The sequence below is a fragment of the Henriciella aquimarina genome, from assembly GCF_002088975.1.
GTDB lineage: Bacteria > Pseudomonadota > Alphaproteobacteria > Caulobacterales > Hyphomonadaceae > Henriciella > Henriciella aquimarina.
In genome coordinates this window covers 56439-170343 of sequence record NZ_NCST01000061.1, presented here as the reverse complement: position 1 = coordinate 170343, position 113905 = coordinate 56439, and the positions used below count along the sequence as shown (strand labels likewise).

Genomic DNA, 113905 nt, shown 5'->3' with positions numbered 1-113905 from the left:
AAGCGGGTGCCGCGCAGGCCCTTGAAGCGCTTCATGAGCCTGAAGGCCGTCTTCATCCAGGGGCCGAACGGCTTCTTCTTGAGATGGCCATCGGCATCCTTCTTGGCAAAGACGGGCGGGGCCATGTGGAACTGGATCTTCCCGCCATGGAAGGTCTCGCGCAGCTTCTTGTCGAAGGTGCCATCCGTGAAGAGACGGGCGACTTCATACTCGTCCTTGTAGGCCATGACCTTGAAGGCGTACTTCGCCACGGCGGTGGTGAAGCCTTCGCCCAGCCCGGCCTTTTCCTCATCGGCGCGAACCTTGGCGACGAGATCGCGATAGCGCTTCGCATACGCCTCGTTCTGATAGGCCACGAGACGGCTGGCGCGATCCTCAATGATGTCGTCGAGCGTCATCGGCTTGGCATCGCCGCGCGGGTCATGGGTCTTTTCAAGGCGTTTCGGATCGGCCGCAGCAAGCCGGCCGACATCGAAGGCCTTCATGTTGTCCTCGATCTTCACGCCATTGAGCTTGATCGCGCGGTAGAGGGCCCGGAGAGATACGGGCACATGCCCTTTCTGCCAAGCATAACCGACCATGATCATGTTCGTGTAGATCGCATCGTTCATGTAAAGCAGCGCCAGCGCTTCGGCATCCAGCGTCCCGAAATCGCGGGCCTGGCGCTTGACGCGCGCAGACAGCATCTGGCTCTCGAATTTCTTGGACCGGTCACGGATAAACTCGCTCGTCGGGGTCACGTCGGCATTGGCCGAGGCTGCCGTGCGGCCGACATCCATCAGACCCAGCGCGGCCCCGCTGGCAGCCACGACCAGGTCGCAGGCGATGATCGCATCCGCAGAGGCCGGCGGCACGCGGCCCGTCGAGATCATGTCCGGCTCCTTGGCGAACCGCAGGTGCGAGAGCACCGGCCCGCCCTTCTGGGCAAGCCCCGTCATGTCGAGACTTGAAGAGGCGTTGCCATCGACGTGCGCAGCCATGGCGAGCACGGCGGCTACGGTCGTCACGCCTGTCCCGCCAACACCAGTGAACAGCACGTTCCACGGCTGGGCGAGCGGCGGCAGGTCCGGCAGCGGAAGCCCTGAAGCATCCACATCGAGTCCCGGCTCGTCCTCGGCGGCAAAGTGCGCGTCCTTGATGGTCACGAAACTCGGACAGAAGCCGCGCAAGCAGGAGAGGTCGGTGTTGCAGGTCGACTGGTTGATACGGCGCTTGCGGCCGAGATCGGTCTCGACCGGCTCAACCGAAAGACAGTTCGACTTCACCGAGCAATCCCCGCAGCCTTCGCAAACCTCCTGGTTGATCATGACGCGCACGCGGTCCGGCTTGCGCAGGCCGCGCTTGGAGCGGCGGCGTTTCTCTGTCGCGCAGATCTGGTCATAGATGAGGACCGACACACCCTTGGTCTCGCGCAGCATGTGCTGGACCTCATCCAGCTCCTCGCGGTCATAGATGCGCACCGAGCGCGGCAGGCCCTTCACGCCGGCATAGCGGGTCGGGTCCTCGGTCACGATGACGATCTTGGTTACGCCCTCGGCCTCGACCTGCTGGGCGATGTTCACCGGGGTCTGGCTGGATTCGACATGCTGGCCGCCAGTCATGGCAACCGCATCATTGTAGAGGATCTTGTAAGTCATGTTCGCGCCGGAGGTAACAGCGGCACGAATGGCCAGAGAGCCGGAGTGCGAATAGGTGCCGTCGCCGAGATTAACGAAGACATGGTCTTCTTCCGTGGCGAAATACTGGCCGAGCCAGGCAACGCCTTCGCCGCCCATCTGGCTGGTCATGTCGGTCGGCCGGTCCGGCATGAAGTTCGCCATGTAGTGGCAACCGATACCCGCCATGGCGCGCGAGCCTTCCGGCACGACGGTGGAGGTGTTGTGCGGGCAACCCGAGCAATAGTGCGGCGAGCGCACGGTGGGCGATGCATTCGAGAGCGCGGCTTCGCCAGCTGCTCCCACACGCTTGAAATACTGCTCGGCCGTGGAGGTGTCCCAGTCGCCCGGCACACGGCGCATCAGCGCATCGGCCATTTCCGGCACGGGAATGGAGCCGACCTGGCTGAGCAGCGGCTTTCCGTCCTTGTCCAGTTTGCCTTCAATGAAGGGGCGCTGATTGTCCGGAAGGCTGTAAAGCACGGCGCGCAGCTGTTCCTCGATAAGCGGGCGCTTGTGTTCGATCACCAGGACGCTTTCCAGGCCCCGGCAGAACTCGCGGATTGCGCTCGGTTCGAGCGGCCACGGCATGGCGACCTTGAAGACGCTGATCCCGAGGCGGCCCGCCTCTTCCGGGGTCAGGCCGATGGCTGCCAACGCCTCGAAGATGTCGCGCGCGGCCTGACCGGTGGTAATGATCCCGATGCGCGGCTTTGGCGCCGGGACAAGAATGTGGTCGAGCCCATTCGCCTTTACCCAGGCCTGGGCGGCCGGCAGCTTTACATTGCGCAGCCGACGTTCCTTCTCGAGCGGATTGTCACCACGGCGCATATGCACGCCATCTTCCGGAAAATCGAAATCGGGCTTGATGAGCTTCAGCCGGTCCAGCGTCACGTCGACAACCGCGCCGGAATCCATCGTATCGGCCAGCGCGATCAGCGCCGACCATGCCCCGGTAAACCGGCTCATCGCCCAGCCATGAATGCCGTAATCGAGAATGTCCTGGATAGAGGCCGGGTTGAGGACGGGAATTTCCGCGTCCTGCATCGCGAATTCAGATTGCGACGGCAGGGTGGACGATTTGCACATATGGTCGTCGCCGCACACCGCGAGCACGCCCCCGAGACGCGACGAGCCGGCGGCATTGGCATGCTTGATCGCGTCGCCTGAACGGTCGACGCCCGGCGCCTTGCCGTACCAGATGCCAAAGAGACCATCGCGCTTGGCGCCCGGAAAGAGACCGAGCTGCTGGGAGCCCCACACCGCTGTCGCGCCCAGATCTTCGTTCAGGCCTTCCCAGAACTCGATGTCATGGGTATCGAGCCACTTCTGCGCAGCGCGCAGTTGCTGATCGTACCCCCCCAGAGGCGAGCCCCGATAGCCCGAGATAAAGCCGCCCGTGTTGTATCCGGCAGCACTATCGAGACGCTTCTGGTCAAGCGGCAGGCGCACGAGCGCCTGGATGCCAGTCATATAGGCATGCCCCTCGACAAGATCGTATTTATCGTTCAGCGTGACTTCGCGGTGTTCCAAGGAACAAACTCCCTATAAGTCTTTAAGCTACAATTTTTGCATTTTTCCGTGAAATAACTTGCCAATCTTGCGCCAAATAGCGTAAGAAAGGGCAAAGTGTTTCAAAATAACCCCAAGGGGAGCGAAAAATTGCCTCAGACGCTGGACGCCATCGACGCAAAGATCCTCGATCTTATCCAGAAAGACGCCGCCCTTTCGGTCGCAGAAATCGCCGATCGGGTCGGTCTGTCCTCTTCGCCTTGCTGGCGCCGCATCAAGCGTATGGAAGAAGCCGGCATTATCGAGGGCCGCGTCACCCTGCTCGACCGTGACACGCTCGGGCTCGGTTTCGAAGTTGTCGCCAGCGTGAAACTGGCCCTGCCGAGCAAGGAAAACCTCAACAAGTTCGAACAGCTTGTCCGGAAATGGCCGGAAGTCCTCGAATGCATGACAGTGACCGGCGCAGTCGATTACGTGATCCGCATTACGACAACCGACATGCATGCTTATGACTCCTTCCTCAGAGAGAAACTCCTGGGGTCCGGCCTGGTTTCGGATGTGCAGTCGCGGATTGTCATCAACGTTGCCAAGCGCACCACGGCCCTGCCCCTCGGCCTGATCAGCGATTACGTGCCTGCGGGCTAGTTTTCAGACCTAAAAAAGATTGGATGGGGTGACATGGTCAGGACCGTACTTGCCATCATTCTTTCGGCCGGGCTCTGCGTGGCCGCGCGCGCCCAGGCCGTTGATGAAACCTGGCTCAAGCAGGCCGTCGACGAGACCCGCGAGAGCCACGACCTGATCGCACTTGGCGCGGCGGTGGCCATTGTCGGTAGGGAGCCCACGATTGCCGTCTCCGGGACGGTCTCGAAAGGCTCCGACACGCCTGTGGCCAGGACCGACGCCTGGCATATCGGCTCGAATACAAAGGCGCTAACGGCCCTGCTCTATGCCCGGCTGGCCGAAGACGGCCTTGCCGACTGGGGCGACAGCCTGCCCGACCTCTTTCCGAAGATGGCTGAGGAGATGGATCCCGCCTGGCAGGATACGAGGATTGAAGACCTCTTTGCCCATCGCTCCGGTCTTGGACAGATCGGTCCGATCTGGGTGCTCGCCCGGCGCAATGACGACGCGCCCGTCCGTGAGCAGCGTCTGGCCACGGTGGAGAGCCGGCTGACAAAACCCCCGGCTGGCGAACCGGGAACGTTCGAGTACAGCAATCTCAATTATATCGTGGCCGGCGCCGCGATCGAACGGCTGATCGAGATGAGCTGGGAAGACGCCATCAAGGCCTACATCTTCGACGCTGAGGGCGCGAGCTGGTCGGAAGGCTGGGGCTTCGGCCCGCCGCAAACAGGCCTTGAGGGCCACAACCGGAACATTGTCGGCTGGCGCTCCTCTGTCGGGCGCGGGAAGAGCGCCGACAATCCCGAAGCGCTTGGGCCCGCCGGTACGGCCCATGTGCCGCTTGCGTCACATGCGCGCCTTCTCCTCCAGTTCGTTGATGAGGACAGCACACTCATCACGCCGGACATGCGCGACCACCTTCTCGCGCCCTGGCCGGATGAAACCGCCAATTATGCGATGGGGCTGGCCGTCAGCGATCACCCACAACTTGGCCGGGTCTACCTGCACAATGGCTCCAACACGATGTGGCTGTCACGGATCGCCCTGGTGCCATCGCACGATGCGGTGATCATCGTGAACACCAATGAGTATTCCGATGCCGCCAAGGACGCGACGGGCATCCTGCTGGAAAAGCTCCAGACGAAGCTTGCAGAGGATAGCTAGCCGCCAGCCGGCATGATGCGGGTGGCGTGGCCGTCCGACCGGTTGAGCGTCTTCACCTGTCCGCTTGGCCAGGTCTGCAGCCGGGTTTCCATGGACGGAGACGACCGGTTGCCGCCGAACAGCGCTTCGGACTCGAAACAGAGCCAGGCCAGCGGTGCTTCCGGCGTGGCGGTTGCCCCGGCCTCGGCGACCATCGACATGATCGATGCGATCACCTCGCGCGGGGGATAGATCAGGAAAACCGAGTGAAAGACCACAGTCAGCCCGTGCGCCGGGCGTTCGGCAAGTCTGCGAACCAGCCAGTCCGCTGCATCGGCCTTCTCGACGGCAATCCCGGTCTTCTGCGCCAGCGTGACCGCCGCATCGAGCCGGGCAAGCCGTTCGGTCTGGTCAGCCCACGTATAGCATTTGAGCCGCAACACATCGTCCGCGTCGGAGAGATCGAAGGGCGAGAGATCACAGGCTGCGCGGCTTGCGACCTGCGGCCTGGCATCGAGGTGCCCGGGCGGGCCGAGCTGCCAGTCAGCGGTGATCAGAACATCGCTCTTCGAGGGCGCGGGACGCTGCCAGGTCTCCGCTGTGTAACTGTAGCGGTCCCAGTTCTGGTTAAGCCCGGCACTCGCGCCCAGCTCAAGCAGGTGCATCGGCATATCATAGATGGCGGCCAGTTCGAGAAAACCCGGCAGAAGAGCGATGCAGCGCCGGGTCTCATTGGTCTGCGGCGGGCTCTTGAGGAAGGCGCAGACCCAGTCGCCTTCAGACGCCAGCCAGTCGCGCGCAACCGGCCAGACTTGCCTGATCGACCAGTCTTCGCGCTGGTCGGGGTATTCTGCCGCCAGCTCCGGCGCGCGCCCCGACAGGACAGCATGATGGAGACATCCGGCCAGCCGCAGGGCCAGCGCATCCTTGCGCGGATTGGTCGGCCAGTCAGAAACAAGGCCGGCGACAATGCCGCCGGCCTCGAAATCGTCTGCAAAGGCAAGACAGAGATCTGCCGTAAAGGGCGAGCCAAGCGCCCGGCACCACTTCGCCTGCTCGCGGAAGTGGGCCGGAATGGCTGCTCTTTGTTGCACCACGCGGGCGCCTCGCGCCTAGACCCGCTCCACGCACATGGCGATGCCTTCACCGCCACCGATGCAGAGCGAGGCAACGCCCTTCTTCACGTCACGGTCTTCCATGGCGCCAAGCAGCGTCACAAGGATGCGGGCGCCGGAGGCCCCGATCGGGTGACCCATGGCACAAGCGCCGCCGTGCACGTTGACGATGTCGTGGGAGAGACCGAATTCCTTCATCGCGATCATCGGGACGACGGCGAAGGCCTCATTGATTTCCCAGAGATCGACATCTTCCTTTTTCCAGCCGGCCTTTTCGAGCGCCTTCTTCATCGCCGGGACAGGGGCCGTTGTGAAGTATTTCGGCTCATGGGCGTGGCTGGAAGAGGACACGATCTTCGCGATCGGCTTGAGGCCGCGCTTCTCGGCTTCCGACTGCTTCATCAGGACCAGGGCCGCAGCGCCGTCGGAAATTGCCGAAGCATTGGCAGCCGTCACGGTGCCATCCTTGCTGAAGGCCGGCTTCAGGGACGGGATCTTGTCGGGGCGCGCGGTGCGCGGCAGCTCATCGGTGTCGACGGTGACGTCGCCCTTGCGGGTCTGCATGGTGACCGGCACGATCTCGCGCTTGAACTTGCCGCCTTCGGTCGCCTTCTGGGCGCGGCTCAGCGTCTCGAGCGCATAGGCGTCCTGCTGTTCGCGAGTGAACTGGTATTCCTGGGCGATCATGTCGGCGAAAACGCCCATCGCCTTGTTCTCATAAGCGTCTTCAAGCCCATCGGTGGCCATGTGATCGCGCATGGTCGACGGCCCGTACTTGTGGCCCTTGCGCATATCGACCAGGTGCGGCGCATTGGTCATCGATTCCATGCCGCCGCTCACCACGATGCTGGCATTGCCGGACTGGATGGCGTTCCAGCCCATGACAGCCGCCTGCAGGCCGGAGCCGCACATCTTGTTGATGGTGGTCGCTTCGGTGTGCTGGTCGAGGCCGGCCTTGATCGCGGCCTGGCGCGCCGGCGCCTGGCCCTGACCGGCCGGGAGACAGTTGCCCATGATGATTTCGTTGACTTCATCCGGCTTGAGCTTGGCTTCCTCGGAAGCGGCCTTCACCGCAATCGCACCCAGCTCATTTGCGGACAGGCTCGCAAGATCACCCAGCAGGCCTCCCATCGGGGTGCGTGACATACCAACAATTACGACGGGATCCTCAGCCATATTTTCCTCCTGGGCTTTATCGAATGTTGCGTGTGCGAAGATGTGCGCCTCAGATCTCGCAGCGTCAAGGTCTTACAGGGCCGAGATAGCGGATCACTCGTTGATCCGGACGCTCATACGGCCAAGCGTGGGGCTGACGACATCGAAGACATCGCCCGGCCGTCTTCCCGGCGGATAGGTCACACAGGTTTCCGTTTGCGACATCAACGAGGCGGTACAGAGCCGGTCGTCATTCACCCGCCACGTCCCTTCGAATTCGGCATCCGCCGCCTGGCCATGATAGGTGCCGTCCTCCTCGAAGGTCATCGGTATGGTGAAGCCCTGGGCGGTAATGACGGCTCCTCGGTTGAGGACGTGGCGCAGCGTGTCATTGGCCTGGCCCTGCGCCTGTGCAGCGAGCGGCGGGACAAGAAACGGAATGGCAGCAAGCCACAAGACATGACGCATGGACACAAACCTCCTCAGGCTGGCTGCTCGACGGCATCGGCCATCGCCTGATAGAGGGCAACGAGCTCATCCTTCAATGCCTCACCTTCACACCGTCTTGCCACAACGGTGCTGGCATAGTGATGCGGATCGAGGTCCGGCCAGAACTCCTTCTGCGCGAGAAACGCATCATAAGCCTGTCCGGTCTCGCCTATCTGAACCAGCGCCGTGGCCAGCCGATAGACGGAATCCGGCGTCCGGAAGATGCGCGTGGATGTCTCGGCATACTCGGCCGCCAGCTGATAGTCCCCATTGTTCAGATGCGATTGCGCGATCCAGGTCAGCACGACCCAGCGCACCGGATTGTCCGGCGATAGCGAACGGTCATAGGCGATCATCCTGTCGATGACCTGCCGGGGCGTGCGGCTGCAGGTATATCGCGCAGAATAGCTCATGAAGCGGGCCATAGGGTGGCTCGGATCCAGCTCCAGCAGACGGTCCAGATAGGCATCGGCCCGGTCAAAATTGCCCGCATGCCAGTAATACATGGCCGCCCCGAACAGCGCATCGGCATCTTCAGGCGCCAGCTCTATCGCGCGGCGCGCATGCAGGGCCGCTTCCTGCGCGCGGTCCGGCGTATCGAGTTCCGGCACCATATTGGCAAGATAGGCATATTTCTCCGCAAGAATGGCATGCGCCGGCCCGAAATCCGGCTGCAGGGCAATCGCCTGTTCGGCGAGAGCCGCCCGCTCCACTTCCCATGCCTGACTGTTGACCGCGACGCCCGGCGTCCACATTGCCTGTAGGTAAAGCTCCCAGGCCGTCTGCTCGTCTGTCGGCTTGTTCGAAAGGGCTTCGCTGGCTGCCCCGAGCAGCTGCGGGCGAAGCTCCGAGGCGAGCGCCAGGACGATTTCATCCTGCACGTCGAAAATATCGGCGTCGCGTCTTTCATAGTCTTCCGCCCAGATCGTACGCCCCGTTGTCAGTGCGGTCAGCTGGACATTGACCCGGAAACGTCCCTCCACGCGCTGCAGGCTGCCTTCGAGCACATAATCGGCATCGAGACTGTCCCTCGTCTCCCCGGAGGCCGAGGTACGGGTCACCACGTCGATCGTGGGAATACGGCTGAGCGCCCGGATCAGCTCATCGGTGATGCCGTCTGCAAGAAAACTGTCGGTAAAGGTATGACCGGACTCCTTGAGCGGCAGGACGGCAACGGTGATGGCATCTTCATTGCCTGGCACAGAAACCTCACTCTGCGCGCGGTCCGGATTCCGCAGGAAATTGTTAGACAGCACCGCAGTAAAGAGCACGGCGAGCAGGATGACACCGACGGCAGACACAGCGATCCAGTAGCCCGCAGGCAGGACCGCCTGGCGCCCGGCAGCAGGCCCCTCATCTCCCGGCCCCGCCTCGGCGACCGAGGGGACCGGACGATAGGCGAATGTGGGCGCGTACTGGCCCTTCTTGATCGTGATCCGGACGGGATCATGTGCCCCGTCGCCGAGATAGTGCTCGTCGAGAAGCCGGCGCAAGCGCCCGGTCTGGACCCGCACAATTGAGTCTGTCGATGGGTCGAAATCCTCCGGGCGGTCGAAGACATCCACACCAATGGCGTAGCCCTTGAGTTTCTCGCCTTCGCCATCCAGGACCGCCTTGACCAGATAGGCCAGCAACTCACTCATGCGCGGAGACGAGACGAACTTCTGCGACCGCAGAATCCGTGCAAGCTGTTGCTCGATCTCGTTTCGTCCCGGTGTCACAAAAGCCCACCCATTCCGGCTGCAATGTCACGCAATCACGTGATACCCGCCTGAAACCCTGTGTAACGGAATTCCGGGACAGCCGGAAGTTCGACTCCATCCGGAATTCATCAGAACACTGAATTAAAATAAATTTTTTTGGCGAAAAACGACTGTTACATCAGCCCCTGAGGCGCCAAATGTCCATGTAACGGTAAGACACTGACATATGAGGCTACATTTCCTTAGGCAGGAGAGAAACAAGCCAGCTGCCGTAGCAGCTGTGTTTCTCTGCTCAAGGAACTGACGCCATGCCGTCTGACACGTCCAACCGCGCCTCCGGGCTGCAGCCACGCTGCAAGCTCGGCAAGTTCAGCTTCTCTCCCGTTCGCGTGTTTCGGGAAGGCGACTTCGGTCTTTCCGCGCGTGAGATCCAGACGCTCACCCTCATCCTGGAGGAGATTCCCCTCCGGGAGATCGCGACCCGCATGGAAGTCTCCATGCACACCGTCGATACCTTTAAACGCCGGCTGTTCGAAAAGCTCGGCGTGACGACCCTGGCCGGCGCGGCCGCCGTGGCCACGGCTCATCTTGCAGGCATGGCCCTGGTCCAGCAGGACAACACCGCCTGAGCGCGCCAATTTCCGTCAGCGTTACAGGAATGCTTCCTGATCCATCAGGATGGCCCGGTCGATAATGTCGATCAGTTCGTCATCGATGTCTGAAACCTGTCTGACCTTCACATGACGGTGCATTTTTCCCGTGCCCTCGATACGGCCGAGATAATGCGGCGCCAGCTGCACGCCTGACCAGAGCTGGAGGTTGCAATGATGCCTGTGCGCGATGACCGAGAGGACACGTTGATGGCCCGACCAGCACGGGCTGCCCCAGGCCAGCGTCGCCTTGAGGGATGGCCCCTGGCGATAGATAGCTTCGCTCAGCGCCAGGGCGACAGGCTTCATGGCGCCGTCGAGCTGCGCGAAATACTGCTTAACTGCCTTCGGCATCGGCATGATGTCATGCCCTTCACCAGACCCCTCTTGTGTAGAGAAGACGCCAAAGACAGCGGCTTGTGAAGAGCTGCGCGCCAAAAAGTGTGCCGCCCCCGGAGGAAACACAAAAAAGAGGCGGGCCTGCACCCCGCCTCTCTCTGTCTTGTGTCCTGAGGTTCCGCTTTACCAGATGCGGATGCGCTCTTCCGGCGGCAGGTAAAGGTCATCTTCTTTCGTGACGTCGAAGGCCTCATACCATTCGTCGAAGTTCCGCACGATGCCGTTGACGCGGTAATAAGGCGGAGAATGTGGATCGGTCAGGAGCTGCTGACGCAGCGCATCGTCGCGATACTTCGACCGCCAGACCTGCGCCCAGGCCATGAAGAAACGCTGGTCGCCTGTATAGCCGCCGAGAACGGGGGCCTCCTCATCCTCGCTGATGGTGCCGTCATTATTCTCGTCGAGGCTCATCTTGTAGGCCTTGTAAGCCATGGAGAGGCCGCCAAGGTCACCGATATTCTCGCCGAGGGTCAGGCGTCCATTCACGCAGGTCTCGCCGTCGTCGATCGGACAATAGGCTTCATACTGGTCGACGAGGGCATCGGTAAGCGCCTTGAAAGCCCTCTCGTCTTCTTCGCTCCACCAGTTGCGCAGCAGGCCGTCCCCATCTGACTTGGCGCCCTGATCATCGAAGCCGTGCCCCATTTCGTGGCCGATCACGCCGCCAATAGCGCCGTAATTGATGGCCGGATCGGCGCTGATATTGAAGAAAGGCGGTTGCAGGATGGCGGCCGGGAAGACGATCTCGTTGCGGTTCGGCGAATAATAGGCGTTCACCGTCTGCGGCAGCATGAACCACTCTGTCTCGTCGATCGGCCCGCCCAGCTGGTCGATCATGTCCTGATAGGCCCAGCGATTGGCCTCCATATCGTTTGCGAAGGCATCGTCGGTGACCTGGAAGTCGTCATAGGTCTCGAACTTTTCCGTATACCCGATCTTCGGCGTGAACTTGTCGAGCTTCTTGTAGGCTTCCGGCTTGGTGTCCTCACTCATCCAGTCGATGTCATGAAGATTGTCGGAGAGGGCCTTGCGCAGGTTCGAGACAAGCTCGTCCATCTCTGCCTTGTTCTCCGGCGGGAAGTAGCGCTCCGCATAGACCTTGCCGACGGCTTCTCCGAGCGCGCCCTCGACGGCCTGGACACCGCGCTTCCAGCGTTCGCGCTGCTCTTCCTGCCCGTTCAGTAGCTTGCCATAAAGCTCGAAGGAGGCGTCGTCGATCTCGGCCGGAAGGACATCGGCGCGGTTCGAGAGGAAGTGCGCCGCCGAATAGGCCTTCCAGTCCTCAAGGCTCTCATTCGCCATCAGATCGAGCAGGCCAGCAATCCCGCCACCGGAAATCTCGGAAAGCTGGTCCTCGCTGAGGCCATACGCCTCGATCTCTTCGGGCGTCGGGGCGAATTGGCGCACGACGAAGCTCTCCTGATCGCCAAGCCCAAGGTCTTCAAGCAGGGCGGCGACCGGGAAGTCGGGTTCAAGCGCCACGAGCTCTTCCCTAGAGAGCTTGTTATAGGTCAGGTTCCGGTTGCGGCTGACCGTGCGGTCCCACTGCGCACGCGCAATCTTTTCCTCAAGGTTATAGACACGCTCGGCCCAGCCTTCCGGCTCGGGATAACCGGCCTTTTCGAGAAGCAGGGCGAGGTAATCCTTGTAGGCTTCCCGGTATTCGAGGTTCTTCTTGGTATCCTCAAGATACATGTCCCGGTCGGGCAGGCCGAGACCGGCCTGGGTGACATAGAAGATATAGCTGTCGGGCGCCTTTGAATCGACATCGACCCAGCCGGCCACAGGCGACGCGAAGCCCGGGCGCGAGAAGATGTTGGCCAGTCCCTCACGTGTTTCGACATCAGCGATATCGTTGAGATAGGGCTGAGCCGGGGCAAGCCCCTTCTCATTGATGGTCTCGGTATCGAGATAGGCATTGTAATAGGCCGCAACCTTGCCCTTCAGAGTAGACGGGTCAGGCTTTTCAGCCGCCAGGTCATCGATGATGAAGCGGACGCGCTGCTCGGATTTCTCGCGCAGCAGGGTGAACGAGCCATAGGAGGTCCGGTCTGCCGGGATCTCGAAATTGTCGAACCAGGTGCCGTTGACATAGTCGAAGAAGTCATCGCCCGGCTCGACGCTGTCCTTCATCGAAGCGAGATCGAGACCGAAGGTCCCCCAGTCATCGCGCGATGTCGTTTCCACTTCCCTTGCCGGGGCCTCTGTCTCCGGTGTTTCTGCTGGTGCCTCGGCGGTGTCGCTCGCTTCTGGCGGCGGGACCACTTCCTGAGTGGCGCAGGCGCCCAGCACGACCAGAGCCGTGCTCGCAAGGAAAAGTGATTTCATCCTTTATTCTCCCTTGGACAATATCGATCAGTTTGCCGCCCGTTTTAAGGCACAGTCAGCCCTCCGCTACCCCGCAAGTGAAATTATCTACTCTGCAGGCTGCGTCCGGCCGCCATGACTTGTCCCGATGAGTTCTTCCTCATCGATGTGGACATGACCCTCATAGGACTCCCCGATCTGGCGGTAGGGCCGGCCGCCCCAGGTCCAGCGGAAAACACGGCCAACCTCACACCCGACGGCATAGAGCGCCGGCACCATGAGCAGCGACACAAACAGGGCAAACGCAACCGCCGAGCCCAGCGACACCACCATCGGCTTCAGGAACTGCGCCTGGACGGATTTCTGAGCGATCATCGGCAGGATCCCGACAAAGGTCGTGACCGAGGTCAGTAGAACAGGCCTGAAGCGCGAGACGCCCGCATCGACAATCGCCTGCAGCGCACCGGCGCCTTCTTCCCGCCGCCGGTTGATATAATCGACCAGGACGAGGTTGTCGTTGATCACAACCCCTGCGGCCGCGCCAATCCCGAACATGGAGAAGATGGCCATCGGGACGCCGAAAGCGACGTGTCCGAAGGCGGCCCCGGCAAAGCCGAACGGGATGGCGATCATCAGCAGGAGCGGTTGCGCATAGGACTGGAAGGCAATCGCCAGCAGGATGTACATGGCCACGAAGGCGATCAGATAGAGCCGGACGATGTCACCGAAGAACTCGGCATCGCTTTCCGCTTCCCCCACGGCGCCGCGTGTGATCTGCGGATACTTCTTCGCGAAGTCCGGCCAGAAATTGGCCTCCATGTCTTCGGTGATCCGGGCCCGGGCGCCATCGCCGACAAGGTCTGCGAACACGGTGACCGAGCGCATGCGTTCCCGGCGGAGAATCCGGTTGATCCCCGGCTCAAAGGAGATTTCCGCCACCTGGGTCAATGGAATCTCGCGACCATCAGGGGTACGGATCCGCAGGTCGCGCAGGCTGTCGAGCGAGCGGCGGGCCTTTTCCGGATAGCGCACCATGACACGCACATCCTCACCATCGCGCGGCAGCCGCTGGGCCTCGATGCCGTAATAGGCCGCCCGCACCTGTGAGGTGATGTCATTCAGCGTGATCCCGAGGTTGGAGGCGCCCGGTTTCAGGTCGAGCCTGACCTCCTCAGCCGCCGAAGACAGGTTGTCGCCAATGTCAAAGGTCTGCTCATAGGTCGCCAGCTGGGCCTTGACCTCTTCGGCCGCCCGCCGGAGCAGGTCCAGATCGTCGTGATTCAGCGCAAACCGGATCGAATTGCTCGAATTGTTGATCGTGTAGGAGAAGTTCACCTCTTCCGCGTCCGGGACATCCCCGAAATTGGTACGGATTTCATCCGAAATCATCTTCGTGCTGACCCCGACCGGGCGCTCCTGGGCGGCCAGCAGGCCGATCCAGGCCTGCACCTCGCCTTCCGAGGCCACGATCGAGACATCCTGGATCAGGTGCTGTTCGAGTTCAGGATACTCGTCATCGAACACGTCGCGCGTCTGGTCGACGGCCACACGCAACTGGTCGCGCACCTCAAGCGAGCGCGAATGCGGCGTGCCGTCGGGCAGGTCCACCTGGATCTGGACGAGGTCGTCCTCGATGTCGGGCATGACACGAACCGGCAGCACATTGGAGGTGATCAGCATCACCGACCAGACGAAAAAGGACGTAAAGACCGCGATGGTGATGTAGCGGTGCCTGACCGCCGCTTCCAGCAGCGGCTTGTAAATCCGGTTGGCGAAGGTCACCAGGCTGTCGGCGATGGTCTGCTGAACCCTCAGCAGTCCGCCCAGCGGCCCCTCGAAGCGCTGCGGCTGCATATGCGAGAGGTGCGATGGCAGGATGAGCATCGACTCGACCAGCGAGAAGGTCAGCGCGGCGATCACGACATAGGTGATCTGCGCGGTGAACTGGCGTTCGGGCCCGGGCAGGAAGGCCCATGGGGCGAACATGATCATCGTGGTGATCACACCGAACATGACCGGCTTCAGGACAAGCTGGGTCCCGACGATGGAGGCATCGAGCCCGCGCCGTCGCCCGCTTTCCACCTCCTTGTGGATGTTCTCGCCCACCACGATGGCGTCATCGACAACGACACCGATCACGAGCAGGACGGCAAACAGCGACAGGAAGTTCAGCGAGACATCGAACAGCGGCAGGATCAGCATCCCCCCGGCAAAGGCCGTCCCAATACCGGCCGTCACCCAGAGGGCCACAACAGGGCGCAGGAACAGGATCAGGATGATCAGCACCAGCGTCATGCCCTGCACGGCCGCCGAGGTGATCGTCTGCATACGGCCCTTATAGACTTCGGACGTGTCGAACAGCAGGTCGAGCTTAAGGGCCGGCGGCAGGGCTTCCTGGCCTTTCCCGCTATTGGCCCGCTCCATGTAATCCTTGATGTTGTTGGAGAAGCGGACGATGTCCATTTTCTCCGGCGTATTGATCATGATGAAGGCGGTCGGCTCGCCATCGAAGGTCGCATCGAGATCGGCGTCCACGAAGCCATCGATGACCGTCGCCACGTCGCGAATACGGATCGTGCCGCCATCGAGCGTCTGGCGAACGATGATATCGCCGAAATCCTTCTCATTGTCGGCAAGCTTGCGCGCCTGAAGCGAGACGGTGCCGGTGTCGGTCCGCACGGTCCCGCCCGAGGAGTTCAGCGAGGAGTTGCGCACCGCATTGGCGACCTCTGCAAAGGTCATGTTGTAGCGCCGCAGGGCCTCTTCGGAGACCTCGATCGAGACCTCTTCGTCCAGCGTCCCCTGCACCTGAGCCAGCTCGCCGCCTTCAAGCAGGGCAATCTCGTCGCGGACTTCATCGGCATAATGCTTCAGCGTACGCGGATCGACATTCCCGTGCAGGGCGACCCCCATATACTGGTTGTTCGCCCGCCAGCGCTGGACCTGGGCCGGGAAACTCGATTGCGGCAGGTTCGAAATCGTATCGACGCGGCGTTTCACTTCATCGACAAACTCGTCGACATCGATATCCAGCTCGGTCTCGAGATTTACATAGCCGACGCCTTCGCGCGCCGTGCCCGTCAGGCGTTTCAGCCCGTCAATGTCAGCCACGACCTCTTCAAGCCGGACAACGATCTGCTCCTCGATGTCCTGCGGGGCTGCGCCCGGCCAGGCGATGGAGACGGTCGCCCCGTTCCAGTCAGCCGCCGGGAACGCCTCTTTCTCGAGGCTGAGAAAGCCGAACGTCCCGCCGATGAAGGCAACGACCATGAGAAGGTTTGCGGCGATCCCGTTGCGCGACCACCAGGCGACCAGACCGTTCATTGCGAAGCTCCATCGAGTTCACCGGATGCCAGCGAAGCCTCTCCGGTGGCATCTGCCGCGCCGCCTTTGGGTGTGCGCGAGACCAGTGTGCCGTCCGGCATGCGCTCGACGACCTGAATGCTCATGCCGTCAAAGGCGGCCTGGATCGGCGAGACAATGGCCAGTTCGCCCGGCTCGACACCTGCGTCGACATAGGCGCCGTCATCGGTGCTGTAGAGGACGTTCACTGTCCGGATATCCAGCTTGCCGGCGGGGCCATCCCCGATAAAGATCTCGTTGACGCCGCGAAGTGCCGCCCGTGGGACGCGCACGACATTCTCGACGGCGCGGCCCTGGATCGAGGCATTCACGAACAGGCCGGGCGCCATGGGCACGCCATCGTCGGCCCCCTCGCCATAGGGATCCCCAAGCTCAGCGATCACATTGATAAGGCGGGTTTGCGGATTGAGCGCGGCTGCCGTGCGCTTTACGCGCCCCACCCACTCGCGCGGCTGGCCGGCAACGGTCGCGGTGAACACCACTTCCGGTCCCGGCGTTTCCGGACTGTCGGAAAAGGCGAGCGGCAGCCCGGCACGGCCCATATCCTGGTCGGACAGCGGCAGGGCCACCTCGACGATATCGGTGGCGAAGATCGTGCCGAGCGCCTGGCCGGGGCTGACAAACTGGCCGAGGTCGGCATTGCGTTCGCGGACGCGGCCCGAGAAGGGCGCGGTTACAGCCGTACGGTTAAGCGCCAGCTGGGCATCTTCAAGCTGTGCGCGGGTGGATTCGAGATTGGCCCGGGCTTCGGCAAGTTGCGGCTCCCGGCGCGCCAGCGGGGTCGCATTCTCGATCCCCAGCTCCTCGATATCTTCGCGGGCGACTTCGGCGGTTGCCTGTTCGCGGGCAAGAGCCTGCTCTGCCGAAGCAACTGAAGAGCGCGCCCGGGTGACGGCCAGCTCATAGTCGGCCGCTTCCAGCCGGACCAGTACCTGGCCGTTGCGGATGAAACCGCCGTCGACAAAGTCCGGCGAAACATAGGAGATGCGCCCGGAGATCTGCGGGGCGATGACGATCTGCCGCTTGGGACGGACATCGCCCTGGGCCTCCACCGTCAATTGCAGGTCGGTAAGCTCGGCAGCTTCGGCGAAGACAGAAAGGCCACGGGGCTGTTCGTCCGCCTTCTCGATCGGCGGCTTGAGCATCTGCATGACGAAGAAACCGCCAAAGACGAGGCCGGCCAGAACGATGACAGGCAGGATGAGCGCGAGAATACGTTTCATGATGGTCTCTGGGGTTAAGGCGTCATTGTATCAGAATTATGGGAAATCGGCTCGCCGGGAATCCCGCCGCCAATCGCCAGGTGAAAGGCGATACGGTTGGAAACACGGGCCGACCGGGCGGCGATGAGCGTGCTTTCGGCATTCAGGCGACGGGTCTGGGCATCGATCAGGTTGAAGATCGTGATCAGGCCGTTGGAGTATTGCCGGGTCGCCAGCTCTTCGGCCTTGATGGCTTCGTCAAGCGCGCGCTCCTGGGCTTCAGACTGCTGGGCGAGGAACTTGTCGGCAGCGAGCGCATCTTCGACCTCGCGCCAGGCCAGCAACACGGTGGCCGCATAATCGGCAAGCACGGCCTTCGCATTGGCAATCGCCGCGTCGCGGTCCGCCTTCAGCGCGCCGCCATTGAAGACCGGCTGAGCGATGCTTGCAATGGCATTGGCCGCGATCCGGGTGGGATCGAAAAGATCGGCGAAATCGGTTTCGGTATTGTCCACCGAAGCCGTCAGCGTCAGGCTTGGAAGCAGTGCGAGACGGGCCTGTTCGGCGCGCAGGCCGGCGGCAACCACGCGGGCTTCGGAGGCCGCCACATCGGGCCGGCGCGACAGCAGCATGACCGGCGTGCCAGCCGCCTCGATCGGGGGCAGGTCCGGCAATTCCGCCGGCGCCTCGATGGCATTGGCCGGATAGCGCCCGACCAGGACTTCAAGCCGGCGCACGGCATTGCCGCTGGCCTGACGGCGCGCAGCGATGGACGCTTCGGCAGTGGCCAGCGCACTGCGCGCCAGGCGCACATCGAGTGCTTCGGTCAGCCCCCGGGCAAAACGCCGTTCGGTCAGTTTCAGCGCCCGTTCACGTGCCTCATAAGTCTTCACGGCCACGGCTTCCTGGGCCAGGGCTTCGTTCAGATCCGTCCAGGCAATGGCCGTCTGGGCGCCCAGCGAGAGGCGGGCCGATGCAAGATCTGCTTCGCTGGCGCTCAGGTCGGCCTCGGCCGCATCGATCCCGGCACGCACCCGGCCCCACAGATCGGCCGTCCAGGACGCATCCGCGCCCAGGCTGTAGCTCGGATCGGTAAACCGCTCATCCAGGGTTTCCTGATAGGTCGAGACGACGCCGGCCGACGCGCCAGCCGTCACATTCGGAAGCGAGCGGCCATAGACACTGCGGGCCTGGGCCCGCGTCGCCTGAACGACGAAGTATTGCGCGCGGATGTTCGGATTGTTCTCGAGCGTTTCATTGACCAGCGCTTCCATGCGCGGATCATTGAACTGGGCCAGCCAGTCACTGCGGGGCGCTTCGCCTGTCACACCGGCCGCCGCCCAGGCCTGAGGGGCCTGTGGCGCCACCGGGAAGACGGCGACGGGATCGCCCGCAAGATTGCCCGTGCTTCCACAGCCAACCAGCAGCAATGTGCCGAGAAATGCACTCTTCCGATTCATACGGCCCTCATCCGTTACATGCTCGGCTCTACGCACCGACTACTCGACTGTCAACAAAAAATTATCGAAAATCAATAATGACCTGCAGTGGTTGTAAATGCAACACAAGGGGATTGAGATTCCGTGCATTTTCCTGCGCAATATGACGGGAGTGGCCGCGCAAGGTGGCTTGCCAGCGCGCGGGAATACTGGTTGGAAAATGAATGTCTGTGAGTGACAGTCAGAAGACGAAGCGCATTATAAGACGCCCGGAGCGCGCCCAGGACTTTATCGTCCTGACGGTCGGCAGTGCCGGTTTGCTTGCCCTTCTCATTGCGTCCGGCGCGCTCGGCATCGTCGAGGGCATCATGGCGGCCATCGTCCTGATCGCCGGCGCACTTGCCTATTATGTCGGCTCCGTCCCCCCAGCGCCGCGCATCGAGACGATCGGCGAACCCTCGGGCGCCGAGTCCGATGTTGGCACGTCGATCCAGGCACTTGTCCACGCCCTGCCCTTTCCGGCCTGCTACATCTCGCCGGAAGGCCGCGTGCAGTTTGCCAACCAGCAGGCCAGCAGCCTTTTCCGGATCAACAAGATCGAAGGCGCGCTGAAATCCGTCATCATCCGCCAGCCCGATGTCCTGTCGGCGACCGAACGCGTCGCCCAGACAGGCGCTGGCGAACGCATCGAGTTCCAGACGGGCGAAGGCGACGAACTCTGGCTTGCCCACCTGACCCAGGGTCCGGAAGCCGGGAGCGTCTTCATCGTCATGGAAGACCGGACCGCCGTTCACCGGGCCGAACGGGCGCGCGCCGACTTCCTGGCCAATGCCAGCCACGAATTGCGCACCCCGCTGACCGCGCTCGCCGGCTTTATCGAGACAATGCTCGGCCCGGCCCGCAACGACCGCGACTCCTGGGACGGGTTTCTCGAGATCATGCACCAGCAGACCGACCGGATGCGCCATCTTGTGGCCGACCTCCTGTCGCTGTCGCGGATCGAGTTCAGCGAGCACCGGGCGCCCGACACGGTGATCGACTTCAGCGAAGTGCTGTCGCGCACGATCCTTTCGCTTCAGCCGATCGCGAATGACGCCAATGTCCGGCTGGAGCTCTCGGGCATGGACCGCCCCATTCCGATCACCGCAAAGTGGGATGAAATTGCCCAGGTCGTCCAGAACCTGGTCAGCAATGCCATCAAATATTCTCCGGCCGACGGCGAGGTCCGGGTGGAAATCGGCATGGCCCCCTCAATGTCGGAGGCCAGCCGTCTTGCGACCCGTCACAGGCATGAGGCCACCCGCTCGACCCTGCTGCAACCTCGGGCATCCTCGGAGGTCCCGGCCGCCTGGATGCGCGTCGAGGACAAAGGCCAGGGCATCGCACGCCAGCACCTCTCAAGGCTCGGAGAACGCTTTTACCGCGTCGATGAAAGCCGGGGTGGAGAAATCGAGGGCACCGGCCTCGGCCTCGCCATCGTCAAGCACATCATGGCCCGCCACCGCGGCGGTCTGGCCGTTGCAAGCCGGGAAGGCGACGGGGCCTCTTTCGGGGTCTGGCTTCCGGTCGCCGAAGAGAGTGAAGACCAGGATGACGACTGATGACATCCGGCGGCCTTCCCGACAGGCCCTACACCCCGCCTGACGAGACGACGCTTGGCCTTGTCCACGAAGATCCGCTCTTTCTGGCCGCCGACAAGCCCTCCGGTCTCCTGTCTGTGCCCGGCCGCGGCGCCGGAAAAACCGCCTCCGCGCTGACCTATCTCGAACAACGCTATGGCCCGCTGCATGTCGTCCACCGGCTGGATATGGACACCTCAGGGCTCATCCTGTTTGCCCGCTCGCTCGAGGCCGCCCGCGCCCTGTCACGGCTTTTCCAAAGCCGCGACGTCACCAAGACCTATTATGCCGTGGTTCATGGCCAGCCGGGCCGCGAGGCCGGGGAGATCACCCTGCCCATCGGCCGCGACTGGGCGGAACGGCCCAAACGGCGTATCGACCGGGAGCGCGGCAAGCCAGCCCTGACCCACTGGCAGGTCGAAGCGCGGCTGAGGGACGCGACCTGTCTTCAGCTGCAGCCCCACACCGGACGCACACATCAATTGCGTTTGCACCTGTCGGCTATCGGCCACCCGATTCTCGGTGACCGTCTCTATGGACAGCCAGACGCTGCCGACCGGCTTCTGCTGCACGCCAGCGGCCTAAGTTTCAGGCATCCGGATTCCGGCGAGACAGTCGATATCAAGGCGCCCCCAGCCTTCCCCGAATGGGCCCAATCTGAAAAATAAGTCACTGTGCGCAGTATGTGTCACATATGTGTCAAGCAGCCGCGTTATGAGGCGCCAAAGGGCTTGGAAGACTGCGTGGCTGCATGCTTGAAACGTTCGGACATCTACCCATTGCATGGTTGCTTTTTGCGGTTCTGGCGGCTGCGGGCTTTGTCTCGTTTTTCGCTGGCCGGACCGAGGCTGTGGCCGTCGGTCGGGGCTCCTCGGAACGCCTGAATTCGCAGCCGAACTATCATGGCTATTTCGTTGCCATGGCGACGATCGGGCCGGCCGCCATCGTGCTTGGCCTTTATGCCTTGTTCGGGGAAACGCTGGTTCGCGGCGAACTGGCCGGCGAACTGCCGCAGCGTATCCGCGATCTCGGATCGCTGGAGCTCAACCAGTATATTGACCGGATCGCCGAACAGTCCGCCATGCGCGATGCCGGCCCGACCGGTAATGCGCTCTTCGACGCGGCCACCGCGCGATATACAAGCCTGCTCGGTATCTCGCGCATTATTGCCGTCTTCCTTGCGCTGCTGGCGGCATGGGCCGGCTTCTTTGTCGCCAAGCGGAAGCTCTCGGTGAATTTCCGCGCCCGCGCCAATGTCGAGAATGGCATCAAACTGCTTCTCTTCATGTGTGCCGCAATTGCCGTCTTCACCACGATCGGTATCGTGCTCAGCCTCTTCTTCGAAGCGCTCCGCTTCTTCTCGCGCGTGCCATTCTTCAGCTTCATTTTCGGGCTGGAATGGAATGCCCAGACCGGCGCCGATTTCGGCGCCATTCCGCTTTTCTTCGGCACGTTCATGATCGCCTTCCTGGCGATGCTCGTCGCCGCGCCGATCGGCCTGCTCTCGGCCATCTATCTGTCCGAATATGCCAGCCCGCGCTTTCGCAGCATCGTCAAGCCGATCCTTGAGCTGCTCGCCGGGATTCCCACCGTCGTCTACGGCTTCTTCGCGCTCCAGTTCGTCGCCCCGCTCGTCAGAAGCACCGCCAACTGGGTGAACGGGTTGGCCTTCGTCCCCGACGGCTTCCTCGCCGCCCAGCCGACAAGCGCGCTCGCCGCGGGCATCGTCATGGGGATCATGATCATCCCCTTCGTGTCGTCTCTCTCCGATGACGTGATCAATGCCGTGCCCCAGACGCTGCGCGACGGGGCTTATGCGATGGGCGCCACAAAGTCCGAGACCGTCAAGCAGGTGGTGATGCCGGCCGCCCTGCCGGGTGTCATTGCCGCTCTGCTGCTGGCCGTCTCGCGCGCCATTGGCGAAACGATGATCGTCGTCATGGCCGCCGGCCAGCGCGCCCAGATCACGCCCGACCCGACGGCCGACCTGACCACCATTACCGTTCAGATCGTCGCGCTGCTGACCGGCGACACCGAGTTTGACAGCGCAAAAACGCTCTCGGCTTTCGCGCTCGGCTTCGTGCTCTTCATCGTCACGCTGATCTTCAACCTGATTGCCCTGCGCGTCGTCCAGAAATACAGGGAAAAATATGAATAGCCCCGTGCCCCCATCCTCCGAACAGGGCACCTTCGTCACGGACGCCGCCCTGAAGCGCCTCAAGAAGCGCCATGCCGCCGAGAGCCGCTTCAAGCTCTATGGCCAGCTGGCCATCGGGATCGCGATTGTCGCGCTGGTCACCCTGCTCGCCTCGATCTTCATGCAGGCCTCGTCGGCCTTCACCCGCCATGTGCTGACCTTCGACACCACGCTCGAGGCCAGTTATGTCACACCGGAGGGTGAGCGCGATCCGGAGAAAATCGCGCGCAATGTCAGCGGGTTCAATCTCCTGCTCCAGGACGAGCTGTCCGACCAGTTCCTGCCGGAAGATCCCGGCCTCTCCCTGCAGCGCGAACTCTATGGCCTGTTCACCCGGCTCGCCGTACTGCCGCTGGCCCGCAAGACGGCCGACACGCCCTCCAATATCGGCACACAGCAAAGCTTCTCGGTCGCCCTGGCTGACGATATCGACCTTTATCTCAAGGGCGGCATCACCAGGCGCAAGGCCGTCAATCTTGGCCAGGCCGGCGCCGTCAGCGGCTCGATGGATGACGGGTTCAACATCACGCTGGGCAAGGCCGAACCCCTCCAGTCCGCGCTCGACAAGTTCCGTGAGGATGAAGCAACGCCGACCGCACTCATTCAGATCGGCAGCACTTGGTTCCGCATGACAGGCCTCGATGGCAACACGGCCAGCCTCGAATACATTGCGGGCACACCCCAGGCGCCCGTCTCCGGCGCCGACGTATCCGGCCTGGCCCTGGAACAGGCGCAGGACAACCGCACCGTCACCGACCGCCAGATTGCGTGGACCATGCTGCTCGAGGATGAAGGCCGCGTGAAAAGCGTCCCGAACACGACCCTGTTCACCAATTCCGACAGCACCTATCCGGAACTCGCCGGTACCGCCGCTGCGATTGTCGGCTCCCTTCTGACCATGCTGGTCTGCGCCATGCTCGCCATTCCGGTCGGTATCTTCGCGGCTGTCTATCTCGAGGAGTTCGCCGTCAAGAACCGCGTGACCGACCTCATCGAGGTCAACATCAACAATCTTGCCGCCGTGCCGTCGATCGTCTTCGGCCTGCTGGGGGCAGCCGTCTTCATCAACTTCATGGGTCTGCCGCGCTCTGTCCCGCTTGTCGGGGGCCTCGTGCTCGGCCTGCTCGTGCTGCCAACGGTGATCATTGCCTCACGGGCCGCGCTGAAATCCGTGCCCCCATCGATCCGGACCGCTGCGCTCGGCGTTGGCGCCTCGAAGACGCAGGCCGTCTTCCATCATGTCCTGCCGCTTGCCGCGCCCGGCATCCTGACCGGCTCGATTATCGGCATGGCGCGCGCCCTGGGCGAAACCGCGCCGCTTCTGCTCATTGGCATGGTCGCCTTTGTCGCCGAAGTACCGGACAGCCCCACCGACGAATCCACAGTCTTGCCGGTGCTCATCTACAAATGGTCAACAGGCGCCGAGCGGGCCTGGGAGCCGCAAACAGCGGCTGCCATCATTGTCCTGCTCGTCTTTCTCGTATTGATGAACCTCATCGCGATCATTCTGAGACGCCGCTTTGAAAGGAGATGGTAGTCATGGACGGAAATGTCGAAGACTTCACCGAAACCGATAAATCAGAACGGGCTGCCAATATGGCCGAAATGATCAAAGTGGACTGCCGAAACATCGACGTCTTCTATGACGACAAGCAGGCAATCTTCGATATCTCGCTGGCCATACAAGACCGGGCGGTGACGTCCTTCATCGGCCCGTCCGGCTGTGGCAAGTCCACTTTCCTGCGCTGCATGAACCGGATGAACGACACGATCGAGTCGGCAAAGGTGACCGGCAAGATCTTCATGGACGGCGCCGACATCAACGATCATTCCATCGACCCGGTCCTGCTGCGCTCCCGCGTCGGCATGGTGTTCCAGAAGCCGAACCCGTTCCCGAAATCGATCTATGACAACATCGCCTATGGCCCGCGTATTCACGGTCTCGCGGGCAGCAAGTCGGAACTCGACGAGATTGTCGAATCCTCGCTTCGCAAGGCCGGCCTCTGGGACGAGGTGAAGGACCGGCTCCCGGCGCCCGGCACGGGGCTGTCCGGCGGGCAGCAGCAGCGCCTGTGCATCGCCCGCGCCATCGCCGTCAGCCCGGAAGTCATCCTGATGGACGAGCCCTGCTCGGCGCTGGACCCGATCGCCACCGCGCGCATTGAGGAACTGATCGACGAACTGCGCGAACGTTACTGCATCGTGATCGTTACGCACTCAATGCAACAGGCTGCGAGGGTTTCGCAGCGCACAGCCTTCTTCCATCTCGGGAAACTGGTAGAATACGGGGACACCGAGCGGATCTTCACCAATCCGGAAGACACCCGCACACAGGATTATATCACAGGCCGCTTTGGATAATGGCCCGGAACGAACCATACATGTCAGAACACATTGTCACTGCCTTCACCGACGAACTGGAGCATCTCTCCGCAAACCTGCTGCGTATGGGCGGGCTGGCAGAGTCGATGATCAATGATGCCAGCCGGGCCGTCGTGACGTTCGATCTCGAACTCGCCCGCCAGGTCATCAAGCGCGACGAGTCCATCGACGAGCTGGAAGCCGAGGCCGAGAAGGCCATCATCCGGCTGATTGCCCTGCGCCATCCGATGGCCGCCGACCTGCGCGCCGTGTTGGGCGCGATGAAGCTCGCCGGCGACATCGAGCGCATCGGCGATCTCTGCAAGAATATCGGCAAGCGCTGCCTGGAACTGACCGGCGACGAGAACCGCGCCGCCGTCAAGGGCATCGAGCGGATGTCCAAGGCCGTCTCACAACAGCTGCAGATGGCGCTGGATGCCTATCTGCGCCAGGATGTGAAGGCCGCGATCACCGTCCTCGAAATGGACGATGACATCGACGACCACTACACGTCCTTCTTCCGTGAGACGCTGACCTACATGATGGAGGATCCGCGCCAGATCGGCTCCAACACCCATCTGATCTTCATGGCGAAGAACCTCGAACGGATCGGGGACCACGCCACCAATATTGCAAAGGCCGTCTATTACATGGTCACCGGCGAAACAGCGACCGGCGACCATGTCGAAGCGCGCCTCAAGGCCGAAGGAGGCTCGCGTTGAAACCCTTTGTCCTGATTGCAGAAGATGAGAAGGCCGTCGCCGAACTCCTCCGCTACAATCTTGAACGCGAAGGCTATGATACGACCATCGCCCCGGATGGCGATGAAGCCATGATCCAGTTGGACGAGCGGGTGCCCGACCTTGTGCTGCTCGACTGGATGCTGCCCAAAGTGCCGGGGATCGAGGTCTGCCGGCGGATCCGTTCCAAGCCCGAAACCGCCAATCTGCCGGTCATCATGCTGACGGCGCGCTCCGAGGAAGGCGACCGCATTCGCGGCCTCGATACCGGGGCGGATGACTATGTCACCAAGCCCTTCTCAACGACCGAGCTCATGGCCCGTGTGCGCGCCGTGCTCCGCCGCATCCGCCCGGCCCTGGTCGAAGACAAGATCACGGTGGGCGACATTACTGTCGACCGTACCACCCATACCGTCAGCCGCGACAATCGCGACATCCATCTGGGGCCGACCGAATTCCGCCTGCTCGACTACTTCATCCAGCATCCGGGCCGCGTCTTCTCGCGCGAGCAGCTGCTGGACGGGGTGTGGGGCTCGGATGTCTATGTCGAGGCCCGCACGGTCGATGTCCATGTCGGCCGGCTGCGCAAGGCCCTGATGAGCCAGGGCGGCGACGATCCGATCCGCACGGTCCGCTCGGCAGGATATTCCCTCAAGGGCTCCTGACCCCGCACGATTGTGGCAGAAACTCTTGCAAATTTGGCAAGAAGCTTCTAGCCGCACGGCTAGACTGAAGCCATTATTTCTGGAGAGAGCCCATGCGCATCGGTGTCCCGACTGAGATCAAGAAACAGGAATCTCGCGTGGGGCTGACCCCCGAGAGTGTCGGTGATCTCGTCAATGCCGGCCATGATGTCTTCATCCAGGCAGGCGCTGGTACCGGCTCAGGCTTTATCGACAAGCATTACACCGATGTCGGCGCGAAGATCGCGGCCGATGCCGACGAGGTGTTCAAGGCGGCCGAGCTCATCGTGAAGGTGAAAGAGCCGCAGCCGGAAGAAACCGCGCGCCTGACGCCTGAGCATACCCTCTTCACCTACCTCCACCTGGCCCCGGACCCGGTCCAGGCCGAAGGTCTGATCAAGTCTGGCTGTACGGCCATCGCCTATGAAACGGTGACCGAACCATCCGGGGGCCTGCCGCTGCTGCGTCCGATGAGCCAGGTCGCCGGGCGCATGTCCATGCAGGTTGCCGCCTGGGCGCTGATGCGCACCAAACGCGGCCGCGGCCTCCTACTCGGCGGCGTGCCGGGTACGCAACCGGCCAAGGTCATCATTGTCGGCGGCGGTGTTTCCGGCACGAATGCCGCGGAAATTGCTGTCGGCATGCGCGCCGATGTCACCATCTTCGATCGCAACAATAACCGCCTCGCGGAGCTGGACGGTCAGTTCAACGGCCTCGTGAAGACGATGTTCTCAACCAAGGCCGCGCTTGATGCCGCCGTCAAGGAAGCTGATCTCGTGATCGGCGCCGTTCTCATTCCGGGCGCCTCGGCCCCGAAGCTCATTTCGCGCGAACAGCTGAAGACGATGAAACCGGGCGCCGTGCTTGTCGACATCGCCATCGACCAGGGCGGCTGTTTCGAGACCTCGCATCCGACGACGCATGAAGATCCGATCTATGATGTCGACGGCATCCTGCACTATTGCGTCGCAAACATGCCGGGCGCCGTCCCGCGCACGTCCACCTATGCGCTGAACAATGCCACCCTGCCCTTCGTGATGCAGATCGCGAACAAGGGCACGCATGCGGCGCTGAACGAGAATGTCCACCTCGCCAATGGCCTGACGGTCGCTGAAGGCCACATCACGCATGAGCCTGTCGCGAAAGATCTCGGCATGACCTACAAGCTGCCCGGCTGGTTCAAGCCGCAGGTCTGAAGCCCTTACATCGCGCGAAGCGCCGCCAGCAGGTCTGCCATATCGGCCGGCAGGGGCGCTTCGGCGAAGACCTTCTCTCCCGTGACCGGATGGACGAAACCGAGGCTCGCGGCATGCAGGGCCTGACGGTCGAACTGCCGCGCCAGCGTCGTCGCCTCCCTGAACGCCTCACCTGAGCCATACGCCTTGATGCCACGATGACGCGCATAGGTGGGATCGCCGATCAGCGGCGCGCCGATATGCGCCATGTGCACGCGGATCTGGTGGGTCCGCCCCGTTTCCAGCCGGCATTCCATCAAGGCCGCCGCAGGAAGCCCCGTGCCCTTGTCCAGCTCCCCGAAGGTTTCCAGCGCACGGTAATGGGTGACCGCATGACGGCCCGCATCGCTCTCTTCGTCGCGCACCACGGCCATCTTCTTGCGGTCGGCTGTCGAGCGCGCAATCGCCATGTCGACACTGCCCACCAGAGGGCGCGGCGCCCCGCGCGTAAGGGCCAGATAGGTCCGGTCGATATCGTGCGCCTTGAACAGCTTCGACAGGCCGGCATGAGCAGCTTCGGTCTTGGCAACAGCCAGCACGCCGGTCGTGTTCTTGTCGATCCGGTGTACGATGCCGGGGCGCTCGACCCCGCCAATGCCCGGCAGCTCACCCTTGCAGTGATGCAGCAGCGCATTGACCAGCGTGCCCTGCCAGCTGCCCGGCGCCGGGTGCACGGCCATGCCGGCCGGCTTGTTGACGAGGATGAGATGCTCGTCCTCGAACAGGACATCGAGCGGAATGTCCTCCGGCTCCGGCGTGGCCGGAACAGGCGGCGGCATGTCGAGCTCATAAGTCACGCCCGGGCGCACGGCGGCTTTCGGGTCGTCGGAGACCGCCCCATTCACCGTTACCGCCCCCTCCTTCACCAGCGCCTTGGCGCGCGACCGCGACAGGTCCGGAAACTGTTCGGACAGGAAACGGTCAAGCCGGGTTCCGTTGTCACCCGGTGCGGCAGTGGCGGTCAGCTTGCTCATCGCTGCAGCTTATAGACCGGGTTTCGCGGATTCGTCATGATGTTGGCATAAGAGAAGACTGTTTTTCGGGAGGAGCAGCGAACCATGAGCAAGATTTCCAGGCGTCATTTCCTCGGCTTTGGCGCAGGCGCAGCCGGCCTGGCCGCATGCGCGACCCAGGGCACAGGCGACAATCCGCTGGCCGACACCCGCCCGGCCTTTGCCGGCGAAGCGCGCTTCGATCATGGTGTCGCTTCCGGCGATCCGCTCACCGATCGGGTGATCCTCTGGACGCGGGTTACGCCCGCCGATGAAGAGACGACCTCGCCCATCCCGGTCAGCCTGATCGTGGCGCGCGACCGCGACATGAGCGACATTGTCAGCCAGACGCCGGCCGAAGCCGCGCCTGGCCGTGACTTCACCGTGAAGGTGGATGCTGACGGCCTTGAAGCGGGCACAGAGTATTTCTACCAGTTCGCCGCCAGGACCACGGCTGGCGATATCGTCTCTCCCATTGGGCGGACGAAAACGCTCGCCGCATCGGGCGCGGCGCCGGTCAAATTCGCGGTCATTTCCTGCTCGAACTTCCCGTTCGGCTATTTCAACGTCTATGACGACATCGCCAAGCGCACCGATCTCGACGCAGTCATCCATCTTGGCGACTATATCTACGAATACGGCGTCGACGGGTATGGCGGCGAGATCGGCCAGGCCCTTGGCCGTAATCATGAGCCGCCGATGGAAATCGTCACGCTAGGCGATTATCGGATGCGCCACGCCCAGTACAAGCGCGATCCCATGCTGCAGGCCGCGCACGCTGCCGCGCCCTGGCTTTGCACCTGGGACGATCACGAAAGCGCCAACAATTCCTACCGCACGGGTGCGGAAAACCACCAGCCCGAAACCGAGGGCAACTGGACCGACCGCAAACAGGCCGCCGTCCAAGCCTATATGGAATGGCTGCCGGTCCGCGACCCGCAGGCCGGACGGGCCTTTACCGGCATCTACCGGAAATTCGATTTTGGCGATGTCGCCACTGTCTTCTGCCTTGAATCCCGCCTGACCGGCCGCTCAGAAGAGATCGCCTGGGGCGCGGAACTTGCCGGCGTGGCCCCGGAAGAGGTGCCGGCCAAAGCCCAAGCCGTCATGGCACGGGTGAATGACGAAAACCGCACCATGCTCGGCAAGGTGCAGGAAGGCTGGCTCGACAAGGGGCTGCAGACATCGACAGCCTCCGGCAAGGCCTGGCAAGTGCTCGCCAATCAGGTGATCCTCGCCACGGTGAAACCGCCGAACATGATGGAAAAGCTCACCCCTGAACAGCAGGCCGCCCAGACAGGTTATGTCGCCGGCATGATCCCGTTCAGCCAGCTGGGCCTGCCGTTCAATCTCGATGCCTGGGACGGCTTCCCGGCGGCACGCGAGCGCCTCTATGCGTACGCCTCGGCGGCCAGTGCCCGGCTCGTGACCTTTACCGGCGACACACACACGGCCTGGGCGAACACGCTGCATGACAAGGCGGGCGCGCGGCGCGGTGTGGAATTCGGCTGCACCTCGGTCACCTCACCCGGCATGGGCAAATATGTGAACGATGTCCCCAATCTGGGCGAGCTCTTCGCCGAGGCCAATGAGGATGTCGACTGGTACGACCCGAACGGGCACGGCTACATCCTCGTCACGCTGACGCCGGAAACCGTCTCTTCGGAATACTACAAGGTCTCGACCATCGAGAGCGAAACCTATCGCGCCGACAAGGTGGCGAGCTTCATCTCACACCGTGAGGATGACGGGATCACGGCCCTCGCCGCCCAGACCGCCTAGCCGCGGCCGCGATAGGACGGAACGCCGGTCTCGGGAACATACAGCCCCTCCGGAAGCGGCCCGGACTGCCAGAAGACGTCGATCGGGATGCCGCCGCGCGGATACCAGTAGCCGTAGATGCGCAACCATTTCGGCTCGAGCAGCCCGACCAGCCGCTTGCCGATGGCCACCGTGCAGTCTTCGTGAAAGGCGCCGTGATTGCGAAACGAGGTGAGATAGAGCTTCAGGCTCTTGCTTTCGACCAACCAGTCGCCGGGCGCATAATCGATCACGATATGCGCGAAATCGGGCTGGCCCGTTACCGGACAGAGCGAAGTAAACTCCGGCGCGGTGAACCGGGCGAGGTAGAGCGTGTCGGCATGCGGGTTCGCCACGCGCTCCAGGGTCGCCTCCTCCGGAGAGGCGGGGATCGCACTCGAATGGCCGAGCTGGTCCAGACCGGAATAGATGTCTTCTGACAAGGAGGCCTCCTAGCCTGTGAAACGCGGAATAAGATCGAAACTGAACGCCATGTAGAGCGCGTAACCGGCCAGGAGAACGGCCCCTTCCCAGCGCGCAATCTTGCGTTCGGTGCAGGCGAACAGGATCAGCAGGAAGACCGAGAGCGCCAGCGCGCCCATGTCCTGCATCGAGATGAGGCTCTCGCCCGGCCCATAGCTCAGGGCGGCAACATCCAGGGGCTTGTCGCCCGCCGCCGAGGACGGACCGGAGACGATGCTGAACGGATAGACCGCCGCCGATACGCCCATGATGCCGAGAATGTTGAAGACGTTGGAGCCGATCACATTGCCGAGCGCCACATCGGCCCGGCCTTTTGCCGCCGATACAATCGAGGTGACGAGTTCCGGCAGGCTGGTTCCGATCGCGACGATGGAAATGCCGATCACGGTTTCGGAAATCCCGACCGTGCGCGCGAGCTCGGCGCCACCGGTGACGAGCATCCGCGCGCCGAGGATCACCCCCGCAATGCCGCCCACGGCCAGCAACAAGGCGAGCCAGAGCGGCTCGTGCGTCTCAACGGTTTCCGCTTCACCGCTATGCACGGCAGCGACAGGCGAGCCTTTCCGCTGGTCGAGCACGACCGAGACAGCGAGATAGATGAGGAGCAGGACGACAAAGAGGATGCCCATGGGCCGGGTGAACCCGTCAAACCAGAGGACACCGGCAAACAGGATCGTGGCCGCAATCATGACAAGGCCATCCCGGCTCAGCGCCCGAAGATTGATAACGATTGGCGAGATCAGGCAGGCAGCCCCGACAACGAGCAGCACATTCGCGATATTCGACCCGATCACATTGCCGACCGAAATCCCCACTGCGCCGTCGGAAAGCGCCTGAAGGCTGGTAACCATTTCGGGCATGGAGGTGCCGAAGCCGACCAGTGTCAGCCCGATCATCAGTTCCGACATGCCCAGCTTGCGGGCCACGCCGACAGACCCGCGCACCAGGACTTCGCCGCCCGCCAGAAGCAGCATCAGCCCGCCAACAATCAGCGCCATCATCATCATGAGAGATTCGTCCTCAACCCGTTTGCCTACTTCTCTAGCCCGGGAGACCCTTTGCGTCCAAACTGGTTTCCATGCGGTCTCGATGGCTTACACTCACGCCCTGAAAGGAAGAAGCGATCCATGCAGCAAATCAGTTACGGCCTTGCCGCCCTTGCGCTTTTGGTCCCCGCCGCTTGTCAGGCAGCCGGGCCTGCGAGCTCCGACATGGCTACCGATGAGGCGGAAGCAGAGATTCGCGCCGTCCTGGCGCAACAGGATGCCGCCTGGGATGCGGGCGACATCGAGAGATTTATGGAAGGCTACTGGCAATCGCCTGAGTTGCGCTTTGCCTCCGGCGGATCGGTCGTGCGCGGCTACTGGAAAACGCTTGAGCGCTATCGCACACGCTATACCGACCGGGCCGCGATGGGCTTGCTTGACTTCGAGGAGCTGGAAATTGTCCGCCTCGGCCCGGAAGCTGCCGTGGTGCATGGCCGGTGGCAACTGACCCGGGAAAACGATGCCCCGTCCGGCCTCTTCACCCTCATTTTCCGCCGCATCGACGGCAATTGGAAAATTGTGAGCGACACCACGACCTCTGCCGATTGATCCCGCCGGAGATGGCGGTATGAGACAGGGCTGTGAGGGGTCCGGGGGAACAAAGCGGAGGGGATCATGGCGCGTGCGACACTCGACGAGACGACGAGCAATTCCGGGCTGGAAGCGGCGATTGAGAGCACCTGGTTCAGGAACCTCATCACCAGCCTGATCATCATCAATGCGATCATTCTCGGCGTGCTGACCTATTCGGAATTCATGTCGCCACCGACCGTGAAAACCCTCCAGATGCTGGACCATGCCATCACGCTGGCCTTCGTCCTGGAAATCTCGCTCAAGCTCATTGTGTACCGTTTCGACTTCTTCCGCTCGGGCTGGAACTGGTTCGACTTCATCGTCGTCGGCATTTCACTGGTGCCGGGCGGGGTGGCATTTTCGGTGCTGCGCGCCCTGCGTGTGCTCCGGGTGCTGCGGCTCCTGCACGTGGTCCCGATGATGAAGCGGATTACCGAAGCCCTGCTCAAGGCGCTTCCGGGCATGGGCGCCATCGTCGCGGTGCTCTCGCTGCTGACTTATGTCTACGCCGTCATGGCGACCAACATGTATGGCAACAGCACGAATGAAGAGGTCCAGCAGCTCTTCGGTGACCTGCCGCGCTCGGCCTTCTCGCTGTTCCAGGTCATGACCATGGATGGATGGCGCTTCGAAGTGGTCCAGAAGGTGATCGATGACGGCCACCCCTGGGCGCCGCTCTTCTTCCTGACCTTCATCTTCGTGGCGAGTTTCGCCGTCCTCAACCTGTTCATCGCTCTCGTCGTGGACGCGCTCGCAGCCGAGCAGAAAGCCGCCACGACAGACCTTCTGGAGGACATTGAGGAAGATGTCGAACATGCCGAGGAGGAGCGTGACGAGATCCTGGCCCTGCTCGCCTCACTAAGGAGCGAAATGGCCGAACTGCGCGCTGCCGTACAGGAAAACCGCGCCCGCGATTAGACTTTTGAAACCTATGTCTTCACCGACTGTTGAACTTTTGTCGCAACGCAATTGAGCAGTTCGACCTGATTTTGTTCACAAAACCCGCTATGGTTGTTCGACGATGAGCCTATGGCAGATGTTGATAGATGGCGGCCGGCGCCTGTTTGACACCGATTCCGCGGACAATGAGCCGGAGTCGGGCGAGCCCGGCTGCGCGCCGGATCCCAATGATGTCGGCTTCACCGCCGCCGTGATCGGGCTGGGCGCCAAGATGGCGGCTGCCGACGGACGGGTGAGCGACAATGAGATCATGGTCTTCTCGCGCGTCTTCCGGGCGGCCCCGGAAGATGCTGACAATGTCCGCCGCGTTTTCAACATCGCACGTCAGACGGTGCGCGGCTACGAAGCCTATGCCCGCAAGATCGGCCGGAAATACAGCCACCGCCCCTGTCTGCTGGAAGGCGTCCTCGACGGGCTGTTCATGATCGCGGGGGCCGACGGCGCCATCACCGACGACGAACTGCAGTATCTCCGGACAGTCGCAGAGAACTTCGGCTTCGACGAGACGACCTTCCGGCGCATCCGGGCGAGCCATCTCGGGCCCGAGCGCGATGACCCCTACCACATCCTCGGCGTCGCCCATGATGCCGATTTCGACGTGATCCGGCGCGCCTATCGCAAGCTCATGGCGGACAATCACCCCGACCGGATCGTCGGCAACGGGGCCCCGCGGGAGTTCGAGTCCGCAGCCCACGACAAGGCCGCCGCCATCACCGGCGCCTATGCCAGAATTCGAGCAGAACGCGGCCTGATTGCGACGAACTGAGGGCATTTACGGATTGGCGATTGACCTTCCCGCCTGCCACCCTCATCTTTGACCGACAGGAGAAAGACACACGATGACTGCAGCCCGTTCCACCCTTTCTATGGAATCCTTGTTCGCCCGCGTCGGCAATGCCCTACGCGAAGGCGCCCGCTGGGGTCTTCGCGGCATCCTGGCGCTCGCCATCATCGTCATGGCCGGCATGATTGCCGTGGTGACCGCAGCCATCGGTCTGGTCATTGCGACGGTCGCCCTGCTCCTGCGCCTCACGGGCGCGCGCTCTGTCTCCATGGGCCGGACGAAGTCTCCGCGCACGGAAGCCGACGGCATCACGCTGGATGCCCACCGCACAGCCCGTGGCTGGACGGTCGAATAAGCCGGCCCCCAAAGACTAGCTTTCAGGTTCGATATCGAGAGGCCCCTCGAACACCGGGGCTTCATCAGCGCTTTGGGCCTCGACCCTGCGCTTCGCTGCGCTGTCTGCCTCATTGAGATAGAGCGTCTGCGTCGGATAGGCGAATTTGATGCCTTCCTCACCGAACTTCCGGAACAGGGCGAGCAGCACTTTCGAGCGTAGCGCCATGGAGCGGTTGAAGTCCGGATTGAGCGAATAGAAGACCAGTTCGTAATCAAGCGAACTCCTGCCGAACGCCACCATGCTGCACCGGTCGAAAGCCGCCCCCTGCATCTCCTTCACCAGTTCGGCCACCATGCCCGGGATCGCGTCTGCGACATCCGGCGGCGTCTGATAGATGAGGCTGAAATCGAGCTCGATGCGGCGGCGGGTCATCCGCCGCATATTGTGGATCTCTTTTTCCAGAAGATTCGTGTTCGAGATGATGATCTGCTCGCCCTTGCGCGAGCGGATACGTGTCGTCTTCAGGCCGATATCCTCGATATCGCCCCAGGTATCGTCATAGCGAACCGTGTCACCGACCTGGAACGGCTTGTCGAGCACGATGGAGAGCGAGGAAAACAAATCCCGGAACATGCCCTGGGCGGCCAGGCCGATTGCGATACCGCCTATACCGAGACCCGCGATGAGCGTGGTGACGTTCGCCCCGATATTGTCGAGGATGAGCAAGAGCGCGAACGACCAGATGACGACATTGATGAACCATTTGATGAGGTTCACCGCCGAGGCGAGCGTGCTGGCGTCCTGCGGATTGCGGATGGCCTGGCGCCGGATGGAGGAAACCGCCGCCTCCTGCAGTAGTTCCGCGGCCTGAAGCGTCGCGGTGATCACGAACAGGACATGGGTGAACGTCGACAGGGTCGACGGCAGTTCCATGATCCGGTCGGTTATGACCAGCGCCGTCGCCACCATGAAATAGAGCCGGAAGCGCCGCACGATACGGTTGACGATGGCGGATACGGAATAGTCGTCATTGCGCGGCAGGCGCAGGATCAGCCGGATGATGCCCCAGCGGATGAACCACAGGACCATCGTGATGCCGATGGTCAGCGCCAGCGCGACCAGCGCATCGCGCGAGCCGGACGCGATCCAGGTGGCAAACTCGCTTGCGGCTTCGGTGGCAGACTCGGCAGTATCGCTCAGCGCATCCAAAGGCTCGGAGCGCGGCGCACGGTTCGTCTCCTGCACCTGAAGCCCGTGCAGCAGGCCCCCCAATGGCATCTGAGTCGACATTATCGACTAGATAGGCCTGCCGCGCGGGAGCAGGCAAGCGCCTCTAGGCGGCCTCTCCGGAAAAGACGCTCTCATCCACGAGATTGCGAAGCACTTCGCCATCGAGAAACCGGCCGAGGTTTTCCAGGAACAGCTCATCATTGCGCTTGCTGGAGTCCTGGGTGATCGCAGACGTATGGCAGGTCAGCGTGAGGTTTGGATGCCCCCAGATCGGATTGTCTTCCGGCAGCGGCTCCTCGCGCGTCACATCAATCGTGGCATGCGCCGGACGACCCTTGTCGAGCGCGGCCAGAAGCGCGTCCTCATCGACGAGTGCCCCACGCCCGAGATTGAGGAAAAGGCTGCCCTCCTTCATGGCCGCGAAGAAGTCTGCATTGGCGAGGTTCTCGGTTTCGGGCGTATGCGGGCAGCAAAGCATGACAACATCGGCCTGGCCGAGTTCGTCCCCGCTGACATCGTTGGGATGAAGGATCCGGTCGGCAAAGGGAGACACCTGGTCGGACCGGCGCACCCCGGTGACATGAGCGCCGAGGCCCTTCAGCCGGCGGCCGGCCGCTTCACCGATATGGCCGAAACCGTAGATCAGCCAGCGCGTGGACTGAACCTCCCGGAATGGGATGGTGCGCCACTGACGCTCGGCCTGGGCGGCACGGCGCTCTGCGCCCTTGCCGAACCAGTCAAAGCCGGCCCAGAGCGCCCACTCGGCCAGCGCCTCGGACTGGGCATGGCTTGAAGTATAGGCTTCGGCCTTGCGCCCGATCTTCTGGAGCAGCGGATGCTCCAGTCCCGCAGCCGTGGACTGGAACCAGACCAGCCGCTCAGCGTCATACAGGTATTGCGGGAAGATATGGACCGCCTTTCCGAACCACACATCTGCCGTGCCATAAGCGATCATGGCCTCAGGCCTGGATGCAGGCTTGCCCCATGGCTGCCTGATTTCGCCACTATCCGAGACCGTGACAGGTGATATTCGTTCAGCAAACGGCTTGAGCCTGTGCTCGAGCCGCGTGAAAGTCGTGTGATGCAGAAGACATTCGAACACTGGCGCTACCTCTCGCTTATTCTCGCTCTGGCTTTCCTGCCAGCCCTGCCCGGGCATGGCCAGTCTCAGCGCCAATATGATCGTGATTACGTTCCGGAATATGATGTCAGCGATACGCGCACGCAGGACTATCTGCGCGACGTGATCGCGCTGTCTTCGACGCTCGGGTCAGCCCACGCCATCCGTCTGCTGTGCAATGGCCGGGATGACCAGTATTGGCGCGCCTACATGCAGGAGCTGCTCGGCGTCGAGGCGCCCTATCGCAGCCGCCTGCGGACCTCCATGGTGGACGCCTTCAATGACGGTTTCCAGTCCGAAAACCGCCGCCGCAACCGCTGTGATGAAGGGGCGGTGTCAGCCGAGAAGACCTATGCCTCGACCGGCCAGCGCCTCGCGCGGGGGCTCGCCGAGGCAAACCTGCCCAGGAGCGCGCGCGAGGACACCGCCGATCAGTAACGCCATAGCCGTTTACGCCATGACCAGGTCGGGCCACACGCCTTCCGGCAGGTAGCATTCCTTCATCCGCCGGATATAGCCGGGCAGGTTCGAATGGGACTGGACGAGATCGACCAGCGGGGTCTCGAAATAGGGCGTTGCGCACGAGACCAGCACCGCTGAAACGGACGCATCGGCAACCGTCGGCTCATCCCCAAGCAGGAAGGCCTGCTCGCCCAGCTGCGCGGCGATGGCCGCAAGGTCCCAGGCCGCAAGCTGAAGCTGCTCTTCATGAGCGTGTCGCCCGATACCCGACTCCCAGCGCGTCTTGCGCATGCCCTCGCGGATCTCGTCGATGACGGCCTGGCGCTGCGGCTCCGTGACATCGGCGAAAAACAGGGTAGGCCCTTTCTCGAAATTCGCATCATTCAGCCAGCGCTCACCTGCCATCACCGCATTCAGGTGGCCCTCGACCATCCGCTCCAGCGCCCAGCTGAGCGCCTGCTGGCGCGGGGTGAGCCCGTCATTCAGGGAGCGTCCTGTCTTCCGCTCGAAATGGGCCCGGATGAAATTGGAATCCTGGATGATCTCGCCCTCATCCTCGACATAGGGCGCCTTGTGCTTCGAGACCGCATCCAGGTCGGCGAATGCCCTGTCGAACTCGATATCCAGCATCTGCAACTGGATCTCGCTCTTCATCACATAGGGGCTCGGTGAGGGGCAGTCGAACATCGGCCCCCATCCATAGAGTGTCGTCATGGCCATCTCCTTTTCGGCTTGAGATAGCCCTTGCTAGATCAAGGCTGCTGACAGCATGATGTCAGCAGCCTGTCAGTAGAACGAAAAAAGAATGAGACGAGCCGAACGCCTCTTCCGGATCATCCAGATCCTGCGCCGCAAACGCCGGCCTGTCACGGGCCATGCGCTCGCGGAGGAACTGGAAGTCTCGCTGCGCACGCTCTATCGCGACATGGCCGAACTCATCGCCCAGCGCGTGCCTGTGCGCGGGGAAGCCGGGACCGGCTATGTGCTGGAACGCGGCTATGACATGCCACCGCTTATGCTCACGGCAGACGAGCTGGAAGCTGCCGTGCTCGGCGCGAAATGGGTCGCGGCGCGTGGCGACAAGGCGCTCGCACGCGGAGCGGAAGACCTCATCGCGAAACTCTCAAGCGTCATTCCGGCCGAACTGGAACCGGTCATCGTCGATGCCGCCCTTCAGCCTGTGACCTGGACGGGCTCACGCATCGAGGACAGCTTCGACGTCTCCCTCGTGCGAAATGCCATCCGGACCCAATCGAAGCTTGATATCGACTATATTGACGAAGCCGGAAAGACCTCGACCCGCACGATCTGGCCCTTCCTGCTCGCCTATTGGGAAAGCGTGCGCCTGATCTGCGCCTGGTGCGAGCTTCGCGGGGATTTCCGGCATTTTCGCACCGACCGGGTCACCCGTGCCGAGCTCATGGACATCCGGTTTCCGGAAAGGGTCTCCCACCTGCGTGCACGATGGCACGAGCAGCGCCAGTGTGAGCGGAAGGCGGGCTAGTTGTCCCGCTTGATGCGGGCCTTGCCGCGCCCGATGGCGAGCGCCTTTACCGCGCCGCGAAAGGTCCGCACTTCCTGACTCGTCCACTGGCCGCGGATGAAGGCGTTGCGCAGATTGCGGGTCATCAGCGGGGTCTTGTCCGGCGGATAGAAATAGCCGGCCCGCTCCAGCTCATCCTCGAAATGCTCGAACATGCCGATCAGCTCTTCGCGGGTGGCCGGATCGCCCACGCCGGCTTTAGCCCCCTCGAACCGGCCAGCCTGTCCGGCCACCTCGCCCCAGGCATGCGAGAAGACGACCACGGCCTGCGAGAGATTGAGCGAGGCGAAGGCCGGATTGACGGGATAGGTCATGATCGCATCGCACATCGCGACATGGTCATTGTGGAGGCCTTGGGCCTCGCTGCCGAAGAGCACGCCGGTGGGCACTGTCTGGGTGGCCAGCAGGTCCACCGCCCCGCTGGCATTCGTCACCGCCTTTTCCATGCCGCGCGGCCGGGCCGTGGCCGCAACGAGATAGCCAAGGTCCGCGCAGGCCGCCTCGACACTCTCATACGCCGTCACCGTAACGCCTGCATCGAAGGCCCCGGCCGCCAATGGCTCCGCAGCCGGATTGGGCCAGCCATCGCGCGGGGCCGCCACACGCAGTTCGGTCAGGCCGAAGTTCAGCATGGCGCGAGCAGCTGCGCCGATATTCTCCCCCAGCTGGGGTTCGGCGAGGATGATGGCGGGTTGTCTCGGTTCGGTCATTCCGCCGAATAGTCGGGCCAGTTCAGTTTGATCAACTGGTCTTTGTCATTGAACTGCGGATCGAGCCCTGCCGCGTCGAGCAAGTCTGTGAGGGCTTTTCGGGGATTGTCCAGCTCTTCCTCGACAATCTCACGGAGCATGTCGCGCTGACTGCGCCGGACGCCCAGCAGCTGCACTGTGGAGAAATAGAGGTCCGCATCCACCTGCGTCTTGTCATTGGCTGCGGCCAGCGTCGTCAGCCGGTTCCAGAAATCGTAAAGCGAGCGGCGCGGCAGAAAGCCGTCCGTCGCCAGAGCGATAAAATCCCCGCAGGCATAGTGAGCAGAGGCGTCACCACGTTCCTGCGCGGTTTCAAGAGAGCCCTTCTCCAGGGCGCCAACACAGGTCTCGAAGGCATTGGCATAGACCCCGGAAAGGAATTTCGGCCCGTCTTCCGGCCCGACCATGTCCGCGATCAGGCTGTAGGCCATGGTGTTCGCAGCGCCCTCATGGATCCAGGCCTCGCCGCCACCGGCAAACCCGACACCGCGCTGTTTCTGGAAAAGGTGGATGGCTTCGTGTGCGAAGAACCATTGCAGATAGGAGAGCGTGTCGAAGCCCGGTTCGGCGAGATCCTTGCCGCCGACTTCCATCATCAGCAGCTGGTCCAGCGCCTCGCCGGTCGCGGAGAACCCGTCCGAGCGACCCTCCTTGAAGGCGAGCATGACGCTTGCCTTGTCCTCGAGGCCAAAGCCCCAGCGCGCTTCCAGCCCGGCAAAGATCGCCTCGAGATCGCTGTCGAAGCGCGATTGCAGCCACTCCGGCAGCGTCCGGTCGAGGATGGCCGTAAAGCTGTCGAAGGACTCGATCGCGCTATCGCCCATATAGATATAGGTGCCGTCACCTTCGAGCCTGTGTTCGACCTGCCCCTGATAAGTCTCGCCATCGACAATGATCGGCTTGTCGGAGGACAACCGCACGGTCATGGGCAGTTGCGGCACCTCGGCGGCTGACAGGTCGCCGTCCAGGGCTTCGACCGCGTCACGGCTCTCAAAGGGAATGAGGCTGAACTGGCCTTCATGGATCGCCAGCCCGCCATCCCCGAAGGTCACGAAAGGCGTATAGTCCGCCTCCGGCTTGTTGGTCAGCGGGATGAGGCTGAAGGCGACCGTCCTGGACGGATCATCGAAGACGATGACATCGGCGCCGGCCACCCGGCCAAAGCGCACCCCGTCGCCTTCAACGAACCAGGTCGCATCGCGATAATCGCTCTCGGAGCGGGCGAAGGCGAGCACTTTCTGGGGAGTATCGAAGGTGTATTCGACCCGCCAGTTCCCGCTCTCATCCGGGCCGATTTCGGCAACGGCTTCGGCCCCTACTGTTTTTTCGGGATTCGCCTGTGCGACTGCCGCCTCGGAAAGCGGCAAGAAAAACATTGATATTACAAAGACTAAACGGCTCATCGGTGACCACCTCTCATGAGTCTCCCCCGCGCGCCCGAAAGTCGCTTTTGACCTCTCAGACCCTTCTGCTATAGCCGCCCAGAAAACTGTGCAACCGAAAGGACTTCCACGCGATGGCAAAGATCAAGGTCGAAAATCCCGTCGTCGAGCTCGATGGCGACGAGATGACCCGCATCATCTGGCAGATGATCAAAGACCGGCTCATTCACCCCTATCTCGACGTCGACCTCAAATACTACGATCTCGGCATTGAAAGCCGCGACGAAACCGACGACCAGATCACCGTCGATGCTGCCAATGCCATCAAGGAATATGGCGTCGGCGTTAAGTGCGCGACCATCACGCCGGACGAAGCCCGCGTTGAAGAGTTCGGCCTGAAACAAATGTGGCGCAGCCCGAACGGCACCATCCGTAACATCCTGGGTGGCGTTGTGTTCCGTGAGCCGATCGTGATTTCCAACGTGCCGCGTCTCGTGCCGGGCTGGACCCAGCCGATCGTCATCGGCCGTCACGCCTTCGGCGACCAGTATCGCGCCACCGATTTCCGCGTGCCGGGCCCGGGCAAGCTGACCATGACCTGGGAAGGTGAAGACGGCGAGAAGATCGAGAAGGAGGTCTATGACTTCCAGGATTCCGGCGTCGCCATGGGTATGTACAACCTGGACGAGTCGATCCGCGATTTCGCGCGTGCCTCGTTCAACTTCGGCCTGACCCGCAAGTGGCCGGTCTACCTGTCGACCAAGAACACGATCCTGAAAGCCTATGACGGCCGCTTCAAGGATCTGTTCCAGGAAGTCTTCGACAACGAGTTCGCCGATGCCTTCAAGGAGTTTGGCGGCACCTATGAGCACCGCCTGATCGACGACATGGTCGCTGCGGCGATGAAATGGTCGGGCGGTTATGTCTGGGCCTGTAAGAACTATGACGGCGACGTCCAGTCCGACACGGTCGCCCAGGGCTTCGGCTCGCTGGGGCTGATGACCTCGGTGCTGATGTCGCCGGACGGCAAGACGGTCGAAGCCGAAGCCGCCCACGGCACGGTGACCCGTCACTACCGCAACCACCAGAAGGGCGAAGCGACCTCGACCAACTCGATCGCGTCGATCTTCGCCTGGACGCGTGGCCTCGCCCACCGCGGCCGTCTCGATAACACGCCGGCCGTCACCGACTTCGCCGAAAAGCTGGAAAAGGTCGTCATCGAGACCGTCGAAGAAGGCAAGATGACCAAGGACCTCGCCCTGCTCATCGGGCCGAGCCAGGACTGGCTGACGACGGAAGGCTTCCTCGAAGCCGTCGCCACCAACCTGGAAAAGGCCATGGCGTAAGCCTCAAGCCTTTTCAAAATTACGAAGCCCCGGTCCAATCGGCCGGGGCTTTTCTTTTGCGGAGAAACAGGCTTGATGTCGGCAGAGCTGGGGGAAACAGGCTTGAAAAATCTGCTTGGACACGTCCCGCACCCGGTCAGGGTTGGCCTGATTGTCGTGGGCGTAACCATCGGCGCCTTCTGCCTGTCGGTTTTCACCAACCCGGACCAGCATGCCGATCGCCTCAATTGCCTGGAACGTCCTGGCGAGGGCGCGCCCCGCTCGAATGTCTGCGGCTACGACATCAATGTGCGCTACTGTTTCGAGACGGCCGGGCCTCAGAAAACATGCACCATCGTTCTGCTGGAGCCATCCGCCCCTCTGCCCGACCTGACCCAGGCGCGCCGCGAGGCACGAGAGAAATACGGGGGCGTCCGAACCACCATCTTTGTCTGCAAGGCGCCATGGGTTCCGACCGACACCCCGAGTTATCAAAACAGCGCGCGGCTTGTGGACGGATGCCGCAAGCCTGAGCGCCCCGGACCGTAATTACCCGACAATCACGTGCTCTTCATTGAACCAGAGCGGCGAGCGCTTGAGGTCGATGAATTTGCGTTCGTCCTCGAGGAGGGCGGCACCGGCTTCGGCATTGCCAGGGTTCTCCCCGGCCTTGAACAGCGCGTCCCAGCTTTCCCACCAGAGTTCGGCAATGCCGTCATACATCTCCGGCGCTTCGCGGCTGTTTCTCAGCACGCCATTGAAGTCATGCGTCAGCGCGTGCGATTGCACATAGCGGGCAATGCCGAGCGTGTTTGCATGCCGGGCGACGAGCGGAGCATGCGTTTCGCGCCAATAGGTCTGGAAAGCCTCCCGCGAAAGATGCGGCAGGCGGTGCAGGCAGAATGTGAGCTTGATCATGGCGTCTCCTCCGTTTTGGAGGAGCCTAGCCTGTCAGACCGCTAGTCGACCAGCTCATAGCGATAGGATTCGATCACGGTGTTGGCGAGAAGCTTCTCGCACATCTCTTTCACGCGAGCGTCTTCCTGTCCGGCTTCCACGCCGTCGAGATCGAGCTCGATGACCTTGCCGATCCGCGCGCCCTTGACCTCCTCATAGCCCATCCGGCCGAGCGTGTCGGCAACCGCCTTGCCCTGCGGGTCGAGAACACCGGGTTTGAGGCCGACATGGACGATGGCTTTCATGAGCAAAGTCTCCAGAAGTACGAGTCGCTGTCCGTTTAGCCGATTTGGCCGCCTATTGAAACGCAAGGAATGCGCCGAGCGCACCGGCAATGGCAAGGCCCCCGGCAATCCATGGCAACCAGCGCAGGCGCGCGAGCATGGCAACCCTTTTGCGGAAATCCTCACGATCGTTCACGTTCGGAAAGGGCGTGTCCGGCACCGGCTTGTCGAGAAAGGCACAGAGCGGCCCCCAGCCCTCCTTCGGATGAAAGACGAGCAGACGCTCCGGCGGGAAGGCGGCTTTGACATCGGCCTCATGCTGCTCGAACACTTGGCGCACATGGGCCTTGTCCTTGAACCGGTCATCGAACACGCGGGTCCAGGTCGTCAGTGTCGTCATCTCCTTGATCTTGCGGATCTTCGGGATGACCGTCATCCAGCCGGGGATGCCCGCACTGGCGGGATAAATCGTCTCGTTCGCGCTGGCATACCAGCTCTCGAACTCACGCACAGAGAGGATGATCTTCGCCTCCGGGAAATGCGCCGAAAGCTCCCGCCAATAGGCCGAGGCCGGAAAGTCGACCGTGGCTTCATAGCCGTCAAACACCGCATCCCAATCGGGCGTCCCGCCCTTCGCGATGTCATGCCAGGCATCGAGCAGCCGGTCGTCGGGAAAGATTTCCAGCATGTGATGGCATTTCACATAGCCGAGCTGCTCCAGCGCCGCCTTGAGGGACAGGGTCCCCGTGCGTCCGAAGCCAGCGCCGATCACCTTCAATGCCAATGGATGCCCCCTGCCCGCTTGGGCAGCAGGTTACTTACCCGCGCTTGAAAAGTCGACAACATCCGCGCCCTGGGCATTCTCCTTGATGATGCCGAGCCGGCGCGCGACTTCCGCATAGGCTTCCGTCACCCCGCCGAGATCGCGGCGGAAGCGGTCCTTGTCGAGCTTCTCATTTGTCTCGAAGTCCCACAGGCGGCAGCTGTCCGGACTGATCTCGTCGGCCAGGATGGTGCGCACCATGTCACCTTCGAAATGACGGCCGAATTCCAGCTTGAAGTCCACGAGCCGGATGCCGACACCGGCAAACAGGCCGGACATGAAGTCATTCACGCGCAGCGCCAGGGCGATGATGTCGTCAAGCTCCTGGGCACTCGCCCAGCCAAAGGCGGCGATATGCTCTTCCGAGACAAGCGGGTCGCCCAGCTCATCCTTCTTGTAGCTGAACTCGACAATGGCCCGCGGCAGCGTTTCGCCTTCGGGGATGCCGAGCCGTTTCGACATCGTGCCAGCGGCCACATTGCGCACGATCACCTCGAGCGGAATGATCTCCACCTTGCGGATGAGCTGCTCGCGCATGTTCAGCCGCTTGATGAAATGATTCGGGATGCCGACGGCGGCCAGCCGCGTCATGATGAACTCGCTGATACGGTTGTTCAGCACGCCCTTGCCGTCGAGCACGGCCTTCTTCTCGGCGTTGAAGGCGGTCGCATCATCCTTGAAATACTGGATCAGCGTGCCCGGCTCGGGTCCCTCATAGAGGATCTTCGCCTTGCCTTCGTAAATCTTGCGTCTGCGAGACATCACGCGCCTCCCCTGCGAATATGCAGAGCGGCCCATGCGTCAGCCCCGGTGCCGCCCCGTAAGGAACAAGCACGGATTGTTACTCCGATGCGGGGTCCGAAACAAATGATGATTCAGCATGGCGCCCGGTCTTTCCGGCCATCCACACAGCACGCCGCTCTTGCCTGAAACCGTCTGCGCGCTTTATACCCCCGCCGAAACAGCTTACCATTATGGCCCGGAACACAGGAAGACTTGCCAGATGAGCACATTCGACGATCGCGAGCGCGCTGAAGAAGCGAAATACGCCCACGACTCCGCGCTGCAGTTCAAGATCATGAACCGCCGCAACAAGCTGCTCGGCCTCTGGGCGGCAGACCTGATGAACATGACCGGCAAGGAAGCCGAGGAATATGCCAAGTCGGTCGTCATGTCCGACCTGGAAGAACCGGGCGACGAAGACGTTTTCCGCAAGGTCCGCGCCGACCTCGATGCCAAGGGCGTCGACCGCTCGGACACGCGCATTCGCGAGCACATGGCCGAACTGATTGCGGTCGCGCGCGAGCAGGTCATGAAGGAAGTGAAAGACCAGTAGGCAGGCCGGGGCTTGAAGCTGGCCCCTTCCCGCCTCACATCTTGCCTTCAACGCCAGACAAGCGGAGACCGACATGAGCGACGACGTCCAGCAAGCCATCGACAAGGCCGTCAAAGGCCATGACGTGGTGCTTTTCATGAAAGGGACGCCCACTTTCCCGCAATGCGGCTTCTCTTCGGTCGTCGTGCAGGTTCTCGACTATCTCGGCGTCGACTACGTCGCCACCAACGTCCTTGAAGACCAGAATGTGCGTGAAGGCATCAAGATCTATTCCGACTGGCCGACCATTCCCCAGCTCTATGTGAAGGGCGAGTTTGTCGGCGGCTGCGACATCATCAAGGAAATGTTCGAAACCGGCGAACTGAAAGAGTTCATGGCCGAAAAAGGCATTGAAATGGAAGCGGCCTGAGGCGGCCTTCCTCCTTCCTTTGCAGGCGAACGCCCTGTTGCCACAAGACATGAGACGGCTAGTCTCTTCCCGCTGACGCCACCGAAGGAGCGTATCATGCGGGTATTGTCGATCCTCACCCTCGCCGTGACATGGCTCGCCGCCCCGGCGGCAGCCGAGGACTGGGCGGACAGGGCCGAACATCACACCGTCGAACTTGAGGATTTCGAGTTCGGGACCGGCGAAATCCTGCCCGCCATCACGATGAGCTATTACACGCTCGGCACGCCCGAGCGCGACACCGACGGCAAGATCACCAATGCCGTCATGCTGCTCCACGGCACTGGCGGCAGCGGCCTCTCCCTCTTGCGCCCCATCTTCGGCGACGAGCTGTTCGGGCCCGGCCAGCCGCTCGACCTTGCGACCCATTACATCATCTCGCCCGACAATCTCGGCCATGGCGACAGTTCCAAGCCGAGCGACGGGATGCAGACCGATTTCCCACGCTATGACTATGACGACATGGTCAAGGCCCAGCACCGCATGCTGGCCGAGGGCGAAGGCGTCGAGAGCCTGGACCTGATCCTCGGCACATCGATGGGTTGCATGCATGGTTTCGTCTGGGGTGAGGACTATCCGGGCTTTGCCGAGCGCCTCGTGCCGCTTGCGTGTAACGCCATCGAGATCGCCGGACGCAACCGTATGTTCCGCCAGATGATCATCGATGGCTTCGAGAACGATCCGGACTATGATGGCGGTGATTATGAAGACGCCGCCGACCTCGAAACCGGCCACAAGATCTACGCCAACACGCTGCTTCTTGCCGGCTCGAACCCCTACCGCCTGCAAGCCGAAGCCCCGACGCGCGAAGAGGCCATCGAGCAGTATCGCGCCTCGGCCGAGGGCCTGGAGGCTCGCGCGGTCGACCCGAACGACACGATCTACCAGTTCGACGCCTCGCGCAGCTACAACCCGGCCCCGCGCCTCTCGGAAATCGAGGTGCCTGTCCTCTGGATCAATTCCGCCGACGACTTCATCAACCCGCCCGGCCTCGGCGACCCGGAAGCGCTCGCGGCCGAAATGCCCAACGCCCGCTTCGTCCTGATCCCCGCCAGCGAAGACACCCGCGGCCACGGTACGCACACGGCTGCCAAGTTCTGGAAGGATGAGTTGGTGGCGTTTCTTGAGGCGCATCCCTGAGGCCGCCCGAACCGAACAACTGCGCGATGGCGCCGCCAAACGGCGCTCGCCGCTTTCCATGAAGCTCCGCCGCTGGTAAAGGCGCGCCCCATGAGCACCCTCATTCAGACGCCGCCGAAGGCGCAGGTCAAAACCCAGCCCAAGGTGGGCATTGTCTCGCTCGGCTGCCCGAAAGCGCTGGTCGACAGCGAACGCATCATCACGCGCCTGCGGGCCGAAGGCTATGCGATCTCGCCTGACTATGAGGGCGCAGACCTCGTGCTCGTGAACACGTGCGGCTTTCTCGATTCAGCGCGCGACGAGAGCCTTGATGCCATCGGCGAGGCCATAGAGGCGAATGGCAAGGTGATCGTGACCGGCTGTCTCGGCGCCGAGCCGGAGGTGATCCAGAAAGCCCATCCCAAGGTGCTCGCGGTAACCGGGCCGCACCAGTACGAACAGGTGATGGAGGCGGTTCACACCCATCTGACGCCGCCCCCCAATGCCTATACCGACCTTGTGCCGGAGACGGGGCTGAAGCTCACGCCGCGCCACTATTCCTACCTGAAGATCTCCGAAGGCTGTAACAATCGCTGCAGCTTCTGCATCATCCCGAAGCTGCGCGGCGACCTTGCCAGCCGCCCCATCCACCATGTGCTGACCGAGGCCGAACAGCTGGTGCGCGCCGGGGTGAACGAGCTATTGGTGATCAGCCAGGACACGTCTGCCTACGGCCTCGACGTGAAATACGCCCCACAGACCTGGAAAGGCGAGGAATACGAGACCCGTTTCCTCGACCTGGCGCGCGGGCTCGGCTCGCTCGGCGCTTGGGTACGGATGCATTACATCTACCCCTATCCGCATGTCGACAAGGTCATCCCGTTGATGGCCGACGGAACGATCCTTCCCTATCTCGACATCCCTTTCCAGCATGCCTCGGCCAATGTGCTGAAGGCGATGAAACGCCCCGCCAAACAGGACCGCGTGCTGGAGCGCATCCAGCAATGGCGCCGCGACGTGCCCGGCATGACAATCCGCTCGACCTTCATTGTCGGCTTTCCGGGCGAGACCGAAGAGGACTTTCAGATCCTGCTCGACTTCATCCGCGAAGCAAAGATCGACCGGGCCGGCTGCTTCAAATACGAGAATGTCGAACATGCCGAGAGCCGGCTGCTCGACGGGCACATTCCGGAAGAGGTGAAGGAAGAACGCTGGCACCGCTTCATGGCGCTGCAGGCGGAAATCTCGGCCGAGCGCGCCGCCGCCCAGGTCGGCACCGTGCAGGACGTCATTATTGACGCGCCGAGCGATGAGCCGGGTGAAATGCTGGCGCGTTCCAAGGCCGATGCGCCGGAAGTCGACGGCGTCGTTTACCTTGCCAATGCCGGCCATCTCTCTGCCGGCGACATCGTCAGCGCCAGGGTTACGGACGCTGACGACTATGACCTCTACGCCGAACCGGCCTAGTTGCTGATGGTGTTGCAGACCTTCACTTCCGCGCCATCGGGAATGCCGAGTTCGGCAAAGCTCCAGGTCAGCGCCACGCCGTCCGGCAGGTTGGCGCGGCAATAGTCTTCCTTCTCGCGGTAGAAGCCCACCGAAAAGCGCTCCTCGCCCATGCGGCGCACATCGGTGCCGATGAAATCCTTGCTGGTGCAGCCATTCGACGTGACCCGCACTGTCACCGAGTCGGCGGTCACGTCAGCGGCCTTGAGCGTGCCGTAGCTGGGGTGGGAATCCCAGTCTGTGCCGAGGTCATGCTCGTCGGCATCGACAATGATGCAACCACTGAGGGCGAAGAGTCCGACGGCCGCTGCGGCAAACATTGCGGGACGAAGCGATTTAGGCATGACGATAAAATCCTTATTGACTTACGATAATAGTTCGTATTGACTATCGATAATAGCAAGTCAACTCATTTGTTTCCCGCAGGAAACAGGCGCTGTGAAAGGATCATCTCATGCCGCTTCGCCTCACCGCCATCGCTCTGGCGACCACTTCACTCGCCGCGCTGCCCGCGCTTGCCGAGACCCGCACCTATGACGTATCGGCCTTCGACGGCATCGATGTCTCCGCCGGCATCGAAGTCATCTACGAAACCGGCGTGACGCAATCAGTTGTGGTTGAGAACAGCAAGGGCGATTTCGACGACATCATTGTCGAGGTCGACGATGGCGACCTCGTGCTCAAACGCCCCCGGAAGATAGGCTGGGGCGGCCGGCGCACAGCCTATACGGTGACCGTCGGCGCTCAGGCGCTCTCCGAGATCGAAGCCTCGTCCGGCTCCTCCGTGGAAGGCTCCGGCCTCTCCGGCGAGGAGACATCCATCGACGTCTCTTCCGGCGCCCGCGCGGTCATCACCAACATCTCGACCGGTGAGATCGATATCGAGGCGTCCAGCGGATCGAATGTGGAGGCCTCCGGCACGTGCAATGAGCTCGAAGCCGAAGCTTCGTCGGGCGCCAGCATCGATGCCAGCAGCCTGCAGTGCACCTCACTCAGCGCCGACGTCTCCAGTGGCGCCTCGATCCGCGCTTATGCCAGCGAGCGCATCGATGCCGACGCCTCGAGCGGCGGCAGCGTCCGGGTCGATGGCGGCGCGACTGACGTGACGATCGACAAGTCGAGCGGCGGCTCTGTCAGCGTCGGCTGAGGCCACAGACACATGATGCGTGGGTTATTGACCCTGACCCTGAAAATCGACGCCCGAGCGCATCATGCGGCCCGCCTGACAGGCCTGGAGGCCTGACACCTCCAGATCCCGGGTCAGGCGGGCCATCCAGATACCGGCTCAGCCCGTTTCAGCCGAAATCATAGTCTTCGAGCTTATGGCCGGGATCCGGCCATTCCAGCTTTAGGTCCTCGAGCGCACCCCGGACAATTCTCGCAATGGCGGCGTTCCGGCGCGGCCGGCTATCGGCGGGGATGACATACCAGGGCGCCCAGGGCGTCGAGCAACGCTCCACCATGGTTTCATAGGCCTTCATGAAATCCGGCCAGAGGCGACGGTCATCGAGATCGCCCGGGTTGAACTTCCAGCGCTTGTGCGGTTCGGTAATCCGCTCCCTCAGCCGCTCGCCCTGCTCTTCATAGCCGACATGCAGCATGAATTTCAGGATCGTCGTCCCGTTCTCTGTGAGGTGTTTTTCGAACTGGTTGATCTGGTCATAGCGCTGCTCGATGGCCTCCGGCGGCGCAAAGCCGCGCACCTTCACCACCAGCACATCCTCATAATGCGACCGGTCGAAAATGCCGATGAAGCCCTTGCGCGGCGTCGCTTCATGGACTCGCCAGAGATAGTCATGCCCAAGCTCGATCCGGGTCGGCGCCTTGAACGCCTTGACCCGCATGCCCAGGGGCGAGGTCTCTGCGAAGACATTGCGGATGACGCCGCTCTTGCCGGACGTGTCCATCCCCTGCAGCACGACGAGAACCGCTCGTTCCCGCGTGGCATAGAGCAGGTCCTGCAGCTCATCGATGGCACCGGCATCTTCCTTGAGGAACTTGCGGGCATGCTTCTTGTCGGGAAACAGGTCCCGGTCGCCGCTATCGCGCTTTGAGAGGTCGAAGGATTGTCCGGACGACGCCAGAAACCGCTGTCGCACCTCATCAATGGATGGTCTGTTCATGTCTGCCCCTCACGCGACGCGGCCGTAAATGAAAAAAGCCGCGCCCAACAGAGCGCGGCTTGATCCTGTCTGCAAGTCTCCGAAGAGCGCTTACGAAGAGTAGAACTCGACCACCTGGGCCGGTTCCATTTTCACCGGATACGGCACGTCATTGAGTTCCGGCACGCGGATAAAGGTCGCCGTCATCGCCTTCGGATCGACTTCGATATATTCCGGCACGTCGCGTTCAGGCGACCCGAGCGCTTCCAGAACCAGGGCGAGATTGCGCGACTTTTCACGAATCTCGACAACGTCGCCTGCCTTCAGGCGGTAGGAACCGACATTCGTCTTGACGCCGTTCACTTTGACATGGCCGTGGTTCACGAACTGGCGCGCTGCGAAGATCGTCGGAACGAACTTGGCGCGATAGACAAACGCCTCAAGGCGGCTTTCCAGCAGGCCGATCAGGTTCTCGGCCGTGTTGCCCTTTTGACGGTTGGCTTCGTCATAGGTGCGGCGGAACTGCTTCTCGGTGATGTCACCATAGTGGAATTTGAGCTTCTGCTTGGCCATGAGCTGCAGGCCATAGTCAGACACCTTTTGCCGGCGGCCCTGGCCGTGCTGGCCGGGCTTGGTCGGGCGCTTGTTGACCGGAGATTTGGGGCGGCCCCAGATATTTTCACCGACACGGCGGTCGATCTTGTACTTCGTCGAGTGACGACGCGACATGGTCTTCTTCCTTTTACGACGCGGGCCGGTGAAGCGTCCCTGGCGAGCTTCACGATTTCAACGGCGGCTCCGCACCTTCCCGTCCTGAAGCGGCGCTTTAAACGGGAAAAGCGCCAGATGGTCAAGAGGCGTGGCTGCTTTGGCGACCGGCATTGCCCTGCGCCTTGCCGCCAGCCTTGCGCGAGCGGTTACGCCGGCGCGGCTTGCGGCGTCTCTGGCCGTCCTTTTCCGGGCGGAAGCCACGTTCGCGGCCCTCGCTTTGCGGCTCGTCCTGCTGCCCGGCCTCGTTGCCGGCCAGACGGTTGCCGATCAGCTTCTCGATATCGCGCAGCAGCTTGCGCTCGGACGGATCGCAGAAGGCGATGGCAGTCCCGCTCTCACCGGCACGGGCCGTGCGGCCGATCCGGTGGACATAGGATTCCGGCACGTTCGGCAGGTCGAAATTCACGACGTGGGAGACGCGTTCGATGTCGATGCCGCGCGCAGCGATATCGGTGGCCACCAGCACCTTGAGGTCACGCGCCTTGAAGGCTTCGAGCGCCTGCGTGCGCCGGTTCTGGCTCTTGTTGCCATGGATGGCGGCAGCGCGAATGCCATCAGCCTCGAGATGTTTACAGACACGGTCGGCGCCATGCTTGGTCCGCGTGAAGACGATCGCGGTCTCCACATTCTCGTCGACGAGAATATCGCGCAAGGCATCGCGTTTCTGGTCCTGGCGCATGAATCGCACGCTCTGCTCGATGCGTTCCACCGGCTTGGAGACCTGCGCCACAGCGATGTCGACCGGATCGTTCAGGAACTGGTCGGCCAGCTTGCGGATATCCGTCGGCATGGTCGCGGAAAGCAGCACCGTCTGGCGCACTTTCGGCAGCTGGCGCAGCACGTTCCGGATCTGCGGCAGAAAGCCCATATCCATCATGTGATCGGCCTCGTCGAGCACGACGCTCTGGATCTGGTCGAAACGGATCGCGTCCTGCTTCTTGAGATCCAGCAGGCGGCCGGGCGTGGCGACGACGATATCGACGCCGCGTTGCATGGCACGCACCTGCTTCGACATCTTTACACCGCCGATGATCATGGTGACGGAGATCTTGGTGCCGGCGCTATAGGCCTGCGCGCTCTCGACGATCTGGGCCGCCAGTTCGCGGGTCGGCGCCAGGATCAAGGCGCGGCAGGATTTGGGCTCCGGCCGGCGTCTCTCGCCAGAAAGCGCATTGAGAAGCGGCAGCACGAAAGCCGCCGTCTTGCCGGTGCCGGTCTGGGCAGTGCCCAGCACATCGCGGCCCGCCATCATGGCGGGGATGACCTGCGCCTGGATCGGCGTCGGATCGGTATAGCCCTGCGCAGAAACGGCACGCAGGATAGGCTCGGCAAGGCCGAGATTGGAAAATTGGGTCAAGAAAAAGTCTTTCAGATATGCCTGAAGGGCGGGCTTTGTCCCGCACACTGGGCGCGAATAGCAATGGGCGGCAGACCATTCTGCCGTCCGGATGATGGCGCGTTCAGGGCTTTGGGTTCGCAAGGCAACGATCGTATTAGGAAAGTCGCTCGATCCGGGCCGGTCTGGCCAGCGGATCACTTGATCGATGCCTGAGGCGTCTGGGCGAAACATAAGCCCTGAGTGTACAAATGCAAACGATTTGTACCGCAGCAGGCAATTACTCCGGCTCGCCTTTCAGATAATCTGACATCGTCGTCTTGTCGTGACGGTCATTATACCAGGCCCACAGGGTGAGCACGACGAACCAGATCAGAAGGAGCGTGCCCAGAAGCAGGGACACACCGCCCGGCATCGGCCCGATATGCGCCCGCGTCAGCATCTGGTCGATGTTCACCGCCTCAATCGGATGGATCCAGATCTTCGCGATATAGGAGGCGTACTGGATCGCGAAAATCCAGAGATAGTTGCGCCGCAGCCGCTGGCCGAGCGCCCGCAGCAGGGATATGCGGTGCCTGGGACGGACATAATCGTCCGACAGGGCCGTGCCCCGGTCCTGTGGGATGTCGGCCCCCTGCCCGCGCAGGATCGGTACCATTGCGGCAAGTTCGAGCAGCCGGGCGCGGAACTTCCAGACCGCGAAATAGCGGTAACGACGCGCTTCCAGGAAAAGGAACATGATCGTCAGCATCCCGACCAGCGGGATCGGCAGCGGCGATGCATTGGCGCTCGCAAAGCTGACCGACAGGGCAATCCCCGTCGAGACGACCGCCCAGTTCGTCGTCATGTCCAGACGCTGGCGCCAGATCGTCGAGCGGTACACCTCCGCCCGGTAGAGGTGGGCAAGCGCGCCGATTTCCTTTGCACCGGCGACTGACTTCTCGGGTTCGAACTCGGGATCACTCATGACGGTACCTGTTATACACGCATGAAAGTTAACTGGGGGATATTTTCTTGTGACATGAAGGCCTTAGTCCGTGCAATCGCCGAGCTCGCCCAGCAATGCAAGTCCCTCTAGGCCTTGCCGCAGGGGTCGGGTGTCCGTGCTGGCCGCGCCCGTCATGATGGCCTCCGGCAGACGCGAGCGCTCCCCCGTGACCCGGGCTCGCCAGAACGTATAGCGCACAGCCTCCGGCGCCATGACCAGGCGCGTCGCCCGATCGAAGGCCGCCTGATCACAACGGTAGGTCGCAAGCTTCGCCGCCGCATGGGCAAGATCACCGCGTTCGAAATCGCTTGCCGCCTGCGCCAGAGACAACAACTCGCCATTAAGCCGGGCGGCCAGGCCGGGGGCTGCAGCCAGCCGCCGCGCTTCTTCGCTGTCCTGGTGGTAACCGGCCGCCCGAATGCCAGCCGCCAGCAAAGCCTCGGCCCGACCATAGCGCAGAGCCCCCTGACGGGCTCTTGCCGCCTCGATCAGCCGGGCGGGACCACCCTCCCGGATCAGGGCCTGCGCGGCTTGCCAGCCATAGTCCGGATAGGCCGGCTCTCCGGCCTCCGGCGCCAGCGAACACTCCCGATGCTGCGCCGCCGTCTCGCGCGCCAGAGGCTCGCCGCCGACCGCGCTTGCCGCGTCCATCAGGGGCTGGCAAAGCCCGGCCCGCTTGGCCTCCGGCTGCAGGGAAACGGCCTCGCTGCTGCACCTCATAAGCGAAACCAGATCCGTCTCCGGACCACAGGAGACGCCCTGGGCGGCGCCGTCAGACACAAACAGGCTTCCCGCCAGCAGGCAGAGCATGGCTCTCAACATGGCGCCCTCCTGACACGTCTTGCCTGAACGTGAAATGAGCGGTTTTCTCTGGATAGGTCTGAACGAATCACGCGAACACTGCCCGCGATGCCAGTTGGGGGCCATCGGGCATTGGCCAGAGAGGGGACGCATGGTCAGCTATACCGACCTCCGGGACCCGGACCTATTCACCGAGGACGAGCGCGACTGGGTCTCCCGCCGCCTGCTCGACCTGCGCGCGCACATGAAGTCCTCCGCCGGGATCGGCATTCCGCGCAAGACGCGCGATGCCAGCCTGATCATCGGCACCTGGAACCTGCGTGACTTCGACAACAACAAGTACCGCCACGGCCCCCGGCGGCGCGAGAGCCTGCTCTATATCGCCGAGATCATATCGGGCTTCGACGTGGTCGCGGTGCAGGAAATCAATGAAGACCTTGAGCCCTTGCGCAAGGTGATGGAGCTGCTTGGCTCGCAATGGGATTTCATTGCCACCGACGTCACTGTCGGCACTTCCGGCAACCGCGAACGCATGGCCTTCGTCTTCGACCGGACCAAGGTACACTTCAAGAATGTCGCCGGCGAGATCGTGCTGCCCAAGCACGCCCTGCTGCCAGACGAGCAGCAATTTGCCCGCACGCCTTTCATGGTGCGGTTCCAGGCCGGCTGGTTCCATTTCACGCTGTGCACCGTGCACATCTATTATGGCTCGGACACCAAGGAGTCCGACCGCTACCAGCGCCGCGTCGCCGAGATCAAACATATCGCCGAGGAGATGGCCCGCCGGGCCGACCGCGAGGACGAGAACTATATCCTGCTGGGCGACTTCAATATCGGCAACAAGATGGGCGCCACCATGGAGGCCCTCACCGGCGCGGGCTTCCAGCTGCCGCCCGAACTCTTCCCGTCCAACGTGCTGGGCGACAAGTATTATGACCAGATCGCTTTCCGCACCCGCAAGGACGAGGTGACCTTCATCAATGCCGGGGCGTTCAACTTCACCAAATCGCTCTACCTGCCCGAACATTACGATCACTACGCGCCGGTCCTGCCTGAGCGCCACAGGGAGCTGAAAGGCAATGGCGCGCCGAAGAGCCGCGGCGATGACAAGGACTATTACCTCTCGCTCTGGCGTACCTGGCAGCTGTCGGACCATCTCCCGCTCTGGGTCGAGCTCGCCATCGACTTCTCCGACGAGCACCTCCAGCACAACCTCTCGGAAGAGGCCCGCATGGGCGGCGCCGTCGCCCAGATCGAGGTTGTCGAGGAAGACGACGGCACGCTGAGCCGGCTTGTTCCGCCAGCCTCCACGGCCGAAGAGGTCAAGGTTCGCCGCCGCAAGCGCAAGCGCCCGCATATTGCCGGCAAGGAGAAGGAAGGCGTCGCCCGCGCCGACGGCAAACTTACCTGGTCGCTGGCCTGGAAGATTTTCTGGTTTGTCGCCACCGGCAAGGCCGAAAAGGTCAGGAAAATGCGCGAGGAACGCCATAAGCAGAAAAAAGGTGCCGAATAGGCCCACAAAGGGTCATGGCCTTCTGAGGGCTGTCTTCGAAAAATCACAATCTGCCTATTGACCACATTTGTAATCAGACGTATCGACTACACACGTAGTCAATGAAGATGTGGGTCCCATGCAGATCACGCCTGCCGAACTCGAAATCATGAATGTGCTCTGGGACAAGCCCGGCATCGGCGCGAGCGAAATCGCCGACGCGCTGAAGCACGACAAGTCCTGGAATATCCGTACCATCAAGACCCTCGTCGCCCGGCTCGTCGAAAAGGGCGCGCTCGGCACCGAGCCGGATGGCCGGCGCTATCTCTACCGCCCGCTGGTCAAGCGCGGCGACTATCAGAAAAAGGCTGCAAAGCAGTTCGTCGACCGGATGTTCGGCGGCCGGGCCGCGCCGCTCGTGGCGCATCTCGCAGATGCCCGCGGGCTGTCCAAGGACGACATTGCCGAGCTTGAGAAGCTGTTGGGGGAGCTCAAGAAATGACCGCCTTTGCCGACATGAATCCCTGGCTGGCCTCGAGCCTGCAGACCAGCCTTGCCGTCACCGTGCTGATCGCGCTGGTGCTCATGGTCCGCAAACCCTTTGCCCGTCATTTCGGGGCAAAAGCCGCCTATGCGCTGTGGCTTGTGCCGGTCGCCCGGCTGTTCATGCCGCCCGTTGCGCCGAATGTCTCGCTGTTCGGCCTTCTTGCCCCAGCGGCACCGGAGCGGCCCGTTTCTACAGTCCGCGAGATCATGGTCTCTCGACACGACGTTGCCAGCATCTCCCACACGGCGCCTCCCGCGCCGGCGCCCATCGCGGCGCCGGAAGCGCTGCCGCTAAGCGAAGCGACAAGCGAGCCTGGCCTGCTTTCATCGCTACTGACAGCCATGCCCGACATGCTGCTGCCGCTCTGGGCGATTGGCACCGTGCTGATGCTGGGCCTCGCCTGGTATCGTCAGGCCGTCTTTCACCGGCTCATCGGCGAAGACTCGGCGCCGGCCTCCGAGACCGTCCACGCCACCGCGCTCGATATCGCAGAGACGCTGAATGTGCGCCGCAGCTTCGACGTGCGCACCAGCCTCCTGAACGGCAGCCCGCTCGTTACGGGCTTCCTCAAGCCTGTCATCCTCCTGCCGGAATGGTTCGAGGCTGACTACTCCCCCCGCGAACAGCGCGATGCGCTGACCCACGAGCTGATGCACGTGAAGCGAGGGGACCTCTTTGCCCTGCAGGCCGCCCAGATCATTCTGGCCGTGCAGTGGTTCAATCCGCTGGCTCATATGGGCATCCGGGCTTTCCGGGTGGACCAGGAAGCCGCGTGCGACGCTGATGTGCTTCGGGCGGGAACATCATCGGCGTTTTCCTACGGCCGCACGCTCGTCAAGGCAGCCCGCCTTGCCGGCCCGGCCGACTGCGCCTTCTCCGGCGCAAACCTGACCCTGGCGCATCCCATAAAAGAAAGACTGATATTGATGCAAAACGCCGCCCCCACCTTCCGCCGCCGCCTGCTGGGCACCACGCTGGCCGTGACGCTTGGCTCGGCCGCTGTCTTCGCGACGGCCTCGTGTGCCGCCGCAGCCGCGCCCAAGGACCAATCCACCACGGAGCTTGCCGGCGGCAATGACAGGACCGAGGAGACGGAGCGCAAGACCCGCGTTTACCGCTTCTCCTCCCACAAGGATGGCGATGACCACCAGTTCGTCCTGCTCAGTGACCCGTTTGAAGCGCTGCAGCCCCGCCTCGACAAGGTGCACGATCTCAACCTGTCGGATCTCGAGGAGGAGATGCGGGTACTGTCGATCGAAATGTCCGATATTGGCGAGATGGACTTTTCCTCGCTCGCGGCGCTGGGAGAGCTCGGCAAACTTGGCGAGCTCGAAGGCCTGGCGGAGCTCGGCAATCTCTCTTTCGACTTCGACCTGGATTTCGATGGCATGGATATCCAGACGGTGGAAACCGAGGATGGGGTGAAGATCATCATTCCGAACCAGGAAATCTTCATTTCCAAGCTCGATGGCGACGCCTTCGAGATCCAGATCGAGAAAGCCGCCGCCATCGCCGAAGCCCACGCCGAACGCGCCGCTGCCCTGGCCGAGGCCCAGGCTGAGCGCGCCGAGAAGATCTCCATCGTCATCGAGAAACGCATGGAGGAAAAGGGGGCGCGCATGGAAGCGCTGGGCGAAGAAATGGAAGCACGTATCGAAGCGGCTTTTGAAGGCGGTCTCGAAGATGATCTGGAAGCCGCAGGCGACGTCGTCGGCGATCTTGCCGAGCAATGCGAAGACCGCGACATCGACCTGAAAGCCCCGGTCGTGCTCACGACGCGCGGTGACGACGGCAAGACCTATCGTGCCCTGTGCGTCTCCGGTGAGCGGTCACGGCTGGCTGATGAAGACGTGAAAGCGTTCGTCCGCGATCATGCCTCCCTGACCCCGGCGGAAAAAGAGCGGTTCGAGCAGCAGCGGACCATGGAATATGAGTTTTCGGTATCGCGGGACGACTGAGCGTCAGCGAAACCCTTCCCCCTCAAAGACAAAAGCCCCTGCCGGTTCTGGCAGGGGCTTTTTCATGGGACCAGAGAAGGAAGCTCAGCGCGAGCCGACGACCTCGGTTTCCTTCTCCCGGTCGACCTTCTGGCCATACTCATTATCGCGGTATTTCTTGAACTCCTGACGCGCAATCGTGCGGTTGTGGACCTCGTCCGGCCCGTCGGCCAGCCGCATCGTCCGCATCGAGGCATAGGCCCGTGCCAAGCCATAGTCAGAGGTGACGCCACCGCCGCCATGGGCCTGGATGGCATCGTCGATGATCTTGCAGGCCATGCGCGGGCCGGCAACCTTGATCATGGCGATCTCGTTCTTGGCGACCTTGTTGCCGACCGTATCCATCATATAGGCGGCCTTGAGCGTCAAAAGGCGTGACATCTCGATATCGGTGCGCGCCTCGGCGACCCTTTGCTCCCAAATCGAATGCTCGGCCACCTTCTTGCCGAAGGCTTCGCGCGACAGCAGCCGCTTGCACATCTTCTCCAGCGCCACTTCGGCGGCGCCGACCGTGCGCATGCAGTGGTGGATGCGGCCCGGCCCGAGCCGACCCTGCGCGATCTCGAAGCCACGGCCCTCACCCAGGATCAAATTCTCCGCCGGCACGCGGACATCCTTCAGGATCACCTCGGCATGGCCATGCGGGGCATCGTCATAGCCGAAGACCGGAAGCATCCGGACAATCTCGATGCCGGGCGTGTCCATCGGCACCAGGATCTGGCTTTGTTGCTTGTGACGCGGCGCATCGACATCGGTCTTGCCCATCACGATCGCCACCTCGCAGCGGCGATCCCCGAGTCCGGACGACCACCATTTGCGGCCATTGATGACATACTCGTCGCCATCGCGCTCGATCCGGGTCTCGATATTGGTCGCATCGGATGAAGCGACCTGCGGTTCGGTCATCAGGAAGGCAGAGCGGATATCGCCTTCCAGAAGCGGCTTCAGCCACTTCTTCTTCTGCGCATCGGAGCCATAGCGGTGCAGGACTTCCATATTGCCGGTATCGGGGGCCGAGCAGTTGAAGACTTCCGACGCCCAGCCGACGCGGCCCATCAGCTCGGCCAGCGGGGCATATTCAAGGTTGGAAAGCCCGGCGCCATGATAATCTCCCTCATCATGATCGGGAGACGGCGGCAGGAACAGGTTCCACAGGCCCTCGGCCTTGGCGACCTTCTTCTTGTCCTCGAGAATTTGCGGGATCGTCCAGCGGTCGCCTTCCGCGTGCTGCTTTTCATAAAGCTCGACATTCGGAAAGACGTGTTCGTCCATGAAGTCGCTGACGCGCTTCATCCACTGCTTGGTCGTATCGCTATATTCGAAATGCATCTGGTCTTCTCCCTTGGGCGGTCTTTTCACCCTGAATACCATTCATGACAGGGCGACGAAAACGCGTTTCGGATAATACTACACTAGTGAAGTAAATATGGAATAGGTAGTCTTACAGATGACGCCACGGGAAGCGTCCTAGGCGAGGATCAGGCGGGCAACCGCGTCCGGAAGCGTCCCGGCCCGGGCCTGCTCACGCGCGGAGAAGACCATCAGGACGGTCATGGAATCCGTTACCGCGCCGGTCAGGCATCGCTCCAGCAGATCGGCAAAGGCCACACGCTCGATGGCAAGCTCCTCAGACGCCTCGGGCGCCTTCACGCCCGGGGACAGTCCCCAGGCGACATAGCCGAAGGCGCGCTCATCGCTGACGGAGTTCGACAAATGCCATTCGCCGAGCCGATGCCAGTGCGCCGCTTTCAGCCCGGTCTCCTCTTCCAGCTCGCGGGCCGCCGAGGCCTGCGGGTCGATTTCCTTGTGGCCCCCGCCCTCCGGCAGCTCCCAGCTATAGGCATCGAAAGGAAAACGGTGCTGGCCGACCAGCCAGGTAAAACCCTCCTCGTCCAGCGGCAGCACGCCGGTCGCGAAATTGGCGTAGCGGATGACGCCATAGATGCCGGGCTCGCCATTCGGATGGGTGATCTGGCTGGTCTCGACCCGGAGCCAGGGGTTCTCGAAGGAAACCTCGGTGGAGTGGACCTGCCAGGGGCCGTTGCGGCGCTGATCTTCGCTCATGCGCGCAAGCCTAGTTACCGGACGAGAGAACGAAAAGGCCGAACCGGCCGAACTGGCAGAATCGCAAGAACAGGCCTATTCCCAAGCCATGTCCTGGCTGAGCGCGCTTCTGATCCTTCTTGCCACGCTGGTGACCGCCTTCATTTCCGGCATTTTCGGCATGGCTGGCGGGCTGATCCTGATGGGCGTACTGACCGCGCTCCTGCCGGTGGCTACCGCGATGATCGTGCACGGAGCGATCCAGATGGTCTCGAATGGCTGGCGCGGCTTCCTGCTGCGCGATCATATCGAGTGGGGGATTTTCGCACGGTATGCACTGGGGTCGCTGGCCGCCATTCTGCTGCTTGTGCTGCTCGCCTGGCGGCCGGAAAAGCGGGTCGTCTATCTCCTGCTCGGACTGACACCGATGATGGTCTGGGTCCCCAAGTCGGTGATGGACCTCGATATCCAGAAGCGCGGCCAGGCCGAAGCGGCAGGCTTTGTCGTCCAGGCGCTGAACACGCTTGCCGGCGTCGCCGGGCCGCTTCTGGACCTCTTCTTCGTGCGCACCGGCATGACCCGTCAGGCCATCGTCGCGACCAAATCGGCCACGCAGGTCATGGCGCACCTCGTCAAGATTGCGTTCTGGAGCATGCCCGTCATCGCGACCGCGGGCCTTGCCGCGATGCCGCCCGTCTGGCTGTTCGCGCTCGCCATCCCGCTCTCGATGACCGGCACCTGGCTTGGCGGCCTCGTACTCGACCGGATGAACGATGTCGATTTCAAGCGCTGGATGCGCTGGCTCGTCACCCTGATCGGGCTCGTCTATCTCGCCCGCGCGGCCGGGCTGGCATAAAAAACGCCGGCGCCTCTTTCTGAGACGCCGGCGCATACGCGATATCGCGACAGGTAAGTGCTAGAACTTGTAACCAGCACTGATCATTGCGGCATGGGTGTCGGTTTCACCGAAGCCATACCAGGTATAGTCACCGCGAAGGTGCCAATCTTCGGTCAGGTCATATTCCAGACCGCCGCCGAGCGCGGCGCCGTCTTCGGAGTCCTCGACCGTGGTGAGTTCCGTGCCGCCCGGCGTCTGGATCTCGGCATCAAGGTCGATGAAGGCATAACCGGCGCGAGCGAAGATGTCGAAACGGTCGCTGACCGGCATGGATGCCTTGCCGTAGATGCCGACCAGATAGTTCAGGCCGATGTCGCCCGATGCGTTGATCAGGTCGTTGAAGTCACCGTCATTGTTGTCGTCGAGGTCGAAGCTGTCTTCGTCGACATTGTAGTCGAACTCGCCGTCATCGATGCCCGACGTGATGTCGCCTTCGATGCTGAAGTTCGGGCTGAACTGATAACCGGCACGGGCCGTGATGGCATCGGTATCAACGCCGCTTTCAGCGCCATCCGGCTCGATGTCCAGATAGCTGTAGCCGCCCTGGAGATAGAAGCCGGTGTCTTCTGCACCGGATCCATAGGATTGCGCATGGGCGCTGGCGCCTGCGATGGTAAAGGCGCCTGCTGCAGTTGCGCCGATGAGCAGTTGTTTAAGCATGGGAGGTTTCCTCATTCTGATTAACCTGAAGCCCCGGCCCCAGACGACCGGAACTGGCCTTTAAACGAGGCGGAAACAAGGCACGTTCCCACGTGTACAAACGACACCCTGCACCTGTGGCAGTTGAGCATCACTTTCTGAAATTTAATTTAGCAATTACAAAAGGTTAAAAGCGCGCTCTGTGCACGGACAGTACGCCTTCGAAACGGTTTTCGACCGCCTTTCAGAAGCCGGGAAAGGCGCCTTGCAGACCGGCCAAATACCGGCCCGAATTCAGCGTCTTGTGGTAAAGAATTCACGCAGCAAGCGGGCGGCCTCATCGGCCCGATCCGGCAGCTGTTCCACCACCGGCCGCCAGTGACAGGTCGGTTGCTCGAAGAAGCGCGGACCGTGAGCCACGCCTCCGCCTTTCGGATCATCAGCAGCAAACACAACCCGCCCGATCCGCGCGAAACTGATAGCGCCCGCGCACATCGCGCACGGTTCCAGCGTCACATAGAGGGTTGCCCCCGTCAGCCGGTAGTTCCCGGTTCGCCCGGCTGCCTCGCGGATGGCCACGATCTCGGCATGGGCCGTCGGATCGCTGGCGCCGATCGGCCCGTTGCGTCCCTCGCCGATGATCTCGCCGGTTTCACCGTCGCAGACCACCGCGCCGACCGGGACTTCCCCGGCCGCCGCCGCCTGGCTCGCAAGCGCCAGGGCACGGCTCATCATCTCGGTGTCGTGACTCATCACCCGCCCTTACACGCTTTGGCGCTTTTCCGCATCCGCCCCTGATGCTAAGGGCGCAGCCCATGCGCATTATCTCGGGCAAATATAAGGGCCACAGCCTGGCCGTCCCCAAGGGCCGGAACACCCGGCCGACGTCGGACAGGGCCCGCGAAAGCCTGTTCAACGTCCTGGCCCATGCCAGCTGGGCGCCGGAGATCGAAGGCACGCGCGTGATCGACCTTTTTGCCGGCTCCGGCGCGCTCGGCTTCGAGGCCATGTCGCGCGGGGCGGCCTTCTGCCTTTTCGTCGAAACCGACAGCAGCGCCCGTGGCACGATCCGGGACAATATCGAAGCGTTCCAGCTTTTTGGCGTCACCCGCATTCACCGGCGCAGCGCGACCGATCTCGGCCCCAAACCGGCCGGCGTCGGCGAGCCGTTTGATGTCGTCTTCCTGGACCCGCCCTACCATCAGGGCCTCGTCGCGCCCTGCCTCACCAACCTGCTCAGCGGCAAGTGGCTCAAGCCCAACGCCTTCGCCGTTGTCGAGACCGACGGAGGCGAGACCTTCGAGCATGAGGGCTGGGAGATTGTCGACGAACGCGCCGCCGGCAAGGCGAAGCTGACCATGCTGAAGGCCCTCTGAACGCCTAGTCGTCCAGGAAAGTCTCGTGCAGATCGATGCTGGAGCGCTTGCCGACCTGGTCATGGCATGTGTCCAGCCACGCCTCGGCAAAGTCCCGCCCCTTGTCGCGAAGACCGGTCAGGAAGGTCCAGCTGGTGTCGAACTTCGTCTCAAGCCGCAGCTCACGCAGCATCTCGCCGCCGCGCACGGCATGGATATTGAGCTTGCGGTAGCGCCGCTGCACTGTCTTCGCCAGCCAGTTCTGCTCAAGCAGCTTCTGGACGAAAGCGATGGACCGCAGCTCTCCCAGAAGAGAGGCATTGAAGGTGATCTCGTTCAGCCGGTCCTGGATCTGGGCGGCATTGCGCGGTGTTCCCTTGCGCTCCAGCGGGTTCAGCGTGACCAGAACGACGTCGCGGGGCGTGTCGGCGTAAAAAAGCGGGAACAGCGAGGGATTACCAAGGTAGCCGCCATCCCAATAGGGCGTGCCATCGATCTCGACCGCCTTGAAAGTGTGCGGCAGGCAGGCCGAGGCGAGCACGGCCTCCGCGGTAACATCGCCATCGGAAAAGATGCGCACCTTGCCCGTCTCGACATTGGTGGCCGCAATAAACAGCTTCACTGGAGAGGCCCGGACGGCTTCGAAGTCGATCGTATCGTGAACCGCCGCACGCAGGGGATTTATGTCGAAGGGATTGACGTCATACGGGCTCAGAAACGCCGTCATCGCCGTTGCGAAGGCATATGGCGACAGGGCCTTGAACGGGTGGGCGGCGCCCATATCCGCCCCGAAGCCCTGCGGGATCAGCGCATCGAGCGGTGCGCCCCGGTGAGACACCTCCTGCCAGAAGGCTTCCAGCGCTGCCCGGGCGCCCTCGCGCCCGCCCGTCTGCTTGCCGGCGACATAGGCCACCGCATTCATCGCGCCAGCGGAGGTCGCGGTGATGGCCTGGATATCCAGCGTCTCACACTCGCAAAGCCGGTCCAGCACGCCCCATGTGAAGGCCCCGTGTGCCCCGCCGCCTTGCAAGGCCAGGCTGATGGGTTTGGGTTTTGGAGTAGAGCGCGCCATAAGGCCTCCTTCCGAACTGGCCTTAGGCAGCAATCACGGAGAGCTCAATGACAAAAGATGCCACACAGGCGAAACCCGTGGATGGCCTTCGCCCTCAGGCGGCGGCCGGTGTCGTTTGCATAAGAGATGACCAGGTGCTGCTGATCCGGCGAGGAACGCCGCCGATGACCGGGGCCTGGTCACTACCCGGAGGCCGCATCGAAGCCGGCGAACGCGCCAGAGAGGCCGCCTTGCGCGAGCTTGAAGAGGAAACTGGCGTCAAAGCCGAGATTGCCGGGCTGATCGATGTCGTCGATGCCATCGTCGAGAACCGCGAGCACACCCTCATCACCCGGCACTATGTGCTCTGCGACTATGCCGCGATCTGGCGCGCCGGAGAGCCGGTCGCCGGCGACGATGCGGCCGAGGCCCGCTTCTTTCCCGTGCACGCCATTGATGAACTCGCCCTGTGGTCGGAGACAGAGCGAATTATCCGTGCGGGTCATAATCTCGTGAACGGCCTTCTGAAAACGCCGGATTAGTGGCATACTCCCTGCCATAAATAGCGCCCGCAAAGACGGCGCATATGGGAGGTATAGAGGTGAAACGCACCTCGCTGATTCTTGCGCTTCTGGCCGCAGCAGTGATGCTTGTCGGGCCGGCAAGTGCGAACCAGCAACACACCATCCCCTTTGAGATCACGCAAAGCGGACACCTCGTCATCGACGTGGCGGTGAACGGGACAAGCGACGAAAAAGCCATCGTCGATACGGGCGCGACCTTCCCCATGCTGGACCGGCGCACAGCCGAGCGGCTTGGCCTGACGCTGGAAGAAGGCTCTCCCACCGTGGATATTATCGGCCTGGGCGCGACGAGCACGTTTCCCGTGCTTCAGCTCGACAGCTTGCGCGTGGGCGATGTCGATCTCGGTGGCGTGGAGGTCGCCTACAATTCCGAATTCCTCCTGCCGGGCGCGCGCAACCTTATCCCTTCCAGCAGCATCCCGCTGAGGACGCTGGATTTCGATTTCGAGAAAATGCGCCTACGCGCCTATGACCGCCGCCCCTTTGCCGTGCGAAACGCCACGACCAGCCGGTTCCCGATCACATGGATCAACGATCTTCCCTTCATCGAAATCGAGGTCAATCACAAGGCCGGGCTCGCTCTCATCGACACGGGCGCGAATGTGACCTTCATCAATTCGGTCTTTGCCGAGAATGTCGCCAGCTCGCCGGATGATTTCCGGACGCTTACGCTCACCGGGTCCACAGGAGAGGTGACGCCCATCCGCGTACTGTCCAGCCGGCTGCTGGACCTTGGGGACTTCCGGGTGAAGCGTTTTGACGTCATCGTCTCGGACCCCGAATTCTTTGCGGTCTGCGGCCTGAAGGACCAGCCTGTCATGGTGCTCGGGCTCGACGTGCTCAAAAGCTTCCGGCTTCAGATCGACCGCGAAGCCAACGAACTCAGGATCAGCCGGCCGCTGCCGCGCCACAGGTCCCAGCCCGGCATGACCATTATCAGCCAGTAAGCCTGCCGGACAGGTTATCGCTTTCCCTTCGGGAACCGTTGAAATCCGCTCGGTCTTCTTCCTTTATGCCGGCAAATTCCAAGGGAGATTGACCGCATGACCTACACACCATTTGACCTGACCGAAAAGGTCGCCCTCGTCACAGGCGGCAATCGCGGCATCGGCTATGGCATGGCCGAAGCGCTGGCCGCCTCGAACGCCAATGTCGCCGTCTGGGGGCGCAAGGATGCCGCCAACAAGGAAGCGGTCGACAAGCTGTCCAAGCTCGGCACGGGCGAGGTGAAGGCCTGGAGCGTGGACGTCTCGGACGAGACATCCGTCGTCGACGCCATGAAAGCCACGACCGACGCGTTCGGACGCGTGGATTCATGCTTTGCCAATGCCGGTGTCGGTTTCGGCGCCTCCAGCTTTGCCGACATGGACACCGAAACCTGGCGCAAGAACATGTCGGTCAATCTCGACGGGGCCTTCTGGACGCTGCGCGAGGCGGTGAAGCATATTACCGAACGCGCCAAGAACGGCGATCCGGGCGGCTCGCTTGTCGGCGTCGCATCGCTGGCTGCCATTGAGGGGGCTGCCCGCAACCAAGCCTATGCTGCGACCAAGGGCGGCCTGATCTCGATGCTCAAAGGCATTGCGGTTGAAACCGCTCGCTATGGCATCCGGGCCAATGCCATCCTGCCCGGCTGGATCGCCACCGACATGACGGAAGGCGCGCAAGGCCAGGAAGTCTTCGAGAAAAAGGTGATCTCGCGCGTGCCCGCCCGGCGCTGGGGCGAGCCGAAAGATTTTGGCGGGGTCGCGGTCTATCTGGCGTCAGACGCCTCGTCGTATCATTCCGGCGACACATTCGTGGTCGACGGCGGCTACGCCATCTTCTGATCGGCCGGGACTGGAGGCCAGAGCCTCTCAGGCACCGATCAGGATGGTGATACCGGCAAGGATGATCGTGCGAAGGAGGGGCATCGGCTTATTCCTGTAATTTTGACGCCAGCCCTGGCGTGATTTCCAATGATGGATCAAGCGTAATAATCAGGCTTTGGTTCCACTCCCGCAGCGGCATGCCGCTGCGGGACGGCTTGGCAAACCAGCCGGGCCAAGCGATTCAGAGACAAAACTCCTGGAGGCAATGAGCTATGACCATCCGCACCCCGCTTTGTGACTTTCTCGGCATCGACCACCCCATCATGCTCGCCGGTATGGGCGGGGTGTCCTATGCCGAGCTGGCCGCCGCGATGTCCAATGCCGGCGGCTACGGCGTTCTGGGCATGGCCGGCACGACGCCGGACTTCATCGAAGGCCAGATGAAGCGCGTGCGCGAACTGACCGACAAGCCCTTCGGCGTCGACCTGCTGGCCGCCTCGCCTGAAAGCCTGGAAGAGTCGGTCGACGTCATCATCGACAATGGCGCCGACAGCTTCGTCGCCGGCCTCGGCGTGCCGATGCCGATCATGGAAAAGCTCAAGAAGGCAGGCGTGAAGGTCATGGTGGTCGGCGGCGCCGTAAAGCACGCCGTGAAAGCCGAGCAAGCCGGGTGCGATGCCGTTATCCTGCAAGGCGGCGAGGGCGGCGGGCATACCGGCCTGGTCGGGACCATGCCGCTCGTGGCGCAAGCCGTCGAAGCCGTCGACATTCCCGTCATCGCCGCTGGCGGTATCTATGACGGCCGCGGGCTGGCCGCCGCGCTCGCGCTGGGCGCCGTCGGCGTCTGGATGGGCACGCGTTTCATCGCCTCGGAGGAGGCGCATGCGGCCAACCTGTACAAGCAGACCATTGTCGGCGCGGGCGACACCGACACGACCCGCACGCGCTGCTATTCAGGCAAGCCCATGCGCTGCCGCACCAATGACTATATCCTCGACTGGGAAAGCCGCCCGCAGGACATCCAGCCCTTCCCGCAGCAGGCCATTCATTCGACCCAGACAGGCGTCATCGGCGGCATTGGCGGGATCACCGACGAAGCGAAGCTCGACCCCGACACATCCTGCTTCGCCATGGGCCAGTCAGCCGGCGGCGTGCATGACGTCCTGCCCGTGAAGAACATCGTCGAGCGGATCATTGGCGAAGCCGAAACCGCCATGGACCGGATGACCGGCTACAGGCAGGGTGCCTCGGCGCCCGCCTGATATGGGCAATTTCAACCAAATTTATTTTTCGTCGTAAGCATATCCAAAGACTTGGCGCGCAACCTGAAAGCGCATCGGATCACCCGGTGCGGGAGGAAACAAGACTTTCAGGAGGCAAAAATGCCCAAGTCACGGACTCACGCAGCAGTACTCTGCTTTACTTCGCTCATGCTCCTTGGTGCCGGAGCCTGCGAATCAGATGGACGGCACCGCATTGCGAGTGTCGGGCCAGCCGGCCCGGCCGGCGCGCAGGGCGAACAGGGCCCGGCCGGGCCTCAAGGGCCTGCCGGACCGGCTGGCCAAAGTGGCTCAGACGGTGAAGACGGCGAGACAGCCACCCTCGGCGAGGCTGGCATCATCGCGGCCGGCGGTCTGGTTGGCTCGGAAGGCGTGGCCGGGACCGGCCTGCTTGCCAATACCGGCGATCCGGACGAGACGATGCCCGTCGCCTCCGACCTGCTCGTGGCGACAGGCGAAACGGTGACCCCTGTCAGCACGGAAGGCATGAAGGTCGCAGCCGTTCTGGACGAAGCAATGCCTGGCTCGACCCCGCTGGCCGGCACGGTTGTCGGAGTCGTTGACAATGTCGGGATGACTCTCGTTGAGACCGGCAATGGCGAACAGTATCTCGTCGATGGCCTCACCGAGGCGCCGGGATCCCTGATCAATGTCAGTGTCGGCGAGGCGTTCGCAATTGGCAGTCCGGAAGCCGAACCCCTGATCGGAACCAGCCTCCTGTCGGCTGAACAGACAGGCGGCAGTGCTCTCGAGGTCGGCGTTCTGAGCGGCGATGAGCTCGTTTCGCTCAGTGCCGGCAATGACCAAAACGTTCTCGCACCCGTGACCGACACAGCTGAAACCGTCACGGGAACGCTCGCCGCGAACGAAGGCGGTAGCGGTGGCCTCTCAGATGTTGGCGGCACCGTGGAGACCGTCACCGCGAACCTCACGGGCGACTCCGGTTCTGGCGGCCTGACCGATGTCGGCGGCACGGTCGATGGCTTGCTCGACAGCGGGTCGGACACCGATGGCGCGCTTTCCGGCGTGAAGGATACGACCGAGGGTCTTGTGGAAACCGTTGGCGACACAACCGACGGCCTGCTCGGGCAGGATTCCGGCGATGACTCCGGGGGCGACCCTGTCTCCGGGCTTGTCGGCGGCCTTCTCGGGCCCAAGAACTAGGACCGCAAACGAGGCAGGCTGTCGGCTCCTTCGCAGCCTGTCTCGCGCGTCCTGAAAGATTCCCATGACATTCGAAATGCGTCCGACGCTGCTGGCGGTATCGCTGGCAGCGTGCCTTGTCGCCCCACCCCTCGCCTGCGGACAGGAGCTGCCGGATACGTTCCGCGACCGCCTGGACCCGGAACGCGAACGCGACCAAACGGCCCTGCCCGAGCGGTCCGCGAAGCTGCCCTCAGGGTCGGCCGAAGTCGATGCGAGCGGGCTGACCGGCGGCGCCATCAGCCAGATCAATTTCGAGGGCACAGCCGTTCCGGCAAGGGTTGCCGAAGCCGCCGAGCCGTTCGTTGGCCAGGCCCTGACGCGCGACACGCTTGAAGCCCTCGTCGATGCGCTCTCCGATGCGTACCGGAAATCCGATGTGGCCCTTTTCACGCTGGTCGTTCCCGAACAGGACTTCACGAACAACAAGGTCCGCATCCTTGTCGCGGAAGGCTACGTCCAGCAGGTTATCCTGTCGGGTGATCTCACCTCCGGTGAACAGGCCCTGATTGCCGCGCATGCGGACCGAGTGCAGGAGGGACGCCCGACAAGCCGCGCCGACCTGGAACGCAATCTCCTTCTGCTCGATGACACGCCGGGCCTGAAGGTCACGGAAAAGGTGATCAACGGCACAAAGCCGGCAGCGGTCCGCCTGCGGCTGGACGCCGAACAAAAACGAACCGATTTCAGTGTCGGTTATGACAGCCGCACCACACGCCTCATCGATCAGGGGCAGGTCAGCGGCAAGGCTGTGGGATACGGCCTGTTTCGGGCAGGCGACCAAACCCGCCTCGATCTCGCAGCCTCAACGGATTTCGACGCGTCTCGCTATGCCGGCCTGCAGCACAGTACGCCGATCGGCACGAATGGAACGCGGGCGACCGCCGGCGCGGCACGCCTGGAATCCTATGCCGACGATACGGGCATATCGGGCGACGCGGAGCTGTACTCGCTCGCCCTGAGCCATCCCTTTATCCGCTCCTCCAAGCGCAATCTGCGGGGCATCCTGACCCTTGATGCCCTCAACAGCGAAAATGCCGCCTTCGGCTCGCTGCTCGCGACCGAGCGCACGCGTGCGTTACGAGGAACGCTCAGCTATGACCGGACAAAGCCGAACCGCTATACCGGCATTTCTCTCAAGGTCTCGCAGGGGCTCGACGTCCTGGACGCCCGCATCTCCCAGCCGGTCGGCACCCTCGACTTTCTGAAGGCCGAAGCCAGCCTGAAGCTCGTCCAGCGTATCGCGAAGCAGTATTATTTGCGGTTCAATGCCCGTGGCCAGTGGACCGATGATCCCCTGCCCGCGAATGAACGCTTCTCCGTCGGTGGACCGAATTATGGCCGCGCCTTCGAAAACGGGCTCATCAATGCGGATACCGGCGCCTCGGCCCTGGTCGAAGCCGCCTATCGTCCCCTCCGGAAGGGCAAATTCTCGAAGAGCGAGGTCTACGCCTTTGTCGACCATTCGACCGTCGATTTCGCCAACCGCCCCATTCCTTCGGCAGACCTTGGCTCGGCCGGTTTCGGCATTCGCGCCGCCTATGACAAGGTCGGCCAGTTGGGGGTCGAAGCATCGCGCCCCTATGACGAACCTGTCCCCGGTTACGAGGATGACTGGCAGTTCGCCGTCAACTGGCGCATCCGGTACGACCCACGCTGAGGCCATCGGCGCAAGACGCCGCACTTGCCTTTAGCGCTGATAGGGTGTTGGGAATCGGTCATGGACTTGAATATAGCCAACTAGGAGGAAGTCATGGGCGTATTGGATGGAAAGGTCGTTCTGGTCACGGGCGGCGGGAACGGCATCGGCAAGGAATGCGCGCTGCTTGCCGCGAAGGCCGGGGCGAAAGTCGTGGTGAACGATCTCGGCGGCAGCCTGTCGGGCGCTGACGAGGGCGATGCCGGCCCGGCCGAAAAGGTCGCCCAGGAGATCCGGGCCGCCGGCGGCGAGGCGGTTTCCAATTCCGACAGCGTCACAGAGTACAAGGCGGTCGAAGGCATGGTCGAGCAGGCCAAGGACGAGTTTGGCGGCCTGCACGCCATCATGAACCCGGCCGGCATCCTGCGCGACGGCATGTTCCACAAGATGTCGGAAGACGACTGGAAGGCCGTGATCGACGTCCACCTGCACGGCACGTTCAACGTCACGCGCGCCTCGGTGAACCACTTCCGCGACCAGGAGGACGGCTCCTACGTTCTCTTCACCTCCACGACCGGCCTGATCGGCAATATCGGCCAGGCCAATTACGGCGCCGCCAAGCTCGGCATTGCCAGCCTGTCGCACATCATCGCCATGGAAGGCGAGCGCAAGAATGTCCGCTCCAATGTCATCGCGCCGTTTGCCTGGACGCGCATGATCGCCTCCATTCCGGTCAAGGACGAGGCCGGTCGTGAGCGCGTCGAGCGAATGAAAAACGGCATGCGTGCCGACCAGGTCGCCCAGTTTGCCGTCGCGCTCTGCGCCGACAAGGCGAAGGATGTTTCCGGCCAGATCTTCTCGGTCCGTGGCAATGAGATCGTGCTGTTCAACCAGCCGCGCCCGGTCAAATCGGTCGCCCGGCTTGAAGGCTGGACGCCGGAAACCATTGTCGATCAGGCCCTGCCCTCCATGCAGGGCAGCTTCACGGATCTCGGGCCGACGACCACCGTCTTCCCCTACGAGCCGATCTAGCGGCCCGTCGATTAATGCCGATCCCGCATAAGTGATGTCCGCCGGGAATACTGGCGGACATATAGGCATGCTCCAAGATATCGCAGCACCCGATGTATCAGATGTCAGGAGGCTCGCGATGATCGATATCAGACGGTTTGAAGACCTCGGCACCTTCCAGAATGACTGGCTGGACGCCCACTATCACTTCTCCTTTTCGCGCTATCATGACCCGGCGCGGATGGGCCATGGCAGGCTGCGCGTCTGGAACGACGACACGATCCGCGCGCAGACCGGCTTCCCACCGCATGGCCACCGCGACATGGAAATCATCACCTATGTCCGCACCGGTGCGATCACGCACAAGGATTCGCTTGGCAACAAGGGCCGCACCGAGGCTGGCGATGTGCAGGTGATGAGCGCCGGAAACGGCGTCCAGCATTCGGAATGGAACGCCGAAGACGAGGAGACCACCCTCTTCCAGATCTGGATCGAACCGGCAGAAACCGGCGGCGCACCAGGCTGGGGCGCGCGCAAATTCCCGAAGACCGACCGGTCCGGCCAGTGGGCCATCCTGGCGAGCGGAAACGACGCCGACGATGCCCTGCCGATCCGTCAGGATGCGAAGGTGCTGGGCGCAACGCTGAAAACCGGTGAGACGCTCAGCTATGAGGTGCCCGCCGGGCGCCATGGCTACTTCGTCCTGGCGGCAGGGACGGTCGAGGTGAATGGCGAGCCCCTGAAGGCGCGCGACGGGGCGGCCGTCACGGGCGCGGAAACGCTTGTCTTCAAGGGGCTCGAAGACGCCGAGATCGTCTTCGTCGATACGGTGTAACCGGCTTCACGGCCGGTTAAGACGGGTCATGCGAGGTCTGCTCGCATGACCCGATACCGTTCTGCACTCCTTCTCCTTGCCACCCCTTTGCTGCTTAGCGGATGTATCGTTGGCGGCGCTGTGCGCGTGGCCGGCGATGTGGCGGAAGGCGCCGTGAATGTCACCGGTGCGGCCGTCGATGCCGCCATTCCGGACGGCGACAAGGACGAGAAACGCAAGAAGCAGGACGGCTGAACCGGCGCGGTCCGGCAACGCTTTGTGAAACCGCCCTTACAGGTATCCGTTTGCGATGGTATGCTTACCGGAACCAGGAGGTTCTCATGAAAGTGTTCATCATTGCCCTTCTCGCCGCCATGGCCCTTCCCTTCGCCAGCGCGGCCGAGATCGACGTGACCTATTCGCCGGAGTTCTCGAAAAAACTCCAGGAAGATTACGGCATGCGTGAGGGTGACCGGCTGTCCGAGGATATTCGCGAAGACCTCGAGCGGGAATTCGGCAAAGCCAAGATCGACCCGGCCCGCGTCAGCGTCACGATCATCGACGCAAAACCCAACCGCCCGACCATGCAACAGCTCAAGGACCGGCCCGGTCTGGACATGCTGCGCTCGAAGTCGATCGGCGGCATGGACCTTGAAGGCACGGCCTATGACGCCAATGGCAACGTCCTCGCAGAGCTGAGCTATGACTGGTTCGAGACCAATATCAATCAGGTCGTGGCGTCCAGCGTCTGGGGTGACGCCGACCGGGCATCCCGCCGGTTTGCGAAGAAGTTTGCAGACAAGCTCAGCGAGTCGGCAAAGGTCTCCACAGGCCCCGGCGGCTAATCCGTCCCGCCGATTTCGAGAGTACAATTCTCATTGAGAGAGGGCCGCGACAGGCTGACCCGGGTGAGGCCCGGCAGCCTGGTCTTCAGTTCGCCAGCGACCCAGAGGCAGATGCGCTCGAGCGTCGGCACAGACAGGCCCTCAATATCGTTGAGCAGCCGGTGATCGAGCCGCGCCGCCACGCCGTTCAGCTCCTGCGTCAGGAGGCTGAAATCCTCAACCCATTCCTCGCCGGGCTTCACGCGCCCGCGCACGGACGCTTCCAGCCTGAAACTGTGGCCGTGGAGGTTGCGGTAAGGGTGCCCTTCGGGTTTTCCGCCCATGAAGTGGGCCGCCTCGAAGGTCACCGCCTTCGAGATCTCGAACACTTCACCAGACGGGCTCAGGGCAGCCCGATCAGCTTGTGGGTCTGTAAGCTCAGTCGCCATTTCGGATGCTTCATGCAATAGGCCGCGGCTGCGGCAATATTTTCCGTTTGTCTGCTATCATCTTTGGGCTGCAGGAAAAAGTGCCTGAACTGCAGGCTCTCAAAGCGCTCGGGCTGCGCGCCCGCCTCGGTCTGGGGGTAAACCAGCTTCAATTCGTCGCCCTGGGTCTGGATAATCTCTGCGTCGGCCTTGGGCGAAACACAGATCCAGTCGAGCCCCTCAGGTGCCGCCAGCGTGCCATTTGTCTCCACCCCGACCTCAAACCCCTTCGCCTTGAGCGCGCCGATCAGCGCCGCATCGAGCTGCATCAGCGGCTCCCCACCGGTGCAGACGACATAGGCCGCCTCGCCCGTCGTGCGCCCATCCGCCTGCCAGAGTGCGGCGACATGACCGGCGAGCGCCTCGGCGCCGCGAAACTTGCCGCCATTCTCGCCATCGGTGCCGACAAAATCCGTGTCGCAGAACTGGCAGACAGACTTTTCCCGGTCGCGTTCCAGCCCGCTCCAGAGATTGCAGCCGGCAAAGCGCAGAAAGACCGCCGCACGACCGGTCTGCGCGCCCTCCCCCTGGAGGGTCACATAGGCTTCCTTCACGGAGTAAGTCTTCACGGGGTCAGGCCCTTGCGCCACTTCCTGTAACCGGCCGCCCGCAGTTCGCAGGCCGGGCAGCTTCCGCAGCCATAGCCCCAGTCATGCCGGTGCAGGCGTTCGCCCAGATAGCAGGTGTGGGTGTCCTTGACGATGATATCGATCAGCGCCTGCCCGCCAAGATCCTCGGCAAGCTGCCAGGTTTCGGCCTTGTCCAGCCACATCAGGGGTGTCTCGATCGAGATGGCCTTGTCCATGCCGAGCGCGAGCGCCTTCTGCTGGGCGTCGATGGTTTCGCGCCGACAGTCGGGATAGCCGGAATAATCCGTCTCGCACATGCCCCCCACCAGCAGGCTGATGCCGCGCCGCCAGGCCAGCGCACCAGCCACTGTCAGGAAGATGAGATTGCGCCCGGGCACAAAAGTGTTCGGCAGGCCGTCTTCACCCTCTTCGATCTCGGCCTCACGGGTCAGCGCGGTCTCGCTGATTTCCCCCAGCAGGCCAAGGTCGATCATATGGTCTTGCCCCAGCCGGTCGGCCCATTGCGGGAAATCCGACCGGATCGCCTTCAGCACATTGTCCCGACAGGAAAGCTCCACCTTATGGCGCTGGCCATAATCAAAGCCGATCGTTTCAACATGCCGGAAGCGCTTGAGCGCCGAGGCGAGACACGTCGTGGAATCCTGTCCTCCGGAGAACAGGACAAGCGCAGAGGAGAGCTTTGTCATGGCCGCGCCAGTACCAGAGCCTTGTGTTCCAACCAAGCAAAACCTTCCGTTACGGCAAGATACCGTCACCGGAAAATCACGCCTCCCAAGCATATTACTCAAAAGTCACGAAGTAGTTGACAAAGTGTCACGCCTGCCGCTGTCATGACGATTGAGGTACTTCCGGAAACACGGAAGACCTCGCGAGGAAACGCAAAGATCGAGCACTAATAATAAACAATGCTCGACTGGGAGGAGAGACACATGATTCCGAAGACACCCGAGAAGTATCTGATGCTCGCGGGGGCATCGGCGCTCGCCTTGAGCTGGGCTGGCCCGTCGGCCACGGCGCAGACACAGGACGACGCACAACGCAAGCTTGGCACGGTTCTCGTGACCACGCAGAAGACCGAAGAGTCGATCCAGGACGTTCCGATTGCGGTTTCGGCCTTCGACGAAGAAGCGCTCGAAAAACTGCAGCTGACCGGCGGGCCCGATCTCACAAAATCGATCCCGAACGTCTCCTTCACCAAGGGCAACTTCACCAGTTACAACTTCAAGATCCGCGGCATCGGCGCAGACCTGGTCGCCCAGTCGGGCGATGCCGGGGTCGGCGTTCACCAGAACGATGTGCCGCTCACGGCCAACCGCCTTTTCGAAGCCGAGTTCTACGATGTGGAGCGGGTCGAAACGCTGCGGGGGCCGCAAGGCACGCTGTATGGCCGTAACGCCACGGGCGGCGTGATCAATGTCATCACGGCCAAGCCCGTCATGGAAGAGTTTCAGGGCGACCTGAAGCTGACCTACGGTAACTACAACACCTTCAAGGCGAAGGGCATGTTCAACATGCCGATCGGCGACCGGGTCGCCCTGCGCGTGGCCGGCTCGATGATGCAGCGCGACGGCTATGTCGACAACGTCGTCACCGGCAATGACATCGACGACCGCGATCTTTACGGCATCCGCGCCACCCTGGCTTTCGAGCCGACCGACCGCCTGCGCGGCTGGGTAGCCTATGAGCACTTCGAGGAAGAGGATTCCCGCCTGCGCTCCGGCAAGCAATTCTGCTCGAAGGACCCGCTGGAAACCAGTGCCGGCGGCATTCCGATCAGCCCGGCCGATCAGGTCTACACCTCGCTTGGCTGTCAGGATGCCCCGCTCGACCAGTCGAATGACCGGGTTAATTCGGTCGCGACGCTGGGCGGCGGCCTTGGGATTGTCGTCGGCCTGCTGAGCGGCGATGCCTTTACCCAGCCGGCCATCGCGGACCTGCGGACAATCGAGTCGTCCTTCGATCCCGACTACTATGCCGATCAGGACCTGTTCACCTGGAAGGGCGAATTCGACCTGACCGACTCCCTGCTGCTGACCTATCTCGGCAGCTATGGCGAATCGAGCATTCGCTCGATCGAGGACTATAACAAGGTCGGCGCCAATATTCCCTTCAACGAAGCCGGAATTCCGCTCGGCAACCCGAACCTGGCCGGAGTCTATCAGGCCCTCTTCCCCGGCGGAGTCGTCACCGATCCCCAGCTCGGGGCGTCCAACTTCTTCCAGACATTCGATCTGTCAGGGGGCTCGAGCGAACAAACCACGCACGAGGTTCGCTTGCAGTCGGATTTCGAAGGCCGCTTCAACTTCAATGTTGGCGCGATCTCGATCGACTATGAAGCCGTCGACCAGAACAATCCGGATGAAGGCTACTACGTCTTCTCCAATACGCTGACGGCGCTGACCCAGCTCAACAACGCGCTTGGGGGGGCCATTTTTGGCGGCCCGGTGCCGGTCGACACAGACGGCCCTTCCTATGGGCCGCTGATGAACCTCGGCGGTGATGGCGGCAACTATTTCCGCTCACTCTCGCCCTACAAGCTCGAATCCTTTGCCGTCTTCGGCGAAGGCTATTTCGACATCACCGACAACCTTCAGCTGACCGTTGGCCTGCGTTACACCGATGACGACAAGTCTCAGGAAAACACGCCGACCTTCCTGTTCACGCCGAATGATGGCAGCGTCGACCCGCTGGCGCCCCAGCCGGTGCCTGGCGCCGAGCCGGACAATGCCGGGGATGGCACCTATAATGTCAGCTTCCAGGAAACCACGGGCCGGATCGGTCTGGACTGGTCGCCAGACCTCAGCTTCTCCGACGACACGCTGATCTATGCCTTCTACTCGAAGGGCTACAAGGGCGGCGGCATCAACCCGCCCCAGCCGGCCGGCAATACCAATGCCTTCCCGCAATTCTTCGATCCGGAGTTCATCAATTCCTATGAAATCGGCACGAAGAACACGCTGGCAAACGGCGCCCTCCAGCTGAATGCCACCGGCTTCTACTATGACTATGAAGGCTATCAGATCACGCAGATCGTGAATCGGTCTTCGGCCAACTTCAATATCGACGCCAAGCTGCAAGGCCTCGAATTCGAGACCATCTGGAACCCGGCATCGACCTTCGTCATCAACGCCAATCTCGGACTTCTGGATACCGAGATCCAGGACACCTTCGCCATCGACGTCCTGGACCGGACCAACGGCCGGGCGGACATGACGGTTCTGAAGAATGCGTCGAGCTATTCCAACTGTGTGGTCTCGACGCTTGGCTATCAGACGGTTCTCGGGGCCATTGCCTCGGGCGCAGCCGGTGCACCGCCTCCAGGCGCCACGGGCGGGCTCTGTAATGGTGACCTCGCCCGGGGCGTGGCCGAGGCGGTCGCCGGCGACCCGAATGACGACATCGAAGGCACTGGCAACCTGCAGCAGGATATCGCCATCCTGGAAGCCGCCCTCGGTCTTTCGGGCGAAAGCATCACCTATGTCGATTCCAATGGTGAGCTGCAGACCGTCTCCGCCCTGACCCCATTTGACGGCGAGGCCAAGGACCTCGACGGCAACGAGATCCCGGGCGCGCCGGAGATGACGCTCAGCATCGGGGCGGAATACACTTGGGACAGCCTGTTCAACGGCGACTGGGCGATGCGCATTCGCGGGGACTACTACTACCAGGCCGACAGCCTCAGCCGGGTCTGGAACACAGCCCGCGACGATCTCGACGGCTGGAGCAACGTCAATCTGTCCCTCCAGTTCTATAACGACATGAACGGGCTCGAACTCGAGATCTTCGGCAAGAACATCACCGATGAAGAAGTCATCACCGGGGCTTATCTGACCGATGATTCCTCGGGGCTCTATTCCAACGCCTTCCTGAACGAGCCGCGCCTTTATGGCGTCTCGGTGCGCAAGCGCTGGTAGGCAATCCCACGATCCAGAGCGAGAGGGCGGCGCGGCAAGCGCCGCCCTTTTGTTTTCACCGCCCGCGATTTGCGTGAGGCCCAAGGCAAGCTACAGTCATGTCACGATCAATTCCGGGGTGCCCTGCATGAGAACCGTCCTTGTCACGACCACCGCAATCCTCCTGGCTGCCGCCTGTTCGGGCGGCGAGACCGGCCCGGCCTCTCCGGAGCCATCGCCGAGCGCCAGTGAGGCCGCCTCACAGGAGAAGACGGGAGACGATGCCGCGGCCGAGGAGGCGGAAACCGAGGCCGAAAGCCCTGTGCCCGAAACCCTCACCTCCAAGGATGGCTACACGCTGACGCCTGTGACGGGCGGGCTGACCTTTCCGTGGGACATGGTCTTCCTGCCGTCCGGCGACATGCTGGTAAGCGAGCGCGACGGCCATATCCGCATCATCCGCGATGGCGAGCTGGTCGCCGAGCCCATTGCCGGCACGCCGGAACCGCTGGTCGAGGGACAAGGCGGCTATTTCGCCATGGCACTCGATCCCGATTTCGCCGCCAACCGCACGCTCTATCTGGCCTATGCCAAGGGCACGTCGGAAGAAAACACGACCGCCGTCATAAAAGGCACCCTTTCCGAGGACCTGAGCAGCCTGAACGACGTCCAGGAGATCTTCGCCGGCACGCCGCGGGCAACGACTTACCACTATGGCGGGCGCCTGGCTTTTCTGCCGGACGGCACCCTGATCGTCACGCTGGGCGAGGGCTTCCGCTATATGGACGAAGCCCAGAACCCGATGAATTATCACGGCACGATCGTCCGGATTAACCCGGACGGCTCGATCCCCGAGGACAACCCCTATGCCAGCGGCGAAGAGGGCGCGCCCGCGGTCTGGTCATACGGGCATCGTAACGTCCAGGGCCTGGTGTGGGACGAGACCCGCGAAATTCTCTGGGCGCACGAGCACGGGCCGAAGGGCGGCGACGAACTCAACATCATCGAACCGGGCAAGAATTATGGCTGGCCGGAGATCACCTTCGGCGTCAATTATGACGGCACCATCATCAGCGAAAAGACCAAGGCGCCCGGCATGGAACAGCCCGTCGTCAAATGGGTCCCCTCCATTGCACCCTCCGGCATGACCCTGCTCGGCGGGGCGGAATGGGCCGATTGGGACGGCGACCTGATCGTCGCGGCCATGAACGGGCCGAAAGGCCAGAAGCTCGTCCATGTCGATCTCGATGAAGCCGGCGAAGTGCTCGGCACGGAGGACATGCTGGCGGATCTCGAAATCCCCTTCCGGGACGTCGCGAGCGGACCCGACGGCAGGCTTTACGCGGCAACGGCAAATATGGAAGGCGTGATCTACGTCATCAGCGAAACGGATCCCGAATGATCACACTTCATCACCTTCGTATCGGCCGCTCGATCTTCACGGTCTGGCTGCTTGAGGAACTCGGCCTCGACTATGAACTGAAGGTCTATCACCGCAATCCGGAGACCTTCCGCGCACAGGACGACATCAAGGCGGCCACGCCGCTCGGCAAGTCGCCGACGATCGAAGACGACGACATCATGCTGACCGAGTCCGGCGCCATCGCGGCCTACCTCGTCGACCGCTATGACACCGACGGCCGGTTTGCGCCGCCGCGCACCGACTGGAAGGCCTGGGCGGAATATCTGCGCTGGCTGCACTATCCGGAAGGCTCGGCCTTCCTGCCGCTTTTCCTGCGCATGCTACAGGCGCGCGAAGGCGACAATCCGTCACCGGTCTTCAAGGGGTTTGCGGATGGCGAAGTGCCGCTGCATCTGGGCCTTCTGGACAAGCGCCTTGGCGAAATGCCGTATATTCTCGGCGACACCTTCCAGGCGCCCGATATCGGCATCAGCTATATCGCCGACATGGCCGAACGGCTTGGCGAACTCGCCCCCTACACCAATCTCAAGGCCTATCACGACCGCAATCTGGAGCGCGATGCCTGGAAGCGCGCGAAAGAGCGCGCTGTCGAGTAGCGCCTAGCGGCGCGAACGCATGGCGGCGGCCAGCGTGCCTTCGTCCAGATGGTCGAGCTCCCCGCCATGCGGCACGCCCTGGGCCAGCCTCGTGATATGGACATCGCCGCCCAGCTCCTCGAGCTGGTCGCGCACATAGTCGACCGTGATCTGGCCATCCAGCGTGGCCGAGAGCGCGAAGATGATCTCGCGCACCTCGCCGGCCTTCACCCGGTCGACCAGCATGCCGATGGTGAGGTCTTCCGGCTCGATCCCGTCGAGCGGTGACAAGACGCCGCCCAGCACATGATAGCGCCCGCGAAACGCGCTGGCGCGTTCCAGCGCCCAGAGGTCGGGCACATCCTCGACCACGCAAATGACGCTGTCATCGCGCCCATCCGACTGACAGACCGCGCAGGGCTGCAGCGTGTCATAGTTGCCGCAGACATTGCAGCGCTCGATCCGGTTGCCGGCCTCGGCCAGCGCATCGGCGAGCGGCAGGAGCAGCTGGTCCTTGCGCTTGAGCAGGTGCAGGGCCGCCCGCCGGGCCGAGCGCGGGCCCAGACCGGGCAGCTTCGCGATCAGCTCGATCATTTTCAGGATTTCAGGACCGGCGCTTTTCTGGCTCATTGCCGATCTCTAGAACGGCATCTTGAAGCCCGGAAGCATACCGCCCATGCCGGAGGTCGCTTCCTTCATCGCCTTTTCCATTTCCTCATCGAGGCGCTTCTTGGCGTCGGCATGGGCTGCCTTGATCAGGTCTTCGACGATTTCGGCCTCGTCGCCCATCAGCGACGGATCGATATCCACGCCGACCATTTCGCCCTTGCCGCGCAGGCGCACCTTGACCATGCCGGCGCCCGCGACGCCTTCGGCCTCAATCGCCTCGATCTTCTCCTGGGCTTCCTGCATCTTGGCCTGCATCTGCTGGGCCTGCTGCATGATTTTCGACAGATCCTTCATGCCCACGCACTAACCTTTCTTCTGATTCGCCACCCGCAAGGGGACGACATTGTCTTCAGCGACCTGACCTTCAAGAGCCGGCCTGTCTGTAACATCGACGATTTCAACGCCGGGAATGGCTTTCAGCGCCGCCTGCACCTCCGGATCAGCCTTCACCGCGTCGATCCGCTCGGCCTTGTGGCGGTCCTCGCGCTCCTTGACGGTTTCCTCGCCGGTTCTGGCCTTTTGCACATCCCAGATGCGGCCGGTGGAGATTTCCAGGAAATCCGTCAGGCGCCGCAGCAGATCCACTGGCGCGCCGTCTTTCAGGTCACAGCTGATCGTCCCGTCGGCAAAGACGGCCGGGCGGATATAGGCCTTGGCCTCGCCCCAGAGGGTTGGCTGGCGCTCCTTTTCCAGCAAGTCGAGCACATCCTCGAACTTGGAGAGCTGACCGCTCCCGCCGCCGCCAACCGGCGCGACGTTCGGATCGGCCTTGCCGCCCTGGCCTTTCGGCGCCGCGCCGCCACCGCCGCCTTCGGCGATCAGGCGCGCGGCATCTTCCGGCGAGGGCAGACTAGCGGCCGAGACCAGCCGCAGGATGACCATTCGCAGCGCGACATCGCCTTCCGGGGCGCTCTGGGTGTCGCGATAGCCAGAGAGCAGGATCTGCCAGTTGCGCTGAGCCTGGGCCGGCGAAACGCTCTCGGCGATCTGCTTTGTCCGGCTCGTCCAGTCGGCCGGGCCGGGCAGCGTGTAATTGTCGCCCATGGCCTGGACGGTCGCAACGTCGGCGGCGATCTCGAGCAGGTCCTTCATCAGAACCAGCGGATCGGCACCAGCATGGATCTGGTCGGTGATCTCGTTCACCGCCTCTTTCGCCTTGCCGGTGACGGCATATTCGAACGCGTCCAGCAGCCGCAGCCGGTCACCCAGGCCCAGCATGTCGCGGACGGCCTCACCGGTAATCTCGCCGCCATCGAGTCCCTGCACGATCGCCTGGTCGAGGATGGAGAGCCCGTCGCGCACCGAGCCTTCCGCGGCGCGGGCGATCAGCGTGATGCCTTCTTCGGAAATCTTGGCGCCTTCGCGCGCGGCGATCTTGCCGAGATGCGCGGCGAGGTCGGCGGTTTCCAGCCGCTTCAGATCAAAGCGCTGGCAGCGCGACAGCACCGTGACCGGCACCTTGCGGATTTCGGTCGTCGCGAAGATGAACTTCACATGCGGCGGCGGCTCTTCCAGCGTCTTGAGCAGCGCATTGAACGACGCCGTCGAGAGCATGTGGACTTCGTCGATGATGTAGACCTTGAAGCGCGCCGAGACCGGGGCATAGCGCACGCCGTCGAGCAGTTCGCGCATGTCGGCCACGCCGGTGCGCGAGGCGGCATCGAGCTCCAGCACATCCGGGTGCCGGCTCTCCATGATCGCCTTGCAGTGCTCGCCCGGCGGCTCGAGCTTCAGGCTCGGGCCCTCATGGTCCTCACTCTCATAGTTGAACGCCCGCGCCAGCAGCCGGGCCGTCGTCGTCTTGCCGACGCCGCGAACGCCGGTCAGCATGAAAGCATGCGCGATCCGGTCCAGCTCGAACGCGTTGCGCAGGGTCCGGACCATGGCCTCCTGGCCGATCAGGTCGGCGAAGACGCGCGGGCGGTATTTCCGCGCCAACACCTGGTAAGGCGCGTTCTGCTCGGCCGAGCCCATCTCGTCTTCTCCGAACATGGAGAAGGTCGCGTCGTCGCGTTCGGCCTCAGCCTCGGGCCCGGTTTCCGTTTCGTCAGTCATTACCGGTTTACTAATGGCAGGGACTCGGGGTCTTCCGCAATGGCGGGCTCGCTGTTTTACAGCCTTTGCCTGTGAGCGCTTTGCCCTAGCTCAAGCGCCTGCCATGACCAGAGCGCTTCTCATCTTCCCCCACCAGCTTTTCGGCCACCACCCCGGTCTCGACAAGCGCCCGGACCGGATCTGCCTGATCGAGGACACGCTGTTCTTCGGCGACCGGCAATATCCGATGGCGTTTCACAAGCAGAAGCTGTGGCTGCACCGGGCGTCCATGGCGCGCTATGCCAAGCGCCTGGAGGGGCTGAAGCCCGCCTTCGAGTATATCCGATACCAGACCGGTGAGCCGCTCTTGAAGCCCACGATTGCGCGGCTGGCCAAGGCCGGCTTCACCGAGATCCTCGCCTGCGACCCGGTGGACTTCATCCTGGAAAAGCGCCTCAGGGCCTATTGTGAGACCCATGGCCTCGAGCTCACCCTGATGAACACGCCGATGTTCCTGAACACGCCGGGTGAGAACCGGGCCTGGCGGGAGGATCACACCTCCTGGTTCCAGGCCGAGTTCTACAAGCGTCAGCGCCGGACCCTCGATGTCCTGATGGAAGGCGATCGCCCAAAAGGCGGGCAATGGAGTTTCGACGCCGACAACCGCAGGAAGGTGCCGAAAAAGCTGCAGGCGAGCGTGCCGCAGCTAAGCCCCATCGAGCCCGACGCGATCGAGGAAGCCGCCCGCGCCTCAGTGGAGCGGGACTTTCCCGGCAATCCGGGCTCTCTCGACCAGCTCTGGTGGCCGACCTCGCACGAGGCCGCCGAAAGCTGGCTCGGCCAGTTCCTGCATGAGCGCTTCGCGCAGTTCGGCCCCTATGAGGACGCGCTGCTGGAAGGCGAGAGCCTGCTCTGGCATGCCGCGATTACGCCGATGCTCAACATTGGCCTTCTCACGCCGAGACTCGTCCTCGATGCCGCGCTTGCCTTCATCGACGCCCATGACATCCCGATGAACTCGGCCGAGGGCTTCATCCGCCAGGTGATCGGCTGGCGGGAATTCATGCGCGCGACCTATGAGGATCTCGGCGTCTCCATGCGCAATGGCAATGCCTGGGGCCATACCCGCCCCCTGCCCGAGAGTTTCTGGACGGGCGAGACCGGCATCGCGCCGGTCGACGATGTCATCAAAAGGATCCTGAAAACAGGTTATTGCCACCATATCGAGCGGCTGATGGTGCTCGGCGGGTTCATGTTCCTCTGCGAGGTCCACCCCGGCGACACCTATTTCTGGTTCATGGAGATGTTCGCCGACTCCTATGACTGGGTCATGGTGCCGAACGCCTATGCGATGAGCCAGAATGCAGACGGAGGCCAGATCACAACCAAGCCCTATTTCTCGGGCTCGGCCTATATCCGCAAGATGGGCAATTACGCGTCCGGGGACTGGTGCGACATCTGGGATGGCCTGTACTGGCGCTGGATCTGGCAGCACCGCGAGAGCCTGCGCGGCAACCCGCGCTGGGCGATGATGGTGTCGATGGCCGAGAAGATGGAGGCCGGCAAACGCGACAAACACCTCGAAGCGGCGGCGAATTTTTTGCGGGGGTTGCGGTAGACCGGCCCCACCCCGACCCTCCCCGCGAGCGGGGAGGGGGCGCAGCCGGCCCGGCTTGAGCGACATCCTCCAAACCTGGTGCAACGCCATCCCCTCCCCTCTGGGGAGGGTCAGGGTGGGGCCAGCACCAGCGGCCGCAGAATCCCGGGGATCCGCGGCAGCGACAGTCACGTTCAGGTTTTTGAGCTCAGGGCGGATCGAGCGCGCGTGGGCGAAGCGGTGCAGTGACGGTACACCTGGAGGGTGCAGTAAACGGCCCGCACGGTGCACCGAGGGTACACCGGAGAAACGCCACGCCGGCGAGCGCGGCGAGGCGCCCGGAGATGACCTGCGGGTCAAGCGCGCGCCACGGGGCACGCGGGGCGTGGTCGCTCCATTGCGGCTCACTCGGCGGGGCGGCGGGAATGTAGCCGGCCATCACGATGCGGCCGGTGCCGGTCACCTGAAAGGTCACCATCGCGCCCGGCTCGACCGGATTGGTCGCCCACCAGCGCCCCAGCTGGACCAGCTCCCAGAAGAAGACCGGCCAGTAATAGAGCGGCAGCTCCCAGAGAATTTGCAGGATCCATTCACGCGTCACCATGCCCGCAAGGATAGATCAGCGTGAGAAGGGTGGGATGGAATTAATTCAAGCCACCTTCTGGCAGACGAAGGAAGTGCGCGTCAGCGGATCACGCAAAGGACATCACAATCAACTATTGAGGGATTTGGCACAGTAATTGCTACCTCATAGTTGAGGTAATTTGGAGGATATCCAAATGGTCAATGTAGATGTCTGGGACAAGCGCTATCTGGAGATGGCTCGATTAGTTGCAGGTTGGTCCAAGGACCCTAACGCCCAAGTCGGGGCAGTTATCGTGCGGGATAACCGGGTTGTAGCAACTGGCTTCAATGGGTTTCCTACTCATGTGCAAGACGATGGCAGGTTACAAGACAAAGCTACGAAGTAAATAATGGTCGTCCATGCTGAAGAAAACGCCATGATAGTTGCTGGGGACCGGACACGCGGCGCTACACTTTACGTGCATGGGAAACCTGTGTGTGCGCGTTGCGCAGCATCAGTGATACAAAGCGGTATCAAGCGCGTTGTTGCTCCGCGACCTGTTCATGCGAACAACTCTGACGAAAAACCGAAAAAAGGTGACACGTCCGGTAGCGTCGACTGGAATTTCATGGGCACTAAAGCGAGCGAAATGTTCGCAGAAGCCGGAATTCAGGTGCATCATAAAGACTTGTCGATTAAGGATTCTCTCAAATCCAAAACACCCGATGAATCGGGCGCCGAAGTAGCCAACGACGCTGGCGACAAACAGGATCGCTCAGCTCGGTCAAACTAATGTCAGGTGGCAAAGAAGGACAGAGGTAGCTCTAAAACTGTTCCGACTACCCATTGAAGTTGGTGCATGGCTCTTCCAAACACTCTTCGCCGGACCGGCGCTCGGGCTGCTACCTCCCGATTTATGAACCAAACGGGGCCATCCGCCGGTGAGGGGACGTGCTCCCGCACGTGTAAGCCTCTTCCTCGTTCGTCCAGTTACCGCGTCGCCCGAGCCGTCAGCAATGGCCTGCCTAGCAGCCGATGCGGTTTTGAAGTTTAAGCATGTTACTGCTCCCTGTTACGGGAACAAAAAAGGTACACAGATTCGCATTGAATGCAAGTTCTGTGGTAGTTTGCTCCAGATCCCGGCCTTCGCCGGGATGATCGGCCTTTACTTTGGTGCCTCATACTCCGGCAGCTCGAAATTATCCTTCACCGCGCCGCCCAGTGCCCAGTCGGCCACGAAGGGCAGGCCCATCAGGTTGACCACCAGGTTGCGAAACCAGACGCCGAAGGCGGTCTTGGGCGCAAAGGAAGATGCGGTGCTGCGCGCGGCCTTCTGCTTGCTCTTGAGGAAGGGTTTCAGCCGGTGCTCATAGGCCGTCAGCGCGGCGGGCACGTCGTTTCCGGCGCGCTGTAGTTCCCCGGCGAGCACATAGGCTTCCGTCATGGCAAGGCCGGTGCCCTCGCCCGCCAGCAGCGAGACGCAGGCCGCCGCGTCCCCAATCAGGCCGACCCGGCCCTTCGACCAGGACGGCATCTCGATCTGGCTGACGACGTCGAAATAGATCTCGTCGGCATCATCCATCGCCTCCATGATGGCGCGCGCCTCCCAGCCGGCCTGGCGGAAGCCGCCGCGCAGCGTGTCGCGCACCTCGGCCTCGTTTTCAGGCCGGGCGCCGAAGGCATAGCCAGCGCGGTAGACCAGCATGAACAGCGTCTCGTCATTCGCCATGGAGAAGCGCGACATGGAGATGCCGGGCTCGTTATGGCTGACATAGACGCCCTCTTCCCTCGGACGGTAGCCCTTCACCTTGAAGGCGGCAACGCGGAAGCCGAGATCGCGCTCGAATTGTTTTTCCGGGCCGAAGACAAGCTCGCGGGTCTTCGAGTGCAGGCCGTCGGCGCCGATCAGCATGTCGGCCTCGAGCGTGCGGCCGGATGTCAGCGTGCAGAAGACTTTCGCCTCGTCCTGCTCGACGCTGGCGAGGCTGTCGCCGAAACGGGTGCGGATGCGGTCTTCCACCGACTTGTAGATGAGAGCGGCGAGATTGCCGCGCGGCAGGCTGGTGAAGTGCCCGTCCAGCTGTTTGGCAAAGACGCTGACCGGCAGCGAGGCGCTCGGCTTGCCCTGCTTGTCGACGAAGCGCACGCGGTCGACGGTGTAGCCGGCCTCCAGGATGGCCGGTTCGAGGCCCATGCGGCGGGCGACTTCATAGCCCACACCCCAGAAGTCGATGATATAGCCGCCGGTGCGAAAGTCAGGGGCCTGCTCGATCAGGGTGACGTCGTGGCCCGCGCGGTCCAGCCACCAGGCGAGCGTCGGTCCGGCAACCCCTGCTCCACTGATGGCGATGTGCATGATGGCCCCGTTTTTCGTTTCGCTGGCCCATGTGATGCGCGTCTCACGGCGCGAATGCAACCGGGGGCGGACGGATTTTCCGACTGTGTGGCTTTTCGGGGGAGATAGCGGAGACTGGACAGTGACCCGAAGTGAAACTCGTTAGGGCTGCTTCGTTCCCGACCTGACCCGGTTGGCGAGGACTTCGTCCACCGCCAGCCTCCTGACCCCCATATCGCGTCTTGAAAGCGGGGTGACAAGGGGCCGATTGCTGCTAGGTGTCGGGGCATGGTTAGCCAGAACAACAATTCCGACTTCATTCCGCTTGGCAGCCGCCCGATCGACCGGGCCGGCCATCACCGCTCCGATCCGGCCTGGCTGGACACTGCCTTTGCGCGCGACGATGTGCTGGTGCTGCTGGTGCACAAGGGCCTGCCGCTGCTCGCCCCCGATGGCGGGCTGGTCTGGCTCGGGCCCGAAGCTGCCAAGGTCGCGCCGGACGCCCGGCGGCTCTTCCTCGGCCTCGACAAGCAGGGCACGCCGGTCTTCGCGCTGGGCCTGCCCGACGGCTTCGAGCTTGAAAGCTCGCTGATCGCGGGCACGGGCGAGTTTACCGATTTCCGCATGGCGGTGACGCGGCTGGCGGAGCTGGAAGCCAATCTCGCCTCGACCGCGCGCTCCATCTTCGAGTGGCATGTCTCGCACCGCTTCTGCGCGCGCTGCGGGGCCGAAAGCGAGGTGACGGAAGCCGGCTGGAAACGCATCTGCCCGGAGTGCCGTGCCGAACATTTCCCGCGCACCGACCCGGTCGCCATCATGCTGGCGACGCGCGGCGACAAATGCCTGCTCGGGCGCCAGAAGGCGTGGCCCGCGGGCATGTGGAGCTGCCTGGCCGGCTTTATCGAGCCGGGTGAGACACTGGAACAGGGCGCGGCCCGCGAGCTGCACGAGGAGGCGGGCCTCATCTGCCATCCGGCGAATGCGGAATACCTCTTCTGCCAGCCCTGGCCGTTCCCCTCCTCGCTGATGATCGGCATGCTGCTTCCGGCCGAGAACGAGGACATCACCGTCGACCCGCACGAGCTGGAAGCCGCGCAATGGGTGAGCCGGACTGAAGCGCGCGAGATCCTCGCGGGCGAGCATGCGGAGATCTTCGCGCCGCCGCCCTTCGCGGTCGCCCACCACATCCTGAAGGAATGGGCCGAGCGCGAGGACTAGCGTGTCCGTCGTTTTCAAGGAGCAGATACGAACAGACCCTGCACCGAGGGGGAGTGCAGGGTCCTTAAAAGCCGGTCGCAACAGGGCTGGGTGAGGGGAGGAGGGAAGATTTGCCCTGTTATTTCAACACCGCCGGCCAGTTCGTATTCGCCTTATCAATGTATGAGGCCTGATCTTGTTCCCAGCGGTCCTGAATTTTTTTGTTATAGTTCAGGTACAGCTTTCCATCGACGATCTTCCAGTGGTCCGGGTCGCCCTTCGCGGTCTTGCCTTCGGCCACGGCCCAGGCGCAGTATCCGCCATATTGCGGCGCATACTTTTCCGGGTTTGCCTTGAATTCAGAGAGATTTTCCGCACTGGCAAAGCGGAACTCCGCGCCCTGATATTCGGTGGAAAATTCCTTTTTGCCTTCGACCGGTCGGCTTTCGGTAAAATAGGCGACAGGGTCGTAGCCGCCGACAGCGGTCTTGGAAAAAAGCCCGGTATAGACCGGCGCCTTGTCGGCATGGGCCGGCGCGGCGGAAAATCCGAGCACACCAATGGCGAGTGTTATGAGAAACGTCCGGATCATAGTCTGGCTCCTTGGAGATCAGGGGGTTGAAGCGCGGGACTGGGGACCGAAGGCTGTGGCAGGATAGCCGTCTTCAGCCCCTGCCCGATCGCGGCAAGCTCTCGCCGGCGGATCGCGATCAGGGCGAGCGCGCCGGCCCAGACGACGCAGGCCATCATGAAGAGCCCGCCGCCATCGGCATTCGGATCGATACCGAGTGGCGTCCAGAGATGGAAGTTCACCGCCCCGCTCATCACCGCGAAGGCGATGAGCGCGCCGAGCGCCTGGAAGCGCCTCAGCGCCGGATGGATCCCGATCAGCAGGCAGGTGGCGGCGGCGAGTTCGGCGGTGCCGATGACATACTGGCTGAACAGCCCCGTCTGGGCAAACAGGCCCGGCGCGCCAAGGCTCGCCGCCCAGGCATCGAGCTTGCCGAAGATGACCTGCGTCTCGGGCGCATTGGTGAACTTGAAGCGCAGGCTGTCGAGAAAGACGAGCGATGCGACGACGGCGATAATATGCGGCGACAGGGCCTTCAGACGGGACATGGATTTCCTCCCTCGGTCTCCCTTTCCCGTCATTTAGCGAGCCGCTTCGTCACGCACGATGCACGCCTTCGTGAGATGGCTCACTTTCAGGTGAACAAGAAAGCTCGAATGAACGCTCGAAACCGGGGACTTTCCGCCCTATATCGGGGGCTGGTTCAGAATTTCGGGAGGCCAGGATGGACAGGCTCGATGCCATGCGGCTCTTTGTGCGGGTCGCCGATACCGGCAGCTTTTCCAGGGCGGCGGCCGATCTCGAAATCGGCCAGCCGACCGTGTCGCGCCGGATCCAGGATCTCGAGGCCCAGCTTGGCGCCGACCTTTTCCAGCGCACCACACGCGCACTGAGCCTGACCGAAGCCGGCGAACGCTTCTATACGCGCGCCCGGGCCATCCTGTCGGACTTTGAGGAGGCCGAGGCGGAAGTGCGCGGCCTCGACAACGAGCCCTATGGCCAGCTCAGGATTACCGTGCCGCACTCGCTCTCACGCGTGGTCATCGCCCCGGCGCTCGCCAGTTTCATGCGGCAATATCCGGATCTCTCGCTGGATGTGATTTCCGACGACACCTATACCGACATCGTCCAGGAGGGCATCGACGTGGCCTTCCGGCTGGGCGAGCTTGCCGATTCCAGCCTGATGGCGAAACGCATCGCGCTGTCGCCTCGCCGGCTGTGGGCCTCGCCGGTCTATGCCGCCCAGGTGGCCGACGCGGAAACGCCGGGCGATCTGCCCACCAAGGACGCCCTGCACCTGCGCCACAAATCCGGCCTGCAGGACTGGGCCCTGACCCATACGATCAGCGGGGTGCGCGCCGAACTGCGCGCGGACGGACGGTTCCGCGCCTCCTCCGGCGACATGCTGATCCAGGCCGCACAGGACGGGCTCGGCTACATCCTCGCGCCCGACTGGCTTGTTTGCGAGAAGGTCCGCGCCGGCCAGCTGGTCGAAATCTTCCCGGATTGGGAAGCCGATGCCCTGCCCCTGCACGCGGTCTGGTCCGGCGGCAAGCTCAAGGGCAAGGCGCGCCTCCTGGTCGATCATATCGCGCAGGCGATGAAGGCCGGCGAGATCCGTGAGAAGGCGGCGGTGTAGGTAGGGTAGACCCATATTCAGAGGGTTCGACATGCGCACGTTCATCCTGTCTGCTCTTCTCTTTGGAACGCCCGGTCTGGCGACGGCCCAATTTCACGCAGAGGTCAATAAAGCCTTCGACCGCAGCAAGTCGGCCATCACCGAGACCGTCCTGATGGGACGCGAGGACAAATCCCTTTGTGAGCACGATGGAGCAAAGGTCCGCTATTCGGGGCGCACAGATCTCGGGCTTTACACATGTCTCTACAAAGCCGCCCAAGCCGGGGCGAACCACCTCACGATCACATCGTTCGGCGGGCCAGTCGTGAATGCCGTTCCCGCTGCCGATATCATCGCGAAACATGGCATGAGCGTCTCGGTTCTCGGTATCTGCGCCTCATCCTGTGGCAATTACATCGCGCCCGCCGCCAGCGAACTGAATGTTCTGCCTTATTCCCTCTGGTCTGTTCACGGAGCGCCCGGCCCGGTCGATGAGGAAGCCCTGCGGGACGCGATGGCCGCTTCCGGCGCCAATGACGAACAGATCGAACGTTCCCTTTCCTCGAATCTGCGGCAAGGCCATTACGAGTTCGAGCTACACGAGGCCTTCAAGGCCCGTCACGGCATCCGGGACGGGCTTTATGACGCGCAGCACCTCAAGGCAGCCGAGGAAGCGCTGGGTGAAACTCCACAGCTTTACCTCTCACGCGCCACGGCGGCAGCCTGTGCACCAGATCTCAAGATCGGGGACTATTGGGAAGTCAGCGGGCAGTACGACGAGGAATACCTCCAGAGACTTTTTCCCTCCAAGACAATCGGCGAGTATGGGGTGCTTGCCGACCACCGCATATGCCACGGGACAGACAAGGAAGGCTGACCCCCACAAAAAAACGGCTCCGGGGCTGTCGCCACGGAGCCGCTCTTCTGTCTGGCTTTGAAGTAGAAACCTATTCTTCGGTTTCCATCTCCATTTCGGTCTCGGCCGGTGCGGCATCGCCGTCCTCGGCCTTCACCTCATCGATCCAGGCATTGACGCGGCGCTCGAGGATTTCGAGCGGCAGGGCGCCGCCGCCGAGCACGGTGTCATGGAAGGCCTTGATGTCGAACTTGTCGCCAAGCTCTTCCTTCGCATGCGCGCGCAGTTCGAGGATCTTCAGCATGCCGATCTTGTAGCTGGTCGCCTGCCCCGGCATCACGATATAGCGCTGCACTTCGGAGCGGGCCTGGCCATCGGTGACGGCGGCATTCTCGGTGAAGTATTCGAAGGCTTCCTCCTCGGTCCAGCCCTTGGAGTGCAGGCCGGTATCCACGACGAGCCGGATGGCGCGCCAGATTTCCGAACCATAGCGGCCGAATTCCGACAGCGGCGTCTCATAGGTGTTCGGCATCTCGCTGGCAAGCTTCTCGGCATAGAGCGCCCAGCCCTCGGTATAGGCGGTGAAGCCGGCCTGGGTGCGGAACATCGGAATGTCTTCCAGCTCCTGGGCAATCGAGATCTGCATGTGGTGGCCCGGAATGCCCTCGTGATAGGCGATCACTTCCAGCTCGCTCTTCGGCATGGAGGTCATGTCGGAGAGGTGGGCGTAATAAGTGCCAGGCCGTGAGCCGTCCGGCGTGCCCGGATAATAGTGCTGGGCCGCCCCGTCCTGTTCGCGGAAGGGCTCGACGCGCTTCACGACAAGATCGGCCTTGGGAAGGATGCCGAAATAGTCCGGTAGCTGCTGGCGGATATTGTCGATGGCGCCGGTGGCCTGGTCGATATAGGCCTGTGCGCCTTCGTCATTGTCCTCGAAATAGAGGTCGCGGTCGTCTTTGTTCTCGCGCAGGTGGACGAAGAATTCCTGCAGTGTGCCGTCGAAGCCGTACTCGTCCTTGACCTTCTCCATCTCCTTGTGGAGGCGGGCGACCTCGTCGAGGCCGATCTGGTGGATCTCGTCGGCGGTGAGGTCGGTCGTGGTCTGCTGGCGCAGGCGGAAATTGTAATAGGCCTCGCCATCGGGCTGCGTCGAGCCGACGCCCGTCGGGTTTGACGGCGCATCCGGCAGGGACTCCTCGGCCCAGCCGATAAGCCGCTCATAGGCCGGCTGGAAACTTTCGGTGAGCGCTGTGCGAGCCTCTTCTTCCAGTGCGGCGGCCTCGTCCTCGTCGATCTCGCCGGCCTCGGTCAGCTTGTCGAGTTCCATCTCGACATCGGCCCAGAGGTCGGAGGCTTCGCCGTCGGTAAAGGGCGCGCCGGTGATCACCTTCTCGGACTGGTCGATCACGCCTTCGAGCGCGAAGTCCGGCGTGTTGACGCCCCGGCTGTGGGCCTCTTTCGCGATCTCAAGCAACTGGTCGATGGCGCGAGCGCTTTCCTCGATGCGCGAGACATAGGCTTCCATGTCCTCGGCATTGTCGACCTGGTGGAACTGGATGAGCAGCGTCGGCAGGAAGGACTGCGCGCCGTTCATCTGGTCGAAGGTGAAGCCGTTATAGAAGTACTGCATGCCCTCTTCGGAGAGCTCTGTCTGGTACTTCCAGATGTCCCAGGAATTCTTGCCCTCGGGCGTCAGCTGGTCATAGTCGAAATTGGCTTCCATCTCCTCGACCGTGCCGAGGCGCCAGTCGAGCTGCTCCTGGGCGGCCTCATAGGACATGTCGTCGATCTGGCCGTGCAGGTCCTTCCGGCCAAGGAAGGTCATCTGGATCGGACTGAACTGAAGCTGTTCCTCATACTTCTCGTCGAACCACGCATTCAGTTCCGCCGTCTCCGCCTCGGCAGCTTCAGCATCGGCGGCGTCACCGGCCTCGGTGCCTTCAGCGGCGGGCGGCGTCGGCGCGGAGGCCTCGCCTGTATCGGGAGCGCCGGTCTGCTGGCCGCAGGCAGCAAGGACGAGCGCGAGTGCTGTCAGAGTGACGCGCATGGGAGAACCTCCTGAACATATCGATAATCGCTAAAGAGCAGGATTTTCGACGGTATGCAAGGTCACGAGGCAGGTTCACCCGGCAAGACGGCCCCTATCAGGCATAACGTGTCCGCAGCATCGCCCACATGGCGCGAAGCCCACAGGCCGCGCCCCCTTCCGGGCGGCCATATTTGGCCTGGCGCCAGCCCCAGACATCGAGATGTACCCAGCGCTGGGCGTCGACGAATTGCTGCAGATAGATCGCCGCGGTGATCGATCCGGCAAACCGGCCCCCGGCATTCTGGATGTCGGCAATGTCGGACTTCAGCATAGCCTTGTAGGGCTCCCAGAGCGGCATGCGCCAGACCGGGTCGCCTGAAACGGTCGAACCGGCCCAGATGGCGTCGGCGAGGTCGCCGTCATCGGTATAGTAAGGCGCGAGATCCGGCCCCAGCGCGACACGGGCCGCACCCGTCAGCGTGGCGAAATCGATCAGCAGGTCCGGCGTGCCCTCGCAGGCGCGGGTCAGCGCATCGCAAAGGATCAGCCGGCCCTCCGCATCGGTGTTGTCGATCTCGACCGTCAGGCCCTTGCGCGTCGACAGAACATCGCCCGGCCGGAAGGCGTGTGTGCCGATCGCATTTTCGACCGCCGGCACGTAGAGCTTCAGCCGGACCGGCAGTTTCGAACTCATCACCAGCTTGGCCAGCGCGATGACATGGGCAGACCCGCCCATATCCTTCTTCATCAGCCGCATGCCATTGCCCGGCTTGAGGTTCAGCCCGCCCGTGTCGAAGGCGACCCCCTTGCCGACAAGGGCAAGCTCGGGATGGTCGGGGTTGCCCCAGCTCAGCTCGATGAAGCGCGGGGCTTCCGGCCCGGCGCGGCCGACCGCATGGACCATGGGATAATTGGCCTCGAGCAGGTCGTCGCCCGCCGTCACCGCGATCTCTGCGCCATGCTCTTCGCCCAGCGTGCGGATGGCCTGCTCAATCGAGGCCGGCCCCATATGCTCGGCCGGCGTATTGATCAGGTCACGAACGAGCATGACAGCTTCGGCTTCCCGGTCCAGCGCATCGGCGTCCTCGTCCTCGCCGATGACGAGACGCGGCGGGCTGGTCTTCTCCTTGAGATACCGCTCGAAGCGGTAGGCTCCGTCAGCCCAGCCGGCCGCGATGTGGGCCAGGGGCAGGCCGGCATCGTCGGTAATCTCATAGTCGCCCTCGGGCAGCTTCGCCGAAAGCGCGGCAATCGCCAGCGCGTCATAGGCCGGGCCGAGCCCGAAGAGCACATGCTCCAGCGTTCCGTCCGCGCCGGCCGACAGCGCCATTTCGCCTGCCTGCGCCTTGAAGCCGGACGCCTTCGCCTGCGCCTTCAGCGCGGCGGGCAGCTCGGCAGAGCCCTCTTCCCAGTCGTCGGGACGGACAAGATGGATGGAAGCAGCATGCTCTGCGCGGGCGGTGAAGGCTTTGTGCATCGAGATCTCAAATCCCTTGTGTGAAACTGGTTAAGCAAATCAGGTCTTCTGTTAACTGATCCTTGACCCTCATCGGGGCAAGGTTCGCGCTGAAAGACACGCCGGAGACGACCAAATGTCCAGAGCCAGACGCCTTGCCCTTGCCCTGCCCCTGCTGTCCGTCTCCCTTCTTGGCGCATGCGCAAGCACCGCGTCAAAGGAAGAAGCGGCCACGGAGAAGGCGATCGAGGACGCCATGGCCAAGGAACTGGCTCCGGCCACGCCGGAAGAAGTCGCCGCCGCTGAACGCGCCGATCCTCTTACAAGAGCGAACTTCTGGGCCGCAGAGTTCCGCAAGGATCCGACAAAACTGGATGTGACGATCAAATACGTCACCGCGCTGCGCGATATCGGAAGCCAGCAGCGCGCCATCGACGTGATCGCCAAGACGCTGCCGACACACCCCAAATCGACCGAACTCTACATCATCATGGGCCGCGCGCTGATGAGCGATGCCCGGCCGGGCGAGGCCGCCGACGCCTATTACCGCGCCAGCGTGCTCGAGCCGCAGAATGCAACGGCCAGCGCCGGGCTCGGTCTCGCGCTCGATCAGCTTGAGCGTCACGCCGACGCCCAGAAAGCTTACAGGGCGGCCCTGGAAATTGATCCCAACCGTGTCTCGACGCGGACCAATTACGGCCTGTCGCTGGCCCTTTCGGGCAACCTGACGGCTGCTGAAGCGGAGTTACGCGAGGCCGCCAGCCTGCCGGGCGCCGATGCCCGTGTGCGCCAGAACCTGGCGCTCATCCTTGGCCTGCAAGGCGATTTCGAGGAAGCCCGCAAGATCGACCCGCACGCGCCCAAGCGCACGGTGGATTCCAATCTCGATGCGCTTCGCTCCATGCTCTCGCCGGTGCGCGACTATGGCTCGCTGCGCGATGAAACGCCTGCAAGCAAACCGGCCAAGACACCGTCCCAGGAGGAAGCCTCCACAGCGCCGCAACTGCGCGGATCGCTGAATCCGTAGGGATCCCCGTCATCGCAACAGAACAAAGCCGCCCGTCTTCTGCAGACCGGCGGTTTTGTTCTGATGGCAGCTGCATCCGGGCGAAGCCCGCCCTTGCGCTAGTTCATTTCCTTGAACTTGATATAGGCCGGCCCGAGCACGACGAGGAACAGGACGGGGAGGAAGAACAGGATCATCGGGACGGTGAGCTTGGCCGGCAGGGCAGCAGCCTTCTTCTCGGCCTCCGCCATGCGCATGTCCCGGTTTTCCTTGGCCATGACGCGCAGCGCGTCGCCCAGCGGCGTCCCGTAGCGCTCAGCCTGCATCAGCGCCATGCAGACAGATTTCACGCCTTCATGACCGGTCCGCTTGGCAAGATTTTCATACGCCACACGGCGCTCCTGCAGATAGGCAAGTTCGGCGGTGGTCAGCTGAAACTCCTCGGCCAGTTCCGGCGAAGCGGGGCCGACCTCGGCGCCGACCTTGGCAAAGCCGAGTTCGATGGACATGCCCGATTCCACACAGATCAGCAGCATGTCGAGGGCGTCTGGAAAGGCGCGCATGATCGATTGCTGGCGCTTCGAGGCGAGATTGGAAATGTAGAGGTTCGGCGCATAGAAGCCCGCAGCCGCGCCAAAAATGACTGAGCCGATCTTCATCTGCGGCGACAGCCCCATATCATTGACGAGAAAGATATAGAGGAAGACGCCAAGCGCCCCGAGAAACGGCAGTGCGAAACGGCAGAAATAGAAGATGGAGAGCGGCCGCGGCCCGCGCAAGCCGGCCTGGACCAGCTTCGCCTTGATGTTCGGATCCTCCAGCATCTTCTGAAGGTTCAGCTTGCCGGTGATCTGGCTAATGGTGCCGGAATCGTCCCGCTTCAGCCCCTTCTTTTCAAGCGCCTCCCGATTGGCACGGCGCAGCTTTTCACGCTGCGTGGTGACCTGCTTCAACCGGGTTTCCAGCTTGTCGCCCTTAAGCGCCGGCAGCATGACCGAGGTGATGGTCGCAAACATGGCAATCGCCGCCAGAATGGAGGCGATGGTTCCAGGCTCACTTAGCGATTGTGCGAATTCACTCATGCCCGCCCCCTAGATGTCGAAGTTGATCATGCGGCGCATCACGGTAATGCCGGTGAACATCAAGGCGGCTCCCATGAAGAGGATGAGGTGGCCGGTCGGCTTCAGGAACAGCTCCATGATGTAGCTGGGCGTGGTCAGATAAACCATGATCGAAACAGCGAATGGCAGCGCAATGATAATACCCGCTGACGCCTTGGCTTCCGAAGACATCGCCTTGATCTTCTCGCGCATCATCTTGCGCTGACGGATCACCGAGGACAGGTTGCCAAGCGCCTCTGACAGGTTACCGCCCGACTTTGACTGGATCGTCAGCACAATGACGAAAAAATTCACTTCCGGCAGCGGTACGCGCTTGTAGAACTGCTGCAAGGCCCGCTCCATGGTCATGCCCATCTGGATATTGTCGGTCATGTACTTGAATTCCTGACCAAGCGGCGCCGGACTTTCCACGGCGATGATGCGCAAACACTCCGTTAGCGGAAGACCGGATTTGACGCCCCGCACAATGACGTCAATCGCGTCGGCAAACTGGGCCGTCATCTTCTTCTGACGGGCCTTTGTCAGGAAGCCGAGCAGCCAGCGCGGAACGCCGAGGAAGCCAGCGAAGGCCGCCATCACGACCATGGCCGGGCGGGACTTCAGCTCAATCCCCATCATGGCCGGTGGGCCATCGGCCCCCGACAGGAAGGTCAGCGCCGCAAACAGCACGCCAAGCACTGCGGAAAAGACCCAGAACATCTCTGTCGGAATGTCGAGACCGGCCTGGACAAGCTTGGCCTTGATATCCTGCGGCATCAGCGACTTGCGGCGCGCCTCGTCCTGCTGGCGCAGCTTCTTCAGCATCTGCTGGGTCTGGCGCCGGCGCTGGGAGTTTGGATCGTTGGCTTCAGCCACGCGGCCCTTGCCGCCCTTGCCTTCCTTGATCTGCCTGGCGCGCTTCACCGCCGCATCGTTGGAGCCGCCCGTGAAGGCAAAACCAACCCCGGCCAGCGCCAGGAAGGCGAGCCCGCCGACAAGATATATCAGCATCCCGCCGCCCATGGATCAGGTTTCCAGCGCGTCGATCGCGCGCGCGAGATCGCGTTCGAGGTTGAAATAGGAAGCCCGGTCCCAGAAACGCGGACGACCGATGCCGGTGCCACGATGGCGGCCCTTGACCCTGCCATCGTCATCCTCGCCCTCGATCTCGTATTTGAGGATATCCTGCAGGATGATCGTATCGCCTTCGAGGCCCATCACTTCGGTCACGCAGACAATCCGGCGCGAACCATCGCGCAGGCGCGAGGCCTGAACGACGACGTCGATCGAGCCGACAATCATTTCACGGATCGTTTTCGCCGGCAGCGCGAAGCCACCCATGGTGATCATGGATTCCACACGGGAAAGGGCCTCGCGCGGCGTGTTGGCGTGCAGCGTGCCCATGGAGCCGTCGTGGCCGGTGTTCATCGCCTGCAGAAGGTCGAACGCTTCAGGGCCACGGACCTCGCCGACGATGATCCGTTCCGGACGCATCCGCAGACAGTTCTTGACCAGGTCGCGCATCGAGACCTCGCCGGACCCTTCAATATTGGGCGGGCGGGTTTCCAGCCGGACGACGTGCGGCTGCTGCAGCTGGAGTTCGGCGGAGTCTTCGCAGGTAATGACGCGCTCGGTCGGGTCGATGAACCCCGTCAGACAGTTGAGCAGCGTCGTCTTACCCGAACCGGTACCGCCCGAGATCAATACGTTACAGCGCGAGTGACCGATGATGCGCAGGATTTCCGCGCCGGCTTCTGAGATCGAACCGAACTTCACCAGGTCGGTGAGGCGCAGCTTGTCCTTCTTGAACTTACGAATGGTGAGCGTCGGCCCGTCAATCGCCAGCGGCGGGGCGATAACGTTTACACGCGAGCCGTCAAGCAGACGCGCGTCACAGATGGGCGAGCTTTCATCGACGCGGCGGCCGACCTGGCTGACGATGCGCTGGCAGATATTCATCAGCTGCGCATTGTCGCGGAAGCGGATATTGGTCCGCTCGATCTTGCCGTTGACCTCGATATAGGTCGTGTCGGCCCCGTTCACCATGATGTCGGCGATGTCGTCGCGTGCCAGGAGCGGCTCTAGCGGACCATAGCCGAGAACGTCGTTACAGATATCATCGAGCAGGTGCTCCTGCTCGGAGATCGACATGACGACATTCTTGATACTGATGATTTCCACGACAATGTCGCGGATTTCCTCGCGCGCGCTCTCGGCATCGAGTTGCGCCAGCTGGCCGAGGTCGATCGTGTCGATCAGCGCATTGAAGATGGTGGTCTTCGTCGAATAGTACTCTTCCGTACGCGTATCGACCTTGGTGACCCTCTCGGCATCCATGTCCGGCGGCGGCTTCAGCGCTACCGGTTTGCCCCCGGGGCCTATGGGCATCCCCGATTTAGTGTCGCCAGGCTTCTGCGGGCTGGCGGGACGACGCTGCTCTGGTGCTTTCCCGGCTGGTTTTGCGGCCGGTTTCGCAGGATCGGCAGGACGCTTGGCAGCAGGCGGCTGCGCCGGGCGCTGGGCGGGCGCCGGCTGCTGAGCGGTTGCTGTACGTTTGCCAAAGGACATGCGTTAATTCCTACTCCAGGCTACTTTCCAAGGAGTTTCTTGAGGAAGGATTTCTTGGTCTGCACCGTCTCGCGGCCAGACAGCAGGGAAGCGAGATGATCGATCGCCTGTGACGGCTTGGATTGCGGGTCGGTCTCGGAGATCATCTGGCCCTTGTTCGACGCGGTGCCGAAGAGCTGCGGATCGAAAGGCAGAATGATTTCCGGCTCCACCTCGATGGCGGCGGCAAAGTCCTTCACCGGGATTTCCGGGCGCTTCGGCACGCCAGCCATATTGATGATCAGCTTTGGCGGATTGTCGTTCGGCCGCTGCGACTTCAGCTGGTCGATCATGTTCTTGCCATTGCGCAGGGAGGCGAGGTCTGGCTGGCAGACCAGGATGACCTCGTCGGACGTCACCAGCGTGTTGTAGATCCAGTCCGACCAGCCATGCGGGAGGTCGAGCACGACGAACGGCATCAACCGGCGCACGCCCTCGATCACCATCGAATAGGACTGGGAGTCGATGTCCATGATCTGGTTGACGCTGGCCGGTGCCGTGAACAGCGACAGCCGGTCGGTCGCCTTGGCCAGCAAGCGTGAGATCACGGCGTCATCGGTGCGGTCCGGGGATAGCAGCGCATCGGCGATGGTCTGCTGGGTCTCATGATTGAAGTCCAGAGACGTCGTGCCGAAGGAAAGGTCGAGGTCGACCAGCGAGGTATTGACCATCGCATTCTCGGCCAGCGCCCAGGCAAGATTGTGCGCGATGGTGGACGAGCCGACACCGCCTTTCGAGCCGATGACCGAGATCGACTTGCCGACGAAAGGCGCGTCCGGGTCGGTAAACAGGGTGCTGATCGAGCGCACCATCTGGACCGGCTCGACCGGGGGAACGAGATATTCGCTGACCCCGCGCGCGACCAGTTGGCGGTAAAGCGAGATATCGTTCATCTCACCGACCACCATGACCTGGACGCCTTCCTCGCAATTGGCCGCAAGATCGTCGATCTGCTGGATCATCACCGGCGTCTGCGCCGAAGATTCCACGATCAGCAGGTTGGGCGTGGGATTATGGGCAAGGTGTTCGATTGCAGCGGGAATGCCGCCATCATGGATCTCGACCGTGGTGTTGATCATGCGCCGGTCATGGGCGACCTTTTCCATCATGTCCCGTGTGCTGTTCTTCTCGTGGAAAGCCAGCACGGAAATGGCCGGGATGGCGGGGTCACCGCCATGGAAATTGTTCATGGGCGGAACAACAACGCCCTGCTCGACATCCTTGTAGGGCGCATCGACAGGCGCGCCGGTCAGCTGACCGATCAGGTCGTTCCCACCGCCCTCGCTCTCGGCGGTGTCGTCGAATTCGATATCGAACTCGTCATCAAACATTGCGTTTTCGTTGCTCATCAGGCTATCCCCAAAAGGCGCGTCCTACCCCTAATTCACCGCCGTCGAGACCGATCCGGTCTCATCCTGGCTGCGTTCAGCCGCTGTTGTCTGCCCTTCCCGATAAAGCTCGAGCTGGGCGACCCGGCGGGCCAGATCGCCTTCGTCCAGCGGGCGTTGGCCAAGCAGATCAGCCGGGTCGGCGATCATGGCCGCCATATTCGTACGGATCGAGCAGCCCAGCGTCGGCATGTCGTTGTTCGACATGGCATTTGAAAAGTCGATTTCGGACTTTTGCGGACAGTCCGGCGCAATCGCCTCATAGGCCTTGAAGGCCAGCACGACGGGCGCCCCGTCATTGCCCTGCGCGTCATAGGCGCTGCCGCGAATTTCTTCATAACCGACACCGGCCGACCAGGCGATCTCGCGCGCTTCGGCAACCGCCTTTACCGCCAGTTCCTCATTCGCCTGGTTCTCCGGCAGGGACATGATGATCGGGCCGTGACCGTGCTGCTTGTAGTCCGCGACAAAGGCTCGGATCTTCGCCTTTTCTTCCAGGCGCAAATGCGAGTCGAGCGGGTTGAGCTTCACCTCGAGATAGGCCGTTTTTTCGGCCACACCGATGGGGTTGCGGTCGAGCGTGGTGCCTTCAAGGTAGGCTCTTGGCACCGGGCCGCTCTTGTCGTCAGAGGCGCAGCCGGTGAGGGCGGCCGCCGAGACCAGGCCCATGGAGATGATGAAAGTGTTCAGCCGACGCATCATGGCCTCCTATTCCTCGATAAACCCGACTGGCGCGTTGTAATTCTCTTTCGACAGGCCTTTGCCGTCCTTGCCGTACATGGCGTTCAGTTTGCCGAAGAAGATGGTTTTCGGGTCCGAGGCATTGGCATAGCCGTCCGCAGGAGTCCGCAGTTTGCCCTTCTGGGTCGGATCGACGAGATAGGGCGTGATGATGACTACCAGTTCAGTCTCTTCATTCATGAAGTCGCGAGACTGGAAGAGCGCCCCAAGAATTGGAAGCTTCTTCAGCCCAGGCAGCTGGTCGAGGGACTGGCGCGAGCGGCTCTGGATCAGGCCTGCCATCATCATCGAGCCGCCACTCGGCAGCTCCACGGTGCTTTCCGCGCGGCGCACTGTGAGCGCCGGAATGGTAAGCGTCTGCGCGGTGATGATATTGCCCTGGTCATCCGTGCCGGCAACCGACTGGCCCTGGAAGGAGCCCTGATTGGTCAGCTCCGAGACCTCGGTTGAAACCTTGAGCGAAATGCGGCCCTCAGACAGGACCACCGGTGTGAAAGCGAGGCCAACCCCGTACTGTTTGAACTCGATCGAGATACGGCCATTATTGTCCTGCCCAACCGGAACCGGGAATTCGCCGCCTGCCAGGAAATTCGCACTTTCGCCCGAGACCGCGGAGATGTTCGGCTCGGCCAGAGTGCGCACCACCCCGACCCGCTCGAGCGCATCAATGGCGGCGCCGGCTGACGACTGCAGGTTGCCATCGACATAATTGGTATAGCCGATATCGGTCGACAGACCGCCCAGCGAGTTACCAGCCACGTTGAAGCCATTGGCGCTGCTGATACCGACATTGTTGGACCATGGCGGCCCGGGAACGAGAGTTGTCGTCCCCGTATCCACCGGGCCATCGATTCCATCGCCCGGGAGATCTGCAAAAAGCTGCTTCTCGACCATATTGGCGAGGTCGCCGAAATTCGTCGAGCCCGAGAGGTTGATGCCAAGCTGCTTGACCACATTACGCTGCATCTCGACGACGCGGACTTCCAGCATGACCTGGTCCTTGGCCGCCACCGAGAGCATGTTGACCGGCTCGACCTCATCGCCGCCGCCGGCATAGGCCTTGACCAGCCGCATCACCTGATCCGATTGCATGAGGTTATCGACATTGCCGGAAACGACGATGTTGCCGCCGACACTTTCGACCTTCACGCGGGAGTCGGGCACGTAACGCGAGATCAATTTCTCGAGCGCGCCTGTATCGGCGTCGACGATAATCTCCAGATTGAGCAGCGGATTGCCCTGCCGGTCGAACAGGAAGGCATTGGTCTCGCCGACTTCGACACCGCGGAAGATCAGCCGCTGGGATGTCTGCACGACCGCGTCGGCGATATCCGGATTGGTAATGACGACGTCGGCAACGGCCCGGTCAAGCTCAATGACGGTCGACTTGTTAAGCCCCAGCTTGATCGAACGCGAAACATTGGTTTCGCCCGGCTCCATTACAGAAACGCCCATCATGTTCTGGGCGTGCGCGGCGAATGGCGCGCCGCAGCAGGCCGTGGCGCACAGCCCAGCCAGAATGTGCCGCATACTGAACATTAGCTTCCCCCGCCCACACTTCCGTTTTTGAAGACCCTGACTGCATTGCCCATGTTACCGCCCCCGCTCAGCAAATCGGTCTCTGCCTTTGTCACGCCGTCATTCTCGTTGGCGTCAGCGACACTGCGCAGGGCCAGCGAGATGCTGCCCAGCCGGCTGGCATGCGCCAGAAGCTCGGCCTGTTTCGGTTCAAGCTCCAGCGTGGCCGTAGAGCCGGTAAGCACCGCCTGACCGTCCATCTCGCCAAAGCTCTGATCAATGGCGAGAACACGGGCATTCTCGATAATGGTGCGCGTAGAAGTGGATTCGCGTGGCCCGCGGTCTCCCATGATCTGGGCTTCAAAGGTCAGGATGACATCGACATGATCGTCGGGCAGGATGAAACCCGCCGAGGCCGTTTCCGGCGAGATCTCGACCGAGATGGCGCGCTCGCCCGGGCTGAGCAGCGCGGCCATGAAGCCGGTCTCACCCTTCTTGACGATCTTCTGACTGACGATTGGCTCGCCTTCGAGCAGGGCCGACTTCACGACGCTGCCGGAGAGTTCCTCAATCGCGTCGGGCTGGTTGGCCTGGGTGAAGTAGCCGGCATGCACCGCCTTTTCCGGCCAGTCGGCCCACCTGAAATCGTCCGGTGTGAGCAGCGAGCCGACGCGGCTGTCAAAGCGCGACACCAGAACCTTGGTCGAAGAAACCTCGACTTCCTTTTCAATGACAACCGGGTCGCCGCTAGACGGGTCCGGGGCGGACTGGCTCGACATGTCCCGGACAAGCAGCGCTGCGCCGACAGCCGCCGCAGCAGCAACCAGCAGAATGATCAAACGCATTGGAGACATGGAAACCGCCCTCTCGATTCAATCCCTTTAGATCCCGGGAATCTCGAGCCGGACATTTGCATTGACCGCCTAATGCATAGTTAACTTCTTGAAATTCTTAGATCCCCAGCGGTTGCAGCAGCGGCGAGAGCGGCGCGCACCAGATGGCGCCCGCTGCAATAGCGACGCCGTAAGGCACGCCATTCCCGGCCTGCATCGTCTCATGCGCAAAACCGGGAGCTGCGGTCGCAGGCACAAGGCGGCGGGCGAGAATCACAAACAGCGCCAGAACGCCGCCAGCCACCGCCATGACCATCAGAAAAGGCATCACCGCCGCCGGCCCGAGCCACAGCATCACGCCCGGGATCATCTTCGCATCACCGCCGCCGAAAACACCGAACACGAACAGAAAGACCGAAATCACGAACGCCACCATCCCTGTTGCGAGATGCGCGCCCGTCAGGCCCCACCCCGGAGCAGCGACAATCACAGCGGGAATAAACAGGAAGGCGATCGCGGCATTGAGGCCGTTCGTGATCGTCAGCGTCTCAAGATCCTTGAGTGCGGCATATACACAGAGCGCGACGAAAACGAAGGCAAACAGAAATTCCACCATGTCCGATCAGTCCCCGGATTAACGACAGACCCGTTCTAGGCGAAAAGTCTGAAGGCTTGCTTGCCAGATATGAAAGAAGCCGCCAGGCGGACCTGGCGGCTTCTCTCATCGTTTTGCTCGATCCAGCGCTTATTAGGTAGCGCTAGCCGGGTCAGCAATCGCATTGGCGATGTTGTTGAACTGACCGCTGGTGCTCGAGCCCAGGGCGCCGACAGCGCCGATGATCGCAACAGCGATCAGGGCAGCGATCAGGCCATACTCGATAGCGGTGGCACCAGACTCATTCTTGAACAGACGTGCGAATTTTTGCATTGGAGACTCCATCATCATGCAGTTACTTGCGTTCCGATATTTCCGTTTTTGCCGGAACACTGACCGTTCTAGACGAGAGCGCTGAATATCAAGTAAACTGACCCACAAAATTCGTGAACACTGATCTGCGTTTTATTAACTCTCCTCCATCAATACCCCATCGCAGGTTTATATACTTGACAGAATATCAACGGATTAGGCCAAATTTTATTGACAAACCCTTGCCGAGCGGTACCCCCGAACCACTCTGCCCGTCTCTCACGCGCATGTATTGTGTTAGGGATCGCGAAACCTTCTTGAACGAGTGTGGCGCGTGAAGATCCAGCCAAGGAGCGGCACATGCCTTTTCCCGTGAAATCCTTTGCCGCTGCCGCCAGCGCAGCGCTGATTTGCACCACCGCCGCAGCCCAGCAGATAGAAGTGGAAAGCGGCACGACCAAGCCGGTACGCCTGTCCAAAGCGGCCTCGAGTGTGGTGATCGGCAATCAGAATATTGCCGATGTCGCCGTCGCCGATCCCCAACTCGTCTTCCTGACAGGCAAGTCTTTCGGCACCACCAACCTTCTGATCCTGGATAGCGACAACAACATCATTCTTTCGACCGACGTCGTCGTGAGCGTGAATTCCGCCAACCTGGTGACAGTAAACCGGGCCGGCTCGGCCTACACCTACAACTGCACCAGCGACTGCCGCGACACCCCGATGATCGGGGACAACGACGAACATTTCGGCAAAGCTGTCAGCCAGGCCGAGCGAACCAAAGCGCTGACGGAAGGCCGCTAGAACGGCTCGTTCGCCTAACCTCAATATGAAGAAGCCAGCCCCACAAGGCTGGCTTTTTTCTTGGCAATGAAAAGACAGGCTGCTAGCGCGCCGGGCGGCTGTTGGATGTGGTCGCGAGCGCCGGGCTTCTCTGCTCGGCGGCAAGAGCAGCGGCTTCATCGATGCTTGCGGAATAGACCGGCACAGCCTCTTCGGCCATCCGCCCGGCCGGTTCGTCGTCAATACGCCACTGGAAGGCGCTGGCGTCCTGGACGGTCACGGTCCAGCCGGCCCCAACGCGGGGATAATAGGCCTCGTCCTTGGCCATCATGCGGCTGCGGAAGATCGTCCCGTCGGCCCCGCGCACCTCGATCCAGGCCGGCCTTAGCGCGACAATCGACAGGTCGATCTTGCCCGCGGTCGGGTCCTTGGTCAGCGGCTCGGGGGCAAACAGGCTTTCCTGGGCTGTATTGACGGCCATGACCCGCTCGGCGACCGATGGCGTATTGCGGGTTTCAGCGGTTTGCCCCGGGGTCAGCATGATCACGGAGACTCCCGCGGCCACGACCAGACCGGCCGCGATCGAGACCGGGATCAGATAGCGCCCGCGCTTGCGTTCGCTGACAGTCACGGAAGATTTCGGGATCGCCGTGGCGAGATCCTTTTCCTCCTCGACCGGAAAATCGGCAAGCACCATGTCCGGATCGAGACCAAGCTCGGTCGCATAGGCGCGGGCCACAATGCGAGTGCGGCGCATATCATGGTCCGGTGGCTGAATGGTCTGTTCCAGACTTTCGAGGATCCGGCGATTGATCAGGATCTTCTTCGAAACATCTTCAATCGATAGACCGCGCGCCTCACGCGCCGCGCGTAAACGTCCGCCAGCGGTGAACGCGTCGATCAGGTTTGAATCCTCTTCCGCACCCGTTTCCGGCGCAGCCGTACGGGTTTCGGGGGAAGAGTCCTCGATCCTGTCTTCGGTGTTTTCGCGTTCGTCATCGCTCATGACGGATGTCCGGTTTCTCTCGGCAAACGGGGCCTATATCACCCAGTGCAGGGATTATACCATACCCCTGCATCGTCCGAACGGTCTATTTCAGCCGTCGGATACAGCTATTTCCTGTACTCTGGCGATGGCTAACACTTCGTTACGGAACGAGCCGTTCGACGTGTGCACCGCTTCGCGGAAGGGTTCGGAAAAAGCAGACAGATCAACGGACCGGAGCATGCGCTTCACCGGACCAATGCCAGCCGCCGGCATCGAAAGCGCCCGGTAGCCCAGCCCAAGCAGGCAAAGCGCCTCGACCGGATGGGAGGCAACCTCACCGCATACGGAGACCGGAATGCCCAGACGGTCACACTGCTGCTTGATCCCATCCAGGAAGCGCATCACCGGCCGGGAGACGATGTCGTAGCGTTCCGAGACAGCCGGGACCATGCGATCGGCAGCATTGAAGAACTGCAGGAGGTCATTCGTCCCGATGGAGATGAAATCGATCTCGCCGGCCACTTCTTCCAGCCCGAACGCAAAGGCAGGCGCTTCCAGCATGGCGCCGACGCGCAGCTGGGAAGGCGCGGAATAGCCGCGCGCCCGGCTCCACTCGATCTCGTCCATGAGGATCGCTTTCGCCTCGAAGAACTCTTCGGCGATCGTCACCATAGGGAACATCACGGCGAGCGGCCCGCCATCGGCGGCCCGCACGAGCGCGCGCAGCTGACGGCGAAACAGGCCGGGACGGTCCAGAGCAAAACGGATCGAGCGCCAGCCAAGCGCCGGGTTTTCCTCGGTCTCGGTCGAAGCGTTCGGCAAGAGCTTGTCGCCGCCGAGATCCAGCGTGCGGAAATAAACCGGCCTGGTACCGGCATAGTCCAGCACGTTGCGGTAAAGCTCGATCTGGGCATCGATCTTGGGCAGCGTGTCGGAGACCAGAAACTGGAACTCTGTGCGGAACAGCCCGATGCCATCGGCCCCGGTCTGGCCCAGCGAGTCCAGATCGATGGCGAGGCCCGCATTGAGCATCAGGCTGATCTCGACCCCGTCCCGGGTGCGCGAGGGCTGCTCGCGCAGGGCCTGGAAAGCCGCCTGACGTTCGGTGCGCAGAACGCTGCGGGTCTCATAGGCATCCAGCAGTCCCTCGTCGGGACGGATATGGAGCGTGCCCTGCTCGGCATCGACGATAACCTGATCGCCCGGTGCGATGACACTGTTCAGGGCGCCCACCCCGCCAATTGTCGGGATGTCGAGCGCCCGCGCGACAATGGCGGTGTGGCTCGTCGGGGCGACTTCCTCCAGCACAATCGCGGCCAGCCCGGAATCGCGATATTCAAGCAGTTCAGCCGGACCGAGCCGGCGCGCAATCAGCACTTCGCGCCGGTCGCCATTCTCTTCGCCGGAATGGTCATGCGCGGCCGAGCCGTCATTGCCCGCCAGGATGCGCAGCAACCGGTTGTCCAGATCTTCGAGGTCGTGCAGGCGTTCGCGCAGATACGGGTCGTGCGCGTTTTCGAGCTTGACCTTGTGTTCCCGGCGGGAGCGGTCGACGGCGGCTTCGGCCGACAGGCCCGATTTTACCGTCTCTTCCAGCCGCATGGCCCAGACCGGATCATTGGCCAGCATCTTGAAGGCTTCAAGCACCTCGCGCGGTTCGCCGAAGATCGCGCTGACATCGCTGGCCAGCATCCGCTCAAGCGACCCGCGCAGCGTTTCCAACGCCCTGCGCAGGCGCCGCACCTCGGCTTCCGGGTCTTCGGTGAAATAACGTGCCGGGGAGACGACCGGATCGTGCAGGCGAGCGATACCCAGGCCCAGCCCGTCGCACAGGATGCGCCCCTTCAGATTGACCGGGCGGGCCTCCCGCTGGGCAGCACTCGCGGCCAGGATGGGAGCTTCGGCCGCGACGACCTCCGCCAGCACCATGGCGATGGTTTGAAGGCTGTCGATCTCGTCTTCTTCATAGATCCGCTCAGTGCGGTTCTGCACGGTCAGGACACCGATAACCCGCCCGCCGCGCAGGATCGGCACGCCGAGGAAGGCGTGATACGGGTCCTCGCCTGTCTCAGGGCGGTAGGAGAAAGCCGGATGGCGCGGGGCATCCTGAATGGAGAGCGGCTCGCCCGAGAGCGCGATCTGGCCGACCAGGCCCTCATCGAGGGCCATGCGCGTCTGGTGGACGGCCGAGACCGACAGGCCCTCGGTCGCCACAAGCTCCAGCTCGTCATCGTCGGTGCGCTTGTAGATCGAGCACACGTCGGCGACCATCGTCCCTGCGATGAGGGTCACCACCTTCTGCAGGCGGGTATCGGCTTCCATATCGCCCGCCATGACCTCGCGAAGACGGTTGATAAGGAGCCTGGGGACGGAAAAGGTCTGGGGCATGGCGTGCCCGCAATTGGCCGCTATGGCTACGCTGCGTCAAGCCCGAATGCGGTGTGGAGGGCCCGTACGGCGAGTTCGGTATAGGCCGCATCGATGAGCACCGATATCTTGATCTCGGACGTCGAAATCACATCGATATTGATGCCTTTCTTGTAGAGCGCATCGAACATTGTCCCTGCGACACCGGTATGGCTTTTCATGCCGACGCCGATGACAGAAACTTTAGCCACGTCGCGGGCCACCGAGATATTCTCGAAGCCGATTTCCGCCTTGTGATCGAGCAGGAGCTGCTCGGCCTTCGTGCTGTCGGCGCTGGTGCAGGTGAACACCATATTGGCGCGCTCCGGCCCGCGGGCATTGGCCTGGACGATCATGTCGACATTGACGCCCGCATCGGCCAGCAGGGAGAAGATGCGTGCCGAGACACCCGGCTTGTCTTCCACCCCGAAGAGTGTGATCTTCGCCTCGTCGCGTGAATAGGTAACTCCGTTGACGACCTGCTTTTCCACGATCTCATCCTCACTGCAGACATAAGTGCCCTGATTGGTCTCGCCGGGCTCGGCGAAGCTTGAGAGCACACGAACCCTGACCTGGTGGTTCATGGCCATTTCGACCGACCGCGTCTGGAGGACTTTCGCCCCCAGCGAGGCCATTTCGAGCATTTCCTCATAGGAGATTTTTTCCAGACGGCGCGCCTGCGGCACGATGCGCGGGTCGGTCGTGTAGACGCCGTCGACATCGGTGTAGATGTCGCACGACTCCGCGCCCAGTGCAGCGGCCACGGCGACAGCGCTCGTATCGGAGCCGCCGCGTCCCAGCGTGGAGATGCGCCCGTCATCGGTGACGCCCTGGAAGCCGGCGATCACGGCGATCTCGCCCGTGTCCATCGCGTCCCCAAGGCCGGAATTCTCGAAGCCCTCGATCCGCGCGCTGCCATGGGCGGAACTGGTTTTCATGGCGAGCTGCCAGCCGAGCCAGCTGCGCGCCTTCAGGCCGCGCTTGCGCAGGGCAAGGGCCAGCAGCCCGCTGGTCACCTGCTCGCCGGAGGAAACGACGACATCGTATTCGTCATCGAAGTTCGTGCCCGTCAGCGCTTCGCCAGCCGCGCCGCGGGCATAGCCCACAAGCTTGTTGGTCTCGCCGGCCATGGCCGAAACGATCACGGCGAGGTTCTCGCCCTGCTTCGCGCGCCAGGCCACAATATCGGCGACATGCGCGATGCGATCGAGGTCTGCGACAGAGGTGCCGCCGAATTTCAGGACTGTGCGCTGCATTGCCTCGCTGCGAAGCCTTCCCATTTAATGCATCAGTGATTTCGCGCGCCTCTTTAGTCGCCCAGAGGCGATTGCGCAAACAGGTTTGCTAAAGATATGGATGAAATAGCAGAAACCCGGCAGGAAATGCTCCGCACACCCAGCATCGACACCGATGAAGTGGCAAAATTTTCCGCGATGGCCGCTGAATGGTGGGATCCGAAGGGAAAGTTGCGATCACTGCACCGGTTCAACCCCGTCCGTCTCGGCTTCATCCGGGACACCGCCGTGGCCCATTTCGGCCTCGACGAGCGCGCCCGGAAGCCACTCGAAGGGCTGCGGCTGCTCGACATTGGCTGCGGCGGCGGACTGGTCAGCGAGCCCATGGCTCGCCTCGGCGCGTCGGTCACCGGGGTCGATGCGGGTGAGGAAAACATCAAGACCGCGATGACGCATGCCCGCGAATCCGGCCTCACCATCGACTATCGCGCCGGTACCGCCGAAGGCCTGCTGGACGAGGCGATCGAGCCTTTCGACATCGTCCTCAACATGGAGGTGATGGAGCATGTGGCCGATCCCGACCAGTTCCTGAAGGACACCGCCACGCTGGTCCGGCCCGGCGGGCTGATGATCGCCGCCACGCTGAACCGCACGCCCAAGGCCTTCGCGCTGGCCATTGTGGGGGCGGAATATGTGCTTGGCTGGCTGCCGCGCGGCACGCATGAATATTCGAAATTCCTGACCCCCGAAGAGGTGTCGCATCCGCTCAAGGCGGCCGGTCTCGTGCCCGAGGCGCCGCAGGGGGTGAGCTACAATCCGATCGCGGACAAGTGGCGGCTGTCCAGCGACGACAAGGTGAACTACATGATTGTGGCAAGACGCCCGAAGGATCAGCCCGCATCATGACCGTGACGCCCGAAACCGTTCTCGACTACTGGATTGGCGATACGGCCGCCTCGCCGGAGACGCTGGAAGAGAAAGGCAAGCTCTGGTTCCAGAAAAGCTTCGAGACCGATCAGGAGATCGCGAAGACCTTCGTCTCCACCCTGGCCGATCTCGCCGCCGGCCTGGCCCAGGACTGGGCAGCCCGCGGCCCCCGCGAGCGCCTCGCCGCCATTATCGTGCTGGACCAGTTCAGCCGGAATATCTTTCGCGACCACCGCTTTGCCTTCAAGCATGATCCGCTGGCCCTGGCACTTGCCAAGGAGGGGGTCGGACGCCGCGAAGATGAAGGGCTGTCAGAGAGCGAACGCGTCTTCCTTTATCTGCCCTATGAGCATTCCGAGGATCTCGCCGATCAGCGCCGCTCGGTCGAACTGTTCGACAAGCTGGTGGCCGATGCCCGCGAGGGGTTCAAGCCGTTTGCCGAGAATGTTCGCTCCTATGCCGTCGCGCATCTTGAGGTGATCGAAGAGTTCGGCCGCTTTCCTCACCGCAACAGTGTGCTGCGGCGTGCCTCCACGCGCGAGGAGCAGGCCTATCTAAGCCAGCCCGGCGCCGGCTTTTAGGCCACCCGGGCGCTGGACGGCCGTGTCGCGCCAGAGCCGTTCCATCTCCTGAATGACCGCCGGCCAGTGGCTGTAGAGAAGATACTGCCCGGCCCCTTCGACCGGGATGAGTTCGACCCCGGGCACCGTGCTGGCAAAGAGGTCGAACATGGACGGCTTGAAGACATTGTCCTCAAGCCCGTGAATGATGCGGAAGGGGCAGCTCACCTTTCGGGCCACATCGCGCCGGTCGGTCAGGGCGAGACGGATTTCCGCAACCAGCCCGTTGGCACCCTGGCGCACGGTATGGCGCAAGCCTTCCATGATGATTTCCTTGACCTCGGGACGCCGGGTGATGCGCTGCTCCAGAGGCGAGTCCCGGTGCAGCGTCCTGAGCAGGAAATCCTCACGCCCGCCATCGATGAAGGCGACCGTGGCCCGCGCGATAAAACCGATGGCAGAGGGCGCACGCAGCATGGTGGTCGCCACGATCTTGTGCTGCCAGGGGAAGTCCTGCTCCATCCCGTCTTCCCAGCTGGTCTCCCCTCCAATGGAAAGCAGCCCCCGCGTGCGGTTGGGCCAGCGCGCCGCAAAGGCCTGGGCGTGGATCATCCCGTTGGCATGACCAAGAACGATCACGCGGCGGATGGCGAGCCGGTCGAGCAACTCGATGCAGGCATCGGTGGCCAGGTCGATGCGCTCATCCGGTGAGGCCGCCTGGGCGGCATCCGACAATCCGAAACCGGGCCGGGAGGGCGCGATGACCCGCCAGCCCTGACGCGCCAGCGATTCCACGCTCGGCTCGGTCCAGTTCGGCCCGAGATAGAGGTGATGCAGGAACAGGACCGGCCGGCCTGAGGGATCGCCCTGCTCGACCCAGGCCAGACGCCGCCCGTCCGAGAGGGTCATGTGGTGCTGGGTGCGCCAGCGGTCGATGCTGCGCATGGCCGGGGCCTGCCGGGCAATGGCCTGGGCGGTATTCATGGTCGCCCCGAAACTGGCGAGTTCACGCACCGCATCCGTCACGCTGG

Annotated in this window: 109 protein-coding genes, 1 other RNA gene and 1 pseudogene (2 of these 111 only partly in view); 52 read left to right on the top strand and 59 right to left on the bottom strand. The window is 62.5% G+C overall.

Annotated features, from left to right (window positions below):
• Window positions 1–3188: the 5' portion of an indolepyruvate ferredoxin oxidoreductase family protein gene (locus B8784_RS09300; protein ID WP_084397679.1), read on the bottom strand. It extends 271 nt beyond the left edge of the window; 3188 of the gene's 3459 nt are visible here — the first part of the coding sequence; it begins with the start codon at window positions 3186–3188; its stop codon lies off the left edge, out of view.
• Window positions 3189–3317: 129 nt separating this feature from the next.
• Here B8784_RS09300 and B8784_RS09295 point away from each other — a divergent pair, with 129 nt between their 5' ends.
• Both B8784_RS09295 and B8784_RS09290 read left to right on the top strand, forming a co-directional pair.
• Window positions 3318–3812, top strand: coding sequence for an Lrp/AsnC family transcriptional regulator (locus B8784_RS09295; RefSeq protein WP_084397678.1), 495 nt, complete (start codon window positions 3318–3320; stop codon window positions 3810–3812).
• Between the two features lie 33 nt (window positions 3813–3845).
• Window positions 3846–4958, top strand: a complete 1113-nt coding sequence (locus tag B8784_RS09290) for a serine hydrolase domain-containing protein (protein WP_084397677.1) — start codon at window positions 3846–3848, stop codon at window positions 4956–4958.
• Here B8784_RS09290 and B8784_RS09285 read toward each other — a convergent pair.
• From B8784_RS09285 to B8784_RS09270, 4 genes are all read right to left on the bottom strand, one after another.
• The gene (locus B8784_RS09285; protein WP_233356044.1) at window positions 4955–6034 is read right to left on the bottom strand and encodes a DUF2332 domain-containing protein; all 1080 of its coding nucleotides are present in this window, start codon (window positions 6032–6034) and stop codon (window positions 4955–4957) included. The two genes, B8784_RS09290 and B8784_RS09285, sit on opposite strands and share 4 nt — an antisense overlap.
• Before the next feature lie 15 nt (window positions 6035–6049).
• Window positions 6050–7228 (bottom strand): thiolase family protein, encoded by a 1179-nt coding sequence (locus B8784_RS09280; RefSeq protein ID WP_084397676.1) that lies wholly within the window; start codon window positions 7226–7228, stop codon window positions 6050–6052.
• Window positions 7229–7321: 93 nt separating this feature from the next.
• Window positions 7322–7675 (bottom strand): hypothetical protein, encoded by a 354-nt coding sequence (locus tag B8784_RS09275; protein ID WP_084397675.1) that lies wholly within the window; start codon window positions 7673–7675, stop codon window positions 7322–7324.
• A 14-nt stretch (window positions 7676–7689) separates the two neighbouring features.
• Window positions 7690–9417: a tetratricopeptide repeat protein gene (locus B8784_RS09270; protein WP_143435396.1), complete on the bottom strand. Its 1728-nt coding sequence runs from the start codon at window positions 9415–9417 to the stop codon at window positions 7690–7692.
• Window positions 9418–9707: 290 nt separating this feature from the next.
• Here B8784_RS09270 and B8784_RS09265 point away from each other — a divergent pair, with 290 nt between their 5' ends.
• Entirely contained in the window at window positions 9708–10028 is a 321-nt protein-coding gene (locus tag B8784_RS09265; RefSeq protein ID WP_084397673.1) for a LuxR C-terminal-related transcriptional regulator, read from the top strand.
• 21 nt (window positions 10029–10049) lie between these two features.
• Here the strand turns inward: B8784_RS09265 and B8784_RS09260 are convergent, their stop codons facing one another.
• The 5 genes from B8784_RS09260 to B8784_RS09240 form a co-directional block, all read right to left on the bottom strand.
• Window positions 10050–10403 carry a DUF1801 domain-containing protein gene (locus B8784_RS09260; RefSeq protein ID WP_158085643.1) on the bottom strand — a complete coding sequence of 118 codons (354 nt, stop codon included), beginning with the start codon at window positions 10401–10403 and terminating at the stop codon, window positions 10050–10052.
• Between the two features lie 168 nt (window positions 10404–10571).
• Window positions 10572–12776 carry a M13 family metallopeptidase gene (locus tag B8784_RS09255; RefSeq protein WP_084397671.1) on the bottom strand — a complete coding sequence of 735 codons (2205 nt, stop codon included), beginning with the start codon at window positions 12774–12776 and terminating at the stop codon, window positions 10572–10574.
• 87 nt (window positions 12777–12863) lie between these two features.
• Window positions 12864–16079 carry an efflux RND transporter permease subunit gene (locus B8784_RS09250; RefSeq protein WP_084397670.1) on the bottom strand — a complete coding sequence of 1072 codons (3216 nt, stop codon included), beginning with the start codon at window positions 16077–16079 and terminating at the stop codon, window positions 12864–12866.
• Window positions 16076–17341, bottom strand: coding sequence for an efflux RND transporter periplasmic adaptor subunit (locus B8784_RS09245; protein WP_084397669.1), 1266 nt, complete (start codon window positions 17339–17341; stop codon window positions 16076–16078). Before B8784_RS09245 ends, B8784_RS09250 begins: the two co-directional genes overlap by 4 nt.
• Before the next feature lie 14 nt (window positions 17342–17355).
• The gene (locus B8784_RS09240) at window positions 17356–18780 is read right to left on the bottom strand and encodes an efflux transporter outer membrane subunit (protein WP_084397668.1); all 1425 of its coding nucleotides are present in this window, start codon (window positions 18778–18780) and stop codon (window positions 17356–17358) included.
• Between the two features lie 203 nt (window positions 18781–18983).
• On the opposite strand from B8784_RS09240, the gene B8784_RS09235 reads away from it, so the two are divergent.
• The 8 genes from B8784_RS09235 to ald all read left to right on the top strand — a co-directional run bounded on the left by B8784_RS09235 (window position 18984) and on the right by ald (window position 27555).
• Entirely contained in the window at window positions 18984–20360 is a 1377-nt protein-coding gene (locus tag B8784_RS09235; RefSeq protein WP_084397667.1) for a sensor histidine kinase, read from the top strand.
• The gene (locus B8784_RS09230; protein ID WP_084397666.1) at window positions 20360–21046 is read left to right on the top strand and encodes an RluA family pseudouridine synthase; all 687 of its coding nucleotides are present in this window, start codon (window positions 20360–20362) and stop codon (window positions 21044–21046) included. Before B8784_RS09235 ends, B8784_RS09230 begins: the two co-directional genes overlap by 1 nt.
• 83 nt (window positions 21047–21129) lie before the next feature.
• Complete coding sequence (gene pstC / locus B8784_RS09225; protein WP_084397665.1) at window positions 21130–22536, top strand: phosphate ABC transporter permease subunit PstC; 1407 nt, start codon at window positions 21130–21132, stop codon at window positions 22534–22536.
• A complete protein-coding gene (pstA, locus tag B8784_RS09220; RefSeq protein WP_084397664.1) occupies window positions 22529–24112 on the top strand; it encodes a phosphate ABC transporter permease PstA in 1584 nt (527 codons plus the stop codon). Before pstC ends, pstA begins: the two co-directional genes overlap by 8 nt.
• Before the next feature lie 59 nt (window positions 24113–24171).
• Window positions 24172–24936 (top strand): phosphate ABC transporter ATP-binding protein PstB, encoded by a 765-nt coding sequence (gene pstB / locus B8784_RS09215; protein WP_233356055.1) that lies wholly within the window; start codon window positions 24172–24174, stop codon window positions 24934–24936.
• Window positions 24937–24956: 20 nt separating this feature from the next.
• Window positions 24957–25658, top strand: a complete 702-nt coding sequence (gene phoU, locus B8784_RS09210; protein WP_084397752.1) for a phosphate signaling complex protein PhoU — start codon at window positions 24957–24959, stop codon at window positions 25656–25658.
• Complete coding sequence (phoB, locus tag B8784_RS09205; RefSeq protein ID WP_084397662.1) at window positions 25655–26341, top strand: phosphate regulon transcriptional regulator PhoB; 687 nt, start codon at window positions 25655–25657, stop codon at window positions 26339–26341. Before phoU ends, phoB begins: the two co-directional genes overlap by 4 nt.
• Before the next feature lie 92 nt (window positions 26342–26433).
• Complete coding sequence (ald, locus tag B8784_RS09200) at window positions 26434–27555, top strand: alanine dehydrogenase (RefSeq protein WP_084397661.1); 1122 nt, start codon at window positions 26434–26436, stop codon at window positions 27553–27555.
• Between the two features lie 5 nt (window positions 27556–27560).
• Here the strand turns inward: ald and B8784_RS09195 are convergent, their stop codons facing one another.
• Complete coding sequence (locus tag B8784_RS09195) at window positions 27561–28568, bottom strand: RluA family pseudouridine synthase (RefSeq protein ID WP_084397660.1); 1008 nt, start codon at window positions 28566–28568, stop codon at window positions 27561–27563.
• 84 nt (window positions 28569–28652) lie between these two features.
• Here B8784_RS09195 and B8784_RS09190 point away from each other — a divergent pair, with 84 nt between their 5' ends.
• The gene (locus B8784_RS09190) at window positions 28653–30368 is read left to right on the top strand and encodes an alkaline phosphatase D family protein (protein WP_084397658.1); all 1716 of its coding nucleotides are present in this window, start codon (window positions 28653–28655) and stop codon (window positions 30366–30368) included.
• On the opposite strand, the gene queF is transcribed toward B8784_RS09190, so the two are convergent.
• Both queF and B8784_RS09180 read right to left on the bottom strand, forming a co-directional pair.
• A complete protein-coding gene (gene queF, locus B8784_RS09185; protein ID WP_084397656.1) occupies window positions 30365–30829 on the bottom strand; it encodes a preQ(1) synthase in 465 nt (154 codons plus the stop codon). The genes B8784_RS09190 and queF overlap by 4 nt on opposite strands.
• Before the next feature lie 9 nt (window positions 30830–30838).
• Window positions 30839–31876 carry a calcium/sodium antiporter gene (locus tag B8784_RS09180; RefSeq protein ID WP_233356042.1) on the bottom strand — a complete coding sequence of 346 codons (1038 nt, stop codon included), beginning with the start codon at window positions 31874–31876 and terminating at the stop codon, window positions 30839–30841.
• Between the two features lie 204 nt (window positions 31877–32080).
• Here B8784_RS09180 and B8784_RS09175 point away from each other — a divergent pair, with 204 nt between their 5' ends.
• The 4 genes from B8784_RS09175 (at window position 32081) to B8784_RS09160 (ending at window position 34587) form a co-directional block, all read left to right on the top strand.
• Window positions 32081–32464 (top strand): YybH family protein, encoded by a 384-nt coding sequence (locus tag B8784_RS09175; RefSeq protein ID WP_233356041.1) that lies wholly within the window; start codon window positions 32081–32083, stop codon window positions 32462–32464.
• Between the two features lie 66 nt (window positions 32465–32530).
• Entirely contained in the window at window positions 32531–33406 is an 876-nt protein-coding gene (locus tag B8784_RS09170) for an ion transporter (RefSeq protein WP_084397651.1), read from the top strand.
• A 118-nt stretch (window positions 33407–33524) separates the two neighbouring features.
• Entirely contained in the window at window positions 33525–34214 is a 690-nt protein-coding gene (locus tag B8784_RS09165; protein ID WP_084397750.1) for a molecular chaperone DjiA, read from the top strand.
• 73 nt (window positions 34215–34287) lie between these two features.
• The gene (locus B8784_RS09160; RefSeq protein ID WP_143435394.1) at window positions 34288–34587 is read left to right on the top strand and encodes a hypothetical protein; all 300 of its coding nucleotides are present in this window, start codon (window positions 34288–34290) and stop codon (window positions 34585–34587) included.
• Between the two features lie 15 nt (window positions 34588–34602).
• Here B8784_RS09160 and B8784_RS09155 read toward each other — a convergent pair whose 3' ends face one another.
• Window positions 34603–35859, bottom strand: coding sequence for a mechanosensitive ion channel family protein (locus B8784_RS09155; RefSeq protein ID WP_084397647.1), 1257 nt, complete (start codon window positions 35857–35859; stop codon window positions 34603–34605).
• A gap of 43 nt (window positions 35860–35902) precedes the next feature.
• The gene (locus B8784_RS09150) at window positions 35903–36754 is read right to left on the bottom strand and encodes a D-2-hydroxyacid dehydrogenase (RefSeq protein ID WP_158085642.1); all 852 of its coding nucleotides are present in this window, start codon (window positions 36752–36754) and stop codon (window positions 35903–35905) included.
• Between the two features lie 126 nt (window positions 36755–36880).
• Here B8784_RS09150 and B8784_RS09145 point away from each other — a divergent pair, with 126 nt between their 5' ends.
• A complete protein-coding gene (locus tag B8784_RS09145; RefSeq protein WP_084397642.1) occupies window positions 36881–37357 on the top strand; it encodes a TIGR02301 family protein in 477 nt (158 codons plus the stop codon).
• A 12-nt stretch (window positions 37358–37369) separates the two neighbouring features.
• Here B8784_RS09145 and B8784_RS09140 read toward each other — a convergent pair whose 3' ends face one another.
• A complete protein-coding gene (locus tag B8784_RS09140; RefSeq protein ID WP_158085641.1) occupies window positions 37370–38095 on the bottom strand; it encodes a glutathione S-transferase family protein in 726 nt (241 codons plus the stop codon).
• Between the two features lie 91 nt (window positions 38096–38186).
• Here B8784_RS09140 and B8784_RS09135 point away from each other — a divergent pair, with 91 nt between their 5' ends.
• A complete protein-coding gene (locus B8784_RS09135; protein ID WP_084397639.1) occupies window positions 38187–38885 on the top strand; it encodes a helix-turn-helix transcriptional regulator in 699 nt (232 codons plus the stop codon).
• On the opposite strand, the gene B8784_RS09130 is transcribed toward B8784_RS09135, so the two are convergent.
• Both B8784_RS09130 and B8784_RS09125 read right to left on the bottom strand, forming a co-directional pair.
• On the bottom strand, window positions 38882–39634 hold the full coding sequence (locus B8784_RS09130; RefSeq protein WP_084397637.1) for an RNA methyltransferase: 753 nt from the start codon (window positions 39632–39634) through the stop codon (window positions 38882–38884). The two genes, B8784_RS09135 and B8784_RS09130, sit on opposite strands and share 4 nt — an antisense overlap.
• On the bottom strand, window positions 39631–41040 hold the full coding sequence (locus B8784_RS09125; protein WP_143435393.1) for a hypothetical protein: 1410 nt from the start codon (window positions 41038–41040) through the stop codon (window positions 39631–39633). Before B8784_RS09125 ends, B8784_RS09130 begins: the two co-directional genes overlap by 4 nt.
• A gap of 149 nt (window positions 41041–41189) precedes the next feature.
• Between B8784_RS09125 and B8784_RS09120 the strand changes: the two genes are divergently transcribed.
• Together B8784_RS09120 and B8784_RS09115 are read left to right on the top strand one after the other, a co-directional pair.
• A complete protein-coding gene (locus B8784_RS09120; protein ID WP_084397633.1) occupies window positions 41190–42401 on the top strand; it encodes an NADP-dependent isocitrate dehydrogenase in 1212 nt (403 codons plus the stop codon).
• A gap of 102 nt (window positions 42402–42503) precedes the next feature.
• On the top strand, window positions 42504–42929 hold the full coding sequence (locus B8784_RS09115) for a hypothetical protein (protein WP_143435392.1): 426 nt from the start codon (window positions 42504–42506) through the stop codon (window positions 42927–42929).
• On the opposite strand, the gene B8784_RS09110 is transcribed toward B8784_RS09115, so the two are convergent.
• From B8784_RS09110 to purC, 4 genes are read right to left on the bottom strand one after another with little or no spacing between them, the layout of a single operon-like run.
• Complete coding sequence (locus B8784_RS09110) at window positions 42930–43298, bottom strand: EthD domain-containing protein (protein WP_084397629.1); 369 nt, start codon at window positions 43296–43298, stop codon at window positions 42930–42932.
• A 41-nt stretch (window positions 43299–43339) separates the two neighbouring features.
• The gene (gene purS, locus B8784_RS09105) at window positions 43340–43582 is read right to left on the bottom strand and encodes a phosphoribosylformylglycinamidine synthase subunit PurS (RefSeq protein ID WP_084397627.1); all 243 of its coding nucleotides are present in this window, start codon (window positions 43580–43582) and stop codon (window positions 43340–43342) included.
• A gap of 52 nt (window positions 43583–43634) precedes the next feature.
• Window positions 43635–44345, bottom strand: a complete 711-nt coding sequence (locus B8784_RS09100) for a sulfotransferase family protein (RefSeq protein ID WP_084397625.1) — start codon at window positions 44343–44345, stop codon at window positions 43635–43637.
• A gap of 30 nt (window positions 44346–44375) precedes the next feature.
• Window positions 44376–45146, bottom strand: a complete 771-nt coding sequence (purC, locus tag B8784_RS09095) for a phosphoribosylaminoimidazolesuccinocarboxamide synthase (RefSeq protein WP_084397623.1) — start codon at window positions 45144–45146, stop codon at window positions 44376–44378.
• A gap of 241 nt (window positions 45147–45387) precedes the next feature.
• On the opposite strand from purC, the gene B8784_RS09090 reads away from it, so the two are divergent.
• From B8784_RS09090 to rimO, 4 genes are all read left to right on the top strand, one after another.
• Window positions 45388–45720 carry a DUF1476 domain-containing protein gene (locus tag B8784_RS09090; protein WP_084397621.1) on the top strand — a complete coding sequence of 111 codons (333 nt, stop codon included), beginning with the start codon at window positions 45388–45390 and terminating at the stop codon, window positions 45718–45720.
• Between the two features lie 73 nt (window positions 45721–45793).
• Entirely contained in the window at window positions 45794–46129 is a 336-nt protein-coding gene (gene grxD, locus B8784_RS09085; RefSeq protein WP_084397619.1) for a Grx4 family monothiol glutaredoxin, read from the top strand.
• A gap of 96 nt (window positions 46130–46225) precedes the next feature.
• A complete protein-coding gene (locus tag B8784_RS09080) occupies window positions 46226–47308 on the top strand; it encodes an alpha/beta fold hydrolase (RefSeq protein ID WP_084397617.1) in 1083 nt (360 codons plus the stop codon).
• Between the two features lie 90 nt (window positions 47309–47398).
• Window positions 47399–48754 carry a 30S ribosomal protein S12 methylthiotransferase RimO gene (rimO, locus tag B8784_RS09075; RefSeq protein WP_084397615.1) on the top strand — a complete coding sequence of 452 codons (1356 nt, stop codon included), beginning with the start codon at window positions 47399–47401 and terminating at the stop codon, window positions 48752–48754.
• On the opposite strand, the gene B8784_RS09070 is transcribed toward rimO, so the two are convergent.
• The gene (locus tag B8784_RS09070) at window positions 48751–49137 is read right to left on the bottom strand and encodes a ubiquitin family protein (protein WP_143435391.1); all 387 of its coding nucleotides are present in this window, start codon (window positions 49135–49137) and stop codon (window positions 48751–48753) included. The two genes, rimO and B8784_RS09070, sit on opposite strands and share 4 nt — an antisense overlap.
• 110 nt (window positions 49138–49247) lie before the next feature.
• On the opposite strand from B8784_RS09070, the gene B8784_RS09065 reads away from it, so the two are divergent.
• Window positions 49248–49940: a head GIN domain-containing protein gene (locus B8784_RS09065; RefSeq protein ID WP_084397611.1), complete on the top strand. Its 693-nt coding sequence runs from the start codon at window positions 49248–49250 to the stop codon at window positions 49938–49940.
• 148 nt (window positions 49941–50088) lie between these two features.
• Here B8784_RS09065 and B8784_RS09060 read toward each other — a convergent pair whose 3' ends face one another.
• The 5 genes from B8784_RS09060 to B8784_RS09040 form a co-directional block, all read right to left on the bottom strand.
• Window positions 50089–50916 (bottom strand): PPK2 family polyphosphate kinase, encoded by an 828-nt coding sequence (locus B8784_RS09060; RefSeq protein ID WP_084397609.1) that lies wholly within the window; start codon window positions 50914–50916, stop codon window positions 50089–50091.
• Window positions 50917–51006: 90 nt separating this feature from the next.
• Entirely contained in the window at window positions 51007–51624 is a 618-nt protein-coding gene (gene rpsD / locus B8784_RS09055) for a 30S ribosomal protein S4 (RefSeq protein WP_084397607.1), read from the bottom strand.
• A 121-nt stretch (window positions 51625–51745) separates the two neighbouring features.
• Window positions 51746–53023, bottom strand: a complete 1278-nt coding sequence (locus tag B8784_RS09050) for a DEAD/DEAH box helicase (protein ID WP_233356039.1) — start codon at window positions 53021–53023, stop codon at window positions 51746–51748.
• A 259-nt stretch (window positions 53024–53282) separates the two neighbouring features.
• A complete protein-coding gene (locus tag B8784_RS09045) occupies window positions 53283–53969 on the bottom strand; it encodes a DUF2270 domain-containing protein (protein WP_084397603.1) in 687 nt (228 codons plus the stop codon).
• A gap of 63 nt (window positions 53970–54032) precedes the next feature.
• Window positions 54033–54812: a hypothetical protein gene (locus tag B8784_RS09040; protein ID WP_143435389.1), complete on the bottom strand. Its 780-nt coding sequence runs from the start codon at window positions 54810–54812 to the stop codon at window positions 54033–54035.
• Window positions 54813–54942: 130 nt separating this feature from the next.
• Here B8784_RS09040 and B8784_RS09035 point away from each other — a divergent pair, with 130 nt between their 5' ends.
• From B8784_RS09035 to B8784_RS09025, 3 genes are all read left to right on the top strand, one after another.
• Complete coding sequence (locus B8784_RS09035) at window positions 54943–56304, top strand: endonuclease/exonuclease/phosphatase family protein (RefSeq protein ID WP_084397598.1); 1362 nt, start codon at window positions 54943–54945, stop codon at window positions 56302–56304.
• Between the two features lie 118 nt (window positions 56305–56422).
• On the top strand, window positions 56423–56785 hold the full coding sequence (locus B8784_RS09030; protein WP_084397596.1) for a BlaI/MecI/CopY family transcriptional regulator: 363 nt from the start codon (window positions 56423–56425) through the stop codon (window positions 56783–56785).
• Entirely contained in the window at window positions 56782–58788 is a 2007-nt protein-coding gene (locus B8784_RS09025) for a M56 family metallopeptidase (RefSeq protein WP_084397594.1), read from the top strand. The genes B8784_RS09030 and B8784_RS09025 overlap by 4 nt, the downstream gene beginning before the upstream one ends.
• An 84-nt stretch (window positions 58789–58872) precedes the next feature.
• On the opposite strand, the gene B8784_RS09020 is transcribed toward B8784_RS09025, so the two are convergent.
• Complete coding sequence (locus B8784_RS09020) at window positions 58873–60156, bottom strand: acyl-CoA dehydrogenase family protein (RefSeq protein ID WP_084397592.1); 1284 nt, start codon at window positions 60154–60156, stop codon at window positions 58873–58875.
• A gap of 138 nt (window positions 60157–60294) precedes the next feature.
• Window positions 60295–60891, bottom strand: coding sequence for an NUDIX domain-containing protein (locus tag B8784_RS09015; RefSeq protein WP_084397590.1), 597 nt, complete (start codon window positions 60889–60891; stop codon window positions 60295–60297).
• On the opposite strand from B8784_RS09015, the gene B8784_RS09010 reads away from it, so the two are divergent.
• Entirely contained in the window at window positions 60890–61726 is an 837-nt protein-coding gene (locus tag B8784_RS09010; RefSeq protein ID WP_233356038.1) for a sulfite exporter TauE/SafE family protein, read from the top strand. The genes B8784_RS09015 and B8784_RS09010 overlap by 2 nt on opposite strands.
• 60 nt (window positions 61727–61786) lie before the next feature.
• On the opposite strand, the gene B8784_RS09005 is transcribed toward B8784_RS09010, so the two are convergent.
• Both B8784_RS09005 and B8784_RS09000 read right to left on the bottom strand, forming a co-directional pair.
• Entirely contained in the window at window positions 61787–62428 is a 642-nt protein-coding gene (locus B8784_RS09005) for a porin family protein (protein ID WP_084397588.1), read from the bottom strand.
• A gap of 273 nt (window positions 62429–62701) precedes the next feature.
• Window positions 62702–63160, bottom strand: a complete 459-nt coding sequence (locus tag B8784_RS09000; RefSeq protein ID WP_084397586.1) for a nucleoside deaminase — start codon at window positions 63158–63160, stop codon at window positions 62702–62704.
• 62 nt (window positions 63161–63222) lie between these two features.
• Between B8784_RS09000 and rsmD the strand changes: the two genes are divergently transcribed.
• Entirely contained in the window at window positions 63223–63783 is a 561-nt protein-coding gene (rsmD, locus tag B8784_RS08995; protein ID WP_084397584.1) for a 16S rRNA (guanine(966)-N(2))-methyltransferase RsmD, read from the top strand.
• A 4-nt stretch (window positions 63784–63787) separates the two neighbouring features.
• Here the strand turns inward: rsmD and B8784_RS08990 are convergent, their stop codons facing one another.
• Window positions 63788–64834 carry a patatin-like phospholipase family protein gene (locus B8784_RS08990; RefSeq protein WP_084397582.1) on the bottom strand — a complete coding sequence of 349 codons (1047 nt, stop codon included), beginning with the start codon at window positions 64832–64834 and terminating at the stop codon, window positions 63788–63790.
• A gap of 47 nt (window positions 64835–64881) precedes the next feature.
• On the opposite strand from B8784_RS08990, the gene B8784_RS08985 reads away from it, so the two are divergent.
• From B8784_RS08985 to B8784_RS08945, 10 genes are all read left to right on the top strand, one after another.
• On the top strand, window positions 64882–65355 hold the full coding sequence (locus B8784_RS08985) for an NUDIX hydrolase (protein ID WP_084397579.1): 474 nt from the start codon (window positions 64882–64884) through the stop codon (window positions 65353–65355).
• A 59-nt stretch (window positions 65356–65414) separates the two neighbouring features.
• Window positions 65415–66344 carry an aspartyl protease family protein gene (locus B8784_RS08980; RefSeq protein ID WP_158085640.1) on the top strand — a complete coding sequence of 310 codons (930 nt, stop codon included), beginning with the start codon at window positions 65415–65417 and terminating at the stop codon, window positions 66342–66344.
• Window positions 66345–66440: 96 nt separating this feature from the next.
• On the top strand, window positions 66441–67226 hold the full coding sequence (locus B8784_RS08975) for an SDR family NAD(P)-dependent oxidoreductase (RefSeq protein WP_084397575.1): 786 nt from the start codon (window positions 66441–66443) through the stop codon (window positions 67224–67226).
• A 254-nt stretch (window positions 67227–67480) separates the two neighbouring features.
• Window positions 67481–68470 carry an NAD(P)H-dependent flavin oxidoreductase gene (locus B8784_RS08970; protein ID WP_084397573.1) on the top strand — a complete coding sequence of 330 codons (990 nt, stop codon included), beginning with the start codon at window positions 67481–67483 and terminating at the stop codon, window positions 68468–68470.
• 120 nt (window positions 68471–68590) lie between these two features.
• Window positions 68591–69652 carry a collagen-like protein gene (locus B8784_RS08965; protein ID WP_143435388.1) on the top strand — a complete coding sequence of 354 codons (1062 nt, stop codon included), beginning with the start codon at window positions 68591–68593 and terminating at the stop codon, window positions 69650–69652.
• Between the two features lie 64 nt (window positions 69653–69716).
• Window positions 69717–71351 carry a ShlB/FhaC/HecB family hemolysin secretion/activation protein gene (locus B8784_RS08960; protein WP_084397566.1) on the top strand — a complete coding sequence of 545 codons (1635 nt, stop codon included), beginning with the start codon at window positions 69717–69719 and terminating at the stop codon, window positions 71349–71351.
• Window positions 71352–71444: 93 nt separating this feature from the next.
• Window positions 71445–72362, top strand: coding sequence for an SDR family NAD(P)-dependent oxidoreductase (locus tag B8784_RS08955; RefSeq protein WP_084397564.1), 918 nt, complete (start codon window positions 71445–71447; stop codon window positions 72360–72362).
• Between the two features lie 118 nt (window positions 72363–72480).
• A complete protein-coding gene (locus B8784_RS08950) occupies window positions 72481–73176 on the top strand; it encodes a pirin family protein (RefSeq protein WP_084397562.1) in 696 nt (231 codons plus the stop codon).
• Window positions 73177–73221: 45 nt separating this feature from the next.
• On the top strand, window positions 73222–73410 hold the full coding sequence (locus B8784_RS21295; RefSeq protein WP_143435387.1) for an NF038104 family lipoprotein: 189 nt from the start codon (window positions 73222–73224) through the stop codon (window positions 73408–73410).
• An 86-nt stretch (window positions 73411–73496) separates the two neighbouring features.
• Entirely contained in the window at window positions 73497–74000 is a 504-nt protein-coding gene (locus B8784_RS08945) for a hypothetical protein (RefSeq protein WP_084397560.1), read from the top strand.
• Here the strand turns inward: B8784_RS08945 and B8784_RS08940 are convergent.
• From B8784_RS08940 to queC, 3 genes are read right to left on the bottom strand one after another with little or no spacing between them, the layout of a single operon-like run.
• Complete coding sequence (locus B8784_RS08940) at window positions 73997–74428, bottom strand: 6-carboxytetrahydropterin synthase (protein WP_084397558.1); 432 nt, start codon at window positions 74426–74428, stop codon at window positions 73997–73999. The two genes, B8784_RS08945 and B8784_RS08940, sit on opposite strands and share 4 nt — an antisense overlap.
• The gene (gene queE, locus B8784_RS08935) at window positions 74383–75036 is read right to left on the bottom strand and encodes a 7-carboxy-7-deazaguanine synthase (RefSeq protein WP_084397556.1); all 654 of its coding nucleotides are present in this window, start codon (window positions 75034–75036) and stop codon (window positions 74383–74385) included. Before queE ends, B8784_RS08940 begins: the two co-directional genes overlap by 46 nt.
• Window positions 75033–75743 carry a 7-cyano-7-deazaguanine synthase QueC gene (gene queC / locus B8784_RS08930; protein ID WP_084397554.1) on the bottom strand — a complete coding sequence of 237 codons (711 nt, stop codon included), beginning with the start codon at window positions 75741–75743 and terminating at the stop codon, window positions 75033–75035. Before queC ends, queE begins: the two co-directional genes overlap by 4 nt.
• Before the next feature lie 243 nt (window positions 75744–75986).
• Between queC and B8784_RS08925 the strand changes: the two genes are divergently transcribed.
• From B8784_RS08925 to B8784_RS08915, 3 genes are all read left to right on the top strand, one after another.
• Window positions 75987–78971 (top strand): TonB-dependent receptor, encoded by a 2985-nt coding sequence (locus B8784_RS08925; protein ID WP_233356037.1) that lies wholly within the window; start codon window positions 75987–75989, stop codon window positions 78969–78971.
• A 127-nt stretch (window positions 78972–79098) separates the two neighbouring features.
• Window positions 79099–80352, top strand: a complete 1254-nt coding sequence (locus B8784_RS08920; RefSeq protein ID WP_084397552.1) for a PQQ-dependent sugar dehydrogenase — start codon at window positions 79099–79101, stop codon at window positions 80350–80352.
• The gene (locus tag B8784_RS08915) at window positions 80349–80969 is read left to right on the top strand and encodes a glutathione S-transferase family protein (protein WP_084397550.1); all 621 of its coding nucleotides are present in this window, start codon (window positions 80349–80351) and stop codon (window positions 80967–80969) included. The genes B8784_RS08920 and B8784_RS08915 overlap by 4 nt, the downstream gene beginning before the upstream one ends.
• 3 nt (window positions 80970–80972) lie before the next feature.
• On the opposite strand, the gene recR is transcribed toward B8784_RS08915, so the two are convergent.
• Genes recR through B8784_RS08900 form a run of 3 tightly spaced genes read right to left on the bottom strand, consistent with a single transcriptional unit; the run spans window position 80973 to window position 83672 of the window.
• Complete coding sequence (recR, locus tag B8784_RS08910) at window positions 80973–81578, bottom strand: recombination mediator RecR (protein WP_084397548.1); 606 nt, start codon at window positions 81576–81578, stop codon at window positions 80973–80975.
• A gap of 9 nt (window positions 81579–81587) precedes the next feature.
• Window positions 81588–81911, bottom strand: coding sequence for a YbaB/EbfC family nucleoid-associated protein (locus B8784_RS08905; protein WP_084397546.1), 324 nt, complete (start codon window positions 81909–81911; stop codon window positions 81588–81590).
• Between the two features lie 9 nt (window positions 81912–81920).
• A complete protein-coding gene (locus tag B8784_RS08900) occupies window positions 81921–83672 on the bottom strand; it encodes a DNA polymerase III subunit gamma/tau (protein WP_084397544.1) in 1752 nt (583 codons plus the stop codon).
• Window positions 83673–83775: 103 nt separating this feature from the next.
• Here B8784_RS08900 and B8784_RS08895 point away from each other — a divergent pair, with 103 nt between their 5' ends.
• Window positions 83776–85269: a cryptochrome/photolyase family protein gene (locus tag B8784_RS08895; RefSeq protein ID WP_084397542.1), complete on the top strand. Its 1494-nt coding sequence runs from the start codon at window positions 83776–83778 to the stop codon at window positions 85267–85269.
• Window positions 85270–85456: 187 nt separating this feature from the next.
• On the opposite strand, the gene B8784_RS08890 is transcribed toward B8784_RS08895, so the two are convergent.
• On the bottom strand, window positions 85457–85852 hold the full coding sequence (locus tag B8784_RS08890) for a hypothetical protein (protein WP_084397540.1): 396 nt from the start codon (window positions 85850–85852) through the stop codon (window positions 85457–85459).
• 175 nt (window positions 85853–86027) lie between these two features.
• Here B8784_RS08890 and B8784_RS08885 point away from each other — a divergent pair.
• Window positions 86028–86606 (top strand): annotated as a pseudogene (locus B8784_RS08885) (deoxycytidylate deaminase).
• A gap of 372 nt (window positions 86607–86978) precedes the next feature.
• On the opposite strand, the gene B8784_RS08880 reads toward B8784_RS08885, so the two are convergent.
• Both B8784_RS08880 and ffs read right to left on the bottom strand, forming a co-directional pair.
• On the bottom strand, window positions 86979–88169 hold the full coding sequence (locus B8784_RS08880) for an FAD-binding domain (RefSeq protein ID WP_084397747.1): 1191 nt from the start codon (window positions 88167–88169) through the stop codon (window positions 86979–86981).
• Window positions 88170–88275: 106 nt separating this feature from the next.
• Window positions 88276–88372: signal recognition particle sRNA small type (gene ffs / locus B8784_RS08875), an RNA gene on the bottom strand.
• A 64-nt stretch (window positions 88373–88436) separates the two neighbouring features.
• Between ffs and nudC the strand changes: the two genes are divergently transcribed.
• Entirely contained in the window at window positions 88437–89366 is a 930-nt protein-coding gene (gene nudC, locus B8784_RS08870; protein WP_084397538.1) for an NAD(+) diphosphatase, read from the top strand.
• Window positions 89367–89484: 118 nt separating this feature from the next.
• On the opposite strand, the gene B8784_RS08865 is transcribed toward nudC, so the two are convergent.
• Together B8784_RS08865 and B8784_RS08860 are read right to left on the bottom strand one after the other, a co-directional pair.
• Entirely contained in the window at window positions 89485–89937 is a 453-nt protein-coding gene (locus tag B8784_RS08865) for a YHS domain-containing (seleno)protein (protein WP_084397536.1), read from the bottom strand.
• Entirely contained in the window at window positions 89934–90464 is a 531-nt protein-coding gene (locus B8784_RS08860; protein ID WP_084397534.1) for a hypothetical protein, read from the bottom strand. Before B8784_RS08860 ends, B8784_RS08865 begins: the two co-directional genes overlap by 4 nt.
• 176 nt (window positions 90465–90640) lie before the next feature.
• Between B8784_RS08860 and B8784_RS08855 the strand changes: the two genes are divergently transcribed.
• Both B8784_RS08855 and B8784_RS08850 read left to right on the top strand, forming a co-directional pair.
• The gene (locus B8784_RS08855; protein WP_084397531.1) at window positions 90641–91555 is read left to right on the top strand and encodes a LysR family transcriptional regulator; all 915 of its coding nucleotides are present in this window, start codon (window positions 90641–90643) and stop codon (window positions 91553–91555) included.
• A 31-nt stretch (window positions 91556–91586) separates the two neighbouring features.
• Entirely contained in the window at window positions 91587–92411 is an 825-nt protein-coding gene (locus B8784_RS08850) for a hypothetical protein (protein WP_084397529.1), read from the top strand.
• Between the two features lie 70 nt (window positions 92412–92481).
• On the opposite strand, the gene B8784_RS08845 is transcribed toward B8784_RS08850, so the two are convergent.
• Window positions 92482–94437 (bottom strand): DUF885 domain-containing protein, encoded by a 1956-nt coding sequence (locus tag B8784_RS08845; protein ID WP_084397527.1) that lies wholly within the window; start codon window positions 94435–94437, stop codon window positions 92482–92484.
• Between the two features lie 97 nt (window positions 94438–94534).
• Window positions 94535–95896: a leucyl aminopeptidase family protein gene (locus B8784_RS08840; protein ID WP_084397525.1), complete on the bottom strand. Its 1362-nt coding sequence runs from the start codon at window positions 95894–95896 to the stop codon at window positions 94535–94537.
• A 115-nt stretch (window positions 95897–96011) separates the two neighbouring features.
• Between B8784_RS08840 and B8784_RS08835 the strand changes: the two genes are divergently transcribed.
• The gene (locus tag B8784_RS08835; RefSeq protein WP_084397523.1) at window positions 96012–96902 is read left to right on the top strand and encodes a tetratricopeptide repeat protein; all 891 of its coding nucleotides are present in this window, start codon (window positions 96012–96014) and stop codon (window positions 96900–96902) included.
• Window positions 96903–97000: 98 nt separating this feature from the next.
• On the opposite strand, the gene B8784_RS08830 is transcribed toward B8784_RS08835, so the two are convergent.
• The 9 genes from B8784_RS08830 to B8784_RS08790 form a co-directional block, all read right to left on the bottom strand.
• Window positions 97001–97963: a type II secretion system F family protein gene (locus tag B8784_RS08830; RefSeq protein ID WP_084397521.1), complete on the bottom strand. Its 963-nt coding sequence runs from the start codon at window positions 97961–97963 to the stop codon at window positions 97001–97003.
• 9 nt (window positions 97964–97972) lie between these two features.
• Entirely contained in the window at window positions 97973–98992 is a 1020-nt protein-coding gene (locus B8784_RS08825) for a type II secretion system F family protein (RefSeq protein WP_084397746.1), read from the bottom strand.
• A 15-nt stretch (window positions 98993–99007) separates the two neighbouring features.
• Complete coding sequence (locus B8784_RS08820) at window positions 99008–100318, bottom strand: CpaF family protein (RefSeq protein ID WP_143435384.1); 1311 nt, start codon at window positions 100316–100318, stop codon at window positions 99008–99010.
• A 251-nt stretch (window positions 100319–100569) separates the two neighbouring features.
• A complete protein-coding gene (locus B8784_RS08815; protein ID WP_084397516.1) occupies window positions 100570–101937 on the bottom strand; it encodes an AAA family ATPase in 1368 nt (455 codons plus the stop codon).
• Window positions 101938–101967: 30 nt separating this feature from the next.
• Window positions 101968–102678 carry a CpaD family pilus assembly protein gene (locus tag B8784_RS08810; protein ID WP_084397514.1) on the bottom strand — a complete coding sequence of 237 codons (711 nt, stop codon included), beginning with the start codon at window positions 102676–102678 and terminating at the stop codon, window positions 101968–101970.
• A 6-nt stretch (window positions 102679–102684) separates the two neighbouring features.
• Entirely contained in the window at window positions 102685–104256 is a 1572-nt protein-coding gene (locus B8784_RS08805; RefSeq protein WP_084397512.1) for a type II and III secretion system protein family protein, read from the bottom strand.
• Window positions 104256–105080, bottom strand: a complete 825-nt coding sequence (cpaB, locus tag B8784_RS08800; RefSeq protein WP_158085639.1) for a Flp pilus assembly protein CpaB — start codon at window positions 105078–105080, stop codon at window positions 104256–104258. The genes B8784_RS08805 and cpaB overlap by 1 nt, the downstream gene beginning before the upstream one ends.
• Before the next feature lie 106 nt (window positions 105081–105186).
• A complete protein-coding gene (locus B8784_RS08795; protein WP_084397507.1) occupies window positions 105187–105684 on the bottom strand; it encodes an A24 family peptidase in 498 nt (165 codons plus the stop codon).
• A 132-nt stretch (window positions 105685–105816) separates the two neighbouring features.
• Window positions 105817–105996: a Flp family type IVb pilin gene (locus B8784_RS08790; protein WP_084397505.1), complete on the bottom strand. Its 180-nt coding sequence runs from the start codon at window positions 105994–105996 to the stop codon at window positions 105817–105819.
• A gap of 306 nt (window positions 105997–106302) precedes the next feature.
• Between B8784_RS08790 and B8784_RS08785 the strand changes: the two genes are divergently transcribed.
• On the top strand, window positions 106303–106779 hold the full coding sequence (locus tag B8784_RS08785; protein ID WP_143435383.1) for a pilus assembly protein N-terminal domain-containing protein: 477 nt from the start codon (window positions 106303–106305) through the stop codon (window positions 106777–106779).
• 82 nt (window positions 106780–106861) lie between these two features.
• Here B8784_RS08785 and B8784_RS08780 read toward each other — a convergent pair whose 3' ends face one another.
• The 3 genes from B8784_RS08780 to B8784_RS08770 form a co-directional block, all read right to left on the bottom strand.
• On the bottom strand, window positions 106862–107764 hold the full coding sequence (locus B8784_RS08780; RefSeq protein WP_084397501.1) for a helix-turn-helix domain-containing protein: 903 nt from the start codon (window positions 107762–107764) through the stop codon (window positions 106862–106864).
• 90 nt (window positions 107765–107854) lie between these two features.
• Window positions 107855–110134, bottom strand: coding sequence for a phosphoenolpyruvate--protein phosphotransferase (ptsP, locus tag B8784_RS08775; RefSeq protein ID WP_084397499.1), 2280 nt, complete (start codon window positions 110132–110134; stop codon window positions 107855–107857).
• 26 nt (window positions 110135–110160) lie between these two features.
• The gene (locus B8784_RS08770) at window positions 110161–111408 is read right to left on the bottom strand and encodes an aspartate kinase (protein WP_084397497.1); all 1248 of its coding nucleotides are present in this window, start codon (window positions 111406–111408) and stop codon (window positions 110161–110163) included.
• A 126-nt stretch (window positions 111409–111534) separates the two neighbouring features.
• Between B8784_RS08770 and ubiG the strand changes: the two genes are divergently transcribed.
• Both ubiG and B8784_RS08760 read left to right on the top strand, forming a co-directional pair.
• Entirely contained in the window at window positions 111535–112293 is a 759-nt protein-coding gene (gene ubiG, locus B8784_RS08765) for a bifunctional 2-polyprenyl-6-hydroxyphenol methylase/3-demethylubiquinol 3-O-methyltransferase UbiG (protein WP_084397745.1), read from the top strand.
• The gene (locus B8784_RS08760) at window positions 112290–112895 is read left to right on the top strand and encodes a DUF924 family protein (RefSeq protein WP_084397495.1); all 606 of its coding nucleotides are present in this window, start codon (window positions 112290–112292) and stop codon (window positions 112893–112895) included. The genes ubiG and B8784_RS08760 overlap by 4 nt, the downstream gene beginning before the upstream one ends.
• On the opposite strand, the gene B8784_RS08755 is transcribed toward B8784_RS08760, so the two are convergent.
• On the bottom strand, window positions 112869–113905 hold the 3' portion of the coding sequence (locus B8784_RS08755) for an alpha/beta hydrolase (protein WP_158085638.1). Its footprint extends 751 nt past the window's final position; only the last 1037 of its 1788 coding nucleotides appear in the window; its start codon lies off the right edge, out of view; its stop codon occupies window positions 112869–112871. The genes B8784_RS08760 and B8784_RS08755 overlap by 27 nt on opposite strands.

Bases quoted from the DNA above. Each gene is read 5' to 3' on its own strand.
- ptsP (WP_084397499.1), bottom strand. From the start codon at position 110,134: ATGCCCCAGACCTTTTCCGTCCCCAGGCTCCTTATCAACCGTCTTCGC.
- B8784_RS09110 (WP_084397629.1), bottom strand. From the start codon at position 43,298: ATGATCAAGCTCACATTCTGCCTGCACCGCCTGCCGCATCTTTCGCGG.
- B8784_RS09170 (WP_084397651.1), top strand. From the start codon at position 32,531: ATGGCGCGTGCGACACTCGACGAGACGACGAGCAATTCCGGGCTGGAA.
- B8784_RS09250 (WP_084397670.1), bottom strand. From the start codon at position 16,079: ATGAACGGTCTGGTCGCCTGGTGGTCGCGCAACGGGATCGCCGCAAAC.
- B8784_RS09230 (WP_084397666.1), top strand. From the start codon at position 20,360: ATGACATCCGGCGGCCTTCCCGACAGGCCCTACACCCCGCCTGACGAG.
- ubiG (WP_084397745.1), top strand. From the start codon at position 111,535: ATGCTCCGCACACCCAGCATCGACACCGATGAAGTGGCAAAATTTTCC.
- B8784_RS08780 (WP_084397501.1), bottom strand. From the start codon at position 107,764: ATGAGCGATGACGAACGCGAAAACACCGAAGACAGGATCGAGGACTCT.
- B8784_RS08860 (WP_084397534.1), bottom strand. From the start codon at position 90,464: ATGTCCCGTCTGAAGGCCCTGTCGCCGCATATTATCGCCGTCGTCGCA.
- rsmD (WP_084397584.1), top strand. From the start codon at position 63,223: ATGCGCATTATCTCGGGCAAATATAAGGGCCACAGCCTGGCCGTCCCC.
- B8784_RS09280 (WP_084397676.1), bottom strand. From the start codon at position 7,228: ATGGCTGAGGATCCCGTCGTAATTGTTGGTATGTCACGCACCCCGATG.
- B8784_RS08945 (WP_084397560.1), top strand. From the start codon at position 73,497: ATGAAAGTGTTCATCATTGCCCTTCTCGCCGCCATGGCCCTTCCCTTC.
- pstA (WP_084397664.1), top strand. From the start codon at position 22,529: ATGAATAGCCCCGTGCCCCCATCCTCCGAACAGGGCACCTTCGTCACG.
- B8784_RS08845 (WP_084397527.1), bottom strand. From the start codon at position 94,437: ATGCGCGTCACTCTGACAGCACTCGCGCTCGTCCTTGCTGCCTGCGGC.
- B8784_RS09060 (WP_084397609.1), bottom strand. From the start codon at position 50,916: ATGAACAGACCATCCATTGATGAGGTGCGACAGCGGTTTCTGGCGTCG.
- B8784_RS09045 (WP_084397603.1), bottom strand. From the start codon at position 53,969: ATGAGTGATCCCGAGTTCGAACCCGAGAAGTCAGTCGCCGGTGCAAAG.
- B8784_RS09140 (WP_158085641.1), bottom strand. From the start codon at position 38,095: ATGACGACACTCTATGGATGGGGGCCGATGTTCGACTGCCCCTCACCG.
- B8784_RS08805 (WP_084397512.1), bottom strand. From the start codon at position 104,256: ATGTTCAGTATGCGGCACATTCTGGCTGGGCTGTGCGCCACGGCCTGC.
- B8784_RS09265 (WP_084397673.1), top strand. From the start codon at position 9,708: ATGCCGTCTGACACGTCCAACCGCGCCTCCGGGCTGCAGCCACGCTGC.
- B8784_RS09025 (WP_084397594.1), top strand. From the start codon at position 56,782: ATGACCGCCTTTGCCGACATGAATCCCTGGCTGGCCTCGAGCCTGCAG.
- B8784_RS08810 (WP_084397514.1), bottom strand. From the start codon at position 102,678: ATGATGCGTCGGCTGAACACTTTCATCATCTCCATGGGCCTGGTCTCG.
- B8784_RS09195 (WP_084397660.1), bottom strand. From the start codon at position 28,568: ATGAGCAAGCTGACCGCCACTGCCGCACCGGGTGACAACGGAACCCGG.
- B8784_RS08915 (WP_084397550.1), top strand. From the start codon at position 80,349: ATGATCACACTTCATCACCTTCGTATCGGCCGCTCGATCTTCACGGTC.
- ald (WP_084397661.1), top strand. From the start codon at position 26,434: ATGCGCATCGGTGTCCCGACTGAGATCAAGAAACAGGAATCTCGCGTG.
- purS (WP_084397627.1), bottom strand. From the start codon at position 43,582: ATGAAAGCCATCGTCCATGTCGGCCTCAAACCCGGTGTTCTCGACCCG.
- B8784_RS09040 (WP_143435389.1), bottom strand. From the start codon at position 54,812: ATGTTGAGAGCCATGCTCTGCCTGCTGGCGGGAAGCCTGTTTGTGTCT.
- B8784_RS08850 (WP_084397529.1), top strand. From the start codon at position 91,587: ATGCGCACGTTCATCCTGTCTGCTCTTCTCTTTGGAACGCCCGGTCTG.
- B8784_RS09020 (WP_084397592.1), bottom strand. From the start codon at position 60,156: ATGCATTTCGAATATAGCGATACGACCAAGCAGTGGATGAAGCGCGTC.
- B8784_RS08990 (WP_084397582.1), bottom strand. From the start codon at position 64,834: ATGGCGCGCTCTACTCCAAAACCCAAACCCATCAGCCTGGCCTTGCAA.
- B8784_RS09150 (WP_158085642.1), bottom strand. From the start codon at position 36,754: ATGATCGCTTATGGCACGGCAGATGTGTGGTTCGGAAAGGCGGTCCAT.
- pstB (WP_233356055.1), top strand. From the start codon at position 24,172: ATGGCCGAAATGATCAAAGTGGACTGCCGAAACATCGACGTCTTCTAT.
- B8784_RS09275 (WP_084397675.1), bottom strand. From the start codon at position 7,675: ATGCGTCATGTCTTGTGGCTTGCTGCCATTCCGTTTCTTGTCCCGCCG.
- B8784_RS08815 (WP_084397516.1), bottom strand. From the start codon at position 101,937: ATGAGCAACGAAAACGCAATGTTTGATGACGAGTTCGATATCGAATTC.
- B8784_RS09070 (WP_143435391.1), bottom strand. From the start codon at position 49,137: ATGCCTAAATCGCTTCGTCCCGCAATGTTTGCCGCAGCGGCCGTCGGA.
- rimO (WP_084397615.1), top strand. From the start codon at position 47,399: ATGAGCACCCTCATTCAGACGCCGCCGAAGGCGCAGGTCAAAACCCAG.
- recR (WP_084397548.1), bottom strand. From the start codon at position 81,578: ATGAGCCAGAAAAGCGCCGGTCCTGAAATCCTGAAAATGATCGAGCTG.
- B8784_RS09090 (WP_084397621.1), top strand. From the start codon at position 45,388: ATGAGCACATTCGACGATCGCGAGCGCGCTGAAGAAGCGAAATACGCC.
- B8784_RS09000 (WP_084397586.1), bottom strand. From the start codon at position 63,160: ATGAGTCACGACACCGAGATGATGAGCCGTGCCCTGGCGCTTGCGAGC.
- B8784_RS08985 (WP_084397579.1), top strand. From the start codon at position 64,882: ATGACAAAAGATGCCACACAGGCGAAACCCGTGGATGGCCTTCGCCCT.
- B8784_RS08975 (WP_084397575.1), top strand. From the start codon at position 66,441: ATGACCTACACACCATTTGACCTGACCGAAAAGGTCGCCCTCGTCACA.
- B8784_RS09120 (WP_084397633.1), top strand. From the start codon at position 41,190: ATGGCAAAGATCAAGGTCGAAAATCCCGTCGTCGAGCTCGATGGCGAC.
- B8784_RS09135 (WP_084397639.1), top strand. From the start codon at position 38,187: ATGAGACGAGCCGAACGCCTCTTCCGGATCATCCAGATCCTGCGCCGC.
- B8784_RS09030 (WP_084397596.1), top strand. From the start codon at position 56,423: ATGCAGATCACGCCTGCCGAACTCGAAATCATGAATGTGCTCTGGGAC.
- B8784_RS08790 (WP_084397505.1), bottom strand. From the start codon at position 105,996: ATGCAAAAATTCGCACGTCTGTTCAAGAATGAGTCTGGTGCCACCGCT.
- B8784_RS09015 (WP_084397590.1), bottom strand. From the start codon at position 60,891: ATGAGCGAAGATCAGCGCCGCAACGGCCCCTGGCAGGTCCACTCCACC.
- phoU (WP_084397752.1), top strand. From the start codon at position 24,957: ATGTCAGAACACATTGTCACTGCCTTCACCGACGAACTGGAGCATCTC.
- B8784_RS08920 (WP_084397552.1), top strand. From the start codon at position 79,099: ATGAGAACCGTCCTTGTCACGACCACCGCAATCCTCCTGGCTGCCGCC.
- B8784_RS08760 (WP_084397495.1), top strand. From the start codon at position 112,290: ATGACCGTGACGCCCGAAACCGTTCTCGACTACTGGATTGGCGATACG.
- B8784_RS09160 (WP_143435394.1), top strand. From the start codon at position 34,288: ATGACTGCAGCCCGTTCCACCCTTTCTATGGAATCCTTGTTCGCCCGC.
- B8784_RS09240 (WP_084397668.1), bottom strand. From the start codon at position 18,780: ATGAATCGGAAGAGTGCATTTCTCGGCACATTGCTGCTGGTTGGCTGT.
- B8784_RS08940 (WP_084397558.1), bottom strand. From the start codon at position 74,428: ATGGCGACTGAGCTTACAGACCCACAAGCTGATCGGGCTGCCCTGAGC.
- B8784_RS08955 (WP_084397564.1), top strand. From the start codon at position 71,445: ATGGGCGTATTGGATGGAAAGGTCGTTCTGGTCACGGGCGGCGGGAAC.
- purC (WP_084397623.1), bottom strand. From the start codon at position 45,146: ATGTCTCGCAGACGCAAGATTTACGAAGGCAAGGCGAAGATCCTCTAT.
- B8784_RS09035 (WP_084397598.1), top strand. From the start codon at position 54,943: ATGGTCAGCTATACCGACCTCCGGGACCCGGACCTATTCACCGAGGAC.
- B8784_RS09155 (WP_084397647.1), bottom strand. From the start codon at position 35,859: ATGTCGACTCAGATGCCATTGGGGGGCCTGCTGCACGGGCTTCAGGTG.
- nudC (WP_084397538.1), top strand. From the start codon at position 88,437: ATGGTTAGCCAGAACAACAATTCCGACTTCATTCCGCTTGGCAGCCGC.
- B8784_RS08855 (WP_084397531.1), top strand. From the start codon at position 90,641: ATGGACAGGCTCGATGCCATGCGGCTCTTTGTGCGGGTCGCCGATACC.
- B8784_RS08880 (WP_084397747.1), bottom strand. From the start codon at position 88,169: ATGCACATCGCCATCAGTGGAGCAGGGGTTGCCGGACCGACGCTCGCC.
- cpaB (WP_158085639.1), bottom strand. From the start codon at position 105,080: ATGCGTTTGATCATTCTGCTGGTTGCTGCTGCGGCGGCTGTCGGCGCA.
- B8784_RS08825 (WP_084397746.1), bottom strand. From the start codon at position 98,992: ATGCTGATATATCTTGTCGGCGGGCTCGCCTTCCTGGCGCTGGCCGGG.
- B8784_RS08900 (WP_084397544.1), bottom strand. From the start codon at position 83,672: ATGACTGACGAAACGGAAACCGGGCCCGAGGCTGAGGCCGAACGCGAC.
- B8784_RS08890 (WP_084397540.1), bottom strand. From the start codon at position 85,852: ATGGTGACGCGTGAATGGATCCTGCAAATTCTCTGGGAGCTGCCGCTC.
- B8784_RS09290 (WP_084397677.1), top strand. From the start codon at position 3,846: ATGGTCAGGACCGTACTTGCCATCATTCTTTCGGCCGGGCTCTGCGTG.
- rpsD (WP_084397607.1), bottom strand. From the start codon at position 51,624: ATGTCGCGTCGTCACTCGACGAAGTACAAGATCGACCGCCGTGTCGGT.
- queC (WP_084397554.1), bottom strand. From the start codon at position 75,743: ATGACAAAGCTCTCCTCTGCGCTTGTCCTGTTCTCCGGAGGACAGGAT.
- B8784_RS09260 (WP_158085643.1), bottom strand. From the start codon at position 10,403: ATGCCGAAGGCAGTTAAGCAGTATTTCGCGCAGCTCGACGGCGCCATG.
- B8784_RS08965 (WP_143435388.1), top strand. From the start codon at position 68,591: ATGCCCAAGTCACGGACTCACGCAGCAGTACTCTGCTTTACTTCGCTC.
- B8784_RS08840 (WP_084397525.1), bottom strand. From the start codon at position 95,896: ATGCACAAAGCCTTCACCGCCCGCGCAGAGCATGCTGCTTCCATCCAT.
- B8784_RS08820 (WP_143435384.1), bottom strand. From the start codon at position 100,318: ATGGATGCCGAGAGGGTCACCAAGGTCGATACGCGTACGGAAGAGTAC.
- B8784_RS21295 (WP_143435387.1), top strand. From the start codon at position 73,222: ATGACCCGATACCGTTCTGCACTCCTTCTCCTTGCCACCCCTTTGCTG.
- pstC (WP_084397665.1), top strand. From the start codon at position 21,130: ATGCTTGAAACGTTCGGACATCTACCCATTGCATGGTTGCTTTTTGCG.
- B8784_RS09145 (WP_084397642.1), top strand. From the start codon at position 36,881: ATGCAGAAGACATTCGAACACTGGCGCTACCTCTCGCTTATTCTCGCT.
- B8784_RS09180 (WP_233356042.1), bottom strand. From the start codon at position 31,876: ATGATGATGATGGCGCTGATTGTTGGCGGGCTGATGCTGCTTCTGGCG.
- B8784_RS08795 (WP_084397507.1), bottom strand. From the start codon at position 105,684: ATGGTGGAATTTCTGTTTGCCTTCGTTTTCGTCGCGCTCTGTGTATAT.
- B8784_RS09065 (WP_084397611.1), top strand. From the start codon at position 49,248: ATGCCGCTTCGCCTCACCGCCATCGCTCTGGCGACCACTTCACTCGCC.
- B8784_RS08865 (WP_084397536.1), bottom strand. From the start codon at position 89,937: ATGATCCGGACGTTTCTCATAACACTCGCCATTGGTGTGCTCGGATTT.
- B8784_RS08950 (WP_084397562.1), top strand. From the start codon at position 72,481: ATGATCGATATCAGACGGTTTGAAGACCTCGGCACCTTCCAGAATGAC.
- B8784_RS09255 (WP_084397671.1), bottom strand. From the start codon at position 12,776: ATGAAATCACTTTTCCTTGCGAGCACGGCTCTGGTCGTGCTGGGCGCC.
- B8784_RS09080 (WP_084397617.1), top strand. From the start codon at position 46,226: ATGCGGGTATTGTCGATCCTCACCCTCGCCGTGACATGGCTCGCCGCC.
- B8784_RS08960 (WP_084397566.1), top strand. From the start codon at position 69,717: ATGACATTCGAAATGCGTCCGACGCTGCTGGCGGTATCGCTGGCAGCG.
- B8784_RS09245 (WP_084397669.1), bottom strand. From the start codon at position 17,341: ATGAAACGTATTCTCGCGCTCATCCTGCCTGTCATCGTTCTGGCCGGC.
- B8784_RS08905 (WP_084397546.1), bottom strand. From the start codon at position 81,911: ATGAAGGATCTGTCGAAAATCATGCAGCAGGCCCAGCAGATGCAGGCC.
- B8784_RS09165 (WP_084397750.1), top strand. From the start codon at position 33,525: ATGTTGATAGATGGCGGCCGGCGCCTGTTTGACACCGATTCCGCGGAC.
- B8784_RS09190 (WP_084397658.1), top strand. From the start codon at position 28,653: ATGAGCAAGATTTCCAGGCGTCATTTCCTCGGCTTTGGCGCAGGCGCA.
- B8784_RS09130 (WP_084397637.1), bottom strand. From the start codon at position 39,634: ATGACCGAACCGAGACAACCCGCCATCATCCTCGCCGAACCCCAGCTG.
- grxD (WP_084397619.1), top strand. From the start codon at position 45,794: ATGAGCGACGACGTCCAGCAAGCCATCGACAAGGCCGTCAAAGGCCAT.
- B8784_RS08895 (WP_084397542.1), top strand. From the start codon at position 83,776: ATGACCAGAGCGCTTCTCATCTTCCCCCACCAGCTTTTCGGCCACCAC.
- B8784_RS08830 (WP_084397521.1), bottom strand. From the start codon at position 97,963: ATGAGTGAATTCGCACAATCGCTAAGTGAGCCTGGAACCATCGCCTCC.
- B8784_RS09235 (WP_084397667.1), top strand. From the start codon at position 18,984: ATGTCTGTGAGTGACAGTCAGAAGACGAAGCGCATTATAAGACGCCCG.
- B8784_RS08835 (WP_084397523.1), top strand. From the start codon at position 96,012: ATGTCCAGAGCCAGACGCCTTGCCCTTGCCCTGCCCCTGCTGTCCGTC.
- B8784_RS08970 (WP_084397573.1), top strand. From the start codon at position 67,481: ATGACCATCCGCACCCCGCTTTGTGACTTTCTCGGCATCGACCACCCC.
- B8784_RS09010 (WP_233356038.1), top strand. From the start codon at position 60,890: ATGCGCGCAAGCCTAGTTACCGGACGAGAGAACGAAAAGGCCGAACCG.
- B8784_RS09175 (WP_233356041.1), top strand. From the start codon at position 32,081: ATGGCTACCGATGAGGCGGAAGCAGAGATTCGCGCCGTCCTGGCGCAA.
- B8784_RS08770 (WP_084397497.1), bottom strand. From the start codon at position 111,408: ATGCAGCGCACAGTCCTGAAATTCGGCGGCACCTCTGTCGCAGACCTC.
- B8784_RS09005 (WP_084397588.1), bottom strand. From the start codon at position 62,428: ATGCTTAAACAACTGCTCATCGGCGCAACTGCAGCAGGCGCCTTTACC.
- B8784_RS08925 (WP_233356037.1), top strand. From the start codon at position 75,987: ATGATTCCGAAGACACCCGAGAAGTATCTGATGCTCGCGGGGGCATCG.